The following is a 115343-nucleotide window of genomic DNA, read 5'->3' as shown; positions in this document are numbered from 1 at the left end:
TGATCAAGCTCGCTGACCGCACCCATAATATGCGTACACTCGGCGCCTTGCGCCCCGATAAACGTCGCCGCATTGCGCGTGAAACGCTGGAAATCTACGCCCCTATCGCCAACCGTCTCGGTATTCATAACATCAAGACTGAGTTGGAAGATCTCGGGTTTCAAGCCTACTACCCGATGCGCTATCGCGTATTGAAAGAGGTAGTACGGACCGCCAGCGGTAATCGCAAAGAGCTGATCCAAGCGATTGAAAATGCCATTCGTGGCCGGTTAGAAGAAAATCACGTTGGCTGCAAAGTTAAAGGGCGTGAAAAAAACCTCTATTCCATCTACAACAAGATGCGCACTAAAGAGGTTAAATTTGAAGACGTGATGGATATTTACGCCTTTCGCGTCATCGTCGACACCGTCGATACTTGCTATCGTGTGCTCGGCATTATGCACGGCCTGTACAAACCCCGGCCGCTGCGTTTTAAAGACTATATCGCTATCCCGAAAACCAACGGTTACCAATCACTGCATACGTCGCTGATTGGTCCGCGTGGCTTACCTGTTGAAGTACAAATTCGTACCGAAGATATGGATCAGATGGCTGATAAAGGGGTGGCGGCACACTGGATGTATAAAAGTGGCGACGCGGCAAGCGGCACCACCACGTCACAAGTGCGTGCCCGTAAGTGGATGCAAAGTCTGATGGAGCTGCAACAAAGTGCATCATCATCCTTTGAATTTGTTGAGAACGTCAAAACTGAACTGTTCCCTGACGAAATCTACGTATTCACCCCAGATGGCCGCATTCTCGAATTGCCTGTTGGCGCAACACCCGTGGACTTTGCTTACGAAGTCCATACCGATGTAGGTAACACCTGCGTTGGCGCCCGCGTAAACCGTCAAGCTTATCCACTGAGTCAACCCTTGATTTCTGGTCAAACCGTCGAGATCATCACCGCCAAAGGTGCCAAACCTAACGCGGCTTGGCTCAACTTTGTGGTAACGGGTAAAGCTCGCGCTAAAATCCGCCAAGTGCTCAAATTCCTCAAGCAGGATGAAGCCATTGCGCTGGGTAAACGGTTACTCAACCACGCCTTGGGTGATGCGAAACTGGAAAACTTTACCGAAGAACAGATTGCCAAAGTCGTTAAAGATACCAAACACAGTAATTTCAATGAGCTGCTGACCGATATTGGTCTGGGTAACGCCATGGGCTTGTTGATTGCACAGCGATTGAAAGGCGAAAGCGTCGATCCAAATAGGGGCGGTGATGACGATGGCAAACTCATGCCAATCCGTGGCGCCGAAGGTATGTTGGTCACCTTTGGTAACTGCTGTCGCCCTATTCCAGGCGATGCGGTGGTGGCTTATGTCAGCCCAGGTAAAGGTCTTGTGGTGCATATGGAAAACTGCGCCAACATTCGCGGTTACCAATCTGAGCCGGATAAATATATTCCAGTACAGTGGGATGCAGTAGAAGGTGCTGAGTACCAAGCGAACTTGCGTATCGAGATCGTTAACCACCAAGGTGCATTGGCGAAAATCACCAGCATTATTGCGGCGGAAGGCTCCAATATCTCCAACATCAGCACAGAAGAGCGCGATGGCAGAGTGTATTTGATCCACCTGCGTATCACTGTGCGCGATCGGGTACATTTGGCTAACGTGATGCGCCGTATTCGGGTACTACCTGAAGTGCTGCGTACTTCTCGTAACCGCTAAACATAAGGAAATCGGCGTTATGGCAACAAAAAAGATTATTGCAACTGACCAAGCTCCAGCCGCTATCGGTACATACTCGCAAGCGGTACAAGTAGATTCTACCTTGTACTTATCTGGTCAGATCCCCTTGGTACCCGCCACGATGGAAGTGGCAGGTGAAGACTTTGAAACCCAAGTGGTACAAGTATTTGAAAACCTGAAAGCGGTATGTGAAGCCGCTGGTGGCAGTTTGGCTGATATCGTCAAACTCAATATCTACATGATTGATTTGGCCAACTTTGCCAAAGTAAATGAAGTGATGAGCCGCTATTTCAGCGCACCGTACCCTGCTCGTGCTGCCATTGGTGTTAAGCAACTGCCAAAAGATGTGCAAGTAGAAATGGATGCCATTGCCGCGCTGTAATTCACAGTTAAGTATCGACTAAAGAGCGCTAAGGCGCTCTTTTTTATTGGTATTTCCCTCTCTTTTACCCTTTCCTCGCCTTATCGCATATTCCACTAATTTCCTAGGCTGCGGCACTGTAAATAGTTTGCAGCACTATCAGGGGCACTCCATACTTATTGGAGACTTTTTGTCGATTAAAAACAGAAAGTTCTCGGCCTGCTGGGTGATTTTGGGGGACCACGGCAGTGACTCGATAGCACTCATGATAACTAGACTATAAGGGGAACCCCGATGACAACGAGCTACCGCAGTCCGGTTGATATGTTGAATCAATGGGCCACCACACAGGGTGACGAGATCTACCTGCGACAACCCATTAAAGGGCACTATCAAGATTACACTTGGCGGCAAGTGCAGCAAGCGGTGCAGCAGATCGCTGGTGCATTGCGCCATTTGGGGTTTGAACCCGGCGATAAAATCGGCCTGCTATCAAAAAACTGCGCCGAATGGTTTATTACTGATTTAGCGCTGATGTATGGCGGCTATATCAGCGTACCCATCTACCCAACGGCCAATACCGATACTATCCGCTATGTGTTGGAGCACAGCGGCTGTAAGGCGATCTTTGTCGGTAAGTTGGACCACTGGCCGGATCAAGAACCCGGTGTCGGTGGCGATATTCTGCGGCTGGCCCTGCCCTATGACACCATGCCAGCTCAATACCAATGGCTACAGTTGCTCAATCTTGGCAAACCGTTAGTCGACCCACTGCCACCGATGGAAGATCAAATTATGACGTTGATCTACACCTCTGGCTCCACGGGTAAACCTAAAGGCGCGGTACAAACCTTTGGGGCTTACAGCTGGACATGTAATGCCGTGGTACGGGATCTCAAAGCCGATGGCAATGACCGACTTATTTCCTATCTGCCATTAGCGCATATCACTGAACGAGTCGCGATTGAAGGCTCTTCATTTTACGCTGGATGTTCCGTGGCGTTTGTCGAGAGCTTAGAGACCTTCGTGGCGGATGTGCAACGCATGCGACCGACGGTATTTTTCTCGGTACCGCGGCTGTGGACGCTATTCCAGAAAAATATCATCGACAAGGTGGGTAGCTACAAGAAGCTGCAAACGTTACTGCGCATCCCACTGCTCGGCTGGTTGGTAAAACGCAAAATCCATAAAGGTTTAGGCTTGGATAAAGCCCGCTTGCTCGGTTCAGGCTCCGCCCCCATCCCGCCCTCACTGGTACATTGGTATCACAGCATTGGTTTGGATATTTGCGAAGCGTGGGGCATGACCGAAAACTGTGCCTACTCGATTATCAACCATCCATTCAATGCCGCCAAAATTGGCACAGTGGGTAAGCCGATTGTTGGCTGCCACATTAAGCAATCACCTGAAGGCGAGTTGTTGATCAAAAGCCCAAGCTTAATGCAGGAGTACTACCATGCGCCGGAAGCGACCGCCGCCGCTTTTGATGATGAGGGCTATTTTAAAACTGGTGACTTATGCAGTGTTGATGACGAAGGTTATGTCAGCATCACCGGCCGTGTGAAAGACAACTTTAAAACGGCCAAAGGCAAGTACGTAGCGCCAGTGCCGATTGAACGCAGATTGGCGCAAGATCCGCACGCCGAGCTGATTTGTGTGGTGGGCACAGGGTTACCGCACCCAATCGCCTTGGTGCAATTATCTGAGGGAGCCGCACTGCAAGCGCGTGAAGAGGTACGCCTGTCGCTCAAGGAAACGCTGGATAGTGTCAATCCGCACCTTGAGTCGCATGCCACCATCGACGCCATTTTGGTGGTGACTGAGCCTTGGACCATTGAAAACGATGCGCTAACACCCACACTTAAGATTAAACGGCACGTCCTAGAAAAAGCCTATATCGATCGTCTGGAAGGCCTGCGCGGTAATCGTGTAGTCTGGGAAGATGAGCTCTAGGGGCTGTTTATCTTTAGTGTTTCATTTTTGTTCAAATTAAACGCGTTATGAACAAGGCGCAGCCAGTTTGCTTAGTCAACTAAGCAAACTGGAGGCAACAAAGTTCAGGAGGCGTTTAAATGAACCCTTCGGGCAGTGACAGCCCCTAACAACCGCTAACTTATGCCTGAATAAAAAGATCCCAACAGTGTTGGGATCTTTTTGACAGTATATGTCACAATAGCCGACCTCAGATGCCCTAACATGTTGTTTACAGAACGACATTGACGGCCTAATCAAGCCTAAATTGACTTGTGGAAGACGTTATGACCTTTATTGTTCTCGCCATTATTGGTGGTTTTGTGATTCTTACCGCTGGAGCGGAAGCCTTGGTACGCGGCGCGAGTGCCATTGCCTTGCGTTTAGGGATTACACCATTAGTGATCGGTTTAACCATTGTTGCCTTCGGTACCAGTGCGCCTGAATTAGCTGTAAGCGTGAAATCAGCGCTGTCCGGTAACTCTGGTATTGCGCTGGGCAATGTTATCGGCTCCAACATTGCCAATATCGGCCTGATCTTAGCGTTAACCGCCATCATTCGCCCAATCGGCGTGCAATCACAAACAGTGAAACGCGATATTCCGATTATGATTGGCGCGTCAGTCGTGCTGTTGCTACTGCTACTCGACGGCCAACTGGGCTGGATTGATGGTGCGGTGCTGTTCGCACTGTTGCTGGCATTTTTGTGGCACAGCTACCGTATCTCTAGTGATGAAGATGCTGAAGAGATCGAAGCTGGCCCACGCAATCCTTGGTTATCAACGCTGTTGATCTTAGTCGGCATTGGTTGCTTAATCGGCGGCGGCATTTTATTTGTTGATGGTGCGGTAGATTTAGCCCGTATGTTTGGCATCAGCGAAGCAGTTATCGGCTTGACCATTATCGCCATCGGCACCAGTATGCCGGAGCTAGTGACCTCTGTGGTGGCAGCACTCAAAGGCCAAAGCGATATTGCCATCGGTAACGTTGTAGGCTCTAACATCTTCAATATTTTATGCATATTAGGAGTCACTGCCCTAGTGCATCCGATCTCCTCTGCTGGCTTCAGTTTGCTGGATTTCGGCGTCATGTTGGTGCTATCAATTTTGATACTGCCATTTGCTATGAGCAATATGCGTATTGGCCGCAAAGAAGGTTTTGCCTTGCTAGCTGGATATTTGGGGTATATGGCGTATCTGGTCACTCACGCAGCAGCATAAGTGCATTTTTAGCTAATGCTTTGACAGTGGTTGAAAAACACGCCATTGTCAAAGCTGTCGGGTTTGATACTATATGTATAAATCCACAGTAATTCGGTAATCAAACCTTGCAACGGCTGGATCAATTTCCCATTAACCAACTGAAAGGGGTCGCTGCCAAAATGGCAGAGAAACTCAACAAGTTGGCGATCCACACAGTACAGGATCTGCTGTTCCATTTGCCGCTGCGCTACGAAGACCGTACCCGCATCTATCCAATTGCCGAACTGCAACTCGGTAACTACGGCACCATCGAAGCAGAAATCCAATCCACGCAAATCGTTAACGGCCGACGCCGCATGTTGGTATGCAATGTGCGCGATGATACTGGCGCGCTATCGCTGCGGTTTTTCAACTTCTCTGCCGCGCAGCGTAACAGCATGCAAAATGGCTCGCGCATTCGCGCCTACGGTGAAATCCGCCGTGGTAATCAACACGCAGAGATTATTCATCCAGAGTACAAGATTCTCAACGCCGACGAGTCAGCCAAACTGAGCGATTCGCTCACGCCGGTGTACCCCACTACGGAAGGCTTACGCCAAGCCAGTTGGATGAAGCTTACTGAGCAAGCGCTTGCCTTGTTACAAGAAGGGGCACTGACTGAGCTACTGCCGGAAAGTCTACGGCCCAATCACCTAAGCCTAGCGCAGGCGATTCGCATCATGCATCGCCCACCGGTGAGCGTAGATCAGTTTCAGCTATTACAGGGCACTCATCCAGCGCAGCAGCGTTTAGTGCAAGAGGAGCTGCTGGCACACAATCTCAGTATGCTCAAACTCCGTCAGCGTAGTGAACGCGATAAGGCCGTCAGCCTCAAAAGCACGCAACAACTGCTGACGCCCTTTCTCGCTTCGCTGCCGTTTGCTCCGACAGGTGCACAGCAACGCGTTGTTGCGGACATCACCCAAGATATCAGTCAGCCCCATCCGATGATGCGGCTAGTGCAAGGTGATGTGGGCTCAGGCAAAACTTTAGTGGCAGCGATGGCTGCACTGCAAGCGATTGAAAACGGCTATCAAGTCGCGATGATGGCGCCAACAGAGCTGTTAGCCGAGCAACATGCACTGAACTTTAGTCACTGGTTCACCCCGTTGGGGCTTAAAGTAGGCTGGCTGGCTGGCAAACTCAAAGGCAAAGCGCGCGAACAACAGTTGGCGGATATCCGTGACGGACATGCGCAGATGGTAATAGGTACCCATGCCATCTTCCAAGAGCAGGTGCAGTTTCAGCGCTTGGCGCTGATCATCATTGATGAGCAGCACCGTTTTGGTGTGCATCAACGTTTGGGTCTGCGCGAAAAAGGCATTCAACAGGGTTTCTATCCGCATCAACTGATCATGACTGCGACACCGATTCCTCGCACGTTGGCGATGACGGCATACGCCGATTTAGATACCTCGATTATTGATGAGCTCCCCCCCGGGCGCACCCCAGTCACTACCGTTGCAATTGCCAACTCACGCCGACAGGATATTATCGATAGAGTCAGACACGCCGCGCTAAACGATGGCCGTCAAGCCTATTGGGTATGTACCCTGATTGATGAATCCGAAGTCCTGCAATGCCAAGCGGCGGAAGATACTTTTCAAGAGTTACAACAAGCACTGCCGCAGCTAAACATCGGCTTAGTGCATGGCCGCATGAAAAGCGCCGATAAACAAGCGGTGATGGATAGCTTTAAAAAAGGTGAGCTAAATCTGTTAGTTGCCACCACAGTGATTGAAGTCGGTGTAGACGTGCCCAATGCCAGTTTGATGATTATTGAAAACCCTGAGCGCTTAGGCTTGGCACAATTGCACCAATTACGCGGTCGGGTGGGGCGCGGTGCCATTGCTAGCCATTGCGTCCTGCTGTATCAACCGCCGCTATCGAAAACCGCCACCAAACGCCTCGGAGTGTTGCGTGAAAGCAACGATGGCTTTGTTATCGCGCAGCAAGATCTCGAGATCCGTGGTCCAGGTGAAGTACTCGGTACAAGGCAGACAGGTCTGGCAGATATGCGGGTAGCAGATTTAGTACGGGATCAGGCGCTGATCCCTCATATTCAAAAATTAGCGGTACATGTGATGTCGCAAGCGCCTGAAAATGTTGATGCTATTATTGAGCGCTGGCTCGGAGATCGACAACAATATGTACAAGCCTGATCGTTCATGGTTCAGTAATGGTTAAATATTCTGCAACCATAATCGTTGTTTGCAACTCGCAAAAATTAAATAAACTCAGTGCCACCCAGCGCCAATGCTGGACATCATAGGCAATATTTGCAGAATGGGGCTTCGTGTCGATACAGGCCACCGATAACGCGTTAAGGATATGTCATGCAAGTCAATGAAGAAGACAGAATCGCACCACAGGAAAAGCGCAGCGGAACCGCCAATGCGATTTGGGCCCTCGTCGTCGTCATTTTGATTGGCGCTGGTGCCGGTTACTATTTCTGGAGCACCGAAGAAACCGATGAGGAGCCAGCTGCGCGTACTGAAGTCGCACTTCCTGCACCTGCACCAGAGCAACCGCTAGTGACCGAAGCGGATGTACCAGAGCCCGAAGCCACGCCTGAGCCTACCGCGCAAGCACCAGAGCAGCCAGCAGTGGAACAACCGAAAGTAGAGCCGCTACCGGAATTGAATAACAGTGATACATTTGTGCACGACAAAGTGGTCGCCATGGCCAACGGCATGGCGATTGATAGCCTGCTGAATAACAGCGATATGGTGCGTCAGTTTGTGGTATTCGTCGACAATATCGCGCAAGGTCAGTTAGCGCGTAAAACCAGCCCGCTCAAAGAGCCGGCCCAAAGTTTTACCGTTACTGATATCACCAACAAAACCTATCTCAACCCAGATAGCTACCACCGTTACGATATGTATGCGGACTTTTTATCTGGCTTGAATGATGAGCAGTTAGTGGCAACTTACCAACGTATGAAGCCGCTGTTAGAGCAAGCTTTCGCCGAGCTTGGCTATCCAGACACTAACTTCAATACACGCTTACAACAAGCGTTTAAAGAGATTTTGGCCGCACCTGTGATTGACCAACCGATTGAACTGTATTCCATCAGCGTTAACTATCGCTTTGTTGATCCGAAACTGGAAACCCTACCAAACGCGCAAAAATTGATGGTCCGTATGGGCCCAGATAACACCCGTAAAGTGAAGCGCGTCATTCGTCGCCTATCTGAGCAATTAAGCAAATAATAATTTGAGCTAACGCACAACACTGCGCATTTTGTTAACACTTACATTCGGCGTTAACAAAATGCCTTCATTCCCCGCCCATAAGCAGTGTAGAATACCCCGCAATAAGCCCAACGCCACGAACAGACATCAGGATTTGATGTTGTAACATCCTCAAGGAACGGTTTTAAAAAAGAGGTAGCAGTGCCACTAGCATTTAATATTTTATCTTGGGGTGCTTGGTCGCCAGCCTACCAAGATTCTACTGCTTGGACTCAGTGGCACAAAGCCACCACCACTGACGCGCTCGATGAGCGGGCGCCAGCGCTTAGCCAAGTGCCTAGTATGCAACGCCGCCGCTTTAGTCGTTTGACCAAAATGATGCTGCACGCAGCGTTAACTGCTGCACCCGATAGCCACTACCGTACTATTTTTGCTTCCCGTCATGGCGAGTTAAACCGCACCATCGTGCTGCTAGAAAATGTGTTGGCGCAGCAACCACTATCGCCAACAGGTTTTAGTCAATCCGTACACAATACCGCGAGTGGTTTATATGGCATTGTGGCCAAGAATACCCAACCATCGACCTCTATTGCCGCTGGTAGCGAGACACTGGCACAAGCGATGTATGAAGCCTATGCCCAACTGCAAGTCAGTGAGCAGCCACTATTGTTGGTCTATGGTGATGACCCTGTTCCGCCGATTTACGACCAATATACCGACGAGTTAGAGTATCCATTAGCGCTAGCATTCCTGCTAAGCCGTCGCGACACAGCGATATCGGCTCCCGTAGCGCAACTCACTATCGTCCCCCAAGCGGCTGCCACCGATAATCCACTTTGCTATGGTCAACTGTTGCAGGCATTAGCCTCTGGCAATGATCTTCATGGCGAAATTGCTCATCAACAATGGCTGTTGGAGCATGGCAGATGAACACCGCGCACGGCTTTGGCTACCTGCTACGTTGGTTAGCAGGCGTGAGTTGTTATATCGTTTTTGGTGTCGGCGGTCTGCTAAGTTCACTGACCATTTTGCCAGTACTACGTTACTGGCCAGGCAACACCAATACCCGTATCAAGCGGGTACAGAAAGCGGTGCATGTTATGTTTCGCGGTATGGTTAAGATGCTCACTGCCGCCGGAGTAGTTAAAGTCGATGCTGGTTGTATACAACAACTACGTCAAGCCGAAGGTATGGTGGTGGTTGCCAATCACCCTACGCTCATTGATGTCGTAGTGCTGATAAGTTTAATGCCTAATGCTGGCTGTATTGTTAAGCAAGGGCTGTGGCGCAACCCCTTTTTGCGTGGCGTTGTGTCTGCGGCGGGGTATATTCCCAACCGAGAGGCGGATCTGCTATTGGCTGATTGCCAAGAAGTGCTACAACGCGGCACCAATTTAATTATTTTTCCTGAAGGAACACGTACCATAAAAGGTAACGTGATCAACGAATTTGCCCGAGGTGCGGCTAATATTGCCATTCGTACTTCGGCCAACGTGCTACCGGTATTACTCAAGGTGCGACATGCTGGTCTAACTAAGCAAGACCCTTGGTATCTGATTCCTCGTCAAGCGATTGAGATACAGGTACAAACTGGCGAGCAGATTAATGCCAATCCTAGCGGTGATATAGCCACCCACGCCAAACAGGCGCGGTTATTGACTCGGGATTTGGAGTGTTATTACCGACAACAACTAAATGAATATTATGAGCTTACATGACGAACTGAAGCAACTGATCATCGACAGCCTCGATCTTGAGGATGTCGCTGTAGCCGATATTGACACCGACGCGCCCTTGTTTGGGGAAGGATTGGGATTAGATTCCATCGACGCACTGGAGTTAGGCCTTGCCATTAAAAAACGTTTTGATGTCAAACTCGAAGCCAATTCCGAAGCAACTCGCGAACATTTTTATAGTGTGGCTACTTTGGCCAAGTTTATTGAATCGCAACAGGTGTAAGAGAGAGCAACATGCAAGACCGTGAACAAATTATGCAGATGTTAAGCCGTATTCTGCAGGATGAATTTGAAGTGCCAGCGGAGAACATTACACCTGAAGCCTCGCTCTACGAAGATCTGGATCTTGATAGCATCGACGCCGTGGATCTTGTGATAAAACTGCAACAGCTAACAGGCAAAAAAATTCAACCAGAATCATTTAAATCGGTGCGCACCGTAGCTGATGTGGTTGATGCTATCGAGCAGTTGGTTAACGTTTAATGGCAGCCGCGCTGCAGCTACTCACCGTGTTACTGTTACTTGCTTATCCAATGGCGGTGTATTTGGGCTTGCAGTATCTCCCCGGCAATGTGGTGGCCTTGGCGCTGGCTGCATTGCTGTTGTTACGCTTAGCGCTACAACGGCAGCAAGTGAAAGCACTGCTGGTGCCGATTATCTTAGGTTTGCTGCTGACGCTGGGAAGTGCCATCGCCAAGCAGCAACATTGGCTGCTGCTTTATCCGCTAGTGATCAATTGCACCATGCTATTGTTGTTTGGTAGCTCATTACTCAAACCGCCCTGTATGGTGGAGCGGCTGGCACGAATTACAGCGCCAGATCTCCCTGATGCGGCGCGTCCTTATTTACGTAAAGTGACTGGGCTGTGGTGCGGAGTATTTGTGATAAATGGCGCAGCAGCCGCATACACCGCGTTGTACAGCAGCTTGCAAGCATGGACACTTTATAACGGCTTTATCGCCTATCTGTTGATAGGTTCCCTCGCGGGTGGCGAATGGTTATATCGCCATTTTTGGCTAAAAAGATCGTGAGAGACGGTTATGACACAGTTACTTTACACCTGGCTGGAACAAGGTCCGTCAGCGCAACAACTGATCAGCTTTAACCACCATGACATCGTCACTGGCGCGTTATTTACGCAACAAGTACAGCAACTGCATCAGCAACTGATAGCACGATCCGAACAGCGCTGGTTACTGGCTGCTGAAGCGAGCGATCTGTTTGCCATCGGCCTATGTGCAGGCCTGCTTGCTGGCAAACAACTCATTTTGCCCGCCAATACCCAGCCTGGAAGCATCGCCGAACTCGCTCAAGAATTTGATGGGGTATTAGCCGATCTGCCATTAAGTGATTCCGTGCCATATCTGCCGCTGCGCAAACAAGTTAACTCAGCGCCCGCCACCTGGCCAACGGTAACCGATGCGGCCCACTACGGTGAGTTACTGCTGTTTACCTCAGGCTCCAGCGGTCAAGCCAAAGCGGTACGTAAAACGTTGCGGCAGTTGGATGCCGAAGTCACGGTACTAGAGCAAACGTTTGCTAAACATCTGCCGCATTGCAGTGTTCTCGCTACCGTGAGCCACCAGCATATCTACGGGTTACTGTTTAAAATTCTGTGGCCGCTGGCCGCCAGTCGACCATTTTTGAGCGACTTGGTGGAGTATCCAGAGACCTTAGGTTATTACAGTGCACTGTTTCCTAACTTGTGCCTGATCAGCAGTCCAGCGCAGCTTACCCGTTTACCCGCAGCCTTTAACCGTGAGCGGCAACTGCACATACCGAGTTTAATTTTTAGCTCCGGTGGCCCATTACCACTTGAAGCGGCGCAAGGCATTCGCCAGTGTTTTGGTAGCTTGCCGATTGAAGTGTATGGCAGCACTGAAACGGGGGGGATTGCGTATCGACGCCAACACAGTGCCGAAACTGCTTGGAAAGCTTTTGCACCGATGCAGATTGCTCGCGCGGCTGAAGATGGCGCCCTGCTGCTCACTTCGCCTTATCTGCCCGATGACCAGCAGCTACGCTGTGATGACAGCATCACATTATTGGGTGATGACCTATTCCGCTTAGAAGGTCGTCTCGACCGCGTGGTAAAAATTGAAGAAAAACGTCTGTCGCTGGTACAGATGGAAAATCTGCTGAATCGGCATCCGTGGGTAGCGCAAAGCTATCTCGTGGTGCTGCAAGGACAGCGACAACAACTGGGCGCGGCGGTGGAATTATCTGACGCTGGCAAGGCCGAACTGGCTGCCAACGGCAAACTGCCGATAAACAACGCCTTAAAACAACATCTTTTGAGCCAATTTGAGCGTGTCACCTTGCCTCGACGCTGGCGCTATCCAGCCCATCTTCCGCATAACGCTCAAGGTAAATTGCGCCCACAGGACATACTGCAACTTTTTGACAATGATTAAATCGCAACTTCCGCCCGTAGTGAGCCACTATGCCTTCGAAAACGAAGCACAATGGCAGTTAGTCGTCCCCGCGGATTATCCCGCTTTTGAAGGGCACTTTTCAGACCACCCCATTCTTCCAGGTGTGGTGCAATTGGATTGGGCGATCCAACTAGGTTGTCAGTACTTTGGTTACACCGCGGCAGTCGCCCAAGTTGAAGTGCTGAAATTCCAGCAGCTCATTCAACCTGATGCCACGGTCACATTGACGGTGCAGCACTTAGCCAACAAGCATAAACTGCAATTCCATTTTAGTGATGGTGAACGGCGCTATGCCTCCGGCCGTCTAGCATTTGCTGAGGGCGTCGGTTCATGAAGCTCGCCTTAGTCATCCCGAACTATAACCATGTGCATTATATTGCTGCCACCTTAACCGCGCTAAAGCCACTGGGGTTGCACTGTTTTCTCGTGGATGATGGCAGCGACGATAGCACCCGTTATCTACTTAACGAATTAGCCGCCGAGCATGCTGATTGGGTGACGTTACTGACCCATCCGTTCAACCGTGGTAAAGGGGCTGCAGTGGTCACAGGCCTTCGTGCCGCGTGGCAAGCGGGTTATAGTCATGCGCTGCAAGTGGATGCCGATGGTCAGCACGATTTAAATGACATCAAGCCGATGATCGCTACAGCGGAACAACATCCAGAAGCGCTGATCAGCGGCTTGCCACAATATGATGAGTCGATTCCCAAAGCGCGCTTATACGGCCGTTATATCACCCATTTTTGGGTGTGGGTTGAAACCCTAAGTTTGCAAATCCAAGACTCCATGTGCGGCTTTCGTGTCTACCCGTTAGCGGAGTGTAATGCACTGTTTAGCAGCGGTGAGAACATCGGCGAGCGCATGGATTTTGATACCGAAATTATGGTGCGACTGTTTTGGCGCGGCACGCCAACGCAGCACCTGCCCACCAAAGTGATCTACCCAGAAAATGGCGTGAGTCATTTTCGCGGCTTCGCCGATAACTGGCAGATCAGCAAAATGCACACCCGCTTATTTTTTGGCATGTTGCGCCGTAAACTCACAGGACAACGCTTTGCCTCCACCACAACCACTGAGGCCAAACACTGGTCAAGCATTAGCGAACGCGGTAGTTTGTGGGGCTTAAAGTTACTGATGAGCAGCTATCGGCTGGGCGGCCATTGGCTCGCAAGGCTACTGATGTATCCCGTCATTGGGTACTTCTTTATCACCGGCCGAGAGTCCCGCGCCGCCTCACTCGACTTCTTACAGCGGGTGAAACGCTTCCAGCCGCAACATCCACAGCTCAGTGATGAGCCCAGTTGGCGTGATAGCCTGCGACATTTTCTCAATTTTGGCGATGCGGCATTGGATCGTATCGATGCGTGGTGCGATCGCATCACGCTCTCGCAGGTGGATTTTCCCGATAGAGATCAGCTCACCGATCATCTCGAAACTGGCCGTGGTGCGGTGTTATTAGTATCGCACCTCGGTAATATCGAGTTGTGCCGTGCCATCTCGATTCATAGCCGCGATGTGAAAGTTAACGTGATGGTGATGACTGATCACGCCGCCAACTTCAACGAAATGATCAAACAGCTCAATCCGGATAGCCAATTACACCTATTGCAGGTCTCCGAGTTAAGCCCAGCTACCGCCATGTTACTGCAACAGAAAGTCGACGATGGCGAGATTGTGGTCATTGCCGCTGACCGTACCTCACGCCATAGCGTAGGGCGGGTGCAATATGTACCGTTTTTAGGCGAGCCTGCCGCCTTCCCTGAAGGCCCGTTTATTCTGGCTGGATTGCTCGATTGCCCAGTGTTTACCCTGTTTTGTATTCATGAGCAGGGACGCTACGTGGCGCAACTGCAACCGTTTGATGTGCCACTCACGGGCCCCCGTAGCCAACGTCAACAGCGGCTACAACACGCCACCGAATTATACGCTGCCCGCTTAGAACAGATGGCGCTGCGAGCGCCGCTGCAGTGGTTTAACTTTTATGATTTCTGGCGCAAGGATGCTGCGCTTAGCCGAGAGGATGATGCATGACCCGAGTTGCTGACCCGATTATCGTAGGCCAACAACCCTTAACGATTGCCCAAGTGGCCGCTGTCGCCGAAGGCGCCATGGTGAAACTCAATGACCAGCCCGAGTATGTGGCCAGCATTGAACGCGGTGCCCAGTTTATCGAGAGCCTACTGGCCGAAGAGGGCGTGGTGTACGGGGTGACTACTGGCTACGGTGACTCCTGCACCGTGGCAGTGAATGAAGCCTTGGTCGCCGAACTGCCACTGCACCTTACCCGCTTTCATGGCTGCGGCATGGGTCAATACCTAACCGAGCCACAAGCGCGCGCAGTAATGATCTGTCGCTTGAACTCGTTAGCGCTGGGCAAATCAGGCGTCAGCTACGCTTTGCTACAACGCATCGCTGAGCTGCTAAATCGCAATATTGTGCCGCTCATCCCAGAAGAAGGCTCCGTAGGTGCCAGTGGTGATTTAACGCCGTTGTCCTACCTCGCCGCGGTGCTACAAGGCGAGCGCCAAGTGCTGTTCAATGGCCAGCAGCAAGATACCACCACCGTGTTCCAACAACTGGAGATCACGCCGCTGGTACTGCGCCCGAAAGAAGGGCTAGCGCTGATGAACGGTACCGCCGTGATGACCGCACTGGCGTGCTTGGCTTACCAACGTGCCGATTATCTCGCCCGTTTGTGCGCACGCATTACCGCATTGGCGTCCATCACCTTGCAAGGCAACAGCCACCACTTCGATGAGCTGCTATTTAACGCCAAGCCCCATCCAGGGCAGATGCAAGTGGCCAAATGGATCCGCGAAGATTTACAACATCAGCAGCATCCACGCAATGCCAACCGACTACAAGATCGTTACTCCATCCGCTGCGCACCGCATATTATCGGCGTGTTGGTTGATGCCCAGCCGTTTATGCAGCAGTTTATTGAAAACGAACTCAACAGTGCCAACGATAACCCGATTGTCGATGCCGAAGGCGAGCACATTTTGCATGGCGGCCACTTCTATGGTGGTCATATCGCCTTTGTAATGGATTCGCTAAAAAACGTCGTCGCCAACTTGGCGGATCTGCTGGATCGGCAGATGGCGCTGCTGATGGACCCGAAATTCAACAATGGTTTGCCAGCCAATTTATCTGGTAGCCAAGGCCCACGCCGCGTGATCAACCACGGCTTTAAAGCGGTGCAGATTGGCTGTTCGGCGTGGACCGCGGAAGCATTGAAATTGACCATGCCTGCCAGCGTGTTTTCGCGCTCAACGGAATGCCACAACCAAGACAAAGTCAGCATGGGCACCATTGCTGCTCGCGATGCGCTCCGCGTACTGACCTTGACCGAACAAGTGGCAAGTGCCGCCTTACTGGCAGTGAGTCAAGGGATTCGGTTGCGCATTCGCCAAGGCGAGTTAAGCGCCAGTGAAATTAGCCCAGCACTCGCCAAACTGCTGGCTCAACTTGAGCAGCAACTACCACTGGTGGAGGAAGATCGGCCACTGGAGCATACGCTGCGTGATACATTGAGCAAAATCCAGCAAGGTTTATGGGAGGTTCCGCTGTGAAAGCGCTGTTAACTGTCGCCGTCGACATGGAAGTACCGTTTTTTGATGTCGACTCGATGGGCATTACTTGGCATGGTAACTATCTGAAATATTTTGAAGTTGCGCGTTGCAAGTTGCTGGAGAAAATTGACTACGGCTATCGGCAGATGATGGTTTCTGGTTACATGTGGCCAATTGTCGACACCCAAGTCAAATACGTCAAACCGACGTTATTCGAGCAGAAAATCCGGGTGGAAGCATCACTGGTCGAGTGGGAAAATCGCCTCAAAATTCAGTATCAAATCTTTGATAGTGCCAGCGGTGAACGCACCACCAAAGGCTACAGCATTCAAGCCGCCGTAGAGATGCAAACCAAAGAGCTGTGTTTTGAAACACCCCTAGCCTTTCGTGAGCGCTTAACCCCCTACTTGGAGGCGCAATGACCCGCCAGATTGCTATCGCCATCTTATGCTGGCTTGCGCTGGCAGGTACTGCAACCGCAGCAGAAGAGCCACGCCCAACAGCTGAGCAATTTGCACCATTATTTGCCAATGGAGCCACCGAGCAAGCCCTTAACAGCTTGCTGCAACAAGTGGCGTTACAACAGCCAACGCGTGGTGAGTTTCAACAAACCCGCTGGCTCAAGGTGTTAAAAAATCCGCTAAAAAGTAGCGGGCAACTGCTATTTTCACCTCAGCTAGGGCTGTGGTGGCAACAACAAACCCCCTTTGCCACCACCATGATTTTGCAGCAAGATGCACTGACGCAGATCGACAGCCAAGGCAATGTCACTAAGCAAAGTGCTGCCGGCGCACCATCACAACTTGCCAGCTTAATGCCGCAACTGCTGCAAGCCTTGCTCAGTGGCGATGTGGCTTTTTTGCAGCAACATTTCACCCTGTCATTGCTGCAACATGAGCAGCAGTGGCAACTTGGGCTCGTGGCTAAAGATCGACAATTACAAGCGATGTTGCCGCGGCTGGTGTTAAGCGGTGAACAACAGATGCAGCAACTGCTGATGCTAGGACAACAACAAGACATCAGTGTGATCGAGTTTACCGAACTACAGCAAGGGCCGCTGAACGCTGAAGAACAACAGCGTTTTGATGCAGGAGCCGAGTAATGCGTCGTCCGTGGTTAGGTTTGTGGTTGTGGTTATTACTGGTGGCAGGCTTTAGTAGCGCGGGCTTGTGGCAACTACAGCATGGCGCCCGTATCGACACCGATATTCTGTCGATGCTGCCCAAATTACAGCAAGACCCGCTAACCCAACTGGCGATGACTCGAGTTGAGCAACAGTTTAGTGGGCAACTGTATTTAGCGGTGCAAGCTAACCACAAACAGGATGCCATCGCGGCCGCACAACAACTACAGCAACAGCTGCAAAGTAGTGCCGCTTTTAGCCAAGTGCAAAGTGCGCCGAATGAACTGGCAGCCCTGGGCAAATTCTATTTTCCCTATCGCATGCGGCTACTGACGCCGCAGCAACAACAGCTGTTACAACAACAGCAACTGGCCACGTTAGTGCAACAGGCACAGCAACAGCTGTACAACCCGTTTGGCACCGCATCAAGCGGCTTACTCAGCCAAGATCCGCTGCTGTTATTTCCGCAATGGTTGCAGTCTCTCGCCGCTGGGCAACAATTTCAGCAACAAGATGGCATTTTACTGAAACCGAATCAGCAGCAATGGCTGGCGTTAGTGATTGCCAAAGGCAAAGGCTCCGCCTTTAATCCCGAGGCTCAGCAGCAACAGCTTAGCGCGCTGAATAGCGCACTCTCGGCCTTACCCAGTGATGTTACGGTGCTGAAAGCAGGCGCCCTATTTCATGCGGCCGCGGCTACCACAAGTGCTAAGCGCGAGATCAGCGAAATCGGAGGGATATCTTTACTCGGTGTCGTGTTGTTAGTGTTGTGGTGTTTCCGCTCATTAACACCATTGCTGGTAGCGCTGTTAACCCTCGGCGGCAGTTTTGTAGTGGCTGCCGTGGTCACGCTGAGTGCCTTTAACGGCATGCATATACTCACATTAGTCTTTGGCACGACGCTCGTTGGCATTGCCATCGACTACAGTTTTCACTTTTATTGCGTCCGCTTGCAGACGCCAGAACTCAAGCCACAACAGTGTTTACAACAGCTAATGCCAACGCTGACGTTAGCGCTGATCAGCAGCGTCATTGCCTATCTGGCGCTGGCGTTTACACCGTTCCCCGGCATGCGCCAAGTGGCGCTGTTTTGTGCCGCTGGATTGATATTTACCTGGTTAACTCTACTGCTGGCTTATCCCGCGCTGGCAGGTGGCCGTTTACCGCAGCAGAGCCGTGCCTTGGCGCTGGCGAGCGCGCTAGATCGACAACGGCAGCGCCATCGTCCGCCGGCATTACTTTGGTGGGGGGCGGTAGCCGTGCTGGCGCTTGGCGTGCTACGGCTAACGAGCAATGATGACATTCGCCAGCTACAACAAAGTCCAGCGGCAATCACCCACGAAGAAAACCAACTACGCGCCCTACTCAGTGGTGGTACTGACAATCAGTTTTTATTGGTGCGTGCTGCTGATGATGAGCAACTGCTCCAACGCTTAGAGCAGTTGTCGACACAGTTGCAATCATTAGTGGCGCAAGATCAATTAGGCAGCTTTGTATCGCTATCGCGCTTTGTGCCCAGCGCCGCCACGCAACAACACAATTACCAGTTACAAGCGCAGATCTATCAGGCGCTGCCGAATATTCTGCCAAACCTAGGTTTAGACGAGCAGTTGGCTGAGGGGCTGTTATCGCAATACCAACACAGTACACCGCTGACCATTCGCGATTGGTTGGCGCAACCTGCCAATCAAACCAGTGGCTTGGCACAACTGTGGTTGGACGATCAGCAGCGGGGGCAGCAGCGAGTGGCGGCGATCGTGCTACTGGGCGGAATTAAACAGTTACCCAAACTACAACAACTCGCACACTCCCAAACGGGGGTGAGCTTAGTCGATAAAGTGGCTGACATTTCCACCATGATGGCCCACTACCGATACCTAACCCTACTTTTATTAGGGTTAACCTTAGCCATAGCGGCACTGCTATTTATGTGGCGTTATGGTCTGCGCCGTGGATTAACCATTGCCACCGTACCGATGTTAGCAGCCTTGCTCACTTTAGGCTGTTTAGGCTGGCTGGGGGCAGAACTCACGTTATTCCATAGTTTGGCACTGCTGCTGGTGTTTGGTATTGGCGTTGATTACAGTTTGTTTTTCGCTAATGCTCGCCAGCATAATGCGGCGGTGCTGTTGGCCGTATTGCTATCGGCGCTATCGACCTTATTGGGCTTTGGTTTGCTCGGTCTGAGCCAAACCCTCGCTATCGCCGCCTTTGGGCAAACTATCGCTTTAGGCATTTTATTTACACTACTGCTGGCTTTGCAGCAGTCATCAAACACAGAACAAGGAAGTCATGCATGAACGACGCAGTAACGAGTAGTCGTAGCGAACACCGTCAAGTGGCCATTATTGGCGCAGGTCCATCAGGTGCGGTGGCCGCTAGCCTACTCAAGCAGCAAGGAATTGATGCTATCGTGCTAGAAAAACAACAGTTTCCGCGCTTTTCTATCGGCGAAAGCCTGCTGCCGTGCTGCATGTCAGTACTGGCTGAAGCGGGTATGCTTGATGCGGTAAATAAGGCAGGGTTTCAATTTAAAAATGGCGCGACTTTTAACCTGCATGAGCGTGAAACTGCGTTCCATTTTGAAGATAAATTCAGTGATGGTCCAGGCACGACCTTCCAAGTACCACGGGCACAGTTTGATAAATTGCTGGCCGATACCGCAGCAGAGCAAGGATGTGAGATCCGCTACGGTCACACGGTGATTGCCGTCGATGTGAGCGGCACACCAACGTTACAAGTGCTTGATGAGCAAGGCCAACACTATCAACTGCAAGCCGATTTTCTGCTGGATGCCAGTGGATTTGGCCGCGTGTTGCCACGCTTACTCAACTTGGAACAACCCTCTTGTCTGCCAGCACGGCGCGCGGTGTTCACCCATGTGGCCGATAACATCAGCGATACGACTTTTGACCGCAATAAGATCATGATTGCCGTGCATCCCGAACATAAAGATATCTGGTTCTGGTTGATCCCCTTCAGCAATGGCACCAGTTCGCTCGGTGTCGTCGGCTTACCAGAACAGCTCGAACAAACCGATCTGCAACAGCAACTGCTCGATATGGTGGCACAGCAACCGCGGCTACAGCAGTTGCTAGCCAATGCCAAAATCATCCGCGACTGTGGCGTGATCAACGGCTATTCCGCTAATGTGTCTTCACTGGCTGGCGATAACTACGCGCTGCTTGGCAATGCGGGAGAATTTCTCGATCCTGTGTTCTCCTCTGGGGTGACTATCGCGCTACAATCTGCCAAATTTGCTAGTGACTGTATTGCTAAGCATTACCAAGGCCAACCACTAGACTGGCAAAAAGACTATTGCCAACCGTTGATGGTCGGCGTAGAAGCGTTCCGTACCTATGTTGAAGCGTGGTATGACGGCCGTTTTCAAGAAGTGATCTTCTTTGAACAAGCCAACCCAGATATTCGTCGCATGCTGTGTTCAATTCTGGCGGGCTACGCTTGGGATACCCACAACCCTTATGTAAAAGATGCTAAACGGCGCCTCAACACGTTAGTGGAGCTGTGCCGTGAAATGACTCAGGATATTGCATGATGAGATGGTTAGTATGCTGCGCTTTATTACTGCTTGGTGGCTGCCAAAGTATGCAGCACAGCAGTGACACCTGCGTAGCACTCGGTGAGCAAGTGCAGCAATGTCTAGCACCGCTACCTTGGCAAGCCTCGGCGCAGCCGCCAGTCGCTGAGCTACTGCAACAGCTCAGTGTTGACCGCGCCGACAGCCACCATGAACTCACCAGTTCGCTGGAGTTCACGCCGACCCAGATGACCGTTGTCGGCCTTGCCCCGCTCGGGCAAGCGCTGTTTACCGTGCAGTACGATGGCAGCACACTCACCAGCCAGCAGAGTATGTTGCTTGGTGACAATTTTCGGCCGGACTATTTGATGGCGATGCTGCAACTCATATACTGGCCGCAATCTATGTTAGACAAATCGATTACTGGCGCGAAGTTAAGTGAAAGCCGCTGTGATGGGCAGCGCTGTCGCCGACTCACACGGGGCAAACAACTGATTGCGGAGATCCGCTATCAGCAACAGGATGCGTGGCATTCACCGCTGGTGTTGCACCTACCTAACGCCAAATTACAGTTGACCATTCAACCGCTTTGACGCTGGTCAAGCACAGGATAGACATGACGGATATGACCATTGCCATTACCCATGCCGGATTCTGTACCCCACTCGGGCAGGACGCGCACACCATACTGCAGGCCTTATACCAAGGTGATGTACAACACATGGTGCGCCGCAGTCAGCTGTTGTTTGATCGCGATGCGATTGTCGGCGAAGTCAACGTAGCGCTACCGACCATCCCCGCCGCCTTTAAGCAGTATGATTGCCGTAACAATGCGCTGATGTTAAAAGCGTTTGAATCCTTGGCAGCACCTTTGGCTGCCGCCATCGCCAAATACGGGGCTGATCGTATTGGCGTAGTCATTGGCACGAGCACCTCGGGCATTGCCAAAGGTGAGCAAGCGTTGAAGTATCATCAGCAGCATGGCTGCTTTCCCGATGATTATCACTATGTACAACAGGAGCTTGGCAGTAGCGCCCTGTTTTTGCGAGATTACCTGCAACTCAGTGGTCCAGCTTACACAGTGTCAACCGCTTGCTCCTCCAGCGCAAAAGTGTTTGCCAGTGGCCAACGTCTGCTCGACAGCGGGCTGTGCGACATGGTGTTAGTGGGCGGCGTTGATAGCCTGAGCCAACTGACACTCAACGGTTTTGACGCGTTGGAATCAATTTCTGATAGCTTGTGTAACCCATTTAGCCCACAACGTAACGGCATCAATATCGGTGAAGGTGCGGCACTGTTTACGCTTGAACGCGGCCGAGGCCCAGTATTATTGGCGGGTTGCGGCGAATCAGCTGATGCGTATCATATCTCAGCGCCGCATCCGCAAGGCGATGGCGCGGTGGCGGCGATTGAACAGGCACTTAGCCAAGCGGGATTAGCGCCCGCAGATATCGACTATGTCAATCTGCATGGCACCGCGACCATGCAAAATGATGCAATGGAATCGCACGCCATGCTGCGGGTGTTTGGTGAGCAACTGCCTAAATGTAGCTCCACCAAACCGCTAACAGGTCATGCGCTGGGCGCGGCCGGAGCGATTGAAGCGGCCTTTTGCTGGTTATTGCTCTCCAGTAGCAACGCCGAACACTATCTGCCACGACACCGCTGGAATGGCGAGGCGGATCCGCAGCTACCGCGTTTGCCGTTGTTGTCCGAGCCTTACCGACATCACCAACCGCTACAACATCTTATGAGTAACTCTTTTGCTTTTGGCGGCAGTAATGTCAGCCTGATTTTTAGTCGTGGAACTATGTAATATGTCGTTATCTATACCCGAGCGGCCCCTGAGCGATTTTATTCCTCACCGGCCGCCGATGCTGCTGATTGACCGCATCCATCAGTATCAAACTGACAATCTGCAAGCAGAGGTCACCATTGCTGAAGATAGTGCGTTTTTTGAAGCCGCCACTCAGCAAGTGCCCAACTACGTTGGCATTGAATATATGGCGCAAACTATTGCGGCCTTAGCCGGAGTGGAGGCCGATGCCCGCGGTGAACCACTGCGGATTGGATTTCTCCTAGGCAGCCGCAAACTGCAACTGTTACAACCTGGATTTGATTTAGGGCATAGCTACCGCATTAGCGTCACCCGCCTGTATCAAGAAGATACTGGACTGGCAGTATTTGACTGCCAAATCTATGATAGCGCCGCACAACTGGTGGCCAGCGCCAACGTTAACGTATTTCAACCGCAGGACACCGACGCCTATATTACTGGTGTGGCTGCGCATTAATCGGGAGAGTTTATGAGTCAGCGAGTTCTAGTAACTGGTTCAAGCCGCGGCATTGGTAAAGCTATTGCCTTGCGCTTGGCGCAGTCAGGTTACGACATCGCCGTCCACTACCATTCACGCCGCGACACCGCTGAGCAAACGGCTGCAGAGCTGCAAGCGCTCGGCGTACAGGTGAATTTGCTCAACTTTGATGTGGCAGATCGCGCCGCATGTCGCAGCGCTATTGAGCAAGATATTGCCGAGCACGGAGCCTATTACGGCTTAGTGCTGAATGCCGGCATTGCCAGAGATACCGCCTTTCCAGCCATGACAGAAGCTGAGTGGGATGGCGTGATCCATACCAACCTCGACGGCTTTTATAACGTGATTCAGCCCGCGCTGATGCCGATGATCCAAACCCGCAAAGGCGGCCGAATTGTCACACTGTCATCGGTATCGGGGATTGCTGGTAACCGCGGCCAAGTGAACTACAGCGCGTCTAAAGCCGGTATCATTGGTGCCACTAAAGCACTCGCGTTGGAACTGGCTAAGCGCAAGATCACCGTAAACTGCGTGGCACCGGGCATTATTGAGACTGAGATGGTGGAAAACTTCACCAACGAGTTGATCCAACAACTCGTGCCGCTGCGCCGTATGGGCAAACCGGAAGAGATTGCCGGATTAACTAATTTTCTGATGTCTGACGAAGCTGCATATATCACGCGCCAAGTGATTTCGGTTAACGGTGGTATGTTATGAGCCACCGCGTTGTTGTTACTGGTATGGCGGGCATCTCCTCGTTGGGGCAAGACTGGGACACGGTCTTTGCGCGGCTGAAAGCGCAGCAAAATGCGGTGCAATACATGAGTGACTGGGATCGGTTTGACGGGCTCAATACCCGTTTAGCCGCGCCGGTTACCGACTTTGTGCTGCCTAGCCATTATTCCCGTAAAAAGACTCGCGCCATGGGGCGCATTGCCCAAATGGCCACACTGGCCAGTGAGCGCGCCCTCGCCGATGCAGGTTTATTGGATGATGCCAGTATTCAGCAGGGTAATATGGGCGTGGCATACGGTTCATCAGCCGGTAGCCCCCAACCAATTGTTGGCTTTGGTGACATGCTGAAACACGGTGATATGAGCGGTATCGATGCCACCAGCTATATCCGTATGATGAGCCACACCACGGCGGTCAATATCGGCGTACATTTTGGTCTGAAAGGCCGCATCATTCCCACTAGCAGCGCTTGTACCTCGGGTAGCCAAGGTATAGGTTACGCCTATGAAGCGATCAAATACGGCCAACAAACCATGATGTTAGCGGGTGGTGCCGAAGAGTTATGTGCCACCGAAGCGGTGGTGTTTGATACCTTGTTTGCTACCTCGACGCGCAACGAGCAACCCAACCTGACACCACGGCCTTTTGACCGTGACCGCGATGGCTTAGTGATTGGCGAAGGGGCTTGTACGTTAGTGCTAGAAAGCCTTGAACACGCGCAGGCGCGCGGCGCCAAGATTTATGCGGAGATTGTCGGTTTTGGTACCAACTCCGACGGCGCCCATATCACCCAACCCAATGCCAGCACCATGGAGCAAGCCATTCGCTTATCGCTGAGCGATGCCCAGCTAACACCGAATGCCATTGGTTATATCAACGCTCACGGAACGGCGACTGATCGCGGTGATGCCGCCGAAAGCCAAGCCTCTTACACTGTTTTTGGCGGCGCAACGCCTATCTCATCCATCAAAAGTTACACCGGCCATACCTTGGGTGCCTGTGGTGCGTTAGAAGCTTGGTGGAGTATTGAGATGATGCGCAATCAATGGTTTGCGCCGACGCTAAACCTCGATAACGTGGCGGATGATTGTGCGCCACTGGATTACATTCGTGGAATAGGCCGTGACATTGACACCGACATAGTGATGAGTAACAACTTCGCGTTTGGCGGTATCAACACCTCGCTGATTTTCCGCCGCTGGCCATAAGCAGCAATATCGCAGTGGCAAACATGCCGCTGCGACCAATGGCTAATTTATGTACAAATAAATAACTCGCTATGATGCTCGGGCGTTGGCCTGATCATTCATGGAGAGCTTATGTTGTTGCCTTTATTGTCACGACTTTCTAGTCCAATCAACAGCGATACCTGCTGGGAGCTCATCGCCCAAGGCGCCCGTGTGATTGATGTGCGCTCCGAGATTGAATACGCCGTGGCCCATTTGCCACAAGCGGAAAATGTGCCGTTAGAACGTTTTGCCGAATGGTGGCCAGCGCAAGACAAATCGCAAATCACGTTACTCTACTGCGGCGCAGGTATTCGTGCCCGCCAAGGTTGCGAACTACTCAAAGCCAACGGTTTTGACTGTGTGCTCAATGCTGGCGCTCTTAGCGATCTGCTCAAAGCACTCCCCGCCAAAAGCGCATAAAAAACCCCGCACTGATAGTACGAGGCAAAAACCAGCAAGCGGCACGGGACTCAACTGCCGCTTATGGACGAGATAGAAACGAACGATTGACTATCAAATACCGACTTAGATAGTCAGCGCATCAATAGCTTGTTTTGCTTCAGTAATGGCTTTGTCTTGCAGTTCAGGGCTGACGTTTAAGCCTTCGGCATAAACCACTTCAACTTCAGTGATACCGATAAAGGCCAAGAAGGTTTTCAGATAAGGCACCACGAAGTCTGCAGCAGTACCTTTGTGGATGCCACCGAAAGTCGCCACAATCACCGCTTTCTTACCAGTCAACAGACCTTCAGCACCAGCAGCAGTGTAACGGAACGTCACGCCAGCACGAGCAACAAGGTCGATCCAAGTTTTCAACTGGGCAGGAATGGTAAAGTTGTACATTGGCGCACCGATAACGATGGTGTCGTTATCCTGCAGCTCTTGAACCAGTTTGTCTGACAGCGCTAATGCTTCTTGTTGGCGTGCGCTGAGGTTGTCACCACCACGCAGGCCGCCAGCCAGTTCACCATCCAGAATAGGCAGAGGTTCAGCAGCAACGTCGCGAACGGCGATCTCGGCGCCCTGCTCTTTCCAAGATGCGGCTAAGTAGTCTAACAACTTACCTGATTGAGAATATTCACCCAGGATGCTTGGTTTCAACAATAATACTTTGCTCATGATTGCTTCGCTCCAATTAACTTATTTGGGACAGGGGTCTAACCACTGAATGGAAGCCAGTTTAATTTCAGTTTAATTGGACAAAAAGCGGATAAAACAGGTTAATACATTCTAATTTTTAGAACTAAAAACGGATTTCTGGGCAATGGTGGTCAGTTTTGCTGCAACCAAAAAGTCACAGGGCCGTCGTTAACTAACGCCACCTGCATGTCGGCCGCAAAACGGCCTGTATCGGTTTTCATACCCGCGTCGCGGCAGACCGTCACAAAATACTGATACAGCTCGTCCGCCAGTGCCGGCACCGCACCATCGGAAAAACTCGGCCGTAAACCGCGGCTGGTATCGGCAGCTAAGGTAAATTGCGATACCACCAACAGCTCGCCCCCCACTTGCTGCACATTGAGGTTCATCTTACCGTTATCATCACTAAACACTCGATATTTCATCACCTTGGCGGCAAGCTTGGCGGCGATATCACGCGTATCGCCTTGCTCAACGCCCAATAAAACTAATAACCCGTGCCCAATCTGCCCGACGGTTTCATCGGCCACCGTAACACTGGCCTGACGTACTCGCTGAATTAACGCTATCAACCGCTACTCCTTAAATTTCTGGTGACATTGGCGAACATGCGGCGGCAGCCTTGCTGCACCGCTTGCAGCATTTTATCTTCGGCGAGGCCATGAAAACCACCCGATACCCAAGTAAGCTGATGTGGCGCGGTGCCCTGCGCTAAAAATTCGCGCAGTAGGTGCTCAGGGCAGACCCAATCTTGCGTGCCTTGAATAATCTCGGTTTGTGTTGGCCACTGCTGCCGCCCTTCATATAACAAGGTGTAAGCATCAAAATAACGATTGATGGCGTAATGATGCTCGATTTTGGCGGTGGCTTCATCGCGACGGTAGGGTACTGGCGTTAACACGCCCCAAGGTTGGGCTAACACTCGCTCCCAGCGGTTCCATGCCTCAACACAGTGCCGAGCACGACTGCCGCCGTGTAACTGAATTTGATAGGCTTCAAACAACATCGGCAAACCACTACCTCGCGGCTGCGCCGCATTAACAAAGCTGTGGTAATCGATAGGAAAACGTTTAGCAGCACCACTACTGCCGTAGAGCCAATCGCGCCCCGTATCCGAGGGAATAAACAGCCCCCAATACAGTTGCGCCATTACCCGCCTCGGGCACAAACCGGAGTAGATCAACCCCAAGGTGGCGCCAAAAGAGCCACCAACCAAACACCACTGCTCCAACTGCAGCCAGTGGCGAATACGCTCTAGGTCGGTCAATAAGCTGAGCAGATCATTATGCTTTAGCTCGCCAGCAGGTAATGACTCACCCGCGCCGCGTTGATCCAGCAAAATGATATGGCAGTGGTTTAAATCAAACAGTTGTAGCTCTTGCACTGTGCAGCCCGCGCCGGGGCCGCCGTGCAAGAATAAGATCGGCACCCCTTGTGGATTACCGTGTTGGCTCAGATGCAGTAGGTGCCCATCCCCCGTATCAAGCCACGTTTCCGCAAATGGCTCACTGAGCGCCATCATCGTCCTCGTTGTCAGCAGGTAACGGCCGTAAAAACTCTGGCAATGCGGCAGTAATTTCAGCGCCAAGCAATACGATCATCCACGACAGGTAAACCCAGACAAACAAAATCGGCACCGTGGCTAGCGCGCCGTAGATCGCTTCATAGGAGGGGAAATTGGTGACATAAAAGGCGAAGGCCTTTTTCCCCCCCTCAAACAGTAGCGCGGCAACAATCGCCCCAAACAAGGCATGCAATAGACGCACTTTTTGATTAGGCACTACAGTATACAGCAGCAAAAATGCCGCCACGGAGAAGAGAAATGGCAAGCGTGCGACAAAGAATGCGCCAATGCCGTACATATCGGTATCGTTGAACACTTGCAGTGACACCACATAGGATGTGGCCGCTAAGCTTGCCCCCATCAAGATGGGGCCTAAAGTCAAAATCATCCAATACATGGAAAACGACAACACCGCTGCCCGCCGTTTCGGCGTGCGCCAGATATAGTTCAGCGCCTTATCAATGGCGCCAATCAACAATAACGCCACCACCATCAGTGCACCGATACCAATCGCGGTACCTTTGGAGGCGTTACCGACAAACTGGTTGATATACACCTGCACGGTATCGCCAGCCGCTGGCAAAAAGTTCTCGTAGATAAAGGATTCAATCTGGGTACGAACCCCTTTAAATACCGGAAACGCCGATAGGGTCGACATGGTCACCGCCACCATCGGAACTAACGACAGCAACGTGACATAGGCTAAATGTCCCGCGCGAATATTGATCTGGTCGTGTTTAAGCCGCAAGCGCAGGTGTGAAAGAAATCGCCAACAGGCGAGCGTAAATGGTCGTAACTGACTAAAATCGATGTTCTGGCGCACTGTGCATCATTGTCCTTTGAGCCGAATGTCGCTATCGTCGTACAATAACATTCTGTTGACAAAGGTGATACTGGTACGTCGTTTTACTCATGACGGCCAAAGAGGAGAAATCAATGTCGCAACAAGGCTCGTCTGGTAATGTCATTGCCGCCATCTGTAATATCTTTATCCCAGGTTTGGGTCAGTTAGTTCAAGGTCGCCTTTTGGCTGCCATACTGTTTTTTATCTTTACAGCGGGCGGTTATGCGCTGTGGTGGTTAATTATTCCGCCCATTATTGCCGTTATTGTGCACCTGTGGAGCATTTTGGATGCCGCCAAATTCCGAACCTAAGCGGAGCCCATATGATGAAAATAACTCTCAGAACTGCGCTACTCAGTAGCCTGCTGCTACTTGGTGGTTGCCAAAGCGCATACTACAGCGCGATGGAAAAAGTTGGCATTTATAAACGCGATATCATGGTTGACCGCGTGAATGACGCCAAAGAGTCACAACAAGATGCACAGAAGCAGTTCAGTTCCGCATTGGAAGAGATGCAAGCCCTGCTCAATACCAACGGCGGCGATTTAGAAAAAGCCTACTTTAGCGCCAAGGATGAATATGAATCCGCCTCAGCCGCAGCTGATGAAGTCAGCGAGCGTATCGACCAAGTAGAGTCGGTGGCCGAGGCGCTGTTTGATGAATGGCAGGAGGAGATTGGCGAAATCAGCAAAGCCTCTTTGCGGCAAAAAAGCCAGACCAAGTTGAATCAAACCGAACGTTCATATCGGCAGATGCTGCAAAGCATGCGTCGCGCCGAAGGCAAAATGCCACCGATTCTCACGGCGATGAAAGATAACATGCTGTACCTAAAGCATAATCTTAATGCGAAAACCATCGCCTCGATTAAAGGGGAGTTCAGCAGCTTACAAGCTGATATTTCATCGCTGATTGCAGAGATGAATAACTCCATTGCCGAATCCAACCGCTTTATCGACGGTATGGAAAACTAAGCGCCGCTGGCTGTATTCCTCACAATCAACCCGCTTGTTATGCCGCAGGCTACTCCATATTTGGGGTAGCCTCACATATTCGCTCACCGCTCGATGTATTAATGACATCACCTTGCTAGGATAGCCAATAACTGTTGCGGCGTTAGGTGATCGCGCTATGTCTAAATCGATGGAGCAAATCCTTCTCGATATCTCACTCAACCTGAGTTCGAACCGTTCACATGAACAGCAATATCAAAATCTCATTGATGGTGTTGCAGAGGTTTTCCCTTGTGACGCTAGCTGTCTATTTATCCTTGATGAAGAGGGTTTGCTCACACCCGTTGCCGTAAAAGGCATCGCTCACTCAGTATTAGCTCGCCGCTATGCGCCCGATGCTCACCCGCGGTTGCAGGCGATTATCCACAGCCGTAAACCGGTGAGATTTGATGCAGACTGCCCGCTACCCGATCCATTCGATGGCACCTTGCTGACTGAATCCTCCACCATCGATGTGCATGATTGCATGGGCTGCGCGCTCTATATCAATGAGCAGTTGGTCGGTGCGCTAACCATGGACGCACTAGCGGTGGGCGCCTTTGATGATATTGATCCCGTCACGCTAGAAACGTTTGCTGCGTTAACCGCCGCCACGCTGCGCAATATTGCCCAACTGAAAGCGCTCAAAGCACAAAATCAGAAACAGCAACATGTCACGCAAACCTTAATTCAGCAAGCACGTTCGCAACATAGTGAGATGATCGGTTTAAGTCCACAAATCGCCCAGTTACGCAATAGCATTGCCACGGTGGCACAATCAGACTATGCGGTGTTGATCACGGGCGAAACAGGGACTGGCAAAGAGTTAGTGGCGCACGCGGTGCATGCACAATCACAACGCAGTGATAAGCCGATGATTTACGTCAACTGTGCCGCCCTGCCCGACGGCTTGGCCGAAAGCGAACTGTTCGGTCATGTTAAAGGCGCATTTACTGGCGCCAATAGCGCCCGTGCCGGTAAGTTTGAACTTGCGGACGAGGGCACGCTGTTTTTGGATGAGGTCGGCGAGCTGCCGCTGTCACTGCAAGCGAAATTGCTGCGCGTCATCCAACAAGGGGAGTTGCAACGGGTCGGCAGTGACCACAACTTATGGGTGAATGTGCGCATCATCGCCGCGACCAATCGCCAACTGGAACAGGAAGTGGCTAACGGTAGCTTCCGTGCCGATCTGTTTCATCGTCTCAATGTCTTCCCCATCCACGTGCCACCGTTGCGCGAGCGCGCGAGTGATATTCCGCTACTGGCGGACTATCTGTTAGAAAAAGTGCGCACACAATTCAACGCCCCCAACCTACATGCTAAGCCGATCGTGCTGCAGCAATTAGCGTCTCAGCCTTGGTATGGCAATGTGCGCGAATTGGAACATACCCTTACCCGTGCTGCGCTGCATGCCATTCGGCAAGGCGAAAAGACCATTGCGCCACAGCATTTTGCGGCAGGGCTGACCAGCGGCGATGTAGAAAAGACATCAGCTTTATTACCTCAAGCCAGTCAACCGATACGCACACTGGTTGAGCATTACCAGAAAACGCTGATTGAGCACGCACTGGCGCAGAACAACGGCATTTGGGCGCAAGCGGCAGCCTTTTTACAAACAGACCGCGGCAACCTTTATCGACTGGGCAAAAAGCTGGGGCTGACCAGCTAGCATCCGTTGGCGGTTGTGTTTTTCACATCACGGGCGTTGTCATTTCGACAACACCCTCACAGTGAACAACAAATAACATATTGAAAATAAACAATAAAAGTTATGGCACGCATTCTGCTATTTAGTCGAGGTGCGATGTATAACTTTTCTGGAGATTCAATATGTTCTGCATTCAGTGTGAACAAACCATTCAAACGCCAGCCACCAAAGGCTGCTCTTTTGCCCAAGGCATGTGCGGTAAAACCGCCGAAGTATCCGATTTACAAGACGTCTTGGTCTATACACTGCAGGGCGTGTCATTTTGGGCAACGCTGGCAGTCAAGTTTGGTATTGTGCATGACGACATTAACCAATGGGCGCCACGGGCATTCTTCTCCACCTTAACCAATGTCAACTTTGACTCGCAGCGCATTCTTGAACTCACTGCGGCCGCAGCAGCATATACCCAAACCTTAAAAACACAGGTAGAAGCCGCGGCGCGCTGGAGCGACGAGCCCCTACCAGCATTACCAGCGGTAGCGCAGTTTCAGTTACCAACAACACCAGAGCAGATTCTAGCTATCGCTCCGCAAGTGGCGGTAAATCGTGGCAAAGATCAGCTCCATGAGGATGTGATTGGGTTGCGCTTACTGTGTTTATACGGCTTAAAAGGTGCTGCGGCGTACATGGAACACGCCCGCGTACTGGAGCAAACCAATAATGATATCTACGCCGAGTACCATCAAATCATGGCATGGCTAGGCACCGATCCGGACGATTTGAATGCCCTGTTAGAGTGTGCGATGCAAATTGGCCTGATGAACTACAAAGTGATGGAGATGCTCGACCACGGTGAAACCGCCACGTTTGGCCATCCACATCCCACTGCGGTTAACCGTAAACCGGTTAAAGGCAAATGCATTCTGGTATCGGGCCATGATTTACATGATCTCGAAAAAATCCTGCAACAAACCGAAGGCAAAGGCATCAACGTTTACACCAATGGTGAAATGTTACCTGCTCACGGCTATCCAGCGCTGAACAAATATCCGCATTTGGTCGGTAACTACGGTACTGCGTGGCAAAACCAGCAGAAAGAGTTTGCTAACTTTCCCGGCGCGATAGTGATGACCTCCAACTGCCTGATTAATCCACATGTTGGCCAATATGCCGATCGGTTATTTACCCGCAGTATTGTTGGCTGGCCGGGCGTTAGCCACATTGAGGGCGATGATTTCAGTGCGGTAATTGACTGCGCGCTGCAACAACCGGGCTTCAAATACGACGAGATTGAACACTTAGTTACCGTCGGTTTTGGCCGTAATGCCCTGATGAATGCGGCACCAGCGGTTATCGAGCAGGTAAAACAAGGTAACATCAAACACTTCTTCCTCGTCGGCGGTTGCGACGGTGATAAAGCAGAACGTAACTATTACAGTGAGTTTGCCGAAAAAGCACCCAAAGACACGCTACTGCTCACCTTAGCCTGTGGTAAGTACCGCTTTAACCATCATGATTTTGGTGACATTAACGGCATTCCGCGCCTGCTGGATGTTGGTCAATGCAACGATACTTATTCCGCCATTCAACTGGCACTGGCGCTCGCGCAAGAGTTTGATTGCGGTATTAACGAACTGCCACTGACGCTGGTGCTTTCGTGGTTTGAACAAAAAGCCATTGTGATCTTGTTAACGCTGTTCGCCTTGGGTGTGAAAGGTATCTACACCGGCCCTACCGCGCCAGCCTTTTTGACGCCAAACCTTATTGCCATCATTCAAGACAAATTTGATATGCGCAGCATTGGTGATGCGCAAACCGATATCAACGCGATCTTAGCCGCGTAACCCCACGTTTTTTCTCGATAAGGCTTAAGTGGCTTAACGGCACTTAAGCCTTGGCTCTCAAGAAGGTCATGATGATGTTTCAATGGCAAGCAAATCAGCCCGTCACCCTACGCTGCATCGATAAATATGCAGAAACCGAGGACAGTGTCAGTATTAAATTAGCCGCGTTGTCTGAGGCGCAACCGTTTGATTTTAAGCCAGGGCAATTCATTAATTTGGGCGTTAACATCAACGGCAAGCTGGAGTTTCGCGCCTACTCCATCAGCTCAGTGCCACACGCAGACTATCTGCAACTCACCATCAAACGCGTCACACAGGGGCGTGTATCTAACTTCATAGTTGATACATTGGCCATTGGCGACGAAGTTAAGGCGCTACCGCCAACGGGGGACTTTAACTGTATTGATCATCCACCGCGGCCACACAGCTCCGGTAGCAAAGCGTTACTGATTAGCGCCGGTTGTGGCATTACGCCGGTGTTTGCCATGGCGCAGTATTGGCTGGCTCACCAACCCGATATTGATATCGCATTTGTGCATGTTGCCCGCAGCCCGGAAGCAACGATCTACTTCGATCAGTTACACACTTTAGCGGCAACCACCCAGCAATTTCAGCTGCATTTACTGCTGAAAGAGCGCGGCGCGGCCCCCTGCCATCAAGGCCGTTTGAATGCTGAGTGGCTCAAAAAATTAGTCCCCGATCTGCTGCAACGCACGGCATATCTGTGTGGCCCACAGCGGTTTATGCAAGATGTGCAGCGCTATCTCGAAACACTCGCTTTTGATATGCGGGACTTTCACCACGAGAGTTTTACTCCGCGTGCTCCCGATTGCGCCAATGTTGACAGCGACAGTGCCTCAAGTTCTAGTGTCACCGTTAATGTTGCGGCGTTGGGGCAGCAAGTTGAAACATCAGCGGGGCAACTGCTGGCAGACGTGTTAGAACAAGCGCAGTTGCCTATTATCATCGCCTGTCGCAGCGGCATCTGTGGTTCCTGCAAGTGCAAAGTCAACCATGGCAAGGTAACGTCCACCAGCCAAGAGCCACTCACGGCACAAGAGATTGAACAGGGTTATGTGCTCGCGTGCAGTTCCAGTATCGACACAGATCTGGATATTGATATCGGCTAGCATGTGCTAGGTATGAAAAAGCGCGACGCTGATGCTAGCAGCGGTTGCCGCCATCCGTTGGCAGCAGCATATTGGGCTGATAACAAAGTGCGCGGCTCAAGTTGATATCACGCCGTCGCGTCGAGACAGCAGCGCAACTCAATACACACGCAGAAACTCACGCTGCGGCTAACTGCGGTGTTTGTCGTCATACATAGCGCGGTCAGCGCCGTGCAGCAGTTCTTCAATATCCTCACCATCATCGGGATAGATAGCAAAGCCGATACTGAGGCTGATGTGTAATTTGATACCTTGGTACGCAAAGGGAATATCAGCCACCTGCTGGCGAATTTTCTGGCAAATGGTGTTGAGATCATGCAACCGGCTCACCCGTGGCAGTACCAGTAAAAATTCATCACCGCCAACACGGGCCACGGTGTCATAGCTGCGTGATGAGCCTTGCAACCGCTGCGCCACTTCACGCAGTAAAGCGTCCCCGACGATGTGGCCAAAGTTGTCATTCACTTGCTTAAAGTGATTTAAATCGATGTTGAGTATGGCAAAGCGGCACTTACGTCGCAGTAGATGCTGCAACACTTCCTGCACCCGTCGTCGGTTAGCCAGTTTAGTGAGGACATCCTCAAACGAGTAACGCTGGGCATTGCGATACGCTTTGAACATCAACACCATAGTTAAGAACAGCGCAATGGCTAGCAGATAACCACAAATGCGGATGAGGTGATTTCTCAGCCATGAAGGGGGACTAAATGCATCGGCATCGGCTTTCAGCGCCAACTGCCATGAGCCACTCATTAAATGCACATTTTCTATTAGTATCGGCCGTTGGAAGGTGTTTGCTTGACCATAAAACACCGCCCCCAACTCGCCCGTGCCATCCACGCCGCGCATCGCCACTTGAATCCCCTGAGGGAAATCATGTATGCCAGCATCGGCAAGTAGCTTGTCCCAGTCCAACACCACACTACAGGTCCCCCAATACTCGGTGTTCATCGGCGAGTTAGCAAAAATGGGCATTCGCGCAATCACGCCCATGCCGCCCTGAACTAACGTCAGCGGGCCAGCAACAAATATCTTTTGGGTTTGACGGGCAACATTGACGGTACGCAGTTGCTGAGGGTGCTCCAGATAATCCATGCCCAGCGCCTGCTGGTTGCCCTCAAGCGGATAGATAAACTGCACCACATTATCTGGCGCAATGGCCACGTTTCGAATATGTGGCGCGCTGGAGACAATCTGTTCGGCGATAGGACGCCATTCATGGGCGGTCGAGTTAGGCATAACGGTGAGATAAGAGGTTAAGCCACTCGCGAGAAAGATTTCAGAGGTTAATATCGCCTCAATACGAGAACGCACCAAGGCAAGTTGCTGCGACAGGTACTGAGTGCGCTCACTGGTGATATCACGGCTGTAACTCTGCTGCAGATATTCCACCAAGTAGAAACTGATCACCGCATAGCCTAAGACACACAATCCCAGCAATGTATCGAGTCCTGCGCGTCGAAAACCTATCATCTTATTCCTTCTCTGCGGCTATCCATTCACTGGCGTGGTTATAGATGAAAACCGATTAAACATCACAATTCAATATTAAAATCTCGCTAAGCGGCGGCGAACTTAGCCAAGCGATTGTCCACGACGGCACGCTATTTAAGTATGCTCGCGAAGCTTGCCAGTCAATATGGCTGAAACCACAGCGCCCACGTTTAGCTGTCATCGCAAACTTGTGAATTACTGCACGATTATTTGACGGCCGAGGTTAATTGTTGGATCTATAGCACAAATTCTTCAGGTCACGCTAAACCAATTGTGGCAGCTCGGCTCAAACTGTTACCAATATTCTCATTACCTACTGTTATGACCATTACCGAATCAGTCACCTTAATGCTGGCGCTATTGTATGGCGCTAGTCAGCTGTGGTGGGCTGGCAAACGTTTCGGGCTGGTAGTTGCGTTAGTATCTATGGTTGCTGCGTTAATTATCGCGTCGAGTGTTACTTTACTGATTGGCACCGCTTGCGGCGCTGTACTCCTTGGCTTGCTGCACTGGTGGCAACCGGCCCGCGTTGAGGGGCAGGTGCGCATCAACCAGCTGCGCGATGGTTTTCAGCATCTGCTACTGTTTGCGCTACTGATTGTAGCGTTGCAGTACACAGTCAATAGCGTGATGCTGAACGCGGGTATGACACCCTGGCTGGCGAGACCCAATGTGGTCGATGCCTTTTTACCTATTGCTGGTGGTATTGAACTCAAAGGCATTAGCGCGGGCATCTGGGATCACAACCACCCAGCAGCAGCGGTGATGCTGGCGATTGTGTTACTGACAGGCTTGCTGTGTAAACGGGCATTTTGTGGCTGGGCTTGCCCGATTGGCCTGATCGGCGAGAAGCTGTACCAGTTGCGTAAACGCTTTATCAAAGAGGAGTTATTACCACCGGCATGGCTCGATTGGCCGCTGCGTATGCTCAAATATCTGCTGTTGGCGGCGTTTCTGTATTTGATTATTTTCGGCATGCCAGTCACGGCGATTCCGCATTATGTCAACGGTAACTACCACAAGATTGCCGATATCAAAATGGCGATGTTCTTTCTCCAGCCGAGCCTGATTGCGCTGTGTTGTTTTGCGCTGATATTTATCATCATCACTTGGCGCCGTCAGGGATTCTGTCGTTACTTGTGCCCTTATGGCGCAGTGCTGGGGTTACTGAGCTTGTTAAGCCCGCTGAAGATCCGCCGTAACAGCGAACATTGTTTAATTGAAGCTAAAGGGATGAAGTGCGATAAGTGCACGCGTGCTTGCCCAGCCAATATTATCGTGCATACCAAAACCACGGTGCATTCTGATGAGTGCCAAGCCTGTATGCGCTGTGTTGCCGCTTGTCCGAAGAAACAGGCGTTGGGTTTTGGCCTGTCGAAAACCCGTACGATGTCGGCACGTTCAGTCATGCTCATCGTTATCGCGGCGTTATTTGTGTTACCTCTGGCCAGCTATCTGGCGGGTTACTGGGACAGTCAAACGCCCGAAATGATCCGCATGCAACTGATGCAGGTGGCTGATCGTATCGGCCATTAAGCATTGTAGTTACTAGGGGCTGTTTATCTTTAGTGTTTAATTTTTGTTCAAATTAAACGCGTTAGGAACGAGGCGAGACCAGCTTGCTTAGTCAACTAAGCAAGCTGGGCGCAACAAAGTTCAGAGTGCGTTTAAATGAACCCTTCGGGCAGCGACAGCGCGCAATTTATTCAGCGTTAGGCGCTGTTGGTGGAGAATAACTACACGGCACATCGCCTGCCTTGCCTAAATCACGCGCTGCCTGCTGCAAAAACAATCAGCAAAGATAAACAGCCCCTATGGGCTGACGTGACCGCGCCAGCCCATAGGCAAGATCGCATTATCACTAATTGTGTTAGGGCTAATATTGCGTCGCTTCCCTTCACAAGGCTAAGATAGTTCCCAATCAACTGTTTAGGTCAACACAAGGATCGGAATGGGACGCCCCAAAATACCACGCATTATTTGCGGCCAACCCGCTGACAGCTGTTTTAAACCTAACGGCATTCCAATGTCGCAGCTGGAACAAGTGCCGCTCAACCCTGATGAGTTTGAAGCGCTGCGCTTGGTCGATCTGTTGGGCATGCAGCAACAGCAAGCCGCGATTGAGATGCAAGTCTCGCGGCAAACCCTCGCTAATCTGGTGAAGTCAGGCCGTAAAAAACTCGTGGATTGTCTCACCCATGGCAAAGCACTGATCACCAGCAAAATCTCCCAATAACCCATTACCGCTAGCGATAGCAGATCGGTTCATCTCGGCTGATACGCAAGGAGTAGCCGCAAAAAAAGCGCCTAACTTGGTTAGACGCCTGATTGAAAAGCCGGAATCACTTACAGCTTAAAGCGATTGACCTGTGCACCTAACTGATGCGCTTGGCTAACTGCTGAACTAGATGCGGCTTCGGTATCCACCATCTGTTGCGCCAACAACGTTGACACTTCGCGAATCGACTCGGTGTTGCGGTTGATCTCAGATGTCACTGACGTTTGCTCTTCAGCAGCAGCGGCAATCTGCCGTGCCATATCGGAGATAGTGGCAATAGCGGTGTTGATCTGGCGCAAACGGTCGCTGGCGGCCTCTGCATCAGTCACGCTTTCATTCGCACGCTCTAAGCTTTCAGCAGTGGCATTCACGGCCTTTTGCGTCGTTGCTTGCAACGCTTCAATCATGGTTTGGATCTCTTGCGTTGAGCCATGAGTACGCTGCGACAATACCCGTACTTCATCAGCTACCACGGCAAAGCCACGCCCGTGTTCACCTGCGCGAGCGGCTTCAATAGCGGCGTTCAACGCCAATAAATTGGTTTGTTCGGCCACGCCAGTAATGGTCGCCAGAATAGTATTGATCTGCTGTGCGTGACCATTTAGCTCTTCGATAATGCTGCCGGTATGCGTCACTTCGGCGGATAAGGCCTCAATCGAGCGACGACTTTGCGTCACAGCGCGCTCACCTTCAGCGGCCAACTGCACCGAATCTTGTGCGGTATGAGCGGCGAGTTCGGCATTGCCAGCAATCTCTTGTGTGGCAGAAGCCATCTCGGTAACAGCAGTAGCCACCATAGTGACTTCATCCAGCTGCTTATCGACTTCTCGACGGCTAGCAACCGCCACTTCGTTGGCTTGCTGGGCATTATTACCCAGTGACGCGGCGGCATCGCTGACGTCAGTCATAATCTGGTGTAATTTGGCCACAAAGCGGTTAAAGGCTTCGGCGACTTTACCAATTTCATCATGTGGACGACGGCTCTGCACGCGCACGGTCAGATCACCATCACCATCGGCAATATCTGACAAGACGCGATTCAGCTTATCTAAATCAGCAAACTGACGGCGGAAAATGACCGTCAGGATCACCGAAAATAGCAACAACACTGCGATGCCGATACCGATCATCCAATAGGTTAGCTCAGTGTAGGTGGACATAATGGTGGCACGGTCCATCACAAACACCATCGCCCAATCAGCATGGGGGACGTCGACGGCATAAACCAGTTTGGTCGCCCCTTCGAGTTCAAGTTCTGATAGCTGCTGCTGACTTACCGCTTGCTGCAACCAGCTTTTAGTTAACTCAGGCGCGAGACTACTGAGGTATTTGTTATTAAGGTTACTGTCAGGATGACTAATGATGCGGGTACTGTTGTCCACCATGATGGTGTAGCCATCACCCGGCACGGTCAATTTACGCACTTGAGTCGCAATCTGTGACACATTGATGTTAGACCCCGCCATACCACGTAGACTGCCATTAGCGTTTTTCACCGGATGCGCCAAGGTCACCACAAAGTCACCGGTAGTGTCACTAACGTAAGGATCAGACATCGACAGTCCCTTCACTGTAGCGCCGTCTTGATACCAAGCACGCTTACGCGGGTCGTAGCCACTTTTTTGCGAGCGCGCGTCCCATTCTGGATCTTGCCGCACCATAAGCCCCTGCTCATCGCCGTACATACTCAAAATGAAATTCTGAGAACGGTAGGTATGATTGATCAGCAAGCGCAACTCATCGACGCTGGCATCAGTAGGATACTGCTCAATAGTGTGTGCCATGCTAGTGACAGCGGTGCGTTTACTATTAAGGTCGGAACCTATCAGGCTGGCAAAGGTATCCGCCAAGACTTGAATATTGGCACGGGTTTGCACCTCGGCTCGTGACTGTAACAGATTGATTGAAAACACAATCAATACCGTACAAGTGATAAATACTGCCAGCAAACTTGCTAGCAATAAGCGCGCTTTCATCGTCAGCTTCATGCGAATCTCGCCAGTTCTCAGAAAATAGACGAAAATTCTAGCGATTTCTGACCCAAATGAAGAAGACTATCGGCGTATTACAGCTATTGAATCTTAAATAAGTTTATTTTTGTGGTGCATTTACTCTATAAAATACAACCAGTTAATTTTCATTGCGTATAAAAAAACCTCGGCAAGCCGAGGTTTTCTTTACATCGCTGTCACTATGACTCATTAGCCACGGTTAGCGCGTTTACGATCGTTCTCAGTAAGGTATTTCTTACGCAGACGAATGCTCTTTGGTGTGACTTCTACCAATTCATCATCATCGATGAATTCCAACGCTTGTTCTAGCGTCATCTGGATGTGCGGTGTCAGCGTTTGCGCTTCGTCAGTACCAGAAGCACGCATGTTAGTCAGCTGTTTACCTTTCAAGCAGTTAACTGTCAGGTCGTTAGAACGGCTGTGGATACCCACGATTTGGCCTTCATAAACTTCAGCGGCGTGACCAATAAATAAACGACCACGGTCCTGCAAGCTGAACAGTGAGTAAGTCAGCGCTTTACCAGTTGCGTTAGAAATCAACACACCGTTAGCACGTTGGCCGATATCACCTTCTTTCATTGGACCGTAGTGGTCAAATGAGTGATACAGCAGACCAGTACCTGAAGTTGAAGTCAGGAACTCTGTTTGGAAACCGATCAAGCCACGGCTTGGAATGATAAAGTCGATACGTACGCGACCTTTACCATCTGGGTTCATGTCACGCATGTCCGCTTTACGGGTACCCAGTTTTTCGATCACCGTACCTTGGTGTTGTTCTTCAACGTCCACGGTCATGGTTTCGTAGGGTTCACACATTTCGCCATCAATTTCTTTGATGATAACTTCTGGGCGAGATACTGCCAGTTCGTAACCTTCACGGCGCATGTTTTCGATCAGAATTGACAAATGCAATTCACCACGACCAGACACGCGGAAACGGTCAGGGCTGTCGGTTTCTTCAACGCGCAGTGCAACGTTGTGTACCAGTTCAGCTTCCAGACGTTCCAGAATGTTACGTGAAGTAACGAACTTACCTTCTTTACCAGCAAACGGAGAGGTGTTTACTTGGAAAGTCATGGTCATCGTTGGTTCGTCAACAGTCAGCGCAGGCAACGCTTCAGCAGCACCTACCGCACACACGGTATCAGAAATTTTCAGTTCACCCAGACCAGTAATCGCTACGATATCACCAGCAGAAGCTTCGCCCTCTTCGATACGATCCAGACCTAAGTAACCCAATACTTGGCCTACTTTACCGTTACGGGTTTTACCGTCAGCACCTACAACAGTTACCTGCTGGTTAGTTTTTACGGTACCACGCTTAATACGGCCAACACCGATAACGCCCACATATGAGCTGTAGTCCAGCTGAGAAATCTGCATTTGGAATGAACCAACTGCGTCAGCATCAGGTGGCGATACTTTATCAACGATAGTTTGGAACAGCGGAGTCATGTCACCGCTCTGTTCTTCTGGATCCAGCGTTGCAAAACCGTTCAATGCAGAGGTGTAAACAATTGGGAAGTCCAGCTGTTCATCAGTGGCACCCAAGTTATCGAACAGGTCAAACACTTGGTCGATAACCCAATCAGGGCGAGCGCCCGGACGATCGATTTTGTTGATAACAACAATAGGTTTCAGTCCCTGAGCAAACGCTTTTTTCGTTACGAAACGCGTTTGTGGCATTGGGCCGTCTACCGCGTCCACCAACAGCAATACACAGTCAACCATAGACATAACACGTTCCACTTCACCACCGAAGTCGGCGTGCCCTGGAGTGTCTACGATGTTGATACGATAGTCGTTCCAACGGATCGCTGTGTTTTTTGCCAGAATGGTGATACCACGCTCTTTTTCTAAATCGTTGGAATCCATGATGCGCTCGTCCAACTCACCACGAGTTTCCAGAGTGCCAGATTGAGACAACAATTTATCAACCAAGGTTGTTTTACCGTGGTCAACGTGCGCGATAATCGCGATATTTCTTAACTTATTAATTTCAGATGACATTTTATTTTTGACGCCTATTGTTGCACGGGTTCGTGCAGCATTGATATCGAGCGAAGAACATCCAAGGATGTCGAGCCTCTGCGAGAAAGTGCGCGATTATACACCGTGATATGTTGCATTCATACGACTTTGTATATTGCTTCACCACTTTTGCTGTAAATAATTTCAATTAGACCTTTGCCCAACTTTTAACGCGAGCATGTGACATATCTACAAAAATGTAACTAAATCATAGTGGTGACTATGGTTAGCTTGATAAATTTCCGAGTACAGATTAGCTTGATGGCATGAAGCATAGTCGAGGTATTTGATGGATAGCTCACAACTGCGGTCATTGTATCAACTCGATGCCACAGAAATTCTATACAGCAACACCTACGCCAGCATAGCAATGAACCTAATCGCAGGGGCATGTTTGGTGTTTGGCTTCGACAATCCAGCCAACTTCACAGGCAAGCTGTTATGGTTTGCCCTACTCACCCTAGTGATATTAATGCGCGCCGCCGATATGATGCGCTGGCACCGTAACCACGACAATTTAGTGAAGCTATCACATCGACCAAGCAATATCTTTTGCGCCGGGGTGATAATCACCGCACTAATGTGGTGCATTTACACTTTAACGTTTTTCGACCAAGCAAGCCGTTATGAAGCCAGTAGCATGATGGTGGTCATTTTTATTATGGCCGCGGGTGCGGCAAACGCCTTGGCTGCCAATCGCGCCGCACTATTTTTCTATCCGCTAATATTGATTGTGCCACTATCGCTCAAGCTGATGTTATCGAGTGATCAAAGCCTTTTTGCCGTGGGCCTCATCAGTTTGGCTTTTTGTGGCGCGACTATCTTAGGTAGTCATCGCGCCCATCGCTTTACTATGGAGGCGATCAAGCTCAAAAACCAAAATCGTGGCTTGATGCTGGATATGGAGCAGAAGATCCAGCAGCGCACCCTCCGCATCTACGAGTTATCCAATATCGACCCGCTCACCGGATTGTTGAACCGCAGTGCTTTTCTTGCCCAGTTTAATGCGGCGCTGTCCGAAGCGCGTCAACAACATATTGCGCTGTTTTTTATCGACTTAGATCGTTTCAAAGATATCAACGACAATATTGGCCACCGTACGGGTGATGAAATTCTGGTGCAGGTGGCCGAGCGACTCAGACAAGAATGTGACGATGCCATTAGCTTATGCCGCTGGGGAGGCGATGAGTTTTTGTTGGCACTGCCTTACCAGCAACTGAACCAATTGGAACAACGTGCAGAACAACTGCCGCGAGTGATGGGGCAACCATACCGCGTTGCCGACGGTGGCGAACTGAGTGTGAGTGCCTCGGTTGGGGTGGCGCTGTATCCACAGCATGGCAACAACGCCGAAGAGCTGATCCAACATGCCGATATTGCCATGTATGCCCGTAAAAAAAGCGAACCAGGCGGTTGTGCCTTTTATAGCGACGCCCTCGCCGCCCGACGCGGTCGCGAATTGTACTTACGTAACAGGTTATCGCTGGCGATTGAGCGTGAGGAACTTTATCTGGTGTATCAGCCGTTATTTTCCACGCAAACTGGCAAGCCAGTGGCGTTAGAAGCCTTGCTACGCTGGCGCACCAACGATGAGTTAGTTTCCCCGAACGAATTTATTCCGATTGCGGAACAAAACGGCAAAATCAAAGAGATTGGCACCTGGGTACTACAACAAGGCTTTCAGGCCTCGAAGAAGATTAATCAACTGTTTCCCAGCACAACCGTTGGCATCAACGTGTCACTGCTGCAATTTATGGATGAGCATTTCATTACCATAGTGGAGCAGCTGCTGTTTAGCACGCAGGCACAACCTGAATATATCAATTTAGAGATCACCGAGTCCGCCTTCAGCGCTGAAAAACAGCTGCTGCTCGCCAAAGTAAAACGCCTACAAAGCATGGGTTTTATGGTATCGATTGACGATTTTGGCACCGGTTATTCATCACTTGCGTCGGTACTCGAGCTGTCAGCCAGTGCCGTGAAAATTGATAAATCCTTTGTCGATAGCTTAGACACTAAAGGGGCCGTCATTATTGATGCGGTGATACACATGGCCGAACGTTTAGGCCAGCGTGTGGTTGCAGAGGGGGTAGAACACCAGTGGCAGGCTGATACGTTAAAGCAGATGGGGGTACATATGATCCAAGGCTTTTTATACGCTAAACCTATGCCATGGCCTGAACTGATCAGCTTTCTACAGCACCAGCAAACATCGGACTAATCTTGCGCCAAACGCTATCCCTTGTGGAGCAGCGATCACCATTGTGGGGCAACAATTTCATCATACAAATTTGCCAATGTCGGTCTGATTAATATTTCAACAAACAGGGACTGATATCGCGAACAGTGTTATTAGCGATCATACTATTGCCGCAAAAAAACTTGACCTATATCTCATAAAATCAAAATGTTATTTTTTATTTTAGCCCTGCTTCTACGGCCGTTTTACCACAAAATCGTTGTTGATTTACTGTTAACGCCATTCTACTCTAGCGCTGGGGGAATAGCAGGAAAATCGGCAATTTAATGGAATTTCAACCAGCCGAAATAACAGCGCAATCCGTATTATTTTGCACGATATAAGTGCATAGTTGCACCAAATAAGTGCGATTTTCAAAAATCCGCCTGCCCCATATTTGAACATGCCCTTTGATTTCAGGATGTTAAAGTTCTGGCACGATTCTGGCTCGTAATAGGCCTCAAATTGAAGATAGCGCCAGCGTTAAACTTACACCAAGTAAACTAAGGGCCGAATCTACCCTATCCGGAGGCTTTAGAATGTCAGTTGAATCGGTACTGAAACAACTCGAAGAGTTGGAAATTAAATTTGTTGATCTGCGTTTTTGTGACACTAAAGGTAAAGAACAGCACGTTACTGTTCCTGCCCATCAAGTTGATGCTGACTTCTTTGAAGATGGCAAAATGTTTGACGGCTCTTCAATTGCTGGCTGGAAAGGCATTAACGAATCAGACATGGTGCTGATGCCAGACGTAAGCACTTTTGTGTTGGATCCATTCTTCGAAGAAGCTACAGCAATCATCCGTTGTGACATCCTCGAACCAGCAACTATGCAAGGTTACGATCGCGACCCACGTTCTATCGCTAAGAAAGCAGAAGAGTACCTGAAATCTACTGGTATCGCTGACACTGTACTGATTGGCCCAGAACCAGAATTCTTCCTGTTTGACGATGTCCGCTTTGGCGCTGACATGTCAGGCAGCTTCTACAAAATCGGCGAAAAAGAAGCCGCGTGGAGCTCAGCAAACGAATACGAAGATGGCAACACTGGCCACCGTCCTACCGTTAAAGGCGGTTACTTCCCAGTACCACCAGTTGACTCTTCACAAGATTGGCGCAGTGCGACCTGTCTGGTATTGGAAGAGATGGGTCAAGTGGTTGAAGCTCACCACCACGAAGTGGCAACTGCTGGCCAAAACGAAATTGCTACTCGTTTCAACACGCTGACTAACAAAGCAGACGAAATCCTGACGCTGAAATATGTTGTGCACAACATGGCACACGCATATGGCAAAACTGCGACCTTCATGCCAAAACCTATCATGGGTGACAATGGTTCAGGTATGCACGTACACCAATCATTGGCCAAAGACGGTGTGAACCTGTTCGCTGGTGATAAATACGGTGGTCTGTCTGAAACTTGTTTGTACTACATCGGTGGTATCATCAAGCACGCTCGCGCGCTGAACGCATTCACCAACCCAAGCACTAACTCTTACAAACGTCTGGTGCCTCACTTCGAAGCACCTGTAATGCTGGCTTACTCAGCTCGTAACCGTAGTGCGTCTATCCGTATTCCAGTAGTACCATCACCAAAAGCGCGTCGTATTGAGACTCGCTTCCCAGATCCAATGGCTAACCCATATCTGGCGTTCTCTGCACTGATGATGGCTGGTCTGGACGGTATCCAAAACAAGATCCACCCAGGCGATGCAATGGATAAAGACTTGTACGATCTGCCAGCTGAAGAAGCTGCAGCAATCCCACAAGTGGCAGAGTCTCTGGATGTAGCACTGGCCGCACTAGATGCTGACCGTGAGTTCTTGACTAAAGGCGGCGTGTTCACTGATGACTTCATCGATTCATACATCGCACTGAAAACTGCAGAGTCTGAAAAAGTTAACCGCACAACTCACCCAGTTGAGTTTGAACTGTATTACAGCCTGTAATGGATTGCCCTGCAATCTCCGGTGAGTCAAGCCGCCGGTGAATAAAAAGAAAAGAGCCCCAGATTCGTCTGGGGCTCTACTATTTTGGCGTGAGTAAGCAACCAAACGCCGTCTAAAAAACTGTGATAAACCTCAAATCTTTATCGCAGTGACAATGTGTGTTTTCCAGCAAAGCCTTAACATTGGCGGCTTACTTACCGTTTCCTCTTCAAGCCTATTCCATGTTTGCTCAAAGATTGCATCGCCTAACGCAATGGCTGCCCGATCGCGCTGATTTACCCGAAGGACTTCGCATCGGCCTACCGATGATGATAGGGCTGTTGCTATTCGCTTTTTTAGGCAATACCACCGCAGGGGTGAATGCCATGATTAGTGCTTGGTTGGTCGGGGTACAAGGCCGTAATCTGGCCTACCCTAAACGGCTCGAATTATTGAGTAAATCCGCCTTAGTCTGTTGTGTCGCCGCGGCACTTTCGCTACTAAGTCTGTATCATCATTTGCTTGGCGTAGCAGCATTATGCGCTATCGGTTTGCTCTATGGCTTATGTTCCAACCAACGGCGCTATATTCAGCTGTTAACCTATAACGCCGGGTTCTCGCTGATCTGCGCACTGCATTTACTCGACACCGGTACTCAGTGGCAGATGGTTTTGATTTCAGCAGCCTTGGGTAGCTGGTTGGCGATGTTGAGTGCCGTGATTGCTGGGCCGTGGCTCAGTGTGCGCCAAGGTGAGCAACTGCTCAGCAAAGTCCAACTGGCATTTGGCTATTGGTGCAAAATTTTACAGCATTCGGTCGCGAGTAACGTCGGGCAACGTTTAGCACGACGGGAACAACTGGATGACAGTATTGCCATTCTGTCGCACTGGCTGTTGGAGATGCCCGACAATGCCGAAGTGGAGCTGATTGCCAAGCGGTTACGTACCGTGCTGCAACAGATTGAAGCGATGGAAGAGATCAGCCGCGTACAGCAGATGGCTAACACTGATTCACGCCAACAGCTGCAAGACTATCTCGCTGACTTTGCCGAACAATGGCCGCATTACGTTGCTCACACGGGCGAACTGCCTGCGGTGCCGATGCTAGAACAGCACCAACAAATTCTGCAAACCGTCGACAACCAAATGCAACGGGCACAAGACCTATCGCAACCGCTCAATGATGAATGGCGTCAATTGCTGTCGCTGATCTGGCCGTCAGACCATGAAAGTATTGTAAGCCAGTGGCATCTCGCGCTGAAAAAAGGCTCCCGCGAATGGCATCACGGCCTACGTATTCTGTTTACGTTAGCCATCTGCCAATTGGTGGTAGAACTGCTGCAACTGCCGCAAGGTTTCTGGGTCACGCTCACGGCATTTATCGTGTTGATGGTCGCACCGCTCGGTCAACTACAGGCCCGTATCTGGGGGCGCTTATATGGCACGCTTATCGGCTCCGTAGTGTCTCTCGGCATGGTATGGTACTTCGGCACCGGCGTTTGGTTGTTGCCAGCGACCTGTATTGCCGTGTTCTTAGCCTTTGCTACCTACTACAAAGCACGCTACGAGATCCACGTGTTTTGGGTCACGGTGTTGATGGTGTTTGCCATCACCTTGCTGTTACCGTCGAACCCGCTCATCGCTTTATATCGCACCATTGATACACTCACCGGCGCGCTGATTGCGTTCCTCGCTATGCATCTGTTCGTCCCCAGTTGGACCCGCCGCTGGATCGACAGCTACGTGCTCAATTTTATGGAACTTGAGCAACAATGGCTGCATAAAATCGCCGCAGGTGAACGTGACCGCATGTTACGTTGGCAAGCGCACCGTGCGCTGCGCCAGCTTGGATTGGAAGTTGGCTACATGCGGCTGGAACCCAATATGTCACAGCGCGAGCTGTCCGATTGGCAGAGTTTTCTCTGGCTCGGGCTGACGCTTCACTGTACGCTGGTCGTGTTAGCAAGACAGCAACGTGATGTCGAACTGACGGCCGCAACGCAACAACTTAGTGCTTGGCTCCCACTGTTTAAACAACGGATGCACCCGCGTTGGTCATTGCTGCACCACATGCCAGCGACCAGCAATCAACCGCATCAGTGGTTAATGCAAGACATTAGCGAGCTGTACCAGTGGCTCAATTGGCAACGTCCTTTTGCTTTGTTGAAGGAGTCGGACACCCACCACCAAGCAACGGAATAGCAGTATGTTTAATTTTCAATTTTATAACCCCACGCGGCTAGTCTTTGGCAAAGGCAGCCTGACCCAATTAACCGAATTGGTGGCACCCGCCACCAAAGTGCTGGTGCTGTATGGTGGTCAAAGTGCTGAACGCAACGGCACCTTGGCTAAAGTACGCGAGGCCTTGCAACACTGCCAAGTGGCGGAGTTTAGCGGCATTAAAGCCAATCCGGATTATGATCAACTGATGCCTGCGGTGGCACAGATCAAACAGCACGATATCGAGTTTTTGCTGGCCGTCGGTGGCGGTTCAGTGATTGATTCGACCAAGTTTATCGCTGCTGCTGCCTGCTATAAGGGCGATCCATGGGAAATTCTAGAAACCTATGGCAAACATATTCATGCGGCGCTGCCGGTGGGAGTGGTGCAAACGTTTCCAGCTACCAGTTCAGAAAACAACAACGGTAGCGTGATCAGCCGTTATAACATTCAAGCAAAACGCTCATTTCGCAACCCCCATGTATTTCCGCAGTTTGCCATTCTCGATCCCGAGATCTCCTACAGCCTGCCAGCCAAGCAGTTAGCTAATGGCGTGGTTGATGCCTTTATCCATGTGTGCGAGCAGTATCTCACCTATCCCGTCAATGCTGCAGTGCAAGACCGTTTTGCCGAGGGTTTGCTGCAAACACTCAAAGAAACTGGGCCGCAAGCGCTTGCTACGCCGACAGATTATGATGTGCGCGCTAATCTCATGTTAGCTTGCGCGTGGTGCCACAACGGCTTGATCTGCTCTGGGGTGCCACAAGACTGGGCCACCCATAAAATTGGCCACGAATTAACGGCAATTTTTGGACTCGACCACGCAGTGACCTTAGCCATTATTCTGCCAACACTGCTGCAGATGTTCCGCGAGCCAAAACGCGACAAGCTGCTGCAATACGCCGAGCGCGTGTGGCACATCAAGGAAGGAACGGCAGAACAATGCATCGATGCGGCAATCAATGCCACGCGCAACTTCTTTGAACAGATGGGCATTCGGACCTATCTGCAAGATTACGGTATCAGCGCCGACGAACTGCAGCCTGTGTTAGATAACCTTGAGCGCAGCGGCATGACTCAATTGGGTGAACATAAAGACATTACCCTTGAGGTGAGCCGCCAAATCTTACTCAATAGCGTCGCGCCCCGTTAGCGGCTAGCGACCGACACCAACGAGTGAGTGAGCGCGAGTGACGTGATGCAAGCGCGCTCATGGCGTGTTTAGTGGCGGTCATGCAACAGCAGCAGAGCGGAATCGCCGTCAATACTCTTTGACGAAAAACTACGCTATATTAAACGGATAGGCAGCGGGATAGAGTAATCACAATGCGTCACTTATGGATAATGCTGGCACTAATCGCGATGAGCGCCCACGGTGCTATCTACAAATGGGTTGATAAAGATGGCAAAGTGCATTACAGCGACGAGCCACATCCTAATGCTGAAGTGGTGCAACTCAATGAGAACACACAAAACAGCGTGACGATTCCTGCGCCGAAGCCGTTAAACATCACGCCGTTGGCGCCCCCTGCCGCCACAGAGCAGCAAGCCAGCTACCAACTTGCCATCACCTCCCCCCAACAGGATGCCACTATCCGCAGTAATGCGGGCGATCTCATGGTGTCGGTCAATGTCGAACCACGGTTGGCCTCAGGCCATCATCTGCAGCTATTCATCGATGGTGTCGCCGCAACAGAACTACAAGCCGCCGGTGCGTTTCAGCTGCATGATATCGATCGTGGTGAGCACCAGATTGAAGCTAAAGTCGTCCTACAAAACGGCAAAGTCCTTGCATCTAGCTCTGCTACTACGTTTTTTATGCACCAAGCTGGCCTAATACAACCGAGATTCCCTGCGCCTAGTGCGAAAAATAACTAACTATATCTTTTTAAATCAAATAGATATTTTTATTTTACCTCGGAGTTTATCGCCATACGTTGCTTGCGGGTTGCACCAGAATAGTGCACCATTGTGGTGCAACTGTTTCAGGAATGACAGATGGACACGAATAACCTGCTCAATCATCTGGTCACAGCCGTGTTAGTGATCGACAGTAATCTGCAAGCGAGCTACGCCAATGCAGCGGCTGAACAACTACTCGGCGTCTCCATTCATAAGCTTACTGAGTTACCACTGACGGAGCTGATCCAGAACTTAGCGATTGACGCCAAAGTGCTGCACAGTGCGATTGAAGGTCACCAAGGGCTAACGGTTAACACCACGCAACTACTGACGTTGGATGGCCAACACCATACGGTGGATCTCACCTTAGTGCCGTTAGAAATGGCAGTGGATCAACGCCCATTCAGCATTTTGGAGTTGCGCCAAGTGGATCAACAGCGGCGTATTCACCAGCAGTTGACCTTAGATGCGCAACAGCAAGCTGCACAGTTTTTAGTGCGCAACCTCGCCCACGAGATCAAAAACCCGCTGGGAGGCTTACGCGGCGCGGCGCAGCTGTTGTCTAAAGAGCTGAACGATGCACATCTCAAAGAGTTCACCACGCTGATTATCGAGCAAGCGGACCGCTTACGTGGCTTGGTTGACCGTTTGCTGGGGCCACAAAAACCCTCGCAGCACAAAGTGATCAACATCCATATGGTGATCCAGAAAGTGCTCAATTTAGTGAACTTGACCTTACCGGCCCATATTCAGCTAAAGCAGGACTATGATCCTTCAATACCCGATCTGCCCATTGATGAAGATCAGATGCAGCAAGCAATTCTCAACATCGTGCAGAACGCCATTCAAGCATTAGAACCACGGCGCTCTGGCGAGATCCTTATTCGCACTCGTGCGGCTTACCAAGTCACCATTGGTGCCATGCGCCATAAGCTAGCATTGGTGTTGTCGATTATTGATGACGGCCCCGGCATTGCACCAGAATTGGTCGATACCCTGTTCTATCCTATGGTGACGGGGCGCAAAGATGGCAACGGTCTAGGGCTGTCGATTGCCCACAATATTACGCGGTTACACGGCGGACGCATTGATTGTAACTCCGCCCCAGGATATACCGAATTTACGTTAACCCTGCCAATTAACCGTGAGCAGGAAGCATCACAGGGCTAATAAGAGAGGAAGCAATATGAGCGAACAAGTGTGGATTCTCGATGATGACAGCTCTATCCGTTGGGTACTGGAGCGAGCACTACGAGGAGCCCAAATTAGCTGCGCTACCTTTGCAGCAGCAGAGTCCCTCTGGGACGCATTACAGATTTCTCAGCCGCGGGTTATCGTGTCGGATATCCGTATGCCCGGCACCGATGGTTTAACGTTATTAGAGCGGATCAATAATCACTTTCCCCATATTCCAGTGATCATTATGACCGCCCACTCCGACTTGGACAGCGCCGTGAGCGCCTACCAAGCGGGCGCATTTGAATACCTGCCTAAGCCGTTTGATATAGATGAAGCCATCGCTTTGGTCGAGCGGGCGATTACCCATGCAACCGAACACTCGCCAGTGCCGGATGATTCACAGCTCAATACGCCGGAAATCATCGGCGAAGCGCCAGCAATGCAGGAAGTGTTTCGTGCTATCGGCCGCTTGTCACGCTCCTCAATCAGTGTGCTGATTAACGGTCAGTCGGGCACTGGTAAAGAGTTGGTAGCTGGCGCCCTGCATAAACACAGCCCACGCAGCGAACAACCATTTATTGCGTTGAACATGGCGGCCATTCCCAAAGAGTTGATCGAATCTGAGTTATTTGGTCATGAAAAAGGTGCCTTTACCGGCGCAGCCAATGTACGCCAAGGTCGTTTTGAACAAGCCAATGGCGGCACACTGTTCCTCGATGAAATCGGCGATATGCCACTGGATGTGCAAACCCGACTGTTACGTGTACTGGCCGATGGTCAGTTCTATCGCGTGGGGGGACATCTGCCAGTACGCGTAGATGTACGTATCATCGCCGCAACTCACCAAGATTTAGAGTCGTTAGTGCAAAAGGGGCAATTCCGCGAAGATTTGTTCCACCGCCTCAACGTGATCCGCGTACATCTCCCGCCGCTATCGCAACGACGCGAAGATATTCCGCAACTGGCACGCCACTTTTTGTCGGCAGCGGCGAAAGAGATTGGCGTAGAAGCCAAGGTACTCACCAAAGAAACCGCCACTAAGTTACAGCAACTGCCGTGGCCGGGGAACGTGCGTCAACTGGAAAACACCTGCCGCTGGCTCACGGTGATGGCCTCTGGACAGGAGATCCTGCCACAAGATCTACCGCACGAGCTGTTTAAAGAACCAAGCAGTCCATCTGCGTCAGGCAACAACAGTTTAGATTGGCAAAGCGCGCTACGGCTGTGGCTGGATCAGCGTTTATCTCAAGGTGAAAGCGATCTGCTGACGGAGATCCAACCCGCTTTTGAACGCATTTTGTTAGAAACCGCGCTGGAGCATACCCAAGGCCATAAGCAGGAAGCTGCCAAACGCTTAGGTTGGGGGAGGAACACGCTCACCCGTAAGCTAAAAGAGTTGTCCATGGACTGACGCTTCCATGCGCAATTGCGAATAAAAAAGGATGCATCAGCATCCTTTTTTAATGTTTGATAACCACCAGTTACGGCGATTCCGGCGCAACCTCTTCACGTAATACCGTAGTTGGGACTTCATCTTCAGGGTCTTGGTGGATAATCACTTCGGCATTGGGGAACACCGCTGCGATGCGGTTTTCTGCATCCACCGCAATACGGTGCGCATCCCGTAGCGGAATATCCCCGTCTAACTCCAGATGCAGTTGGATAAACAGCGTCTGCCCCGACTGGCGGGTACGCAGATCATGTACGCCAAACACATGTTCACATTCAGTGGCAATCTGCACAATTTGCAAGCGCGTCTCTTCATCCAGCTCACGGTCAAGCAGGGCTTGAATGGAACGATAGCCCAAATCACCTGCTTGATAACCAATATAGAGCGCGATCAGCACAGCAAATAACCCATCAGCCCACCACAGACCGTAGCCCGCCAATACCAATGCCAGCAACACGGCAGCATTGAGGAACAGATCAGATTTATAGTGCAGTGCATCTGCCTCAACCACCGTGCTATCGGTCGCTAGCAGGGCTTTCTTTTGCACGGTGACCAATGCCAAAGTCAGCACAATGGCGATCACTGAAACGACCATACCGATAGTGGCGTGTTGTACTGGCTCTGGCGCCAGCAAGCGGTCGCCGCCATGCAGTAATAGGAAAAAGGCACTCCCCAGAATAAACGCGGCTTGTGCCAATGACGCGAGATGTTCTGCCTTGCCGTGGCCGTAGCGATGGTCATCATCGGCTGGCACTAAGGCGTAGCGGATGGCAAAAAAGTTCACCAGCGAGGCCAACACATCGGCCACAGAATCGGTTACTGACGCCAACATACTGGCCGAACCAGACCACAACCAAGCCGCGAGCTTGATAACAATCAATATAGAGGCGGTGGCTACGGCGGCTCGGCTGGCTAGCTTTACCCAAAACGCATAGTCTTTTTGTGGCACGTCGAACACTCGTCAATCAGCGGAATGAGCGACATGTTAACAAAATTACTGTTGCTGTGGCAGTTGCGGGCCACGTTTACGATGAAAACCTTGCTGTACTTGTTGTTTCTGCTCATCAGTCAGCAATTGATAGATTTCATGCTGCATTTTCAGCTTATCTAGTCGGTACGCGGCGCGTTGCTGCTCACGCTCAGCAATCAATTGTTTGGCTTTCTTTTCATCAAAATTCTTAGCCGCCATTAAGCTGTTCATGGCTTCCATATTTTGTTTGTGGGCTTGCATCATGTCTTGAAAATGCTGCTTTTTAAGCGCGCCGATCTGTTGCTGCTGTTGTTCAGTCAGCTGCACGCCCCGTAGTGACATAAAGCCCATCATGTCATGCCCCATACCACCCCAAGCACGGTGTGCACGTGGGCCATCACCGCCTTTTTTCGCCATCATGCCGTGATGGAAACCACCACCTTGCATTTGTGGGCAGGCACAGTTGGCTGGTGCTGCCGGAGGTGTTGGTGCTTCTTCTGGAGCAGCTACGGCTGCTGCGGCCCACAAGCTACTTCCCATCATCAGTGCGAATAATCCTGCTGTTAGTTGCTTAGCCATAATTGGTCTCCTTAAGGCAAAAACGTTTCGTTCAAGGTTGGGAACTGTTGGCCTTTAGTGTTTAATTTCTGTTCCAAATTAAACGCGTTTTAAATCATCCGCAGCCAGTGAGGCTTAATCAACTAAGCACGCTGAAGGCAACCAAGGTCAACAACACCTAGTCTAGTCCCGTTTGCGTAAGGGAAATCATCGCCTCGGTAAAACACTGTAAAAAACCCGACATGCAATGAAAACACGATTCTTTACTTACACTTACAATGGCTAACGGCAATTGACCCACAACAGGGTATACTCCTATGCTGTTGCCTATTGCTATTCTCAACTGTGAGTATGTCGCTATGAGTCGAATCCTATTAATTGATGATGATTTGGGTCTGTCTGAGCTGTTAGCGCAGCTATTGGAGTTAGAAGGGTTTGAGCTAACACTCGCCCATGACGGCCAAAGTGGACTAGATATCGCACTCAGCCAAGAGTTCGACATTATTCTGTTAGATGTCATGCTGCCCAAGCTTAGCGGGTTTGCGGTACTTAAGGAGCTGCGTAGTAAGAAGCAAACGCCAGTGTTAATGCTCACCGCCCGCGGTGATGAGATTGACCGAGTGGTCGGCCTTGAGATCGGGGCCGATGACTATCTACCAAAACCGTTTAATGACCGTGAACTGCTAGCGCGTATTCGCGCCATCATTCGCCGCGCCAATATTACTCCACAAGATGTGCATCAAACTGTGGCGGTGGAATTTGGCGATCTCAAACTCGATCCAGCCCGCCAAGAGGCGTTTTGCTGTGATCAGCTATTAGTGCTGACGGGCACTGAATTTGGCTTGCTGTATGCGTTGGCGCAACAAGCCGGTGAACTGGTGTCGAAAGAGGAGCTCAGCGAAACCGTGCTGGGCAAAAAATTAATGCCGTTTGACCGCAGCCTTGATATGCACCTATCCAACTTACGTAAAAAACTGCCAGAGCGTAGCGATGGCCGCCCCCGAGTGAAAACCATTCGTGGCAAAGGCTATATCTGGATCCCTTAATGTCAGCCTTTTTTCTGCCTAATCGCTTATTTATCAAGTTGCTACTCGGCTTTTGGTTGTGTAGCAGCGTGATTATCGCCTGCGTTGGCGCCCTGCCATTACTGCAGCAGTTACATGATGATTTTGATATGCCAGCGCCAATCAAGGAGTCGGTGTACGACTATGCGAATCAGCTCGAACAGCAGCCGCAAAAGGTATATCAACGTTTCAATCCATTTATGGAGCGACATCGTTTCCGTAAAGAGATGCGCGAGGCATTTAACGAACGCGCTAGTCAGGATGACGCCAGCTTTTTAGAGCCAGCAGCCAATATGATGGAGGCACGGCAAGCCGACTTAGCCAAGGTGCCGTTTTATATCTTTGCTATCGATAGTAACGGCAAAGTGGTCAACGCACGTCGCCAACCGTCGGCGCTAGCGCAGGTCTACCAAGATACTGCCGAGTTCACTGAACCACAGAGTTTCCATATCGACAACCAAGCCTACTTTGGCCCCGTGACCGTATCGCTGCCCGATGGCCAATTTCAACTTTATGCCGCATTGCACGTGCCACGACATATTCCTTGGTTCTTCTTTTTTATTGACCACAAACTGCTGACGCTGTTTTTGGCAATTATCACCTCGGGCATTTTGTGCGGCGTGCTGGCGTGGCATTTAGGTAAGCCACTGCAATCCCTGCAAAATAGCGCTAACGCTCTCGCCCGCGGCGACTTAAGCAGCCGTGTCCCGAGCGCGACCGCCAAACGTCATGATGAACTCGGTCAACTCGCCAACGCCTTTAATCTAATGGCAGATGCGGTAGAACAGATTGTTAACAGCCAACAACGGCTGATTGGCGATATCTCCCATGAACTGCGTACGCCCTTGACGCGATTACAACTCGCGTTGGCGTTAGCGCGGAAGAAAGGCAATGTTACCGAAGAAACTGACCGCATCGCCTACGAAGCCGATCAACTGGAGCAGATGATCGCCGAATTGCTCGAGTTGTCGCGGGTTAAGCTGAAGCGGCAAGAGAACAAAATTATGCTGCCGCTCGATGAAGTCTTCAGCCAAGTGCTGGACGACGCTGAATTTGAAGCATCACAACGTGGTAAGCAACTACAAATTGATATCGCTGAAGAGCTGGAGTGGGCAGTGTATCCTAAGCCGTTAGCCCGTGCGGTGGAAAACTTATTGCGCAACGCCATCCGTTACAGTCAGCAGTTGATCAGCATTCGCGCGCAGCCACAAGGCGAGCAACTGTGTATCGTGATTGAAGACGACGGCCCCGGTATTGATGACGAGGAGTTAGAAGCGATTTTCAAACCCTTCTATCGACCGGAGTCGGCACGTGATCGCGAAAGCGGCGGTTGGGGCTTAGGCTTAGCCATTGCCGAAGCCGCCGTATTTGCCCACAGCGGCCGCATTGAAGCCAGCAATAAAGCCAGTGGCGGCTTACGCGTCGCCATTTGGCTGCCACGCAACCAACAGCATACCTGACAAGCACGCCGCTTTGGTTTTATAATCGGCGGCCTGCATCACAATGGCTATTACCCATGTTTCATATCGCGCTTTACGAGCCGGAAATCGCGCCTAATACCGGCAATATTATTCGTCTGTGTGCCAATAACGGCAGCCAACTGCATCTAATTGAGCCATTAGGATTTGATTTAGAAGAGAAAAAATTACGCCGCGCCGGGTTAGATTACAGTGATTTGACCTCAGTAAAGCGTTACGCCAACTACGCGGAATTCCACGCTGCCATGCAGGGCAAACGTATTTTTGCCTGCACCACAAAAGGCAGTCGTCCACATACTGAGGCGGTCTATCAACCGGACGATGTGCTGTTATTTGGCCCAGAAACCCGTGGTTTGCCGATGGACATCATCAATGCTACGCCGCCTGAGCAACGTATTCGTATTCCTATGGTGGCATCAAGCCGCAGCCTGAATTTGTCTAATTCGGTCGCGATTATCAGCTACGAAGCGTGGCGCCAGCACGATTTTGGTGGTGCTCGCTAAACTCGAGTCAACTTGCCGCGGCCCGCTGCGCGGCGAGTGACTTAGCACGGCAGTGAGTGCAAATAACGCCGTTCATAAGCTTGCCACTCACTTGTTTTGTTAGCTCAACGGCCGCAATAGCATCCCCAATTTTGGGTGTACCACCCGCCGCTCAGCCGTGACCACATAGAAGTTTTCATAAACATTGGGCAACAGCATGTAGCTTTTTAGCTCGCCGTCGTCCAACTCATCTTTTACTACCACTTCTGGCATGACCGCCAGCGCGCCAGTGTCACGCGTCAACAGACGTAGCATCGCCATGTCGTCAGATTCCGCGACGATCTCCGGCTGCAGTTCATATTGCGCAGCAAAAGCATCAAACGCGGCCCGCAGTGGGTTCTCCCCATAGGGTAACACCCAACGTTGGCGCCGATAACGCTCATCAAACTGGGTCGTAAGCGCCAACCCCGGTGGGCCGATAATCGCAACGGGCTGACGAGCAAGCACGCGACTTTGCCAGTTGTTCACTTGCGAGCCTCGCACGGGAATATTAGTCAGCGCCATATCCAATTGCAGCTCCGACATGGCATTAAGCAGGCCTGTTTGGCTCATCGACTGCAACGAAAATTTACAGTCATTTTGGTTAATCAGCGGCTGAATAAACTGCTCGATAAAGTTACGTGAGATGGTCGACAGCATACCGATGCGGATAGGAGCGCTAGGCAAGGTGGTGCCACTAGACAGTAACTGTTCCAGCTCTTCACCGTTTTTAAAAATCTCATCAGCATAGTTCAACGCATGGTAGCCGCTCTCGGTCAATGACAGTTTGCGCCCCTCACGGGTAAACAACTGCACGTTCAGCGCCTGCTCTAACTGCTTAATTTGCGATGACAACGCCGACTGCGAAATATGCAGTTTTTGCGCAGTTTGGGTGAGATTGCCTTGACGCGCGACTTGCCAAAAATAGTACAAGTGATGATAGTTTAATCGGCTCATAATTTTTTGGTTCACTAAAACAGAACGATTTCTAATTTATTATATATTTTACTTAATTTAAACAGCGCTGCAGAATAGCATCACTGTTAAATGTATGAGACCTGTCATGTTTTCTTGGTTTTTAGTGACCCCGCTCAAACTGATGTTACTGGGGCTTATTGCCATCCTCGGCGTCACCATTGTGCGTTACAGCTGGGTTGCCTTTGCCGGTGAGGCAGAGCGCGGCCGTTTTTTACGTGCGCTGCTGATGACTATTGCCGCGGTAGTGTTAGTGATTGTAAGCAACCATTTACTGCTGTTTTGGGCTGCATGGGTCAGTGTCAGTCTCTGTTTAAATCGCTTAATTCTGTTCTATCCAGAACGCCCACGGGCGCAGTTGGCCGCACATAAAAAATTCCTGCTCGCGCGCTTTAGTGAGTTATTGCTGGGCATCGCCTTCCTGCTGCTTTTTACGCAATACGATACCGCCATCATCAGCGAATTAGTTGCCAAAGCGCCGATCAGCGGTATGCCTTTGTCTATCGCCGCGGTGTTGCTGGCCATAGTGGCATTAATTAAATGTGCCCAGTTACCGATGCATGGCTGGCTGATCCAAGTGGTCGAAGCGCCCACGCCAGTATCGGCGCTGCTGCACGCCGGTATTGTGAACTTAGGTGGCATTCTGTTGCTGCTGTTTGCCCCAGTGCTGGCAGCCAGCCCATTCGCCTGTTGGTTATTGGTCATTTTAGCCGGTATTAGCACCACCATAGCGGGCTTGGTAAGTACCACGCGTATCAGTATTAAAGTGAAATTAGCTTGGTCAACCAGCTCACAGATGGGGTTGATGTTGGTGGAGATCGGCCTAGGTCTGTATGAAATGGCGCTGCTGCACTTGTTTGCTCACTCGTTCTATAAATCCTATTCATTCCTCAACAGCGGTAACACAGTGAACCACTATCTGGCTGCCAAGCTCGCTGGGGCGCAAAAGCCGCGAGTCTGGCATTGGAGCCTCGCCTTGGCATTATCACTGGCCATGCTAGCGGTGGCACAGTGGCAATTTGCCGTAATGAATAGTTTTGCCGCTACCGTGTTAGTGTGGTTTGCACTTGCCGCCCTGATCGTGCCAAGCGTAAGCCGTTGGGACATGGCCAGCCTGCCGCGGATTGGTATCACACTGGCCGTGGCCGCAGGCTTACTGACCTTATATAGCTTTGCGAAACATCATCTCGCGCTATTGATGGGGCTAGATATGGCACTTAATCCTATCGCCGACGGCGTTGTTGCCCTGCTATTTTTTAGCTTGTTTGCCCTGTCGATCGCCCTGCAATACTGGCCACATGTGCGCTGGGTAAAAAGCCTGTTTATCTGGCTCAACGCCGGAGCCTATCTTGATGAGTGGTCTACCCGCCTGACACTGAGACTGTGGCCCAGCAATTCGCTGATTGCACTGCAACAAGCCCAGCTACAGATAAATAACGAGACAAAATCATGATTGATCACGCAACTTCTCTGGATGCTCGCGCCATTGCGCTGCGTGCAAGCGCTGCAATTGCACCAGCCTTTCCGCTCGATCAGTCGGTAGCGGTGAATCCATGGTGGCCGCAGCGCCAGCAATCCATTCAGCAAACCTTTGCCGAGCAAGCCGTGCTGAGCGGTATCACCGGCTTGATGCCCAAAAGTTATTATCGCAATCACTGGCAGCAGCAAATCCAACCCGCCCACTTAACGCAGGCGATCGCCGAAGCGCAATCACCACTGTCGCAGACCCAGCTGGTCGATGAGTTGCAGCAAAGCGATAGTGAATTGTCGATGCGTTGGAAAACGCTGGCACTGATGATGGATGAAGCGAATCCATCGCCGCAAGGCCATAGCTGGGCGCAAGAAGTGGTGCAGCAAGTAAGCCAGTTTATTGCGCTGTATCACCAGTACCCAGAACGGTTTGAAGCCGACGGTAAAAACGGTGAACACCTTTACCAAAGTTGGCTTGAAGTGGTCAGCCGCGATAAAGGCATTAAAACCTTACTGGGTGTGGATTTATTGCGCTATTTTCGTGCGCTACCAGGTGATATTGATGGCCTATTTAATGAAGTAACCACCCACTGGCAAGCCACTTGGGCACACCAAGCAGGCGCAGAAGCCTCGGTACGCGCCACCTTACAACAACTCTCTGGTTGGGCAGGTTGGCAAGCGTGGTTGGATTGGCAGGCAACGCTCGCCCACAAAACCGCTAAAGTTCCCCATGTATTAGGCTTGGCCGCCATCCTGTTGGCGTGGGACACTGTGTTGATGCAGTGGCTGGAGCAGCAACATGCTGCCGTGGCGGAGAAACTGCAACAACAGTTACAGCAGCAAGCAGTTAATATTGAAGCCGCTTATGCACTTGCCAAACAGCAACTCGCACCCCTGTGGTTGTGGCAACGCGCCTTTGAATTAAGTGTGCAAACACCGTGGCTGCAGCAAGTAAACGCGGTCACACCGGCAGCACAGCTTGCTCGCCCTGAACTACAAGCGATTTTCTGTATCGATGTCCGCTCAGAGCCAATGCGCCGCGCGTTAGAAGCGCAATCAGATAAGATAGAAACCTTAGGCTTTGCTGGTTTCTTTGGCATACCTATCGCTTATCAAAATAACGATGGCAGCATTCTGCGGCCGCAACTGCCGGGGTTGCTGGCACCAAACTTAGTGGCCAAACAAACCCAAAAACGGCCAGAGCGGATTTTTCGCTTAACGCAGCTCGGCTGGCAAAACAGTTTAGAAAAGCCTTCATCCAATTTGGGCATGGTCGAGGCTGGCGGCTTATTGAAGCTGATTAGCCTGTTTCAACGCGTGGTATTGCAGCATGGTACGGATAATCCCGTTAACCGCGACCTTCGTCATAACCAGCAGTGGCTGTTGACCCGTGCCCAACAGCCGCTGACGGTGTCAGAGAAAGCCGAATTAGCGGCCAGTATTTTGAAGGCGATGGGCATTGCCCCACGTCTTGCCAAAACCGTATTACTCACCGGCCACGGTAGCCAAACCTGTAACAACCACACCGCGTCGAGCCTAGATTGCGGCGCATGTGGCGGCCAAACGGGTGAAGTTAACGTGAAAGTGTTGGCTGAATTACTGAATGACCAGGATGTACGCACCGCAATGGCCGCATTTGATGTGGCGGTACCAAGCGACACGACCTTTTATGCCGCAATGCACAACACCACCACCGATGAGTTTACTGTCTTTAATGCACCAAATGCGCCGTGGCGCGATTGGCTGTACGCCGCCAGTTTACAGGCCCGCATGAACCGAGGCGCTCAGTTTGATGCGCCACACATCAACGCCACCCAGGCGAGTCGTTTCTTTAAGGGGCGTGCCACTAACTGGGCGCAGATGCGTCCCGAGTGGGGTTTGTGTAATAACGCCGCGGTATTTATTGCTCCGCGCAACCTGACACGCCAACTTGACTTTGCTGGCCGTGCATTTTTGCATGAATATCACGTCAGCCAAGACCCCGAGTTTAGCCAGTTGGAAAAAATTCTAACCGCACCGTTACTGGTGATGAACTGGATTAACTTGCAATACTACGCCTCAGTCACCGCACCAGAAAAATACGGCAGTGGTAACAAGCTGCTGCACAATGTGGTTGGTGGTCATATTGGCGTGTTCGAAGGCAATGGCGGCGACTTGCGCATTGGTCTGTCGCAGCAATCGGTGCACGACGGCAAGCAGTATCGCCACCAGCCGATTCGATTAAGCGCTTATATTCAAGCGCCAAAACAAGCATTGGCAGCGATTATTGCCCGCCAACCCGATGTTGCGGCACTGCTCGATAACCAATGGCTATTTCTGTATCAATTGGATGAGCAGCAACAGTTGTGGCGCTATCAACAAGGTGAGTGGCTCGCTCAGTAACCGCGCCATTGATTCCCCAAGGGCGCGCTGCCCTCGGGGATAAAACACACTAGTTGGTGAACGGCTGTGGCCGCGGGGTCACATCATTCGACGGCGGTAACACAGGTAACACTACTTGTGGCTGGTCACCGGTCAAACTGCGCAAAAACGCCACCATCTGTGTGGTTTCTTCTGCGGTCAACTGCTGACCAGTCTGCACATCAGACATGGTATTGACCGCTTCTGCCAAGGTCCACACACTGCCGTCGTGGAAGTAGGGATAGGTCAGTTCGATATTGCGCAATGTCGGCACTTTGAACACCATGTTATCGCTATCTTTGCCAGTCACAGCTTTACGGCCCTCGGCTGGATTATCGGTGTGGAACGGTTTCACTAAGCCCATTTTCATATAAGCCGTGCCACCGACGGCGGGGCCGTTATGGCAGGCCACACAGCCATGGCCTTTAAACAGGTCGTAACCCGCTTTAGCATCAGCAGATATGGCTTGTTCATCCCCAGCCAAATACTGATCAAACGGACTATTGGGCGTCACCAAGGTTTTCTCAAATGCGGCAATCGCGTCGGTGATCTTGTCGATATCCACCACATCACTGCCATACACTTTGGCAAATTTTTCTCGATAGGCCGGCATCGACGCCACGGTTTTTACCGCCAGTTCATGGGTGAAGCCCATCTCTTTCGGGTTGGCGATAGGGCCACCGGCTTGCTCTTGTAGATCTTTGGCGCGGCCATCCCAAAACTGCGCCAGCATAAAGTCGGCATTCAGTACGGTAGGCGCGTTGATTGGCCCCTGCTGCCAACGATCCCCAATCGAGGTGGGAATGGCATCCACACCGCCCAGCGACAGGTTGTGGCAGGAGTTGCAGGAGATGAAACCGGACTTAGATAAACGAGGCTCGAAATACAGCATCTTGCCCAGTTCGACTTTGTCTGGTTCAGTAATTTTGGCAGGTTGAATAATTTTGATCGGTTCTGCGGCGGCCGAAAATCCTACACTCAGTGCCGAGAGGGTAAGCATTAGTATGGACGTTTTCATTGGTCATCTCTCTCCCAAATAAACTTACTTTCAGTAAGGTTACTTAAATGCTAGCTGAGTTTGACCAAAACATTTAACGATAAGATACGATTGATTCCATCGTTGATTTAGATGGATTTTTTGTGATCAGCACGGCTGACACCGTATATTTTGTGAACAACGATACATAATTCACCGCATGGCACTTTGGCAGCTCCACCAACCCAAGTGCCATGCAGTAAATGGTTTACGAGGCGAAGTCGGTCGCTTCCACCTGTCGATGACTGTGAGCCGCCGCTTTTTCTGAGCGATACAGCCCGACATAATAACCCACACAACCACAAAACAGGATGCCGTAACCGAGCAGCTCAATGCCTTCCTCGGCGACGTTTTCAGCCACACGGACAAAGTGCTCACCGAGAATGGCATGCCACAAATGACCGTTACCAAAGATACGGCTAAACAGCAGCACGATCACTAAACCATAACAAATGGCGGTGAACTGACGTGAACGCACTAAGGCGGCTAATGGGCTCAGCACAGTGCCAGCGACGACAAAACGAGCATAGCCAATACAACCTAAGGTCAACGCCCACGCTGGATATTTCCAAAACCCGTGGCGAATATGGTCAAATAACCCATCCAATTCGCGGATCAACATAGCACCAAAAAAACCCATCACCAGCACAAAGCAACCACGGCTGTTAGGATATAGGTACGCTAAGTGACCAAACATCATCACGTTCAGCGCCAAGATGCTGCTCTGCATCAACTCAGTGGCACCATTTTCAGCAACACCATTGTGAAAAACCATCACATCGAGCACCAAAGCGCCAGCCAGCAGCGCCATAAACAACACGATGGGAACAAAACGGAAAATGGCATGTCGTATTTCATACCAATCAGCGCGAGATTGCATAATTCCTCCAATTGACAGCAGCTACGGCAAATCACTGCGTTATTAATGAAAATGTACTTTTGAAAAATGAGGGATTTTTATTATTAGAGGTTGTGTTCACAGAACGCATGAATCGGGAAAGACAGCGCAAGAGCTGGTCAAACGGAGTTAAACCAACAACACTGTTATCGAGTTTTACTGCAGATGTGAGCAGAAACTTGTGCCAAATCATCAAGCTGTTCTGAGCTGTAACCCACCGCGCCAAGACCAAATTGCGCTGCTCAAATAGGCTACAGACTTATCGATTAGAATCGGTGCATACTAAACCCATGTCACATTTTGTCGAGCATCTGCTCTAGCATTTACTTTCGTAGACAACCTGTTACCTAACAACACTGCAATAACATTTGTCTGTTCTCTAATCGAAAAAATTGGACTCCAACGAGTCCAACAATCACACGGGTTGCTCACGACGCAAGCGGCGGTAATAACCTAAACAGCCACCAAACAGCACGCCATAGCCGAGTAACTCAATCCCCTCTTCGGCGACGTTTTCTGCCACACGCAAGAAGTGTTCGCCCATCGCGGCATGCCAAAATGCACCATTGCCATATAAGCGACTAAACACCATCACAATCGCCATGCCGTAGCACAACGCGGCAAACGGTGGTGTACGAACTAAAGCGGCCAACGGTGATAAAGACAAACGTCAACCACATCGCCCACCCCATTCCACGTCATCCACACACACCATGACTGGCGGCCCAACACAACGAGACAACGCCGCGATGGTCGATAAATTTTGTACTAATTGTCACTCGCACTTTGTCGTAAACCCGACAACGCACTAGAAATATCGGCCTGTAGCCGCCTAAACAGGGACATTAGCGTTTGGCACTCGGCTTGCTCAAAGCTTGGAATGAGCGCAACTCACGTAACGGAGGGAAGGCCGTGCCAATATCGCCCCATCAACAGGCCACCGATGAACAACTGCCGCAGCTGTTCGACGACTGCCATTGCCGCCGGTTAGTCGCCAACGAGCTGCTCAGTTATCCGCAAGATGCCGACGATTGCGTGTTTTACCTGCGTCGGGGCCGATTGCGTGTCTATCTTTGCTATGGCGAAAAGCTGTTTACCCTGACCATTTTGCATGCTGGCGATGTTTACAGCACCCATACCCGTGCGTTTATCGAGGCGCTGGAACCCAGCGAAGTCAATGTGATAGATCTGCACAACTTTTCGCTGCGGGCGTTGGCACATCCACACTTAACTGGCGCCGTCACGCGGGTATTGTCACAAACACTATCTGGCTGTATCGACACTATCGAAAATCTCGCCTTTCGTGATGTCCGTGCCCGCTTAGCGGGTTACCTACTTGCACAAGTGTCGCAACCCGCCGAACAACCGCTCATTAAACTGCAACTTACTACCGAACAAACCGCGCAACTGATCGGCACCTCCCGTCAAACCTTGTCGAGTCTATTATCCGAGTTACAACGTCAAGGCTTAGTGCAAAAGCTGTCGCGTCAACAATGGCGTTTATGTGATTGCAGTCAACTCAGCCAGATGGCGGCGCTATAAAAAACGCTATTTGTCAGCTAGCTGACAGACCTTGGTGCCGATAGCTCATACACTGCCATTTATGTTAACCACGGGATCCATATCATGAAGGTCACCGATAATCGCTACTACTCTGAAAACGCCGAAGGCGACCGCATGGCCTTAGGTGAAGCTATGCTAGAACGCGTACTGTCTCATATTCAAAACGGCAACCAAGACAACGCACTATGGCGTCACTTTGAGAAAAAGGCGCAGAACATGCGCGCGGGTATTGGCCCCGTCAAAGACCCACTGTTTCTGTTGCACAGCAATGTCTATTACTTGCGGGATCTGCTAGAAGAAGCGGAGGATGAGGCGGCGCTCGACATGCTCGACGACATGGAACGCGACTTTTTTTAACGATGTTAGGTGTCAGATTCGCGAGCTGCTAATGCGGCTCATCAGCGATAGGAGCGTTGCCAATAAATACAAGTTACGCCAACACCTCAAACGGTAATGACTGGCAGTTGGCACTTGCAATGCTCCACTATGTCCGCAGTGAACGGCTTAGAACGGCGTTAGTATATCCGTTCAGAGGGTCGCGAAGATATGTTCGCCACTGCCTTACCCACACCCTATAAAAAAACGCCAGTGCGACACTGGCGTTTGTTCAGCAATAAAGGCAACGACTAATTACTTGGCATCAAAGCCAACATCTTTGATATCTACCTTGGTCACTTCACCATATTTTGCGGCAATCGGGGCAATTTCGGCGGCGTTACCAATCAATACAAACTGCAACTTATCTTTCGGAAAGTATTGATTGATTAGGCGCTTAGTGTCCGCTACGGTCAAACCATCGACCCGTTTTTGGAAGTCGTTGATATATGACGCATCAAAGCCGTACAGATACATGTCTGACAACAGGCCAGCTAAATCGCTGCTGGTTTCATATTTAGGTGGGAACTGACCTTTAACGTAAGCTTTGGCTGACGCCAGCGTGGCCTCATCAATGCCCTGCTCCCACAAACGTTGGTAGGTTTTTAATGCCAGATCAATCGCCTGCTCAGTGGTCGACGCTTTAGTAAAGGTACTGATTCTGAATAAGCCCGCGTCTTTATAGCTGATAAAACCTGAACCTGCGCCATAAGTTAAACCACTGTTGACCCGCAGCTCGTCGTTAAGCCATGAGGTAAAGCGGCCACCAAGAATGGTGTTCACTACGCTCAGCTCAACCAAATCGGGATTGCTGCGTTTTACGCCCAAGCCACCGATCACGAACGTGGTTTCAATCGCATCGGATTTATCCACCAGCAACACGCGGTTCTTGGCAGGGGCAAATACAGGTTTCATTGGCGCAGCACTGGCGCCCAAGGCATCACCTTGCCACTGACCAAACAGCTGTGTCAGTTTCTGCTTCATTTGCGCGACATCAAAATCCCCCACCACGGCGATAGCAGTGTTGTTCGGCTGGTAGTTTTGCTGATGAAACGCTTTCAGCTGATCCACGTCGATGTTAGCCACAGAGTTGCTATCCGCCGCATTACCATAAGGGCTATCAGCAAACAGTTGCTTAGCAAAGTAGCGACCAATAACCGATTTAGGGCTCTCTTTGGCTTGCGACAACTCAGCAATGGTGCGCTGTTTCAGCTTGTCATACTCGCTAGCATCAAAGTTAGGTCGCAGCAGTACATCTGCCACAATCCCCAGCATAGTGTCAGCGTCTTTCGCCATAAAGTCAGTGGTAAAATAGCTGCCATCTTTATCGGCATCACCATCAATGCTGGCACCTAGCTCGTCAACTTGTTGTTCAAACTGCTGCTTACTCTTGCCGCCCGCACCCAACAGTGCCGCTTGCGCGGTTAACTCAGCGGTACCAGCAATACTGTCGTCGATAGCACCAGCTTTCACCACCGCTTGGACGTTAATCAACGGCACTTCTTTTTGCTGCATCAGCATTAAAGTTAAGCCGTTATCTAAGGTCACAGTTTCATAAGCAGGTAAGACAAACTTGCCAGTATCTTGTGACACCACCACTTGATCAACCGATTCAGTGGTGGATTGGCAGCCCACTAACCCAATCACAGCGGTAACAGTTAGCGCAATGGCTTTGAGGGAAATACGGCGACTCATTGATCAGACTCCTCTGCGGCGGCTAATACACCTACCGTACGGTTGGCGCGCTTGAGATAGGTTTTTGCAACACGCTGGATATCAGCTAGGGTCACTTTGTCGTAAGCCTTTGGTGCATCAAACAGTTGCTGATAACTGCCAAAAAACAGCTCGTAGCTACCGATGGTATTGGATTTACCATCAATGGTTTCCATGGTGCGATAGAAATCCATCAGCTTGATATTTTTTGCTTTTTCAAGCTCCTGCTGCGTAACGCCTTCTGTGGCAATTTTGTCGACTTGTGCAATCAGTGCGTGTTCCAAGGTTTTGGCACTCACGCCCGGTGCAGCTACGCCAAGTATGTACAACAGGTTCGGGTCAAACGCCATCGGCATGTAGGTTTCAGCACCCAGCGCGATCTGTTGGTCGACCAAAGCTTGTGACAAACGGGAGCTGTTACCATCGCTCAGAATTGAAGTCAGCAGATCAAGCGCGTAGTAATCAGGATCCTTGGTGGCGGGCACATGGTAAGCCAGCATGACGTTTGGCGTACTGGCCGATTCTTTTTTCACAAAGATGCGGCGCTCGCCTTTTTGTTCCGGCTCTACGGTACGAATCGCCGCTGGCGGCGCTTGTGCAGGAATGGGGGCAAAGTATTTATCCGCCAGTTGTTTCACTTGCGCTTCCGTCACATCGCCCGAAATCACCACCACCGCATTATTCGGCGCGTAATAGGTCTTGTGGTAATCCTCAAGGTCTTTTTGCGTCCACGCCTGAATATCAGACTCATGACCAATCACTGACCAACTATACGGATGCGCTAAAAACGCCACCCCTTTCACTTGCTGCTGCAGCGCACTCCAGTTGGAGTTTTCTAAGCTAGTGGTACGTTCCGAGGCCACCACGTTGCGCTCACTCGCGACCATTTTAGGATCGATATCTAAGTGCGCGATGCGATCGGCTTCGAGCTCGAAAATAGTCTCCAACGCGTTAGAAGGAAACCAGTCGCTATACACAGTCACGTTTTCGGTGGTGTAGGCGTTGTTAGCACCGCCGGCCGCTTCCATGGTGCGGTCAAACATTTTCGGCCCAAACTTTTTGGAACCGTTGAACATCATATGTTCAAAGAAATGCGAAATACCGGTAATGCCGGGATGTTCATTACGTGAGCCTACCTTCCAAAACAGGTACATGTTGGCATTAGGAATGGAGCTGTCGGGCAGCACCATCATTTTCATGCCGTTGTCTAAGGTGAAGCTTTTGATATCGCTGGCATCTGTGGCGTTTGCCGCTATCGGTCCAGCCAGCGCTGCGGCCGCAAATAGTGCGATCAGCGTCTTCTTCATAAGGGCGTTCCCTCCTCGAAACATAGAAACGCCTTATCTTGGTGACTTGGCGCGTGCGAGGCAACTGTTTCACGCTAAAGTGGATTCACTATTTTGTAACGTGACTTGTTTCTGGCGGGTGTACGATGACAAGCCGCAACGCGACGATGTATTCATGGCTTTGCCGCTATCGCTAATCTTCGGTTTTGCGCTTAATGATTTTCATCTTGGGCTTATCCATTTTTTGCTCTTTGGCAGCGGCTGCTTGCGCTTCTTGTAGATATTTGGCTTCGCGCTGCTTGCGCTCATTAAACTGCTGCTGTGCTTTGGCTTGCTCAGCCGCTTGCCAGGGACTGCCAGTTTGCTGCTGCAACAGCACTTGCTCACGGGCATGAGTGTCGTTGGCGGCGGCTTTGGCCTTTTCGAGTTGCTGTAATTCTGTATCGCGCACTTGTTGCTGCGCTTTAGCACTGGCTTTCTGACCGACTTGAGTCAATTCAGCCGCCGAGCTTATTTGGCTCAACAATAGTGCAGCCAATCCTAACAATAATTTGCTGATCATATGGGGAGATCTCCATCAAGCAGGACCCTAGGGGCTGTTTATCTTTGCTGATTGTTTTTGCAGCAGGCAGCGCGTGATTTAGGCAAGGCAGATGATGTGCCGTGTAGTTATTCTCCACCAACAGCGCCTAACGCTGAATAAATTGCGCGCTGTCGCTGCCCGAAGGGTTCATTTAAACGCCGCCTGAACTTTGTTGCGCCCAGCTTGCTTAGTTGACTAAGCCTCGCAGGTCTCGCCTCGTTCATAACGCGTTTAATTTGAACAAAAATTAAACACTAAAGATAAACAGCCCCTAGCAACGTCTTCATCATCACATATTTTGTGCAGTGATTAGCCAATAATGGTGAATTATCCTAATAAATCTCACACTTTTTTGGCTTTAGACATAAATTTGACTATTTTTTGCTACTCATAAAATAACCATTGGCATTACAATTATAGGCTTTGGGCTAATGCTGCGTCATGCAGCCAAATCGGATACTCGGATGATCCACTGGAACAAAGTTGTAAAACAGCTGCAATGTGATGCAGTCGTGCAACCTGAGCTTGCACAATGGCAAGCTGCGCCAAACGATGAACCGCTGGCGTTGTTCAGTGATCTAGTATTTGTTGCCGCCAATCCGGCAGCACTGCAATATTTCTCCTGCGTCCATAACGAAATTATCAATACCGCGCTGTATGACTTTTCGCCACGTTTGCAACTCAATGGCCAAAATAGCATCGAGCAAGCCCGTAAGTTATTTGCCGCCGCACATGAACAGCCACAAGTGCAGAATTGGCTTCACCTCAATCGCGATGGTGTTGAGCTGCCAACTAAGCTGTTCCTGTTTCCCGTCGATTACGACGGCAAAGCTATGACCATGGTGCGTTTTGAGCCGATGAACCGTCGCTCACGCCCTCGCCCTGAAAAACGTAATGAATTTGAAGCGGTCCCGCGCAGCGTATTAGCCGGTATTTTGGAAGAAAGCGCTGAAGCGGTGCTGCTGTCTGATGAGCAGCAAACCATTTTAGTGGTCAATAAAGCTCTGTGCCGCCTCACTGGCTACAGCTCTGCGCAACTGGTGGGGGAGCAAGTCGATACCCTAGATGTGGTGGGCGACATCCATATTAAAGAGTGCCAGTTAGCGCTGCATGAGCGCGATTTTTGGCAGGGTGAAGTATTGCGCCGCCGTGCCGATGGTAGCCAGTTTCCCGCATGGCAAAACAGCCGCCGTATCACTGCTGAAGATGGTCGCACTTACTTAGTGACCGTATTTAGTGACATCAGCGACCGTAAGCAGCTAGAAGCTCGCCTGACCACCCAAGCCATGTATGACTCATTAACCGGCTTGCCCAACCGCCGTCATTTGAAAAAACTGCTAGCCGCCGCATTAGTGGAAAGCCAACAGCGCACCGATGCACCACTGGGCGCGTTAATGTTTATGGATCTCAACGGCTTTAAACATATTAATGACTGCTTTGGTCACTCTATGGGCGACATGATCCTGCAGCTAGTTGCAGCACGTTTAGAGGCGGGCTGTATTGAAAAAGCCGACATCGCCCGTATGGGTGGCGATGAATTCACCTTGATCATCACCGACTGCCACAACAAAGATGAGGTATTGCAGTTCGCGCATAAGATTATTGAGCTGTTTGATACGCCGTTTGAACTGCAAGGGCAGAAATTTTATCTCGGTGCCAGTATTGGTATCGGCCTGTTCCAACATGAGCCAATCTCTGCCTCATTGCTGCTGAGCCAAGCGGATACCGCCATGTACAGTGCCAAGAAAAGCGCCGAACATATTATGTTTTACGACAGCAGTATGAGCGAGCAAGCGGAGCATCGCCTCAAGCTTTTAGGTGAACTGCGCCACGCCCAAAGTCTGGGGCAATTCAGTTTGTACTATCAACCGATAGTAAAACTCAGCGATGGCGCAGTTACAGGTGCAGAAGCCCTGCTGCGCTGGCAAAAAACACCGAACGAGATGCTAGAAGCGGGCGATTTTGTCGCGCTGCTAGAGGAAACAGGCTTGATTGTTTCTGTCGGCAATTGGGTGTTAGAGCAAGCATGTAAACAAGCGGCAGCTTGGCGCCAACAACACAGCCCAGATTTTGTTATCTCAGTAAACGTATCGCCGATGCAGCTAGAGCATTTGGATTTTCCAATGCAAGTCGAGCAGATCTTGGCATCCACGCAATTTCCACCCCATGCGCTGATGTTGGAAATCACCGAATCTGCGCTGTTGATGCACCCACAGCAAGCGCGTATGACCTTAGCTAAGCTACGGACGATGGGCATTCAAGTGGCGATTGATGACTTTGGCACGGGTTTTTCATCACTGAGCCGCCTTGGGCATATGCCGATTGATAGCCTGAAAATTGATGGAGAATTTGCCCGCGAGTTGCAACATCAACGTGGTCAAGCCTTGTGCCAAGCCATTATTCAATTGAGCCAAGCACTTGGGTTGCATTTTGTTGCCGAAGGCATTGAAACCATGCAGCAAAAAGAGCAGTTATTGGCGATGGGCGACGGCCTAGCGCAGGGCTTTTTGTTTGGCTATCCGCTGCACGCGCAGCAATTTGCGCTGACCCATTTCCATCCGCACATTACCCAACGGCTCAACTAATCCAGTTGATAACGTTGGCGCACGTTAGTGGGCATGCGCGCCAGCCGCGTATCCACCAGCGCCTGTAGTAGCTGCAGCACCGGTTGTACGTCTAAACTGGGTTGTAACCGCTGCAATGCCGATGCCGCCGCTTCTAGTGTCGATAAGCTATCACTGCGTTTCGCCTTACGGATGCAATACGCACTATCATTCTCTACCTGCAAGCTGATCCGCGGTAACTGCAACAGTCAAGGATTTAAGCACAACATGCGGTACACCTTGCGCCAGGTGCCATCAAGCAGCACTAAGGTGCTCTGCTCTCCAACCGTTGGCCTTGGTGCCACTGCGGGCGCATCTTGCTCTGGATAAACCAACATGGCATTACCCGCCTGCAATAGCTGCTGACGAATATCAGCAAAACATCACCTGCCTTGCCTAAATTCCGTTCTGCCAGCTGCAAAAACAACCAGCAAAGGTCAACAGCCCCTAGAATGCTGCAGTACCACCACTTGATGCTGTGGATAAATCGGCACAATAGCAGCGCATAAACAGGCGGATAACGGGTAATTGCAGGCAGAGCAGTAAGCACGTTGGGTCATGGCAGTAGGAAATTCGTCGTTTTGTGAGCAAGACAGCAACCGATAGTGTAAAGCATGCTGGGGTTAATACTTCTTTAAGATAGCGCGACCATAATTATCAACCAAGCTAAGGAAAGTGTAACTAAGTCTGCGTGACCTATTAGCGTTATCACCCGCGTCATTTTTGGCCAAATGGCGGCCGCTGCGCACTGGACTTATTCGATCTTTCCTCCAAATTTAGTGAGGTACGCATGCAACGTTATTTTTCTCGACACAGCCAACCATCTTTATGGACCTACGCTGTGGGTCTCGCCTTCAGCATGCTCTTTCTCGGCACCTTGATTGTGGCACTACCCATCATGCTGCTATTGGCGGTGATTTTACTGCTGGCGTCTGGTGTTATCGGCCGCAAGCGCATTGGCGCGATGATGAGCCAACTGTGGCAACAAAAACGCACCCGCTATCGCCGCGATATTTACGACGACAGCCCGAATGTTGAACGCGAGTCACGCCGTCCACCTCAGGGCCGGGTGTTTGAACATCACGAATAGCAAAATGGCGGGTCATTCATCCCCGCCATTTTTTATCAATCCACCGCTGAACAAGCCACTGCTCGTTTAGGTAATCTTAGCCGCGGCAATAATAAGCCCGCCAGCACGACCATCATCCCCACCCACTGTAAGCTGCTGATCGATTGTCCCATCGCCAGTGAAGTCAGCACTGCAAAAATTGGCACCAGATTGAAGAATACCGCCGCATTGGCTGAGCCCAGTTTGCTGATACCGTTGAGCCATAGCAGGTAGCCAGCGACGGTGCCAAATAAGCCGACATATAAGATCTCACTAAAGACCAAGTGCGAACTTTGCCATAGTTCCGTCCAAGGTTGCACGTCGGCAGATGCCAAACACATCGCGCCAATCACCACCGCACCACTGACCATGCCAATAAACGTGTATGGCAGTACCGGCATCCAACGGCTAATACCTTGGCTGCAATAGGTATAAAAGCTCCACGCTAACATGCCGAAGAACACCAACTTATCACCGTGGTTAAGCTGCATGTGTAGCAGGTTGTCGAGCTGGCCATTACTGATCACCAGCAACACCCCGCTGAGACTCACCAACACACTAATCCCTTGTGCCATAGACGGCAAACTGCGCTGCACCACGCAAGCGATCAGCGCGGTGGTTAATGGACTCAGCGCCATGATCAACGAGCCATTAGTTGAGCTGGTGTAACTCAAGCCGGTAAATAGTCCAAGGTTGAGACCACCAACCCCCACAGCGCTCACAGTAATGACCCAACTCCATTGCCACCATTGCAGCTTTGGTATGCCACTGCGGCGTATTTTCAAGTACAGCGCCAAGCACAGCGCCGCAATCACGAAGCGCCACAGTACCAAGGTTAGCGCGTGCACTTCGGTTAACGCATCTTTACCAATCGGAAAACTGCTGCCCCAAAAGAAGGTACACAGCACCAACAGCAACACAGCGTTGAGCAGAGAATGGGTTTTCATAGAGATTCCACTAAGCTTGTCAAAACAGTAGCGCTAGTGTATTGATTTCAATTACTAGATAAACAGGCAAAAATAAGACGTCAGATTCCATATATGAAACCTAACTACTCATTGGACGATTTACGCTGCTTTTGCACCGTGGCGCGCTTAGGCAGTTTTACCGCGGCAGCCACGCAGTTGGCGATGCCGTTATCCACATTAAGCCGCCGCATTCGCCAGTTGGAATCCGACCTGCAACTACGCTTGCTAAACCGCGACGCGCATCGGGTGATGCTGACCAGCACTGGCGAGCAGTATTTTCAACGCAGCAGCGCGTTGTTTGAAGAGCTAGCCGATATCGACGAAGACTTGCATCGTGATAAACAACGTCCTTGTGGCAAGATCCGCATCTCGGCCCCCATCAACGCAGGCAATGCGCTGCTACGCGAGCTGTTTTATGACTTTATGCAGCAGCACCCTAGCATCCAATTAGATCTGCATTTTTCCAATTCGCTGATTGATATCGAGGCCGAGGGCATGGATCTGGTATTCCGCGTCGGTAGCCCGATTGTCGAAAACTGGATTGCACGACCACTCAAGCCATTACACTTTATTGTGTGTGCGCCCAAAGATTACGACATCAGCCATATCCGCGAACCAGAGCACCTTTGCGGCCAGCCGATTATTCTGTGTCGGCCGATGATCCCGTGGCAGCTTCGACACCAATCAACAGAGCAAGAGTTCGACTTTCAACCACAAAAAATGGTGCGGTTAGAAACCGACGAGATCGGCATGTTAAGCCATGCCGTCATCGCCGGGCTAGGCATTGGTTACATACCGGATTATTTTGCCCTGCCGATGATTGCGGCAGGCAAACTGCAACACGTGCTGCCGCAGTGGCGTAGTAAAGCGAGAATGTTGTTTATGCTGTATCGCGATCGCGACCATCTGCCGTTGCGGGTGCGGCTATTGATTGAGTTTATGTTGGCGCGTTTTCAGCAACCGCTAACGGCTTAATCGGCCAGCAGCTCCAGCGCTCGCTGCAGTGATTTTTGCTCGGCAGCGTCTTGGCTTAACTGCAACACCCGCTCAGTTTGCTGCCGCAAAGACTCAATTAACGGGCCAACTACCGCTTGTTCCTGGGTTGAGCCATGATTGCGCGCCATATTGAGCCATGCGGCGGCCTCAACCACATCGATACGACCAAAGCTGCCATCGGTGAGGGCAATCGCCAGCTCGATCATCGCCATCACTCGCTGTTCATAGCGAATCGCTAAGCGCAGATATTGCTCCGCTTGGCTTAAATCGCTGCCAAATGATGGCTCGTCGTTCAGCATGTGCTGCGCCCGCGCCAACATCGCATCAATCTGCCCTTGCTCAGCCGCTTCGGCCAGCCACTGCTCACTGGCAACCACATCTGCCTGACAGCCTTCGCCGCGCGCCAGCATGATCGACAGATGATACTGCGCATGCGGGTAGCCACTTTTGGCGGCATGCGATATCCAGTTAAATGCCTCGGCAAACTGTTGTTGTTGGTAATACAGCACGCCCAAATTCGCCATCGCTTCGCTCTGCTCGGCGTTGGCCGCCAGTTGCAGGTAGTGTTTGGCTTGTACTAAATCGGCGGAAAAACAATGGCTGCCAACCATGTAGAAATACCCCAGCAGTGCCATCGCATCCACTTGCTGCTGCTTGGCGGCATCAGCAATCAAAGGTTCACCCAGTGCTGGCTGCGGCTCAGCCGCGTAGCCATGCAGTAACGCGACGCCATGTTCATACAAGGCATTGCTATTCTGTTTAGCGGCTAAGCTAAACCAATAGGCGGCTTTTGCCAGTAATGGCGCTGCCACCAACTCGGTGGCATGAGCATCATCATGCTCGGCTTGGGCAGTCAGCGCGCGGTTTTTAAACGCCATGCCCAGCAGATATTGCGCTTCGGCATCGTCTTGCATTACTGCGCGATAACACAACTCGCGACTATCGAGTTCGCGATTATCGGCCACCTCATACGCTGGCGCATCCTGCTTGAGCAGACGGGGATACAGCAACTCGACCATGTTGCGCAGCCCGTGCAGCGCTTTATCTGCCAGCTTGAGTAATTCACTGTGAGACAGGTGATATTTTTCTGGATGCGCACCGCGGTTCCCATCGGCACGTAAGCGATGTAATGCGCGAGTGACCCGCACATCAATCAACCGCTGGCGATTGAGCTGCTCAATACGCTCGTAAAGATTAGGGCTATCAAAGCTCAGCTGCGCCTGCTCGGCCAGCAAGCTGGTCAGCCGATGGGCAAAACTGCGCACATGCAACAGCGCTTGCGTGGGCACATCATGCATGTAGCGCTTGGCACTACGATATTCTTCGCCAAGTGCTGGCGATAACGCTGCCACAAATGCCACATCATCCAGCATAGTGAGCTTCCTAAGTGATTACGCGATCTGCCGCTGTACGCGGTACAACCTAAACAGTGCCACGTTGACATACAAACTGGCGAAACCAATCGCCGTTTTGATGATCAAATTTAACAGGCTTGGTACCTCTGGCAGTAGTTGCGCCAGTATCGACTCGACCATCATAAACGGCAGATAGCACAACAGTACCAACATAGTTTTGCCGGTAAATCCTTGTGAAAACATAAAGCTTTCACGGATGGCTTGCATGGGGGAGAGATGCTCCACCACCAGCATAAAATTCACGTAGGCTAAGCGTGCCATCAGATAAATACTCATGCCTAGACCAACGACCAACAACGGGCCAAAGCTGGCCAGTATCAATGTTGGTGCCGCTATCGCCATGCCGGACAATACGCCCGCCAGCAATAAACCGGGTAAAAAAGACAAGCTGTTTTTCATGACCTGCCACGTGGTTGGATTATGGCCGCGACTTCTCATCTCCATAAACAGCGTGAGTGCCGCAATCAACAAGGTAAACAGCAGCAAAATAGTCAGTACCGCAGCGATTTGTGTACCGCTAAATTCGGGCGCTTGCTGATCCATCTGCATTACGGTATCGCCCAACCAGAGTTGTAGCGCCAACTCAATAAGCAAAATCGGCAGAGTTAACATCGCAAGTTGTGCGAGATGATTGCGGAAGAAATAGTACGCTTCAGCAAGGGTGGCAGACAAAGGCATGCAGCTTTCCTGAGATGAGTTAAACCAAAAATTTCGAGGCCAAGAATACCGAAAAAGCCCAGCCAATGCACCGCACAATTAGCTGGTTACCGCGCGCTATCAGTAAATTCGTGCATCGGCCAACGGTTTATGTCTAGAATGATACTGATTTTTAGTTGACGGAGTTTTATGCATGAAAGCCTCATTATTGATTGTCGCCACGTTATCTCTACCAATGGTGGCGCATGCCGGCCTGCTCGATAACATCTCCTCGAAGCTGACCCAAAAGCCAGCAGTCAGCCAACCAGCAACCACTACCGCATCGAGCGACTTAGTGAGTAGCGTTATGTCGCAACTCAATCTCAATCAACATCAAGCTGAAGGCGGCCTTGGTAGCCTACTAACTATGGCACAGTCCAGTCTAAGCAATGACGATTTCAGCCAGATCACTGACGCGATACCTAACGCCAACAGTCTGCTGGCCGCCACGCCAAGTGTGGATAGTCAATCGGGTTTAAGCGGTTTACTGTCGCAAGCTGGCAATGTTGGCAGCTCGCTGCAAGGCAGCGCTATGGTGTATGACGCCTTTGCTAAACTGGGGATTTCTAAAGAGATGATCGCGCCAATGGTCGACATTTTGAAAAACTATTTGCAAAGCCAAGGTGGTGCCGATACCGCCTCATTGCTGACCCAAGGTTTAGGCGCCCTGCTGTAATCAGGAGAGGTTCGAATACGCCTCAAGGGGCGCTACGTCGGTGTAACGTTGCCTGATGCCGAACGCACTTTGGCAAAAACAGCAATGGCGCTGTATGCCTCGCCCTGCTGGGATAGGTAAGCTAGTGCACTTTGGAGCCATGCCCCCATATCGCCTCCGTTAGCTGCTTTGAATAGCTGGAGACGACCAATTCAGCGGGTCGCGAAGAGTTGTTCGCGACTTTCTAAGGGAACTCATTTAGGCAATTTCGCCTCTAACTTCTCACCAACTCAGCGATGGAGTCATCAATATGATCGCCAAGTTAAAACAGTTTTTAAGTGAGCTGCAAGAGACACCCAATCCAGAGCAACAAGCACATCAACTGCGTTTAGCTGCCGCCTGTATGCTGCTCGAAGTGGTCTTTGCCGATGAGGAGATGTCTGCCGATGAAGCCTCAATGTTACCGACATTGCTCGCGCAAACCTTAGACATTGAGACCACTGAAGCGCAATCGTTGATCGAAGAAGCTAAACAGCGCGGCAGTGCTGCTACCTCGTTGTTTGAATTTACCTCAGTGATTAACGATAACTTTTCCATTAAGCAAAAACAGCAATTGGTGCTGGCGATGTGGCAGATAGCCTACGCCGATGGACACCTTTGCCAATATGAGGATCAGATCATCCGCCGTTGCGCTGATCTGTTATATCTCAAACATTCAGAGTTGATCCAACTGCGCAATAAGGCGATGGCAGATTAGCCTCGCCTTTATCGCCGCAACGCAGACTTAGGCGAGATGGTGCGCCATCTCTTCGCCTGAGCCCACTAACTCTTCGAGTTTTTTGGCTAACCCATCCATCTGCAAGTGCACGCCAAACTTATCAGTTTGCAGGCTGAGCCAACTGGTTAACTCGTCGGCGGGATGCTTATCCCACTCATCGAGTAAATGCTTGGCTAACAATAATATCTTCGCGTAGTCAGACGGCGGATTAGCCGCTTGGGGGTTGTCTTGATAGCGCAAGCCTGCAACTAACTCGCCAGAAAAGTGCCACTCATTGGCTAACAGTGCGGCGACTTCTGCTGGCGTATCGCCAATAAGGTGGGCAGACAGCTTGTTTAAGTCAGCGCCTTGCTGCACCGCGGCTTGCACTTGTTGCCACTTGGCGGGTTCTAATAAAGCCAGCAGCAACTCGCCTAAATTATGCAATAAACCACAGGTAAACGCGGTATCTGCGCGTAACTTGGCGCGCTTCGCCAACTCCTTACTGAAAAATGCCACCTCAAAGCTACGCCCCCAAAAGTCGATGGGATTAATGCCCGGAGCCACTTGAATGGCAGAGGTGATCGCCGATGCCAGCACCAAAATCCGCAATGGCTGTTGCCCAAGGCGGATCACCGCTTCATCGATAGAACCAATCTCACGGCTGCGGCCAAACTTAGCAGAGTTAGCCATACGCAATACTTTGGCGCTGATGAGGGCATCATGGGAAACCTTCTCGGCCAACAGATCCATATCAGCGTTATCGTCGTTCACAATATCCAGCAGTTCACTGATCGCCTTAGGTAAGCGCGGTAACTGTTCAATCCGGCTGGCAAGCTGAGCATTCCCCATAGTGATCTCCTTTATCAACGTGAGAGATTAACTATAGGTCAGCTTGTGGTTATCGGTGGCAAACACACAAAAAATTAAGCCACTCAAGGTGGCTTTCATCATTACAACGCTGTCGGCTGCGGCGTGCGTCGTTGCTTAACACGCAACTGGTACCACAGCAACGGTAATAACAGCAGCAACAGCAGTACGGCGTAAATCATGGCGCTACCCAACGCGACGCCGAATAGTAGGCATAATACGCTGCTGACAGCGGCTAGACGGCGAATTTGCGGCAATAGTTTAAAGGCGGCCAGCATCGACAATAAATAGATGATCACAAACACACCATTGGCCCAAGAGATTAACTGATCGAGCCGCACATCGGCCAGATAGTTCACCGTCATTACTCCTGACATCACTAACAGTACGGTAGCTAATGCACGCACTGGCACCCCAGCACTATTACGCGGTTTAAACCACGCAGGCAAAATGCCCTGCTCGCTGAAACTCCATAATAGCCGCGCCACACTAGCACAATACACATTGACGGTGGCCAGCCCAGAAGCGATACCTAACAGGCCAATGACCCAAGCCCCATAGCCGCCCATCAGTTGGTTAAACGCACCAATCATCGCCAGCGGTTGCTGATTGTCAAAGCGCAGTAACAGCCAGCTACAACCAAGGTAAATTACGCCCACCAGCACAGTGCCGGTCATCATGGCGGGCACCATATCTTGCTTAGGCCGACGAAAGTCACTGGAGAGATGGGTCATCGCTTCAATGCCAAGAAAGCTCCAGAAGGCAATACCGAGTGCGGTTAAGGTGGTGTCGATGCTAATACTAGGTAAGGTTTGTTGCGGTGCAGGTGGCGGTTGGATCACGCCCACTAAACACAGCGCCAAAACCACCACAATCATACCGAGCGTCAACGCCAATTGTGCTTTGGCGGAGATCTGAATGCCGCGCAAGTTAATTAGCAACAACAGCAGCAACACCGCCAGCTCACAGCCCAACACCCACGTGCCTGAGATAGGTAGCAATGCATTGACAAATTGCATGGTCATCAACACTGCGGCAGGCGCACCAATCGGCACAATCAACAAGAAACTTAAGCCAACTGCGCGCCCGAGGACACGGCCAAATGCTTGCTCAACAAAATACGCAGGGCCAGCGGCATGCGAGAACTGACTGCCCAAACGAGCAAACACTAACGCGATAGGAATAATGGCTAAGGTGAGCAAACCCCACGCCAGTAAAGCTCCCACGCCAGCAATTTCGATAGTCATCTGCGGTAAAATAAATACCCCAGTGCCAAGTAAAGTCGTCGCCATCAGACCCGCTCCCTGCCAGCGACCGATTGTTCCTGAAGATTGATTCATCTGCTACATTAATGCGCTCAAAACATAACGGCAGTATAACGGTTTCAAGTTGGGCAATCTGTACCAATTGGCCGTGATTATTGCGCATTTCGCCGACGAATCGTCGGCAGCACCGCCCATTTATCGGATCGTTAATGCATGGATAAGTTCGACCAAGCCATCATCGCCGCCTTGCGCCAAAATGCACGCATGAGTGTTTCTGCCATCGCCGAACAGATTAATCTGTCGCGCAGTGCCGTGTCGGAAAGGTTGAAGAAACTGGAGCAAACGCAGGTCATTCGGGGTTATCAAGTGCTTACTAGCGAGGCCGAGAAACAAGCCGTCAGCGCCTATTTTGAGGTGCATCATCAGGCCAAAAGCTGTGCGGAGTTAGTGGATTTTTTTCGCGCGATTCCCGAAATCATTACCTGTCACGGCATCTCGGGCGATATGGATTTGTTGATCTACGTTAATGTGCCCACCATGCAGCGGTTACACAAAGTGCGTGAGGCGATTGATGCTCATCCAGCGGTATGCAAAATCAAAACGCATGTGGTAATGAGCGAATGGATTAATAACCTGCCCGCGCAACTGTAGCCACGCGAGCGGATTAAAGGAAGGTGCGACAGCATGTTCGCACCTTGCCAAGCAAGCTTAGAAGGTCAAATCACCACGGATAACAGCTGCCCAAACATCAGAGTTAGCAGAAGTACCGCCTGGATTGCCCATAAACTGCAGCTCTGGGTGCAGTTTGAAATATGGCGTGACTTGCATGGTGTAATAAGCGGTAACGCCCCACTCATCATTTTGCACATCAACTAACTGACCATTGCGGATCTGCAGGCGTTCGCCATCAGCTAAACGTTGGCTCACGTGCAGGTAATGTGCAGCAACTCCTAAGTTGTCATCGTCGCGACCATCAAACAGGCCTTTGTAGCTCAAGCCAACAATCAAGGAGCGGTCAACGGTGGTCATATCACGGTCGTTGAAAGTCCCCATGGAGAAAATGCTCAAGCCTTGGTCTGAACCATCTTCAGTGGTTAACTGTTGATCCACCACAAAGTAACCGCCGTTACGACTGTTGTTACGTTTTGCTTCGCCGCCGTTCAGCGCCAGCGGTTGTCCATCTTCGTTGAAGTACAGATCATCACCGCCAACATTATCGTGCCAGAAGCCCAACTTGTAGGTACCGGGCAGGTTGTTGATGGTTGGGTTCCAACCTAACTCAACAGGCAAAGTCACCCCTTCAGTGCCTGACGCATTGAGGAAGTTCAAACGTTGACCATGAGACAACCAGTTAGGGTTCATCTGAATCGCACCAACGCGCAGATACCAGTCATCGTTGAACTGGTAGTTAACCACTGCAGCCCAAGGCGCAATTGGGAAGTTATAAATGGTGTTGTTGAAGTTACCAGGCTGAGAGCTACAACCGCCAAGGTACGCCATTTCACAACGGAACGCGGCAAACTGGCTGCTAAAGCCCATACGACCCAGTTTGATATCTAACTTGTCATCAAACAGTTTCTGTTGGTAATAGAATGCTGAGATACGAGTAGTACGGCCACGACCATAAACTTCTAGCGATTGCAGCAACTGACCAGTTTCACCTTTAGTGGCTAAGCTTTCGCTTTGACCACCACGGTTAACAAATTGCATATGGAAGCTGGCGCCAGACAAGTCGAACAGTTTTTCAAGGTCAGTATCAACCCCAAAAATAGTTTGGTCTGCATAGCTGTATTCATGCTCTGATTGGCCACCTTTAATGTTGGTACCCGTTTCAAAGGTATACATTAACTGCAGATCAACACCCTTATCGTGCAGTTGGCTGCGTAGACCGCCTAAATCGCCAGTAAGGTAGTTATCCGCGTTAAATTCATCAGCATTTGCTGCAAACAGACTACTGCCGAGCAAAAGACATCCTGCTACTGAGAGAGATTTTTTGTAATTCATTTTAATAGTTTTGTGCCGGCAACTGATGGACCCCACCAAGAGTTACTACAACGTCGACACTCATCCTGATTGGTTAGTTATTTATGGTCGCAAAGCGCGATTATTTTTGTAGGTCATCTACATTAAACTTAGTTAACTTAGTTAACTTAGTTAACTTTATTAAGTTAAATCTAATGTTGATTCCTGCGTATATGTACCATTATTAAATTTGTTGCTCAAGTAGAATCATCAGAATGTTAAAATATAACTCATGAACTTATATCTCTTTAATCCCACCTCTGTATAACAGAAATCACTTTAAAACAAAATCATTGAAAATCAATAAATTAAATAATATTCGACATGTAACCATCAACAAAAAAACAAAAGACATATAACAACCATTAGCGTTTATGCAGCTAAAAAAATAGCAAAAGCAATCACAACCAGCACACCTTAATTAGCCAGAAAGACCAAAGAACTTTTGCATGAAATATTAAAATATCCACGGTGACATATCTCTCAACATGTTTTTACATACCGACAACAATTTGTATTTGTAATATAAATATATTTGCTGATAACTCGCGAGCGGAAATATTCACTTTTAAAAAAGGTTATGACTCTCAGTTAAGATGTGGCAGATATCTTACGGCTGCTCACTCTGACATTCCAAACCCATGAGATGATTGCCGACTTCCCCTTCATGCAAGCGATCACCTTAACACGGATAGCGATGTGGCCCGGTATTCGGCAATGTGAACTTGCCGAACGGCTCTCCATGCAACCTATCAAACTCAGCCGAATTATCGACCAACTCGAAGCGGCAGGATTAGTCGAGCGGCGCAAGCCCGCTCATGATCACCGGGTACGTCGGCTATACGTTCTACCAGAGGCACAAAATGTACTTGAACGCATCAATGTGGCGGTAGATGACATCTGGCATCCCGTCTGGCAAGGGATTGATTGCCAAGATATTAATAGCTTTCGGCGAGTATTGTCGGCGATGCATCAAAACCTGATCGCCAACAATACCCGTTTTCCGCAGTAACAGCGGTTAGCATGCGCTCACACAACAAAAACGCCACCGGCGTGCTCGTAGGTGGCGAATCCCGTGGAGGTACGGGTAAAGGGGTCAAATAAACGACGAAAAGTGGCATCCTGCCCATTAACTTCCTTGTCACAAGCTGCAGACCTATCTGTCTGGGCTTTCAATATTTCTCTAGTATTTAGCGAGTTACCCCAGCTAACACATATTTTATGTGGCGAAATCCCATTGCTAAGCAATCGTCATTTGCCCGGTGTACAAGATAAAGTGGCGCAGCATTAATACCCCCAATAAGCTGCAGCTCGCAGTGGCGGCCACATAGGCCCACTTACGTTTGGCGGTGGCGGTCATGAATAGATTCATGGCCAAAGGTACAGATAACCCGAGCACGAGTATGCCGCACCAGAACACCACGCCCCAGAAGCCAAAGCCTAGCGCATGTAGCGCCGCCACTTTACTTTGACCACCAGTAAGCATTAGCCCCATGAAGAAGGTGAAAATCACCACAATTTCCACCAAGATCAATGGGATCTCAATTTTGTGAATAAACTTAACCTCCCGACCATCTGGGTTGCCGTTGAGGAAAACACCCCCGAGCAGCGAAGATGCCGCACCAGAGCTTAATCCCGACAGTAAGAACAGAATTGGCAACACAGGATTGTTGAGCATTGGATAACCTGGCAGAGCCGATAACAGAAAGCCGGTGTATGCTCCCAATGACAATGACAGAATCAACAAAACCCCCGTAATGGTTGGTTCGTTACGCTGGAGCCAAGCGGTAATATGTCGCAGCCAAGGTACACGTGTTTCACTCCATGCATCGATATAGGGGCGCATCACCAATGCGATCCACATAAACATCAGCACGGTATATACCAGCAACACCATCACACCGACCGACATCACCGAGGTGGAGTTGTAGAACAGTAGAATTTTCCAAAACTCCAGCGGCTTAGTCAGGTCGAGCACGAGTATGCCTAACCCCGCCATCACAGTTATCGGCGCGATGATACAAGCCGCGCGAATAAAGCCTGACTCATGCGGCGCATCTTTCACACATAACTGCTTTAATAACACGGCAAAGAACATCGCCCCAGCCGATACGCCAGCCAGAAACAGATAAAACGCAATTGGCCAATGCCATACCAAATATTCACTATGAAAGGCGCTCATAAAGTTATCCCCCCCGCTTTAGCACGAATACGAAACAGTTTTGGATGGGTCCCAATATCCTCTTTCGCGCGATAAACCGGTTGCTGATTCAGTGCCGCCACAATAGCGCTATTGGGATCATCAATATCACCAAAGGTCAGAGCCCTAGTAGGGCAAGCCGCTACACAAGCGGGTGATTTGCCTTCGCGCAGATTGCTCTCACGGCAAAAATCACACTTATCTGCCGCATGGGTGACAGGATTAATGAAGCGGATGTGGTACGGACAGGCAGCAATGCAGTATTGGCAGCCAACACATTTCCAGCTGTTGACGGTCACAATGCCGGTTTCAGGGTCAACATACGACGCGCCGGTCGGGCACACATTGACACATGGCGCCTGCTCACACTGCTGGCAAGACACACGGCTAAAGTGATAATACTGATGAGGAAACTCGCCATATGGCCCAGTGCGTTCAATCCGTAAACGCGCTACGCCTTCGGGCACTTGGTTAGTGGCTCGACAAGCCTCTGAGCAAGCATTACAACCAATACATTTGGTTTCATCATGCAGCATGGCATAACGATGTTGGCCTACGGTTTGATCTTTAGCACCGGCATCATGCAGCAAATACAACGAGGTTGCCGCGACGAGCGCAGTACCACCTTTAATAAATTGGCGTCTGACATTATCCACGATTCACCTCCTGCGCCGGCTGGTCTGCATGACACTGACGACACTGCTGGCTGCTAGATTCAGTCAACGCTGGGTCATCTTTGACATGCAACTTATGGCATGACCAACAGTAAAGCTTGTCAGCATGCATGTTGTGGAACCAGGCCTTGTCGCCTAGTGCTTTCGCATCATGGCACTGCCAACACGCTTGGTTAGCGATCATTGCATCTGTGGTGATATCGTCCGCAAACACGCGCAAGTCATTCGGTTTACGTGGATGGTTACCTTTTTCGCCATGACAGTTTTGGCAACTAAGGTTGAGTTGTGGGTTAGCGTGAATGCCTAACATGGTGCCATTACGCTTATGGCATTTCATGCAGGCGTCTTGATTAATGGGTGCTGCGGTTTCGCTCTCCGCATTGGCTGGGCTGATGAAGCTTGACAGGCATACCAATGTGACGGCACCGAGCACTGTGCGCCAAGGTTTCCTGGACATATGATGTCCCCCAAAAAAATGGAAAGACCAGTGGCACGATATTACTGGCGCCACTGGCGCTACTAATGATCATGCGGCTAATGCCTGACTTAGATGTTGTGAATCAAATGGATGATCACGCTTCATATCGATAAGACGTATATTCATCTTCTGTAGTAAAGGCAGTACGCTTGCATTATCTACATCACTGAAATCACTAATGATCATTTTGATTTCTGATGAGTTTTGGTCGATAAGTACATAGTCCAAATAGCCATGTGGTTCTGTTTCATTGAGTTCCATTTCTAGCACCGTATCTAAAGGAACATGACTGCAAATTTCATATTGACCCTTAGTTAAGCTTTTAAGTGCTTTAAAGAAACCGAGACTTTCATTGTCAAACAACCTGTTTTTAATTTTTGCATGAAGAGGTGCATCACCTTCATGTTTAAAAAACTTGATACAGGTTAAAACAAAAGTCACCACAACAAAGGGCACAACGGCGAAAATGACGAAGTATGCAAAGGCATAACTTAGATAGACAGATAGGATGTTCATATTTACCTCCAATCATTGTTTTATTTTTTTAGATGCGATTCTTTACCGCAATTGGAGTATTAGAGAAAAGGCGGAGATATATCTTGAGGATGATCACATTTAACCTCAACCTCCAACACGGAATTGAAAATTTAAGATACTGATAAAATTTAACTTTTTTAAAATTCAATCATTAAAAATTAGATAGTTAACATCTGATTTTTCAATAGTTGAAAATGCAATTTTCATTTTTCGAAAGTCACATTTTTAGAATGCACTGCCTCATAAAACCCATAAGAAATACACCTTAAAGCAAAGTGTCAATTTTGTGACGCGACCTGCCTATTTTTGCAGCTATAATTTATGTTAATGTCATAAAGTTGTTTTCGCATATGGACAATTAAATAATGAAACATATCGACTTTGAGAAATTAGATATGATGAGCCTGCTCATCATTGTTAACCTTTGCGAAAATAAATCTGCCACTCAGGTTTCTAAAATCCTCAATATTCCACAACCCAAAATTAGCCGCAGCTTGCGTAACGTTCGCGCTATATTTGGCAATGAATTATTTGAGCGTAAAAAATATGGTTTAATTCCCAATGATTACGCTAAATCTATCTACCCGATTGCCAAAGAAATTGTAGAACAGGCACAAAGATTTAATCACCTTGGGCAAAAAAATAAAGGCCAAGAGCGTTGGTTTGAAGTGGCTATCCCCGGCTTAATTAGTTATCTCTACCCAAAAGCGTTAATGCATTCTGTAAAAAATGATCATAAGCATTTTCATCTTAATTTTAGTCCTTGGAATGCCTCTACCCTACAAAGCATTATGGATGGCGAGATCACCTTAGGCATCTGCTGTGGTAATCATCAAGAAGCACAATCACTGGTGCAGAAAAACTTTGAAGTAGAATATGTCAAATCGCTCAGCGAGCTGTACCTCATCTGCAGCAACGAGCATCCACTATTACAACAAGAACTCACCTTAGAGCGGATTGCCGAATATCCGTTTGTCAAAACCGACATTGGCTGTAACCCGCGCAGTACTTGCCCCTTTGAAGATTACTGCCATAGCAACGGTATTCCACTCAATGTCGATATCTGTATCAGCAGCGTGTCATCGCTGTTCCTCTATCTACAAGAAAGCCAAGCCGTCGCTTTAGTGCCGTACCATGCCATATTTGAACTGCTACCAGATGTCCCGATGGTGCACGGTATACGTCTCGCCGATGTTGAGACTGAAAAACTATTTCAAGTCGCCAGTCCAAGAACAGTAGAGATGATCTGTAGCACCGACAATACCGATGAAGATCTTAATTGGCTGAAACAGCAACTTCGCGAAGTAACCACCACATTAGTCTAAGGGCTTACTGATCATTGCCCAGCAGAGATGGCTGTTTTTCCACCGTATCGCATCGGTGTGGCGACAACGAGGCGCAAGGCACAAACCGCGAATGCGTTTACCCCTTTTGCCAATGGGCGCAAATGGTTACACTAAGCCCAGCCAAATATGGGTAACCGTTTATGCAAAACAACTTCCACGCGGAGCTAAATCTACTTTGGGGTGCATTCATCCTTGAAGAGCTGGCTCGGCTCGGCGTTCAACACGTCTGCATGGCACCAGGTTCACGCTCAACGCCGTTGACACTGGCCGCCTCACAGCAACAAAAACTCAAGCAACACCTTCACTTTGATGAACGGGGTTTAGGCTTTTATGCGTTGGGTTTAGCAAAAGCTAGCCGCGCGCCGGTGGCGATAATCACCACCTCAGGTACCGCAGTGGCTAACCTATACCCTGCGATGGTTGAGGCATGGCTCACCAATGTTCCGCTGATTGTATTGTCAGGGGATCGCCCGCCAGAGTTGATCGGCTGTGGTGCCAATCAAGCCATTGTTCAGCCCGCTATTTTTGCTAACTACGCCAAACGTTGCGATCTGCCTACGCCAGATACCAGCATTCGCGCCAGTGTGTTACTCAGCAGCATCGATGAAGCCGTGGCTAACCTCGATGGGCCGCTACACGTTAACTGCATGTATCGCGAGCCGTTATATCCGGCCGACCTAGGTAATATGCTGACGGCGAATTTATCGGTAGAGCTCGGCTTATACCGCGATCAAGTCCAAACTTGGCTGCAACATAACCGCCCATATACCCAATATAGTGATGCGCGGTTTGCTAACCTGCCGAGCAAAGATGCGTTAAGCCGCTTTGTGCACGGCAAAGGGGTGATTATTGCTGGCACGCTTGATAGCAACGAGCAACCAGAACAACTGGTGGCGTTAGCCGCCAAACTGGGTTGGCCATTGCTGACCGATGCCCAATCACAACTGCGGCAACATCCGGCAGCCATTGGCAATATCGACCAACTGCTGCAACAGCCACAAGCTAAAGCGCTGCTGCAACAAGCCGATCGCGTACTGCTGTTCGGCGGGCGTTTACTCTCCCAGCGGCTAATCAGCTACTTAGCGGAGCAGAGCTGGCACAGCTACTGGCAGGTATTACCGCGGCAGCAACGGCTCGACCCAAGCCATCAAAGCAAGCAAGTGCTACTGGCAGAATTAGCGCAAGTGGCCGAACTCGACTGGCCGCGCTCGTCCGCCGCCCATTGGGCGTTACCGCTGATCACCCAAAATGAAGCCATGAGCCAACTGTTCACCCAGCAGATTGACCACGGTGGCTTTGGTGAAGCCCAAGTGATCCGCCAAATTGCCCGCACCCAAACCGGACAACAGCAGCTGTTCATCGGTAACAGTTTGCCTGTGCGCTTATATGATATGTTTGCGCCGATCACCAGCGAGCCCGCCACTACCTATACCAACCGCGGTGCGTCTGGTATTGATGGTTTGATTGCCACCAGCTGCGGCGTAGCCGCGCACCAAGGCCGCCCCACCACACTGATTATTGGTGATATCTCCGCCCTGCACGACCTCAACTCGCTGGCGTTAGCCCGCCAAGCGCAAGCGCCATTAGTGTTGGTCATTATTAATAATGACGGTGGCAGCATCTTTAATATTTTGCCGGTGCCAAATGACCACGTGCGCCAGCAATATTATCGCCTTGGTCACGGCCTAGAGTTTGGTTACGGCAGCGCCATGTTTGGTTTGCCATACAACCAAGTAGATGATCTCATCGGCTTTATTGATGCCTATGAAGATGCGTTAAGTTATCACGGCGCCTCAGTGATTGAAGTCAAAGTGCCACCGACACAGTCCAGCGACCAAATCGCGGCTATCGGCCAATGGGTTAGACAGAGCTGATGCTACACAGTCACTGCGTCGGCGATAAGCGCCAGCCAGCGCTAGTGCTGTTGCATGGTTTCTTAGGCAGTGGTGCCGATTGGCAACCGCTGCTAGCCAAACTCAGCCAACAGTTTTACTGCATCACCCTCGATTTGCCCGGCCATGGCGCTAGCCAAGTGACACTCCCCAATGCCCCAGATTTGACGCTGTTGGCCCAAGGGCAAACCGTGAAACATGCCGACGCCGTATTGCAACATTGTGCCGACTTAGTACAACAAACGGTGCAGGCGCTCGGTATTCAACAATATCACTTGCTGGGGTACTCACTTGGGGGCAGGATAGCCTTACATGTTGCCGCACGGTACACCGCCCAGTTGCTTAGCTTGCAACTGGAATCGTGCCATCCGGGCCTTAACACTGAGCAGGAACGCCAGCAACGCGCCGCCAATGACGTGCAGTGGCAACACAGGTTGCAGCAGCAATCAATGCGCCAGTTTCTCACCGCTTGGTATCAACAAGCGGTATTTGCCGAACTCACTCCCGCCCAGCGCGAAGCACTAATTGCCCAACGCGAGCAGCAAAATATCAGCGCATTATTGGCCATGTACGCTGGCACATCGCTCGCGCTGCAAGCAAGATTATGGCAACTGCCACAGCAGTTAACCTGCCCGGTGCATTATTATTACGGCAGCCAAGATGCCAAGTTTGGCGCTATCGCGTCTCAGTGGCAGGCAGCAGCGCCCGTTACTTTGCACCCAGTAGCCAATGTGGGGCATAACTGCCACAAAGGACAACCCGCCGCCTTTTTAGCGCAGCTGTTGCCCACACTGAACTCAATTGCGGAGAACCATGCATGACGCTCGAATCCTTTAGCCTCGCCCGCTACCGCATCCCACTCGACAGCGCGTTGCCAGTAGGCAAACAACGTATTGAATTACGCCAAGGCTTGATCCTGCAAGCGCGTGCTAATGAACAAGATTATTATGTGGAGATCGCCCCACTCAGCGGCCTTGACCGTGATGGCAGTGAAATCAATGGCTTCAGTTTAGAAAGCCTTGATGAAGCGATCACCGAGCTGCAAAGCTTACTGCAAGCCATTATTGAAGGCTCAATGACGTTAGATGCTGCCGCCGAGTTTACCCAACTCGCCTCTGTGGCGTGGGGCTTAAGCCTACTGTCAGCCAAAATCAATCAACAGTTGCCGGTGCATCACACCCCGTTTGAACCTGTGCCGCTGATCGTCCCGCGCGAAGGCGAGCCAGAAGTGATGTTGCGCCAACGGCTGATGGCGATGCCGAACAATATCCATCGCGTCAAAATCAAAGTGGCGCAAACCACCATGGCCGAAGAGCTGCAACTGATCCATCTGGTGCAAGAGATCCGCCCCGCCGTCAAACTGCGCCTCGACGCTAACCAGGGCTTTGAATTTGACGAAGCCGAAGCCTTTTGTGCCTGCTTGCCCAAACAAGCGATTGAATACATTGAAGAACCATGCCGCCAATGGCAGAAAAACCGCGCTTTGTTTGCCAGCACCGGCGTGCCGTACGCATTAGATGAAACCCTCGGCCGCCATCCCGATTTTGTGCCCGCCGATGATGCCTACGACAGCGGCCTGCGCGCCTTGGTGATCAAACCGATGCTGTGTGGCAGTTTACCCAAACTACAACGGCTCATTGATCATGCCCACGGCTTAGGGCTGCGCTGCGTACTGAGTTCATCGATTGAAACGTCACTGGGCATTGCCGATATTTTGCATGTGGCCGCCGCGCTGACGCCAGACGACACCCCCGGCGTTGACACCTTAACGCCATTTACCAAAGCGCTGATCGAACCCTACGGCGATAAAACCTGTTTAGCGTTTGATTCGCTCACACCGGTATTTAGCATTAGGAAGTAACTTGGCCGTTTCACCTCTACATCAAGCCGCTGCCCGCCAGCCTGACGCCATCGCGTTACTCAGCAGCGGCCAGCGCTACAGCTATCGTCAACTATCACAGCAGGTAATTGCCCTGGGCGCATGGCTTAGCCAGCAAGGGCTAACGCGCGGTGACAAACTCGCCGCTATCGCCAGCAACTGTGTCAACATGGTGCTGCTGTACTGGGCCTGCGTCGATCGCGGCCTGCTGTTTAGCCCGCTGTCGCCTAAGTTCCCTGACCAGCAACTGCTGGAGATTATGCAGCGACTGCAGCTCAACCAGCTGTGGTGTCCAGATGAACACCGCGCGCAGTTATGGCAACACGCCCAGCGGCTACAGCCTGACTTTAACGCTTTGGCCGAATCGTTAGCCGATAGCAACAATCAACCGCCGGAGATTGAGATTGATCGGCCGGTCGATATATTGCTGACCTCCGGCTCCTCTGGCCTGCCCAAAGGCGCAGTGCATTCGCTCAGCAATCATATCGCCAATGCCAGCGGCAGTTTGCAGCGCATCAGCCTTAGCACCAATGATGGTTGGCTGTTATCGCTGCCGCTGTTTCACATCGGCGGCCTCGCCATTGTGAACCGCTGCGCGCTAAGTGCCGCCACCATAGTGATGGTGGATGACAACTTACCGCTGAGTGAACAGCTACAGCGCGATCCCATCAGCCATTTGTCATTAGTAGCTACCCAATTACAACGGTTATTGGCTGATTCGCCAGCCAGCCTAAGCAAGGTTAAATGCCTACTGCTCGGCGGCGGCGCCATTGGCACGGAACTCACCGATGCACTGCAACAGCTCGGTATCAGCGCCTTTACCAGCTACGGTATGACCGAAATGGGCTCGCAAATCACCACCAGCGCCGCCCATATTCTCGGTAGCGGCGAACTGCTACCTAACCGCGAACTCTGTATCAAAGACGGCGTAATTTGGGTTAAAGGCGCCACACTATTTTTGGGGTACTTGCAGCCTGACGGCAGTTTGCTGCGTGACACCGACAGCGATGGCTGGTTTTGCACCAAAGATCGCGGTTACTTTGATGAACACGGCCAACTGCACATTCAAGGCCGTAGCGACAACATGTTTATCTGCGGCGGTGAAAACATTCAGCCAGAAGAAGTCGAAGCCGCGCTCAAGCTACACCCGCAAATTGTTGATGCGATTGTGTTTGGCGAAGCCAATGAAGAATTTGGCCTACTGCCTTCCGCCATTCTCAAAACCCGCGACGGCACACTGCCCAGCGAAGCCGAACTCACTGAATTTCTGCTACCCAAAATCGCCCGCTTTAAACGCCCTCGCGTGTATTACGCTTGGCCGCATGGGGATTTTCAGGGGTTGAAGGTACAAAGGAAGAAGGTGATTCAAGCGATAATCACTACACCTTGAAAAAGTGGCGCTTTGAGCGCCACTTTTATTGGTTGAAAGTTAATAGTGGCAGCTTTTACAATCCCGTTCTGCCGTTTTACCGTCGTGGCAGGCCCAACAATACTTACCACTGTTGTGGTCTTTCAGGGTGAAACTGTAGCGCTGTGGTTCAAACAGTGCTTGGTCTGCTTCGGTACTGTGGCAGTCATTACAGGTGTAATAACCTTCTCGAGCGTGGGTTTCATAGGAGAACACAACGGCTCCCTTGCCCCCACCGCCATATTGCCGATCCTGTCCTACCGGTGTTGCCATCGAATTTGGCAACACCAAGGCAGAGGCAACCACAGCGCCAAGCATAACGATAAATGCGGTGGTCAGTTTCATTACACCCCCTGCGTCAAAATGGCAGGATCGACCTTGTTCACATCAGCCACTCCAGTGAGCACCATGCTAGATACCAGTTCGGTATGGAAGCGTTTGAACTGCATTTCGACGCCTTTAACCCCACCACCTAAGCTAGCGCGCAGCATGGGCCGACCAACTAACACCGCTTGTGCGCCACTGGCGAGCGCTTTAAGTACATCGCCGCCATCGCGTACACCACCATCAACAAGGATTGGCATACTGTAGCCGCGGTCACGCACCGCTTTTACGATAGCAGGCAGTACGTGCATTGTCGCCGGGGTAGAACTGAGTACCCGGCCACCGTGGTTGGATACTATGATTGCACCGCAACCGGCTTCAGCACACATGAGCGCTTCATCAACGGTCATGATGCCTTTGGCAATAAATGGGATTTTGGCGTAGTTGACGATCTGTTTGAGTTTTTTCAGGTCTTTCGGCTCAACGGTTTTCCCCGGCAAGGCGCGCGCCGCACGGCCAGCGGAATCAACATCAATGGCAAAGAAAGGCGCCCCAGCTGCTTGCACTATATCGATACGCTCAAAGATCTCTTGTTGAGTACGAGGCTTAATTTGTGCGATGGCACGTCCTTTAAACTCTTGTACCACCGTCATGCGACGTTGGTAGGTTGCTAATGGGTCACCGATACCGTCTGCCGCCCAACCTAAACATCCTGCGTTAGCCGCACCTTCAATAATGCCACGGGCATACTTCTCTTCGGTCATCACCTCGCCGTCAAACGCAAGTTTGTTAGCCGCGCCCATGTTATAGGTCAGGCCACCAGTAATACCAGTTAAGATCGGCATTGCTAGTTTGACGCCCAATAGCTCAACCTCAGTGTTAGGTTGTGACACGGTATGCACTGTACGCATATTGAGACTCATGGCTTCAAACGCCTCAATGTTGCGTACAAAACTCTGGCGTTTGCCGCCCATGCCAGGCACGGTTTCACCGCAAGGCCCTTTGCCATTACAGCGGCCCGCTCCTGCCATGTCACACGCCGCACAGGTGTCCATAATTTTACGGGCATTGTTGAGGACATCTTTAAGGCTTTTCGGTTGTTTAACATAGCCCGTAACGGCCTTTGGCGGCTCAGCTTGGCTCGCCGCCGCAGCCGCTATGGTAGCTGACTCGGCAGCATGAACAGATGATGATGCGGAGATCGCCAAAGATCCCGCGGTAGCCGCTAGTAAAGCACCTTTGGTAAGAAATTCGCGACGGTCGGCATTTAGCTTGTTGTTATGCATGTTATTGCTTCCTGTAGTTGCTTAGCTCACTGGCGATAATCTACTGTGGGTATCATCAAGCGTGCAGCACTAAAGGCTAAAATTTAGCCTTGTATCTGTTGTTGTTGAAAAATTTGAGGTGCGCATATGTGTTTATGCATTTTTGCATAATCATTGATAAACAATCAGTTAGATAACATTAGTGGCTATATTCACAATCACTGACATTCTGTGAGTTCTACGGCAGTTCTCTAGCAAAACGCTGCCAATCGCGCCGCCATGCGCATAAGGTATTTAGCAGACGTGTTGGCGGAGTGACGTTATGTGGTACAAGGGTATGCAGTGGTTCTATAGAGCGCTCTGGCTGTGTGCAGCCGTGAGCAGTAGCCCCGTTGCGGCACCGCAAATCACCTTTAACGTTCATAGCAATACACCACCGTTTGAATGGCAGAATGAGGCTGGCGAAGAGGTGGGCTTTAATATTGAACTGGCACGCTATATCGCGCAGCAGTTGCATTATGATATTCAAATCCGTCGACAAACGCTCACACAAGCACTGCGGTCGGTAAACGAACAGCGCTGGCAATTGGCCGTGATTGCTGTTCCCGCTAGTCAACCAGTGAATATTCGTGCCGCATTACCGCTGTTGCCCACCTACGTTAGTGCTTATAACCAGCGAGGTGATGGCAATGCCAACGACTGGCAAGCGCTTGCAAGTAAACGCGTCGCGATCAAGCAAGGGTCATCTGTTGCGATGTACCTTGCGCAAACACCACAGCCGATAACTATCGTTCCAGTGGTAACTAATGAACTTGGTTTTGAGCTACTCCGCCAAGGCAAAGTGGACTATGTCGTCTCCGAATTCTATTGCTCTCGGCGCATGTTAACCAAGTTTCCTCTCGCCAAAACTGCCGGAAATCCACTACTTTATAGCCAGTTTTACCTCATTAGCTCTAATAAAGATCCTGAGTTTGCCGCTGCGGTAAATGGTGTACTCAAGCGTAGTTACGACAATGGTTATTTTGACGATTTGCTGAATCAATGGGTGGGATTTGGTAAAGAGAAAATTGAGTTAGGCCAGGTCCGTAATAACTTTTTCCAAGGGGCGCTGATTACGGCACTAATTTCCAGTATGGGGATGCTAATTACGCTGTACATCAGTTTAGTGCTACGAAAAAAGACCAAACGCTTAAAGCGGGAATTAGTCAATCGCCGCAAAGCAGAAGCCGAAATCAAACGGGTGTCGGCGCAGTTTCACTCAGTGTTGTACGGTCTACCCCATGGTGTATGTTTACTCGCACCTGATCAACAACTGTTGTGGCATAACGGTAAATACCCTTGGGTGTTAGAACCACAACAACTGGCCCAAGCACAACCAGCCCAACAGCTTGAGCAGTTGCTGCATACAACGTTCACTGCAGATACATCACAAAGCAGCGAGTTTACGCTGCACAATAAACGCTGGAAACTGGAGTTACATCGAATTTCTGCCGACATGTTGGCATTGTTTATTGAAGATTATACCGAGCAGTATGAGCTTAAGCAGACCAGCGAACTGTCGGCACGTTTAGCCTCGTTGGGTGAACTCTCTGCCGGTATCGCCCATGAAATCAATAACCCCGTAGGGCTGATCACCCAATCTGTTAGCTTAATACGCGATCTTTTGGAAGACCTACGCTTTAGCAGCAAAGATAAAGCTTTAGGACCACTGCTTGCTGAACTGGACTATAGCTGTGAGTCTGTCGATGAGGCTTCAGCTCGCATCGCTCGAATAGTGCGAGATCTGAAGAATTTTGCGCAACCTGGGCTCGACATGGCATCCAAAGCCATCAACATCAACCACGTGGTAGAAACGGCATTACGGCTGACGCATAACAACGTCAAGCGGTTAGAGTTACAACTCACTCTGCATCCGACACTACCGGGCGTCAACGGGGACGAGCTGCAACTGCAGTTAGTGCTAGTAAATTTTATTCAAAATGCCTGTTTGGCCATGGACAAAGCCACACCGCGCCTAAATATCAGTACCGGCATAGAGAATGACAGTGTCTATGTCATTGTTGCTGATAACGGCTGTGGTATGGACCAGCAAACATTAACCCGTATCCGTGAACCTTTTTTTACGACGCGGCGCAGTGAAGGCGGAACAGGACTTGGACTATCAACCAGCAATAGGATTCTGACCGAACACCACGCACAATGGCAGATACGCTCCCGCCTGGGTACAGGGACGGAGATGAAATTACTGTTTAGGAGTGTCGGATGAAGCTCTGCCGAAATATTCTGGTAATTGATGATGAAACGCGTTGGTTACGCACCATTGCTATGGTACTCAACCGCCATATTCCCGAAGCACAAACATATACTTGCGAAAACAGCCGACAAGCGCTTCAGCTCATGCGCGAGCTCGACATCACCTTAGTTTTACTCGACCTCAACATGCCTTACCTTGATGGTCGAGAGTTACTGCGAGACATACGCGAACAGCTACCCTACGTGCGGATCATCGTTGTGACGGGGTTAAATGAAACCGACATTGCCGTCGCCTGTATGAAACAGGGAGCTTACGACTTCATCGCCAAAACTAGCCCAACTGACCAACTGTTAATGTGTGTTAGACGCGCCATGGAAGTCATCACGCTTGAGCGCAGTTACCACCGCATTAAAGATGGCTTCTTTCACCGTCGGCAACTGAGTTCTTTTGACCAATTACTAACGACTGATGTCAAAATGCTGGATTGCTTCAATTACGCAGCAACCCTTACTGATAGTAACAAACCGATCCTGATCGTTGGCGAGCCGGGCACCGGCAAACGGCTGTTTTGTGACGCCTTGCAACAGTTATTCTGTGAAGATGCCCCTTTACTCCAACTCTCACTCGCAGAACGTTCGTCAGCCGAGCTAGAAGTCGCCTTATTTGGTGACAACGAGACCCCAGGCATACTACAAACTGCGGCTAACGGCATTGTGTTACTCAGCGAATTAGACCATGCGACTACTGCAGTGCAAATGCTGTTGGCAAGACTCTGCCAAACAGGGAGATATTTCCCTAGAGGATCATTGCGAGAGCACACACTTAACTGTCGGCTCGTATTCACCAGTGAGCTGACATTAGAGCAACTGACTGAGCAGAATTTTTCGTTAGCGCTGAGCTATGTACTGCGACCGCAGCGTATTACCCTTCCCCCTTTGCGAGAACGCCAAGCGGATATTGGCTTGCTGCTACAGCATTTTACCGAATGCGCCTGCAATACGCTTGGTAAAAATTATCTAACCATCCCCGATGACTTAGCAAACCATCTGAGGCAATACACGTTTCCGGGCAACATTAGTGAGCTCAAAGCCACAGTAAACCACGCCGTCAGCATCAGTAACGAGCAGCAACTGGCAACTGCACCATTTATGCAAATGCTGGCCCACACCTGTGTAGCAGAGATACCACAGAAGATCACTTTTCCAACACCACTACCAACCATCAGTGCGGCCACGCAACAGCTAATCCATGAGGCGCTAGTGCGCACCAATAACAATCAAACTGCCGCTGCAAAACTATTGGGGATCACCCAAAGCAGCTTAAGCCGTCGACTGAGTAAATCGCACGAATAACAGAGGGAAGAACGGCGAGGGGCAAGTATTCAGGTACGGTTCGTAGCTCTTAGCTCGGCAAATTTTAGGCAAGAAAAAGCCGGGCCTAAGCCTAACACAGATCAGTTAACAAACTGATCGGTTGACAGCACAAATGATCCTACGAAAATGACCCCTTCTTTTGAACGGGGTCATTTTTTATGCTGTCTAACTGGCTTATTGATACGGAATTATTTGCCGCTCATGAGGAGTTGTCCATCTTCCAAAAAGAGCTGCCGTTAGAGTGGATCGAGCAGGCATTAGAGCAAACCAACAAAGCCAGTATAAGAAGGCGAAAACTTCCAACTGAACTGGTGGTTTGGCTGATCGTTGGAATTGGTCTTTATCGAAATCGCTCTATCTCTGAGGTTGTGTCTAAACTCGACCTAAAACTCGTTGATAAGCTAGGAGAAACCGTTGCCCCTAGTGCCATACCTCAAGCTAGACAGCGGCTTACAGCTGCTCCCCTTAAAGAAGAAAAATGAGAGAAGAAAAATGAGGACAGCCACCGAATTTTCAGGCAACACCAATTCCCCTTGGCGCTGCGTAGGTGCGTTGGGCAGGCATTGAGCAATCGAGGAATGGATTCCGAGAAGCGATGGTGAGCGAGGGACCGCGAATCAGAGCGATTTGCGAAAATGACAAACCAGAAGCGCCGTAGCGTTTAGCGCCGCGGGGCGGCATTGGGGTTGTAAGGGCGAATACTCATCGATGATGAGTGTGCTTATGAGCACGAGCCATGGATGGCGAGCTGGCCGTTAAACATGGATGTTGTTCGAGGCCGTCCAGTCCCCTTATCTCGTAGTGTGAGCACGAAAGCTCACGACGTTGCCAAGCGCAGCTTGGTATGGCGCAGCCATAAATCTTTCGCAAACGCAGGTTGCCATCGCGCAGCGATCCATCTTTCGCAAGCACCAACTGGCATTGGCGCAGCCAGAGCTTAGTTCGTCGTGTGAGCACGAAAGCTCACCACTTTCACAAAACGTTAGCCAAAAATCTCTGCCAACCGCACCATATTGTGCTCGATAGCCTCAGTTAATTTGCCGATGTGAATGCCATCAATAAACGCATGGTGCGCTTGCACCGAAAACGGCAGCAGCACCTTGCCCTGCTCCTTTTTATACTTGCCCCAAGCGATACGCGGTACGGCGTCAAACTTTGCCAAGCTTATCGGATGCGCAATGCTGGTAAAACTGATCCACGGAATTGAGGTGATATAGACAAGGTCGCTGCGTTGTTGCAGTTGCGCATCAATCATGTGGGTTTGCGTGCTGGCTTGGTCACGACTGTCGCTGACAAATTGCTGGAAGTTATGGCTGTTAACCACAGTAATAATTTTAAATAGCTCATCGTCGCTATTCATCACAGTGAAAGAAGGATGGAGGGCATGATGTTTGACCACCCTTTGATGGTCGTAGCGATATTTAAACGCTTCGACGCTATTGACGCATGCCATCACGTAATAGATTAACCCGTGGTAGAATGGCAAATTATGCTGTTTGATATGTTGGTAAAGCGGCGTGATATCGAGGTCAAAACACAGATTAAAAAATGGCGAGTCCATATCTTTAAAAAACATGAAATGCTCTTTCCGTTGCCATGTGTCGATATCAACAACTTCCATCTTTGTTCCTTGTGCCATATTGCCACCACCGCATGTGTGCTGAGCGGCTAAATATCACTGATATTTCAGTAAAAATCAAAATGACTAAGTGAAATAAAAGTCGCGCTAACGCGTCAACAATGCACGGCAGTAGGCGCCGTGCTGGCACATCCTTGTGCTTCATGGCATAAGTACATGCACCAACGTTGGCGATAACTTGCTGTGGCACACTACAGCATTGGCAATGGGTAGCTTTCACACCGCTGTAGTGCACCGCCACGGCAACAGCTTAGCCCGAAATCATCTCCTGTAGGGCGGCATTGGCTTCTGCTAATACGTTTTTACCATTGCCGTTTTTCTCAAAGTAGTGATAAGCCTGAAATACTGAGTCACTGCGTCTTGTTAATGCGTACGTCAGTTTTTCTACCTCTTTTTGCTGCTCAGGAATAGTGAATAAGTTGTAGCTCTGGCGGCCGCGAACACTTTTTAGCAGGAGGAATGTTTGCTCCCCATGGGTTTCGACAGTGCCATTGGCCTGTGCTTTATAGCTATCAAAATCCGCCAGTAAGTTTTGTGTGGCTTGATTGACATAGCGGTTGACGATGCTGGATGCATAGCGCTCAACATAAGCCTGTTTGATGCGTTCGTCAGTGGCTTTCTCGGCAACAGCCGCCAGCTTTTGCGGCAACTCATCGGCGAGTTGCTGATAACGCTCAATAGCGCGCGCTTCGCGACGGCGCAGTAATTCGCTTTGTTTAACCAGCTCAGGATTATCACGGCGAACTTGGCGGACTTGCTGTTCTAAATGGCGTACCCCTTTGTTGTTTAACTGTTTGGCACGGAGGTACTGGCTAATTACCGCTTTTTGCTCTGCAGTGAGATGTGTGACAAATTGCTGCGCTTGCTCACTGCTCAGGTTGCCAGGAGTGAAATAAGCACAATAGCTATGGTTACCCACACTAATAGGGTCACTCCAAACGTAGCGAGGAAACTTAGCCACATCTCGCTTGCTTGCATGGGTTTGCAAATAGTCAGCGCAATCTTTTACTGGCTCATCCAAGGTGTAAAACGCGCTACTGCCACGAATGCTGCGCACATTGTAGCTCAGTGCATCAACCTGTTTTAACACTTGCTCGTAAGCGGTTTTGGCGGCGGGAAATTGCGTCTGATATTGTTCAATTTGTGCCGTGTATTTGCCAGTAAGTTCATCCAGTTTGGCATTGGCTTCGTCTACCTTAGCTTTTACACGCAGCAATGGCTCGACCTCGGTTTGTGCAGCGGCGACGGTCGCTTTCATTTGCTGCACTTCAGCCTGAGAATTTCGAACAAACTCCGCTTGGTAGTCCGCATATGGCGGTGTGTTTTGCAGGCCACCATCCAATTTGTCAGCAAGAGCCATCATGGCATCAAATGATTGGAACGCGGTTTCGGCCTCACTTTTTAGTTGTTGCTCTAGTGCCCCAATCTGTTTTAAGCCTGCGTCATCCACCGCATACAAGGTATATTCAGCCCCTGCATTACCGCGCAATGAGCTAAGGTCGCTGATCTGAATCGATTCTGGGTATTTAGAACAGGCAGATAACGCCATGATACTAGCCAATAGAACCAGTCGTCTTAAGTGCATATTTGTTCTCTCTTTTTCAGGAATTGGTAAGCGTTGCTTAGGGGTTGCGTTGCTATCATCAGCTACCAGTATTGCCATTAACTCCCCCACCCTGCGGTAAATAGTAGGTGCCGCACAAATCCCCACCACAGCTCAGTGAAACTTAGAACAAACCCGATAATAAAAAGCCACTTAACAACCTTTAAAACGTTGGCGTTAAGGCACAGTAGCTTGAAAATGCCAAACAACATGGCTGCTGCCGCTAGGGTATAAATCGCTACACCGATGCTGGTGCCACCAGTGACCGATTGCGCCAAATAATTAAGCTGAAACAGCGGCAGTGCTACGCCGTCAACGGCCATATCAGCGAGCGTTGGGTGCGCTTTGAGGTAGCTTACAGGCAGTGACGAAATCAGCTGAGATATCAGTGGTAGACGCAGATAATCGAGATCCACATACACAGTAGCAAGAGGTAAACCGAAGCTATACAGCACTTTGACTGAAGTGGCTTGAATGTGACTAAAACCAACCACACTGATCAGCAGTAGCGCGGCGCTCAGTAGCACAGCCACTGGCACAATCACCCAAGCTAACATGCCGATATTGACCCAACGCAGTGCAGCAAACTGCACCAACCAGTTGAGTCCAAAACAGATGGCAGCAATGCCTGCATAGTTGAGCAGATAGACCTGCATTACCGCATCGCTTACACCATTAATGGTGGCACCATTTGGATAGTAGATAATTCTGGTGTTCATTGATGACATCCTGACAGGTTGGTTATTTCCTATATGATGAGATATTGCTGGAGGCTGTTTATCTTTGCCGGTTGTTTTTGCAGCAGGCAGCGCGTGATTTAGGCAAGGCAGGTGATGTGCCGTGTAGTTATTCTCCACCAACAGCGCCTAACGCTGAATAAATTGCGCGCTGTCGCGGCCCGAAGGGTTCATTTAAACGCCTCCTGAACTTTGTTGCGCCCAGCTTGCTCAGTTGACTAAGCGTCGCAGGTCTCGCCTCGTTCATAAGGCGTTTAATTTGAACCAAAATTAAACACTAAAGATCAACAGCCCCTAGGGGCGTTTCGTCCACGATTTGGCAATGCCTCGCCACATAAATACCCAGCGCACTTTAGCAAACCGCGCCGACTCAGTTCGACAGACGACATTTCGGCAAAAAACCACAAAAAGAGTTGTAAAAAACTTAAACGGCAACAACCGCCGCCGTGTTAGCACGTGCAAATCATGCTGCGCCCCCTTCAACTTGAGGATATTTCATGTTGCCATGAATTTTACTCATAAAGATGTGGGCAAAACCGTTTAACAGACGTCTAGACATCCATTATCATAGCGGCATATCCACTGTTGTTTACGTTGTAAAAGGAATCCTTCATGGCACATCAACTTCCATTTCGCAGCGACGTAGTAGGTAGTTACTTACGCCCTGCTTACCTGCATCAAGCCCGTCGTGACTTTACGGCCAACAAGATCGACAAGGCGGAGTTAACGGCCATTGAAGACCGCGCAATTACCGAGTTGGTTGAGCAACAAAAAGCCGCTGGTCTCAAAGTGATCACTGACGGTGAGTTTCGCCGTGGCTTTTGGCATATCGACTTCTTAGAAAACCTCAACGGCGTTGAAGGTTATGTGCCAGAGCAAGGTTACAACCAGAAGTTTCACGGTAAAGCGGCGCCGTCGTACAACATCCGCGTGCACGACAAAATCAGCTTTAACACTGCACACCCATTTTTGGCGCACTTTGCCTTTTTGAAAAAATGGGCTGACGCCGATGGCGAGTTGGTTGCCAAAGCGACGATTCCTAGCCCAACCATGATTTTGCGCCAAGAAGTGCTGGCAAATGAAGATATTAGCCATTTGCAAACCATCTATCCGAACTTGGAGGATTTCTATCAAGACTTGGCCGAAACTTATCGTGTGGCAGTGAAAGCCTTTTACGATGTCGGTTGTCGTTACCTGCAGTTTGATGACACTAACTGGGCCTTTTTGGCGGATGCCAGCAAACGTGAATCGCTGCAAGCTAAAGGCATTGATGCCGATCAGATTGCTGCTATCTGCGCTGATATCATCAACGGTGCGCTGGCAGAAAAGCCTGCGGATATGACCATCACCACCCACATCTGCCGTGGTAACCACGCGTCATCTTGGTTGTTCTCGGGCGGTTATGAGCCGATTGCGAAGCAGCTGTTTGCCAGCAATTATGATGGTTTCTTCTTGGAATATGATAACGACCGTGCCGGTGATTTTGCGCCACTGCGCCATTGGGCCAACAACGGTAGCCGCATCGTGCTCGGTTTGGTGACATCGAAATTCCCAGAGTTGGAAGATACCGCGCTGATCAAAGCCCGCATTCAAGAAGCCACTGAATATGTGCCGCTGGACAACCTGTGCCTGAGCCCACAATGCGGCTTTGCCTCAACTGAGGAAGGCAACAAGCTGACCATTGACGAGCAATGGAACAAGATCAAGCTGATCAACCAAGTTGCTCAAGCCGTGTGGCAAGACGCTTAAGCGGTAAAACGCAGGTAGCAAAAAGGCGACCAGTGGTCGCCTTTTGTGTAACTGGCTTCGAAAGGAACGCGCTAAGCTCCATTGTATGAGCTACTCATCAGTACAGTCGCCCCAACAGGTTTGAGTGGTTTCTTTCTCGGAAACGATACGGCCATGTTCATAGATCCGTTCATAGTAAGGTTCACCCAGCATATAGCTCACTTGCTTGCCATGTAACTCATTATCTAGATAGGTAGAAAAATCAGTAAGTTGTCCATCTTCATTAAACTCATAGAACTTACCTTGGCGTCGGCCTTGGTTATCGTAATGCGCTATCGCTAGTGTATAGCCTGCGAGGTCGGTCGCGCGCCAATCACCAATTTGCTTACCCTGCTTGTAGGTGCCATGCCAAATCTTGTCATAGTAGGTCTCGCTATAAAACCATGCGCCGTCACGTTGGTCGTTAACATAACGCCCTTTAGTGATGGGCTTACCGTCGCGATTGTACTGTTCAAAATCGCCAGTTTGCTTGCCATGTTGATAATGTTGACGCAGCAACAGCTTGTCATCTAGCGTCGTCGTGAGCCATTCACCGTGGTATAAACCGCGGTTGTCATAACGCTCGATACGTTTAGTATCTTGGTCTTGATAATGCCACTCACCAACTTTTTTATCATGCTCATAACGGCCTTGTACGGTGACGATATTTTCTGGCAATAAGGTCTCGACGTAGTCGCCGTGATAACCGCCGTCTTTAAAGTTCGCTTCAGTACGGATTTGAGAGTCGTCACTCCAACTGTCAGAGGTGGATAGATATTTACCGTCTCTTAGGCCGTCTTTATAGGTCACAAAGCCTGTGACTTGCCCTTGGGCATCAAACTCTTGCTCAAATGACCACTTACGGTTGGGATCTTTTTGGCGTTGAAACACCAGCTGGCCGTTTTTGTATGCTTTGTAGTCGCTGATGGGCTGTTTTTGCGAGACGTCATACGTCGTTTCGCGCTGCTTGTTACCGTCTTTGTCGTAATCAATTTCACTGAGTAGCTGGTGCTGATCGTTATAGTGCTCAAGGCTAGCAATCTGCTCTGAATCGCGATGATAACGAATGTAGTCACCCACATGTTTGCCGTCTTTAAAGTGGCTTACGTTAGTCAGCAAGCCGTTACTATCCCAGCTTTGATCCAATCCATTTTGTTTACCATCGACGTATTGGCGCTCGCGCACTAACTTGCCATCTTCTGCCCAATAACGGCTTGGGCCATTCAGCTCACCATTTTTATAGGTGCTTTCCCACTGTTTGTTGCCATTTTTGTAGTAGCTGATGTTGACGCCGTCTAACTCGTTATTACGGTAATGGCTGCTGTCTTCCGGTGTGCCATCTTGGCGATATTTGCGGTACTCGCCGTCAAGCTTGCCATCAACAAAATTACGCACAACGAGCAGTTGACCATTGTCGTAATAGTTACGAAATTCGCCCTCTTCTTTACCGTCCTTATAGTTGCCGCTTTCCAGCACGGTAGTGCCATCTTCAGCAAAACGTTGGTACGGCCCCTGCTTGATATCATTCACCAGTTGATAGCTGCTGCGCAGTTTGCCATTAGCGTGGAAGTAACGTACCTCGCCGGTCACTTTGCCTGCTTGCATTTCCATGGTGCGATCAAGTGAACCGTCTTCGTTAAAGATCCGCGTAAACCCAGAGAACTCGCCGGCAGCATCAAACTGACCATCTGACGCGAGTTGCCCATTGGCATAGTAGAACTTGTAAGGGCCAACTTGCACGGTATCTGCTGGTTGGGTCGGGTCTTTCATTTTGCCTTCAAAACGCAGTTGTTTGTTGTCGGCGTAGTAGATTTTGATGGGATGTAATCCGTTAGCGTCTGCTGCCGCGGTTGCATCATACTCGCTATAGTAGATGGCCTTAGCTTTGGTGGTCGGCTGCCAACTATCATCCAGCCACATTGTGGCCGCCGAGGCGACACTCGACACTAACCATAAACACAGTAAACCAAAACGCATTATGCCGACTCCTTATGGCAAAACGGGGAAAAATTATTGCAGCCTAATAATATATGAGCGGTCAGTACACCGCTCACATTGGGTCTGTGGTTGTTCACAGCATTGTTGCTGTGGTAAGGCAGCTTATTGAGCACAATCAGCTGATCAATCGGCCTCATCATAGGTCTCCTCACTAATTAGTTTACCGTGCTCCCATACCGCTTTATTGTTAATAAATCCGTTTAACATCATAACGTTGATATCTTTATAGTAGGCGGTAACAGGCCACACCCCATCGGCATTGCTGTTTTATAAGTGATATGCCAATCCCTATCGAGCCATAAAGTTTGTGCATTGGCTGCAAAGGTCAGCAGCCAGAGACCAAGTAAACCAAAACGCACTAACCCAACGCCTTATGGCAACGCCGGGAACGTGGTAGTCCATTGTCGTTTGACTGGCTCACCAAGAACATTGAGATGTTGCACACTGGCGACTTTACCCACAACTCGCAGTTGCTGCTGCGCAGTCAAAATATCGGCCAGTTTGCTGTCGGCCACTTGGCTGGAATGTTTCCCGTCTGCACTCATGATTTTCAGCGGCTGTCCCGAGGCGTTGAGCAGATGATAATGCGCCATAAACTCCGCAACCGTTTGCTGCAGATCAACACCATCCAACTGGGCTACGGACACTAACCAAGGCTTGTCACTCGGTTGGAAATCTAATGCTTGCCACTGTGGCTGACCATCGCAACTTAGTTCGCTGGTTACGCTGATGCCATAAAAATAGCGACGAATACCATCATCGGTACTCAACTGATATAACGTGGAGAATGGTTCGCTATTTTGCTCATTGTCAGCCAGCCATGTCAGCTTATGCCCGTTTTCCTCATTGCCCGACAGTACGCGCAGTTGACAACTGTTATCCCAATCGGTCGGCAGAGAAATGCTACTGCCTTGCTTGTTCTTGGTATTGGGCGTTAACTCATCAAAGCGCTGCCGCTGTTGCTCGCTAGCATCGTGCCCATAACCATATAACAGGTCTTCAAACAGCGGCGGATATTCTGGATGCTGCTGATATTTCTCAGACGTTATAAAGGTGAGCTTGCGGCTGTAGGTCGACTCGCTAGCCTCTTGGGACGCATAGAAGGTCATTTCGGTCGGCGTTTCGCTCAGTTTCAGCAGATAACGCTCTGGTGTTGGTACCTTGCTGTACCATTTGAATATCAGCTTTTCGCTGTAATTGAGAAAATCGTTGTTGTCTTCTGGCCACTCTTTATATTCCCCTTTCAACCCTTTCATGAAGAGCATCAATTGGGTATTGGCGCTGGAATCCATTGTTAATTCATAGGTATCAGCTTGATCGGCCAAAGGTTTAATAGTGATAGTGGCGTCATTGATGTTGATGTGTTGTTCACCCGCTTGCCACTGTACCTTTTTCGTCAGGTAGCTAACCGGATAATAATCGACGGTGGCGGTGAATGAATCTATGCGTTTCAACTCAGATTCTTTATTCCAACCCAGCGGCACCACTTGGGCACGTAATGCCATATCATCAGGGTAGCTTGAGTTAATCACCCACTGAAAATCCACATCAAGCGGTTGCTGACTAGCATCAAATGCTTTGATCTCTTCCAGTTTCACTCTACCGATGGCTTGTTGCGGCTTGCCGTCATGAGGTAACACGAGTTCCGGTCCATCGTTACTGGCGTGAAAGATACCGTGATCGTACGGTAGCATTGCTTCGCCAGTGGGGGGGACAAGCATATCTTCGCTGATATCGTCTCCATAAATCGGCTGCCAATCGTCAAACGGACCATAGCCATCAAAGTCAAACTGTGCAGGCTGATCACCTGGTAGCATGGCAACACGAGTGCGCACTTCAAGCTTTTTGCCGTAGCGCTCCATCTGTTGCTTGCTAACCAATATTAGCTGTTTTAACCAACCGTCATCACGCGCCAACACCATAACACCGTATAGGTTGCGTTGATCTTGCGCATCTCGGCCGTCGATAACGGTCGTCACCTCATCATCGGTGACCTTGTTCACGGTAACGCTGACCGATTGCCCAGCAAACTCAGGCAAATCGACACTTGCCCCGACTGTCGCTGGAATCGTTTTCAGCACACCTGGCGTTAATGTGCCTTTGGTGAATTCGGCGATCGCTTCTTTGCCGCCTTTTTTCAGAATCTCTTGCCAGACGTCATCATCCAGCGCCCGCAAATTCTGCAGTTTGCCGCTGTCAGTATCAATAGTGAGCTCGAGGCCCTTGGAGAATAATCGCATGGCTTTTTCGTCTTGACTGTCCGCTGCCAGACTGTTCAGCCGATGGCTGCCACCGGCACGAATATCGACATAATCACTGGTAGCAATAATCTTTAGCGGTGAGGTGTCAGTCACTTCGAAGTGTTGTCGCTGCGTCGATTTTTGTTGCTGGCGGCCATAGCCTGACACCTCAATATCAGCGTAAGTCCAATAAGTGTGTTCGTCGCCAACACTCGGATCAAAAGTAACCTCTTTAGCGGGAGAACATGCGGTGATGGCAAGCATTGAGGAGAGAAGTAGCAGGTATCTATACATAGCAGATATCATTCCATGAACTGAAGAATCCTGTGCCACGAGGTTAACTCATAACCTGCTTTATGCGGCACTTTTATACATGACAAATCGCGGTCAAAATTCGGTAAGTCTACTGTAACTGCAACGGTTGCTGCCATTCGAATTCGGTGGACTTATCCAAGGGTTTAAAGCGGAAAATCTGTGCCACATAACCGCTTAAGCGCAGCTGTTTATCCGCGGTGAGCACTGACGCTAACGGCACATCGCTGGCAAAATCTAACGCGTAACCATTAGTGCCGACTAGCGATAACAGCGCCTGCTGCTGATTCACAAAGCGATAATCTTGCAAAAACTCATGCACAGGCTGTTGCAGATCGAGCTTGCCAAACAGCGACACTGGCACTAACCAGCTAGTGTCGGATGGCTGATAAGGTAAAGCTTGCCAATGAGCAGTTGCATTGCACTTTAAGCGGGTAGTGACTTCCAGCTGACCACGCCAAGCATCAGCACTGTTAGATGACAATAACTGATAACGCTGTCGCCCAAAATGGGCTTTATCCGTCGGTTCCGACACGGGCTGCCAATGCACCGCGAATTGTTTATCCGTCTTCACCACTAATGGTTCACATACACGCGCCCATTCGTAAGGGACATCCAGCAGATTAATCTTGGCCCTGATGCTCTGCAACTTAGATACTTGTTGCCAACTGTCAGCACCGTCATGACGGTAACGCGAGTCATCCATATACGGCGGATTGTGCGGGTCTTTAAGGAACTCCTCACGGGGAACAAACCGTATATGGCGAGAACCTGCGGCGCTGTCAGCCACTGTTTCCACATAAAAAGTGACTTGTTGTGGTGTATGTCGCAGCGACCAACGCTCACGATGGAGCTGAGGATCAGTAATTTTGTTTAGCAACAGCTGATCTTTGGGGTGCCACCAAGTGTCCTCATCAGGTTCGGCAAACCGCACCACTTCACCGCGCATACCGTCATAGTAAGGCAGCAATCTTTTGTTGCTCGGGGTGGTAATACTCACCTGATAATCGCCATTCTGGTTTGCATCGGGCGTAATGTGGATTGTGACACCATCAACGGTAAACTGCTGCTCGCCGGCCTGCCAAGTAACGGTTTGCTGCTGCACTTTGGCGGGGAGATAATCGACATCAGCTTCAATGTAACTCGGGGCCTGCATCGATGGTATTTTCTGCCAGCCATAAGGCAACACAACCTGCACGGCACTCTTACGATCTAACATTGTCGGCGCTTGATACTGCGGCGCCCAGCCGATATCGATCACGTCTCCTGCACTGTTATAAGCGGTGATATTACGCAGATTAAAGTGCAGAGGTAGATGCTGTAATTGCGGTTGCTGGGGAATAGCCAGTAACAATTGGTTTTTACGATCGTCAAAATAACCTGTGTCGTAGCTCAAAGCGGTATCGGCGGGTAGCTCGGCAAATAGCTGGTCAATGTCGGGCCGCGACAAAATCGGTATTGGTACATCAATATAGTCTGCGGTTAGCTGCTGCCAGTCGAACGCTTGCTCAGGTGGTAACAGCGCCAAACGCAAATGTGCATGGTCGCGCCCCGCCAATTTATCCTCTTTCGCCACGGGAACATCCATCACCAACACCATACTTTTTAACCAACCGCTAGTGCGGTCGAGTACCAGTTCACCGTTCACTTTAGGGCCTGACTCGGTACTAGAGAGTTGCGCTGTGAGTTGCTGCTCGTTGCTATGGGTAACCGTTAAGGTCATCGGCACACCAGCCAATGATTGCAGTGCCACTTGAGCACCTTGTTGCGTGGGAATATGTTGTAACAGCGCGGGCATTAATAGGGTCTTTTGCAGTGTTTGCAAAAATAGCGGCGGGGCTTGCTGCTGCAGTTGTTGCCATGCGGCGCGGTTGTGGGCGCTGACCTCGGCCGCTTTAGCGGTATCTTCACGGGTTAGCGAGAACCCTTGTGAGAATAACGGTAATAGATAATCATCACTCGCCTCACCATTAAAACTATTAAGGGTGATGCGATTGCGGTAGTTAACATCAAGCTGCTGTAGCTCAACGTCCATGCTGAGTGGTGAGGTTTCGCTAATGCGGTACTGTTGCAGCGCTGCACTTTGATACACACTGCGGAAACCGCCCTCTGCATCAATCTGACTGTAAACCCAATAACTACGCTGGTCATCCACTTTGGCTTTAAAGTCGCCTAAGCTCTGCCCACAACCGCTGAGCAGCAACACCAGCACAACTAGCCAACCTTCCTTGAACATCCCTTATTCCCTACCGCTGTAACACTAATAAAAAGCCCGCGATTGGGCGGGCTTTTATTGATTACCGAGGCATTGCCTCGGCAAAGAAATACTGAGTTAGAGCTCCATACAAGCTTTCAGCTTGTTCATGGCGTTCTTTTCCAACTGGCGAATACGCTCAGCGGATACTTGGTAAGTATCGGCCAACTCTTGCAGCGTGGTCTTGTTATCGTCATCCAACCAACGGGCACGCAGAATATGTTGGCTGCGTTCATCCAAGGTTTTGATAGCGGATAACAAACGAGTTTGTGCGTTAGATTCCCAGTTGTCATGCTCCACTTGAGCGGCGACATCAGAAGAATGATCTTCCAAGTACAGTGCTGGCGCAAAATCATTGTCATCATCACTGTCGTTGCTCATGTCGAACGCGGCATCTTGCGCTGCCATGCGGGATTCCATCTCGGTGACATCTTCTTTAGATACCCCAAGATTTTCCGCCACCATGGAGACTTCTTCATCGCTGAACCAGCCTAAACGTTGTTTAGCTTTACGCAGGTTGAAGAATAGTTTGCGTTGCGCTTTGGTGGTTGCCACTTTCACGATACGCCAGTTTTTCAGGACATATTCGTGAATTTCAGCTTTGATCCAATGCACTGCAAAAGAGACCAAACGAACACCGACCTCTGGGTCAAAGCGTTTTACCGCTTTCATCAGGCCAATGTTACCTTCTTGAATTAAGTCGGCTTGTGGTAATCCGTAACCGGAATAACCACGGGCGATGTGCACTACAAAACGTAAGTGCGACATAATGAGCTGCTTAGCTGCTTGCAGATCACCGGTTTCCTGCAAACGCTTGGCCAGCGCATACTCTTCTTCAGCTTCCAACATTTTGATGTTGTTAACTGAATGAATATAGGCTTCGAGGCTATGGCTTCCTTGTGGAACCATCAATGCCATTGATTGCGTTTGTCCAGTCATACACGCTCCCATTTCGTTTTACCGCAGACCCAATGATAATTCACTGAGATAGGGCACTATCGACTAACTGACATGATATGTCAACCGCCGATCCGGCCAGAACAATATTTTTGCCCCGTCACTAAGACATTGCAAGTGAACATTAGTTCACAAAATCATCAACTCGGTTCAATCGCTCGTAGATGATGACGCACTGAGACATAAGAGCCGAGCCAACCGAGGAATGACGCGGCAATCATCATCTTGAGTAGTTCACTGAACGACAACCCTTTCATATGAATGTCGCTGCCATAAAGGCCCAATAAGTGGGTGAGGGCCCCATCGAGATACCACACCAAAATATTAATAATTAGCCACGCTAATATGCCACCAACGACACCATACCATATACCAGTATACAAGAATGGCCGCTGAATGAATGCCTCAGTAGCACCAACTAACTTCATCACTTCAATTTCGCTGCGGCGATTCATAATCGCTAACCGTATGGTGTTACCGATAATCAACACTACCGCTAATACCAATAGCGCGCCAATAGCAATCACCGTGCGCTCTAACACATGTACCAGTGCTTGCAAGCGTTCGAGCCATTCAATGTCGAGACGACCGAAACTGACTTCAGGCTCACGCTCCAGCTTTGCCAGTAACTCTCGAGCACCTTGCGGCGTAGAGTAACGCTCGGTAGGAAATACCATGACCACGGCGGGCAATGGATTCTCATTCAGGTAATCGAGCGCATCGCCAAAGCCGGATAATTTACGAAACTCGGCCAATGCCTGCTCTTTGCTGATGTAACGCACATCATCGATTTCAGGATAAACCTTCACACGGGCAATTAGGCTTTGAATACTTTGCTCGCTGCGGTCACCATCAATAAACAAGGAGATTTGTGCCGCGCTGTCCCATGATTGGGTGATGGTTTCGGCGTTTTTCACCATCACTTGCAGCGCCGCAGGCAAGCTTAAACTCACGCCCAGCACCGCCATGGTCATCACCGATGACATTGGGCTGCGCCATAACTCACCCAAGCTGGCCATGGCATGCTGTACATGGCGAATAAAGAACATCACGATTCTGCCAGTGATCGGCAACTTGCTGCGGGTTAATGAGGCTGAACTGGCCATTATCTGTCCCCCTCAGTCATGGATGTGGTGCTGTCTAACTCGCCGCCCAACATGCGACCTTGGCGTAAGGTAAAGGTGCGGTATTTCATGCGAGCGATCAGCCCTAAATCGTGCGTCGCTATCAGCACACTGGTGCCGGCGTCATGGAAGGTTTCAAATAGTCGCAAAATATCCATCGATAATTTGGGATCTAAGTTCCCTGTGGGCTCATCGGCCAATAATAAGGAAGGTTTATTCACAATGGCGCGAGCAATGCCCACCCGTTGCTGTTCACCGCCCGACAACATCACCGGATTATGGCGCTCTTTGCCGTATAGACCGACCATATCTAGGGCGCCAGCCACCCGCTTGCGGATTTCGCCGAGTGTAAAACCTTCAATCACCAGCGGCAGAGCCACGTTGTCAAACACACTGCGGTCCATCAGCAGATGATGGTTTTGAAAGATCACGCCGATATCACGGCGCAGATAAGGCACATGCTGACGTTTGATATTGGCGATGTCATGACCGCCAATATACACTTTGCCAGCACTAGCTCGCTCAATCACAGTGATCAACTTGAGCAGGGTACTTTTGCCCGCGCCGGAGTGACCGGTCAAAAATGCCATTTCCCCTTTTTGCAGATGAAAATTAACCTCTGTTAGCGCCTTCTGGCCACCAGCATAGATTTTGCTAACCTGCTCAAATCGAATCATGTTTTAGCTGTCCGTTTTTTCCTGACTGAACAGGGCGTCGATAAAGTCCTTGGCATTAAAGGTACGCAGGTCATCAATCTGCTCACCCACGCCGATATGACGGATAGGGATACCAAATTTATCCGCAATAGCAAAGATCACCCCACCTTTGGCGGTGCCATCTAACTTACTGATCGTTATACCAGTAATACCTACTGCTTCATGGAACAGTTGCGCTTGGCTGATGGCATTCTGGCCGGTGCTAGCATCCAAGGTCAGCATCACTTCATGCGGCGCATTTGGGTCGAGTTTTTTCATCACTCGCACCACTTTTTTCAGCTCTTCCATTAGGTGTGCTTTGTTCTGTAACCGGCCGGCGGTATCGGCAATCAACACGTCGGCGCCACGCGCTTTAGCGGCCTGCAAGGCGTCAAACAATACTGAGGCACTATCAGCACCAGTGTGCTGCGCAATCACAGGGATCTCATTACGTTGCCCCCACACTTGCAGCTGTTCCACCGCTGCGGCACGGAAGGTATCGCCCGCCGCCAACATCACTTTTTTGCCTTGACGTTGGTACTGCTTGGCCAGTTTACCAATGGTGGTGGTTTTACCCACACCGTTAACACCCACCATCAGCAGCACAAAGGGGCCATTGCTGTTTTCTGGAATGAGCGGCACGCTGACAGGCTCAATCATTGCCAGCATTTCATCACGCATCAGATCATAGAGCGCTTCGGCGTCTTTCAACTGTTTACGATTGGCATGCTCGGTCAGGCTGTCGATCAATTTACGCGTAGTGTCGACGCCAACGTCGGCGATCAACAGCTGTTCTTCCAACTCGTCGAACAGGTCATCATCAATCTTTTTACCGCGGAACAGGCCGATAAAACCGCTGCCGATGTTTTCACTGGTGCGCATCAAGCCACGTTTCAAGCGAGCGAATAAGCCCTCACGTTTCGGCTTTTCTTGCGGTTCTGGCTGCACTTCGGCTTCGGCTTCGGCTTCGGCTTCGGCTTCGGCTTCGGCTTCGGCTTCGGCTTCGGCTTCGGCTTCGGCTTCGGCTTCG

101 protein-coding genes and 1 pseudogene (1 of these 102 running past the window's edge) are annotated in these 115343 nt (G+C 50.4%); 62 read left to right on the top strand and 40 right to left on the bottom strand.

The window, feature by feature from the left end:
* The 25 genes from spoT to ACN0TT_RS09190 all read left to right on the top strand — a co-directional run.
* On the top strand, nucleotides 1-1712 hold the 3' portion of the coding sequence (spoT, locus tag ACN0TT_RS09310; RefSeq protein WP_417761874.1) for a bifunctional GTP diphosphokinase/guanosine-3',5'-bis pyrophosphate 3'-pyrophosphohydrolase. It extends 400 nt beyond the left edge of the window; 1712 of the gene's 2112 nt are visible here — the last part of the coding sequence; the start codon falls outside the window, past its left edge; the stop codon is at nucleotides 1710-1712.
* Between the two features lie 19 nt (nucleotides 1713-1731).
* Nucleotides 1732-2115 carry a RidA family protein gene (locus ACN0TT_RS09305; protein ID WP_417761873.1) on the top strand — a complete coding sequence of 128 codons (384 nt, stop codon included), beginning with the start codon at nucleotides 1732-1734 and terminating at the stop codon, nucleotides 2113-2115.
* Nucleotides 2116-2388: 273 nt separating this feature from the next.
* Nucleotides 2389-4047 (top strand): AMP-binding protein, encoded by a 1659-nt coding sequence (locus ACN0TT_RS09300; RefSeq protein ID WP_417761872.1) that lies wholly within the window; start codon nucleotides 2389-2391, stop codon nucleotides 4045-4047.
* Nucleotides 4048-4352: 305 nt separating this feature from the next.
* A complete protein-coding gene (locus ACN0TT_RS09295; RefSeq protein ID WP_417761871.1) occupies nucleotides 4353-5285 on the top strand; it encodes a calcium/sodium antiporter in 933 nt (310 codons plus the stop codon).
* A 107-nt stretch (nucleotides 5286-5392) separates the two neighbouring features.
* Entirely contained in the window at nucleotides 5393-7468 is a 2076-nt protein-coding gene (recG, locus tag ACN0TT_RS09290; RefSeq protein ID WP_417761870.1) for an ATP-dependent DNA helicase RecG, read from the top strand.
* A 174-nt stretch (nucleotides 7469-7642) separates the two neighbouring features.
* Nucleotides 7643-8518, top strand: a complete 876-nt coding sequence (locus ACN0TT_RS09285; RefSeq protein ID WP_417761869.1) for a DUF3014 domain-containing protein — start codon at nucleotides 7643-7645, stop codon at nucleotides 8516-8518.
* A gap of 183 nt (nucleotides 8519-8701) precedes the next feature.
* A complete protein-coding gene (locus ACN0TT_RS09280; RefSeq protein ID WP_417761868.1) occupies nucleotides 8702-9430 on the top strand; it encodes a beta-ketoacyl synthase chain length factor in 729 nt (242 codons plus the stop codon).
* The gene (locus ACN0TT_RS09275) at nucleotides 9427-10218 is read left to right on the top strand and encodes a lysophospholipid acyltransferase family protein (RefSeq protein WP_417761867.1); all 792 of its coding nucleotides are present in this window, start codon (nucleotides 9427-9429) and stop codon (nucleotides 10216-10218) included. Before ACN0TT_RS09280 ends, ACN0TT_RS09275 begins: the two co-directional genes overlap by 4 nt.
* Nucleotides 10205-10459 carry a phosphopantetheine-binding protein gene (locus tag ACN0TT_RS09270; protein WP_417761866.1) on the top strand — a complete coding sequence of 85 codons (255 nt, stop codon included), beginning with the start codon at nucleotides 10205-10207 and terminating at the stop codon, nucleotides 10457-10459. The genes ACN0TT_RS09275 and ACN0TT_RS09270 overlap by 14 nt, the downstream gene beginning before the upstream one ends.
* A gap of 11 nt (nucleotides 10460-10470) precedes the next feature.
* Nucleotides 10471-10719 carry an acyl carrier protein gene (locus tag ACN0TT_RS09265; protein ID WP_417761865.1) on the top strand — a complete coding sequence of 83 codons (249 nt, stop codon included), beginning with the start codon at nucleotides 10471-10473 and terminating at the stop codon, nucleotides 10717-10719.
* Nucleotides 10719-11267, top strand: a complete 549-nt coding sequence (locus ACN0TT_RS09260) for a hypothetical protein (protein ID WP_417761864.1) — start codon at nucleotides 10719-10721, stop codon at nucleotides 11265-11267. Before ACN0TT_RS09265 ends, ACN0TT_RS09260 begins: the two co-directional genes overlap by 1 nt.
* Before the next feature lie 9 nt (nucleotides 11268-11276).
* Nucleotides 11277-12650, top strand: a complete 1374-nt coding sequence (locus tag ACN0TT_RS09255; protein ID WP_417761863.1) for an AMP-binding protein — start codon at nucleotides 11277-11279, stop codon at nucleotides 12648-12650.
* The gene (locus tag ACN0TT_RS09250; RefSeq protein ID WP_417761862.1) at nucleotides 12643-13005 is read left to right on the top strand and encodes a 3-hydroxyacyl-ACP dehydratase FabZ family protein; all 363 of its coding nucleotides are present in this window, start codon (nucleotides 12643-12645) and stop codon (nucleotides 13003-13005) included. The genes ACN0TT_RS09255 and ACN0TT_RS09250 overlap by 8 nt, the downstream gene beginning before the upstream one ends.
* Nucleotides 13002-14702, top strand: coding sequence for a glycosyltransferase family 2 protein (locus tag ACN0TT_RS09245; protein WP_417761861.1), 1701 nt, complete (start codon nucleotides 13002-13004; stop codon nucleotides 14700-14702). The genes ACN0TT_RS09250 and ACN0TT_RS09245 overlap by 4 nt, the downstream gene beginning before the upstream one ends.
* Nucleotides 14699-16243, top strand: a complete 1545-nt coding sequence (locus ACN0TT_RS09240) for an HAL/PAL/TAL family ammonia-lyase (protein WP_417761860.1) — start codon at nucleotides 14699-14701, stop codon at nucleotides 16241-16243. Before ACN0TT_RS09245 ends, ACN0TT_RS09240 begins: the two co-directional genes overlap by 4 nt.
* Entirely contained in the window at nucleotides 16240-16665 is a 426-nt protein-coding gene (locus tag ACN0TT_RS09235; RefSeq protein ID WP_417761891.1) for an acyl-CoA thioesterase, read from the top strand. The genes ACN0TT_RS09240 and ACN0TT_RS09235 overlap by 4 nt, the downstream gene beginning before the upstream one ends.
* Nucleotides 16662-17345: a LolA-related protein gene (locus ACN0TT_RS09230; RefSeq protein WP_417761859.1), complete on the top strand. Its 684-nt coding sequence runs from the start codon at nucleotides 16662-16664 to the stop codon at nucleotides 17343-17345. The genes ACN0TT_RS09235 and ACN0TT_RS09230 overlap by 4 nt, the downstream gene beginning before the upstream one ends.
* Complete coding sequence (locus ACN0TT_RS09225) at nucleotides 17345-19666, top strand: MMPL family transporter (RefSeq protein ID WP_417761858.1); 2322 nt, start codon at nucleotides 17345-17347, stop codon at nucleotides 19664-19666. Before ACN0TT_RS09230 ends, ACN0TT_RS09225 begins: the two co-directional genes overlap by 1 nt.
* The gene (locus tag ACN0TT_RS09220; RefSeq protein WP_417761857.1) at nucleotides 19663-20922 is read left to right on the top strand and encodes an NAD(P)/FAD-dependent oxidoreductase; all 1260 of its coding nucleotides are present in this window, start codon (nucleotides 19663-19665) and stop codon (nucleotides 20920-20922) included. The genes ACN0TT_RS09225 and ACN0TT_RS09220 overlap by 4 nt, the downstream gene beginning before the upstream one ends.
* On the top strand, nucleotides 20919-21497 hold the full coding sequence (locus tag ACN0TT_RS09215; protein WP_417761856.1) for a DUF3261 domain-containing protein: 579 nt from the start codon (nucleotides 20919-20921) through the stop codon (nucleotides 21495-21497). Before ACN0TT_RS09220 ends, ACN0TT_RS09215 begins: the two co-directional genes overlap by 4 nt.
* A 32-nt stretch (nucleotides 21498-21529) precedes the next feature.
* A complete protein-coding gene (locus tag ACN0TT_RS09210) occupies nucleotides 21530-22720 on the top strand; it encodes a beta-ketoacyl-[acyl-carrier-protein] synthase family protein (protein WP_417761890.1) in 1191 nt (396 codons plus the stop codon).
* Nucleotide 22721: 1 nt separating this feature from the next.
* Entirely contained in the window at nucleotides 22722-23198 is a 477-nt protein-coding gene (locus ACN0TT_RS09205; protein WP_417761855.1) for a thioester dehydrase, read from the top strand.
* 12 nt (nucleotides 23199-23210) lie between these two features.
* The gene (locus tag ACN0TT_RS09200) at nucleotides 23211-23936 is read left to right on the top strand and encodes a 3-ketoacyl-ACP reductase FabG2 (protein ID WP_417761854.1); all 726 of its coding nucleotides are present in this window, start codon (nucleotides 23211-23213) and stop codon (nucleotides 23934-23936) included.
* The gene (locus tag ACN0TT_RS09195; protein WP_417761853.1) at nucleotides 23933-25162 is read left to right on the top strand and encodes a beta-ketoacyl-ACP synthase; all 1230 of its coding nucleotides are present in this window, start codon (nucleotides 23933-23935) and stop codon (nucleotides 25160-25162) included. The genes ACN0TT_RS09200 and ACN0TT_RS09195 overlap by 4 nt, the downstream gene beginning before the upstream one ends.
* A gap of 111 nt (nucleotides 25163-25273) precedes the next feature.
* Nucleotides 25274-25603, top strand: a complete 330-nt coding sequence (locus ACN0TT_RS09190; protein WP_417761852.1) for a rhodanese-like domain-containing protein — start codon at nucleotides 25274-25276, stop codon at nucleotides 25601-25603.
* Between the two features lie 105 nt (nucleotides 25604-25708).
* On the opposite strand, the gene ACN0TT_RS09185 is transcribed toward ACN0TT_RS09190, so the two are convergent.
* The 4 genes from ACN0TT_RS09185 to ACN0TT_RS09170 all read right to left on the bottom strand — a co-directional run bounded on the left by ACN0TT_RS09185 (nucleotide 25709) and on the right by ACN0TT_RS09170 (nucleotide 28710).
* Nucleotides 25709-26302 (bottom strand): FMN-dependent NADH-azoreductase, encoded by a 594-nt coding sequence (locus tag ACN0TT_RS09185; protein ID WP_417761851.1) that lies wholly within the window; start codon nucleotides 26300-26302, stop codon nucleotides 25709-25711.
* Nucleotides 26303-26454: 152 nt separating this feature from the next.
* Complete coding sequence (gene dtd, locus ACN0TT_RS09180) at nucleotides 26455-26895, bottom strand: D-aminoacyl-tRNA deacylase (protein WP_417761850.1); 441 nt, start codon at nucleotides 26893-26895, stop codon at nucleotides 26455-26457.
* Complete coding sequence (locus ACN0TT_RS09175; RefSeq protein WP_417761849.1) at nucleotides 26892-27845, bottom strand: alpha/beta fold hydrolase; 954 nt, start codon at nucleotides 27843-27845, stop codon at nucleotides 26892-26894. Before ACN0TT_RS09175 ends, dtd begins: the two co-directional genes overlap by 4 nt.
* On the bottom strand, nucleotides 27829-28710 hold the full coding sequence (locus tag ACN0TT_RS09170) for a virulence factor BrkB family protein (protein WP_417761848.1): 882 nt from the start codon (nucleotides 28708-28710) through the stop codon (nucleotides 27829-27831). Before ACN0TT_RS09170 ends, ACN0TT_RS09175 begins: the two co-directional genes overlap by 17 nt.
* A 113-nt stretch (nucleotides 28711-28823) precedes the next feature.
* On the opposite strand from ACN0TT_RS09170, the gene ACN0TT_RS09165 reads away from it, so the two are divergent.
* The 5 genes from ACN0TT_RS09165 (at nucleotide 28824) to ACN0TT_RS09145 (ending at nucleotide 34341) form a co-directional block, all read left to right on the top strand.
* Nucleotides 28824-29042 (top strand): hypothetical protein, encoded by a 219-nt coding sequence (locus ACN0TT_RS09165; RefSeq protein ID WP_417761847.1) that lies wholly within the window; start codon nucleotides 28824-28826, stop codon nucleotides 29040-29042.
* A 14-nt stretch (nucleotides 29043-29056) separates the two neighbouring features.
* Entirely contained in the window at nucleotides 29057-29701 is a 645-nt protein-coding gene (locus ACN0TT_RS09160; RefSeq protein ID WP_417761889.1) for a DUF2959 domain-containing protein, read from the top strand.
* Nucleotides 29702-29858: 157 nt separating this feature from the next.
* Nucleotides 29859-31388, top strand: a complete 1530-nt coding sequence (norR, locus tag ACN0TT_RS09155; protein WP_417761846.1) for a nitric oxide reductase transcriptional regulator NorR — start codon at nucleotides 29859-29861, stop codon at nucleotides 31386-31388.
* A gap of 161 nt (nucleotides 31389-31549) precedes the next feature.
* A complete protein-coding gene (gene hcp, locus ACN0TT_RS09150; protein ID WP_417761845.1) occupies nucleotides 31550-33211 on the top strand; it encodes a hydroxylamine reductase in 1662 nt (553 codons plus the stop codon).
* A gap of 68 nt (nucleotides 33212-33279) precedes the next feature.
* On the top strand, nucleotides 33280-34341 hold the full coding sequence (locus ACN0TT_RS09145; protein ID WP_417761844.1) for a 2Fe-2S iron-sulfur cluster-binding protein: 1062 nt from the start codon (nucleotides 33280-33282) through the stop codon (nucleotides 34339-34341).
* Between the two features lie 168 nt (nucleotides 34342-34509).
* Here the strand turns inward: ACN0TT_RS09145 and ACN0TT_RS09140 are convergent, their stop codons facing one another.
* Nucleotides 34510-35853: a diguanylate cyclase domain-containing protein gene (locus tag ACN0TT_RS09140; RefSeq protein WP_417761843.1), complete on the bottom strand. Its 1344-nt coding sequence runs from the start codon at nucleotides 35851-35853 to the stop codon at nucleotides 34510-34512.
* A 342-nt stretch (nucleotides 35854-36195) separates the two neighbouring features.
* Between ACN0TT_RS09140 and ACN0TT_RS09135 the strand changes: the two genes are divergently transcribed.
* Nucleotides 36196-37410 (top strand): 4Fe-4S binding protein, encoded by a 1215-nt coding sequence (locus ACN0TT_RS09135; protein ID WP_417761842.1) that lies wholly within the window; start codon nucleotides 36196-36198, stop codon nucleotides 37408-37410.
* Between the two features lie 415 nt (nucleotides 37411-37825).
* Complete coding sequence (locus ACN0TT_RS09130) at nucleotides 37826-38110, top strand: DUF134 domain-containing protein (protein WP_417761841.1); 285 nt, start codon at nucleotides 37826-37828, stop codon at nucleotides 38108-38110.
* Between the two features lie 110 nt (nucleotides 38111-38220).
* Here ACN0TT_RS09130 and ACN0TT_RS09125 read toward each other — a convergent pair whose 3' ends face one another.
* Entirely contained in the window at nucleotides 38221-40140 is a 1920-nt protein-coding gene (locus tag ACN0TT_RS09125) for a methyl-accepting chemotaxis protein (RefSeq protein WP_417761840.1), read from the bottom strand.
* A 213-nt stretch (nucleotides 40141-40353) separates the two neighbouring features.
* Complete coding sequence (typA, locus tag ACN0TT_RS09120) at nucleotides 40354-42174, bottom strand: translational GTPase TypA (RefSeq protein WP_417761839.1); 1821 nt, start codon at nucleotides 42172-42174, stop codon at nucleotides 40354-40356.
* Nucleotides 42175-42484: 310 nt separating this feature from the next.
* Here typA and ACN0TT_RS09115 point away from each other — a divergent pair, with 310 nt between their 5' ends.
* From ACN0TT_RS09115 to glnG, 7 genes are all read left to right on the top strand, one after another.
* Nucleotides 42485-44416 (top strand): putative bifunctional diguanylate cyclase/phosphodiesterase, encoded by a 1932-nt coding sequence (locus tag ACN0TT_RS09115; protein ID WP_417761838.1) that lies wholly within the window; start codon nucleotides 42485-42487, stop codon nucleotides 44414-44416.
* Nucleotides 44417-44973: 557 nt separating this feature from the next.
* On the top strand, nucleotides 44974-46383 hold the full coding sequence (glnA, locus tag ACN0TT_RS09110) for a glutamate--ammonia ligase (RefSeq protein ID WP_417761837.1): 1410 nt from the start codon (nucleotides 44974-44976) through the stop codon (nucleotides 46381-46383).
* A 221-nt stretch (nucleotides 46384-46604) separates the two neighbouring features.
* Nucleotides 46605-48563 (top strand): FUSC family protein, encoded by a 1959-nt coding sequence (locus ACN0TT_RS09105; protein ID WP_417761836.1) that lies wholly within the window; start codon nucleotides 46605-46607, stop codon nucleotides 48561-48563.
* A 4-nt stretch (nucleotides 48564-48567) separates the two neighbouring features.
* The gene (locus ACN0TT_RS09100; RefSeq protein WP_417761835.1) at nucleotides 48568-49734 is read left to right on the top strand and encodes an iron-containing alcohol dehydrogenase; all 1167 of its coding nucleotides are present in this window, start codon (nucleotides 48568-48570) and stop codon (nucleotides 49732-49734) included.
* 173 nt (nucleotides 49735-49907) lie between these two features.
* Nucleotides 49908-50459 carry a DUF4124 domain-containing protein gene (locus tag ACN0TT_RS09095; protein WP_417761834.1) on the top strand — a complete coding sequence of 184 codons (552 nt, stop codon included), beginning with the start codon at nucleotides 49908-49910 and terminating at the stop codon, nucleotides 50457-50459.
* Between the two features lie 120 nt (nucleotides 50460-50579).
* Complete coding sequence (gene glnL, locus ACN0TT_RS09090) at nucleotides 50580-51653, top strand: nitrogen regulation protein NR(II) (protein WP_417761833.1); 1074 nt, start codon at nucleotides 50580-50582, stop codon at nucleotides 51651-51653.
* A gap of 16 nt (nucleotides 51654-51669) precedes the next feature.
* On the top strand, nucleotides 51670-53073 hold the full coding sequence (glnG, locus tag ACN0TT_RS09085) for a nitrogen regulation protein NR(I) (protein WP_417761832.1): 1404 nt from the start codon (nucleotides 51670-51672) through the stop codon (nucleotides 53071-53073).
* 70 nt (nucleotides 53074-53143) lie between these two features.
* Here the strand turns inward: glnG and ACN0TT_RS09080 are convergent, their stop codons facing one another.
* Together ACN0TT_RS09080 and ACN0TT_RS09075 are read right to left on the bottom strand one after the other, a co-directional pair.
* Nucleotides 53144-54061: a cation diffusion facilitator family transporter gene (locus tag ACN0TT_RS09080; RefSeq protein ID WP_417761831.1), complete on the bottom strand. Its 918-nt coding sequence runs from the start codon at nucleotides 54059-54061 to the stop codon at nucleotides 53144-53146.
* Between the two features lie 45 nt (nucleotides 54062-54106).
* Nucleotides 54107-54661 (bottom strand): Spy/CpxP family protein refolding chaperone, encoded by a 555-nt coding sequence (locus tag ACN0TT_RS09075; protein WP_417761830.1) that lies wholly within the window; start codon nucleotides 54659-54661, stop codon nucleotides 54107-54109.
* Between the two features lie 338 nt (nucleotides 54662-54999).
* On the opposite strand from ACN0TT_RS09075, the gene ACN0TT_RS09070 reads away from it, so the two are divergent.
* Genes ACN0TT_RS09070 through ACN0TT_RS09060 form a run of 3 tightly spaced genes read left to right on the top strand, consistent with a single transcriptional unit; the run spans nucleotide 55000 to nucleotide 57685 of the window.
* Entirely contained in the window at nucleotides 55000-55686 is a 687-nt protein-coding gene (locus tag ACN0TT_RS09070; RefSeq protein WP_417761829.1) for a response regulator, read from the top strand.
* Nucleotides 55686-57164: an ATP-binding protein gene (locus tag ACN0TT_RS09065; RefSeq protein ID WP_417761828.1), complete on the top strand. Its 1479-nt coding sequence runs from the start codon at nucleotides 55686-55688 to the stop codon at nucleotides 57162-57164. Before ACN0TT_RS09070 ends, ACN0TT_RS09065 begins: the two co-directional genes overlap by 1 nt.
* Before the next feature lie 56 nt (nucleotides 57165-57220).
* Nucleotides 57221-57685: a tRNA (cytidine(34)-2'-O)-methyltransferase gene (locus ACN0TT_RS09060; RefSeq protein WP_417761827.1), complete on the top strand. Its 465-nt coding sequence runs from the start codon at nucleotides 57221-57223 to the stop codon at nucleotides 57683-57685.
* Between the two features lie 99 nt (nucleotides 57686-57784).
* On the opposite strand, the gene ACN0TT_RS09055 is transcribed toward ACN0TT_RS09060, so the two are convergent.
* Complete coding sequence (locus ACN0TT_RS09055; protein ID WP_417761826.1) at nucleotides 57785-58660, bottom strand: LysR family transcriptional regulator; 876 nt, start codon at nucleotides 58658-58660, stop codon at nucleotides 57785-57787.
* 106 nt (nucleotides 58661-58766) lie between these two features.
* Here ACN0TT_RS09055 and ACN0TT_RS09050 point away from each other — a divergent pair, with 106 nt between their 5' ends.
* Together ACN0TT_RS09050 and ACN0TT_RS09045 are read left to right on the top strand one after the other, a co-directional pair.
* Nucleotides 58767-60131: an NADH-quinone oxidoreductase subunit L gene (locus tag ACN0TT_RS09050; protein ID WP_417761825.1), complete on the top strand. Its 1365-nt coding sequence runs from the start codon at nucleotides 58767-58769 to the stop codon at nucleotides 60129-60131.
* Nucleotides 60128-62530: a putative inorganic carbon transporter subunit DabA gene (locus ACN0TT_RS09045; RefSeq protein WP_417761824.1), complete on the top strand. Its 2403-nt coding sequence runs from the start codon at nucleotides 60128-60130 to the stop codon at nucleotides 62528-62530. Before ACN0TT_RS09050 ends, ACN0TT_RS09045 begins: the two co-directional genes overlap by 4 nt.
* A 49-nt stretch (nucleotides 62531-62579) precedes the next feature.
* Here the strand turns inward: ACN0TT_RS09045 and ACN0TT_RS09040 are convergent, their stop codons facing one another.
* The 3 genes from ACN0TT_RS09040 to ACN0TT_RS09030 all read right to left on the bottom strand — a co-directional run bounded on the left by ACN0TT_RS09040 (nucleotide 62580) and on the right by ACN0TT_RS09030 (nucleotide 65149).
* The gene (locus tag ACN0TT_RS09040) at nucleotides 62580-63566 is read right to left on the bottom strand and encodes a cytochrome-c peroxidase (protein ID WP_417761823.1); all 987 of its coding nucleotides are present in this window, start codon (nucleotides 63564-63566) and stop codon (nucleotides 62580-62582) included.
* A gap of 226 nt (nucleotides 63567-63792) precedes the next feature.
* A complete protein-coding gene (locus tag ACN0TT_RS09035) occupies nucleotides 63793-64464 on the bottom strand; it encodes a hypothetical protein (protein WP_417761822.1) in 672 nt (223 codons plus the stop codon).
* Nucleotides 64465-64897: 433 nt separating this feature from the next.
* Nucleotides 64898-65149: a hypothetical protein gene (locus ACN0TT_RS09030; protein WP_417761821.1), complete on the bottom strand. Its 252-nt coding sequence runs from the start codon at nucleotides 65147-65149 to the stop codon at nucleotides 64898-64900.
* Nucleotides 65150-65394: 245 nt separating this feature from the next.
* Between ACN0TT_RS09030 and ACN0TT_RS09025 the strand changes: the two genes are divergently transcribed.
* The gene (locus ACN0TT_RS09025; RefSeq protein WP_417761820.1) at nucleotides 65395-66024 is read left to right on the top strand and encodes a Crp/Fnr family transcriptional regulator; all 630 of its coding nucleotides are present in this window, start codon (nucleotides 65395-65397) and stop codon (nucleotides 66022-66024) included.
* A gap of 84 nt (nucleotides 66025-66108) precedes the next feature.
* On the top strand, nucleotides 66109-66402 hold the full coding sequence (gene cowN, locus ACN0TT_RS09020; RefSeq protein WP_417761819.1) for a N(2)-fixation sustaining protein CowN: 294 nt from the start codon (nucleotides 66109-66111) through the stop codon (nucleotides 66400-66402).
* Between the two features lie 273 nt (nucleotides 66403-66675).
* Here cowN and ACN0TT_RS09015 read toward each other — a convergent pair whose 3' ends face one another.
* The 3 genes from ACN0TT_RS09015 to ACN0TT_RS09005 all read right to left on the bottom strand — a co-directional run bounded on the left by ACN0TT_RS09015 (nucleotide 66676) and on the right by ACN0TT_RS09005 (nucleotide 69981).
* The gene (locus ACN0TT_RS09015) at nucleotides 66676-68115 is read right to left on the bottom strand and encodes a M16 family metallopeptidase (RefSeq protein ID WP_417761818.1); all 1440 of its coding nucleotides are present in this window, start codon (nucleotides 68113-68115) and stop codon (nucleotides 66676-66678) included.
* On the bottom strand, nucleotides 68112-69440 hold the full coding sequence (locus tag ACN0TT_RS09010) for a M16 family metallopeptidase (protein WP_417761817.1): 1329 nt from the start codon (nucleotides 69438-69440) through the stop codon (nucleotides 68112-68114). Before ACN0TT_RS09010 ends, ACN0TT_RS09015 begins: the two co-directional genes overlap by 4 nt.
* Before the next feature lie 172 nt (nucleotides 69441-69612).
* Entirely contained in the window at nucleotides 69613-69981 is a 369-nt protein-coding gene (locus ACN0TT_RS09005; RefSeq protein ID WP_417761816.1) for a hypothetical protein, read from the bottom strand.
* Nucleotides 69982-70466: 485 nt separating this feature from the next.
* Between ACN0TT_RS09005 and ACN0TT_RS09000 the strand changes: the two genes are divergently transcribed.
* On the top strand, nucleotides 70467-72587 hold the full coding sequence (locus ACN0TT_RS09000) for an EAL domain-containing protein (protein WP_417761815.1): 2121 nt from the start codon (nucleotides 70467-70469) through the stop codon (nucleotides 72585-72587).
* On the opposite strand, the gene ACN0TT_RS08995 is transcribed toward ACN0TT_RS09000, so the two are convergent.
* Together ACN0TT_RS08995 and ACN0TT_RS08990 are read right to left on the bottom strand one after the other, a co-directional pair.
* Nucleotides 72584-72811 carry a DTW domain-containing protein gene (locus ACN0TT_RS08995; RefSeq protein ID WP_417761814.1) on the bottom strand — a complete coding sequence of 76 codons (228 nt, stop codon included), beginning with the start codon at nucleotides 72809-72811 and terminating at the stop codon, nucleotides 72584-72586. The two genes, ACN0TT_RS09000 and ACN0TT_RS08995, sit on opposite strands and share 4 nt — an antisense overlap.
* A gap of 3 nt (nucleotides 72812-72814) precedes the next feature.
* Complete coding sequence (locus ACN0TT_RS08990; protein ID WP_417761813.1) at nucleotides 72815-72943, bottom strand: hypothetical protein; 129 nt, start codon at nucleotides 72941-72943, stop codon at nucleotides 72815-72817.
* Nucleotides 72944-73395: 452 nt separating this feature from the next.
* Between ACN0TT_RS08990 and ACN0TT_RS08985 the strand changes: the two genes are divergently transcribed.
* The gene (locus tag ACN0TT_RS08985; RefSeq protein WP_417761812.1) at nucleotides 73396-73695 is read left to right on the top strand and encodes a hypothetical protein; all 300 of its coding nucleotides are present in this window, start codon (nucleotides 73396-73398) and stop codon (nucleotides 73693-73695) included.
* A gap of 35 nt (nucleotides 73696-73730) precedes the next feature.
* Here ACN0TT_RS08985 and ACN0TT_RS08980 read toward each other — a convergent pair whose 3' ends face one another.
* The gene (locus tag ACN0TT_RS08980) at nucleotides 73731-74660 is read right to left on the bottom strand and encodes a DMT family transporter (RefSeq protein ID WP_417761811.1); all 930 of its coding nucleotides are present in this window, start codon (nucleotides 74658-74660) and stop codon (nucleotides 73731-73733) included.
* A 93-nt stretch (nucleotides 74661-74753) separates the two neighbouring features.
* On the opposite strand from ACN0TT_RS08980, the gene ACN0TT_RS08975 reads away from it, so the two are divergent.
* Nucleotides 74754-75656, top strand: coding sequence for a LysR family transcriptional regulator (locus ACN0TT_RS08975; protein WP_417761810.1), 903 nt, complete (start codon nucleotides 74754-74756; stop codon nucleotides 75654-75656).
* Here the strand turns inward: ACN0TT_RS08975 and ACN0TT_RS08970 are convergent.
* Nucleotides 75653-77050: a DUF4145 domain-containing protein gene (locus ACN0TT_RS08970; RefSeq protein ID WP_417761809.1), complete on the bottom strand. Its 1398-nt coding sequence runs from the start codon at nucleotides 77048-77050 to the stop codon at nucleotides 75653-75655. The genes ACN0TT_RS08975 and ACN0TT_RS08970 overlap by 4 nt on opposite strands.
* Before the next feature lie 18 nt (nucleotides 77051-77068).
* A complete protein-coding gene (locus tag ACN0TT_RS08965; RefSeq protein ID WP_417761808.1) occupies nucleotides 77069-77770 on the bottom strand; it encodes a hypothetical protein in 702 nt (233 codons plus the stop codon).
* Nucleotides 77771-77942: 172 nt separating this feature from the next.
* Between ACN0TT_RS08965 and ACN0TT_RS08960 the strand changes: the two genes are divergently transcribed.
* Both ACN0TT_RS08960 and ACN0TT_RS08955 read left to right on the top strand, forming a co-directional pair.
* A complete protein-coding gene (locus tag ACN0TT_RS08960; RefSeq protein WP_417761807.1) occupies nucleotides 77943-78464 on the top strand; it encodes a DUF2780 domain-containing protein in 522 nt (173 codons plus the stop codon).
* Between the two features lie 289 nt (nucleotides 78465-78753).
* Nucleotides 78754-79200: a TerB family tellurite resistance protein gene (locus ACN0TT_RS08955; RefSeq protein ID WP_417761806.1), complete on the top strand. Its 447-nt coding sequence runs from the start codon at nucleotides 78754-78756 to the stop codon at nucleotides 79198-79200.
* 27 nt (nucleotides 79201-79227) lie between these two features.
* On the opposite strand, the gene ACN0TT_RS08950 is transcribed toward ACN0TT_RS08955, so the two are convergent.
* Together ACN0TT_RS08950 and yjeH are read right to left on the bottom strand one after the other, a co-directional pair.
* Nucleotides 79228-80052: an HDOD domain-containing protein gene (locus ACN0TT_RS08950; protein ID WP_417761805.1), complete on the bottom strand. Its 825-nt coding sequence runs from the start codon at nucleotides 80050-80052 to the stop codon at nucleotides 79228-79230.
* A 101-nt stretch (nucleotides 80053-80153) separates the two neighbouring features.
* Nucleotides 80154-81410 (bottom strand): L-methionine/branched-chain amino acid transporter, encoded by a 1257-nt coding sequence (gene yjeH / locus ACN0TT_RS08945; RefSeq protein WP_417761804.1) that lies wholly within the window; start codon nucleotides 81408-81410, stop codon nucleotides 80154-80156.
* Nucleotides 81411-81548: 138 nt separating this feature from the next.
* Here yjeH and ACN0TT_RS08940 point away from each other — a divergent pair, with 138 nt between their 5' ends.
* Nucleotides 81549-81986, top strand: coding sequence for an Lrp/AsnC family transcriptional regulator (locus tag ACN0TT_RS08940; RefSeq protein WP_417761803.1), 438 nt, complete (start codon nucleotides 81549-81551; stop codon nucleotides 81984-81986).
* 57 nt (nucleotides 81987-82043) lie between these two features.
* On the opposite strand, the gene ACN0TT_RS08935 is transcribed toward ACN0TT_RS08940, so the two are convergent.
* Complete coding sequence (locus ACN0TT_RS08935; protein ID WP_417761802.1) at nucleotides 82044-83300, bottom strand: carbohydrate porin; 1257 nt, start codon at nucleotides 83298-83300, stop codon at nucleotides 82044-82046.
* 655 nt (nucleotides 83301-83955) lie between these two features.
* Here ACN0TT_RS08935 and ACN0TT_RS08930 point away from each other — a divergent pair.
* Nucleotides 83956-84369: a MarR family winged helix-turn-helix transcriptional regulator gene (locus ACN0TT_RS08930; protein ID WP_417761801.1), complete on the top strand. Its 414-nt coding sequence runs from the start codon at nucleotides 83956-83958 to the stop codon at nucleotides 84367-84369.
* Between the two features lie 228 nt (nucleotides 84370-84597).
* Here ACN0TT_RS08930 and nrfD read toward each other — a convergent pair whose 3' ends face one another.
* From nrfD to ACN0TT_RS08910, 4 genes are all read right to left on the bottom strand, one after another.
* Nucleotides 84598-85539, bottom strand: a complete 942-nt coding sequence (gene nrfD, locus ACN0TT_RS08925) for a cytochrome c nitrite reductase subunit NrfD (RefSeq protein ID WP_417761800.1) — start codon at nucleotides 85537-85539, stop codon at nucleotides 84598-84600.
* Nucleotides 85536-86213 (bottom strand): 4Fe-4S dicluster domain-containing protein, encoded by a 678-nt coding sequence (locus ACN0TT_RS08920; protein ID WP_417761799.1) that lies wholly within the window; start codon nucleotides 86211-86213, stop codon nucleotides 85536-85538. The genes nrfD and ACN0TT_RS08920 overlap by 4 nt, the downstream gene beginning before the upstream one ends.
* Nucleotides 86206-86688, bottom strand: a complete 483-nt coding sequence (locus tag ACN0TT_RS08915; RefSeq protein WP_417761798.1) for a nitrite reductase — start codon at nucleotides 86686-86688, stop codon at nucleotides 86206-86208. The genes ACN0TT_RS08920 and ACN0TT_RS08915 overlap by 8 nt, the downstream gene beginning before the upstream one ends.
* Before the next feature lie 69 nt (nucleotides 86689-86757).
* Complete coding sequence (locus tag ACN0TT_RS08910) at nucleotides 86758-87225, bottom strand: hypothetical protein (protein ID WP_417761797.1); 468 nt, start codon at nucleotides 87223-87225, stop codon at nucleotides 86758-86760.
* A gap of 386 nt (nucleotides 87226-87611) precedes the next feature.
* On the opposite strand from ACN0TT_RS08910, the gene ACN0TT_RS08905 reads away from it, so the two are divergent.
* The 5 genes from ACN0TT_RS08905 (at nucleotide 87612) to menE (ending at nucleotide 93753) form a co-directional block, all read left to right on the top strand.
* The gene (locus tag ACN0TT_RS08905) at nucleotides 87612-88571 is read left to right on the top strand and encodes a LysR substrate-binding domain-containing protein (RefSeq protein WP_417761796.1); all 960 of its coding nucleotides are present in this window, start codon (nucleotides 87612-87614) and stop codon (nucleotides 88569-88571) included.
* A gap of 161 nt (nucleotides 88572-88732) precedes the next feature.
* On the top strand, nucleotides 88733-90466 hold the full coding sequence (gene menD, locus ACN0TT_RS08900) for a 2-succinyl-5-enolpyruvyl-6-hydroxy-3-cyclohexene-1-carboxylic-acid synthase (protein ID WP_417761795.1): 1734 nt from the start codon (nucleotides 88733-88735) through the stop codon (nucleotides 90464-90466).
* On the top strand, nucleotides 90466-91305 hold the full coding sequence (menH, locus tag ACN0TT_RS08895; RefSeq protein WP_417761794.1) for a 2-succinyl-6-hydroxy-2,4-cyclohexadiene-1-carboxylate synthase: 840 nt from the start codon (nucleotides 90466-90468) through the stop codon (nucleotides 91303-91305). Before menD ends, menH begins: the two co-directional genes overlap by 1 nt.
* Entirely contained in the window at nucleotides 91302-92345 is a 1044-nt protein-coding gene (gene menC, locus ACN0TT_RS08890) for an o-succinylbenzoate synthase (protein WP_417761793.1), read from the top strand. The genes menH and menC overlap by 4 nt, the downstream gene beginning before the upstream one ends.
* Before the next feature lies 1 nt (nucleotide 92346).
* On the top strand, nucleotides 92347-93753 hold the full coding sequence (gene menE, locus ACN0TT_RS08885; protein WP_417761792.1) for an o-succinylbenzoate--CoA ligase: 1407 nt from the start codon (nucleotides 92347-92349) through the stop codon (nucleotides 93751-93753).
* Between the two features lie 39 nt (nucleotides 93754-93792).
* On the opposite strand, the gene ACN0TT_RS08880 is transcribed toward menE, so the two are convergent.
* Both ACN0TT_RS08880 and ACN0TT_RS08875 read right to left on the bottom strand, forming a co-directional pair.
* The gene (locus tag ACN0TT_RS08880) at nucleotides 93793-94116 is read right to left on the bottom strand and encodes a c(7)-type cytochrome triheme domain-containing protein (RefSeq protein WP_417761791.1); all 324 of its coding nucleotides are present in this window, start codon (nucleotides 94114-94116) and stop codon (nucleotides 93793-93795) included.
* Entirely contained in the window at nucleotides 94116-95381 is a 1266-nt protein-coding gene (locus tag ACN0TT_RS08875; RefSeq protein WP_417761790.1) for an alpha-hydroxy-acid oxidizing protein, read from the bottom strand. Before ACN0TT_RS08875 ends, ACN0TT_RS08880 begins: the two co-directional genes overlap by 1 nt.
* A 301-nt stretch (nucleotides 95382-95682) precedes the next feature.
* Here ACN0TT_RS08875 and ACN0TT_RS08870 point away from each other — a divergent pair, with 301 nt between their 5' ends.
* From ACN0TT_RS08870 to ACN0TT_RS08860, 3 genes and pseudogenes are all read left to right on the top strand, one after another.
* Nucleotides 95683-97626 carry an ATP-binding protein gene (locus ACN0TT_RS08870; protein WP_417761789.1) on the top strand — a complete coding sequence of 648 codons (1944 nt, stop codon included), beginning with the start codon at nucleotides 95683-95685 and terminating at the stop codon, nucleotides 97624-97626.
* Nucleotides 97623-98966, top strand: a complete 1344-nt coding sequence (locus ACN0TT_RS08865; RefSeq protein ID WP_417761788.1) for a sigma-54-dependent transcriptional regulator — start codon at nucleotides 97623-97625, stop codon at nucleotides 98964-98966. The genes ACN0TT_RS08870 and ACN0TT_RS08865 overlap by 4 nt, the downstream gene beginning before the upstream one ends.
* 179 nt (nucleotides 98967-99145) lie before the next feature.
* Nucleotides 99146-99460, top strand: a pseudogene (locus ACN0TT_RS08860) (transposase domain-containing protein); the annotation flags it as partial.
* Nucleotides 99461-99969: 509 nt separating this feature from the next.
* On the opposite strand, the gene ACN0TT_RS08855 reads toward ACN0TT_RS08860, so the two are convergent.
* The 3 genes from ACN0TT_RS08855 to ACN0TT_RS08845 form a co-directional block, all read right to left on the bottom strand.
* Complete coding sequence (locus tag ACN0TT_RS08855) at nucleotides 99970-100626, bottom strand: CatA-like O-acetyltransferase (protein WP_417761787.1); 657 nt, start codon at nucleotides 100624-100626, stop codon at nucleotides 99970-99972.
* Between the two features lie 250 nt (nucleotides 100627-100876).
* On the bottom strand, nucleotides 100877-102289 hold the full coding sequence (locus ACN0TT_RS08850) for a hypothetical protein (protein ID WP_417761786.1): 1413 nt from the start codon (nucleotides 102287-102289) through the stop codon (nucleotides 100877-100879).
* Complete coding sequence (locus ACN0TT_RS08845; RefSeq protein ID WP_417761785.1) at nucleotides 102289-102948, bottom strand: hypothetical protein; 660 nt, start codon at nucleotides 102946-102948, stop codon at nucleotides 102289-102291. The genes ACN0TT_RS08850 and ACN0TT_RS08845 overlap by 1 nt, the downstream gene beginning before the upstream one ends.
* A gap of 630 nt (nucleotides 102949-103578) precedes the next feature.
* On the opposite strand from ACN0TT_RS08845, the gene ACN0TT_RS08840 reads away from it, so the two are divergent.
* A complete protein-coding gene (locus tag ACN0TT_RS08840) occupies nucleotides 103579-104715 on the top strand; it encodes a 5-methyltetrahydropteroyltriglutamate--homocysteine S-methyltransferase (RefSeq protein ID WP_417761784.1) in 1137 nt (378 codons plus the stop codon).
* A gap of 90 nt (nucleotides 104716-104805) precedes the next feature.
* On the opposite strand, the gene ACN0TT_RS08835 is transcribed toward ACN0TT_RS08840, so the two are convergent.
* From ACN0TT_RS08835 to ftsY, 7 genes are all read right to left on the bottom strand, one after another.
* The gene (locus ACN0TT_RS08835; RefSeq protein WP_417761783.1) at nucleotides 104806-106710 is read right to left on the bottom strand and encodes a hypothetical protein; all 1905 of its coding nucleotides are present in this window, start codon (nucleotides 106708-106710) and stop codon (nucleotides 104806-104808) included.
* A 392-nt stretch (nucleotides 106711-107102) separates the two neighbouring features.
* Entirely contained in the window at nucleotides 107103-109265 is a 2163-nt protein-coding gene (locus ACN0TT_RS08830; RefSeq protein ID WP_417761782.1) for a hypothetical protein, read from the bottom strand.
* A gap of 109 nt (nucleotides 109266-109374) precedes the next feature.
* Nucleotides 109375-111519 carry a hypothetical protein gene (locus tag ACN0TT_RS08825; RefSeq protein ID WP_417761781.1) on the bottom strand — a complete coding sequence of 715 codons (2145 nt, stop codon included), beginning with the start codon at nucleotides 111517-111519 and terminating at the stop codon, nucleotides 109375-109377.
* Between the two features lie 96 nt (nucleotides 111520-111615).
* Nucleotides 111616-112476 carry an RNA polymerase sigma factor RpoH gene (rpoH, locus tag ACN0TT_RS08820; RefSeq protein WP_417761780.1) on the bottom strand — a complete coding sequence of 287 codons (861 nt, stop codon included), beginning with the start codon at nucleotides 112474-112476 and terminating at the stop codon, nucleotides 111616-111618.
* A gap of 158 nt (nucleotides 112477-112634) precedes the next feature.
* On the bottom strand, nucleotides 112635-113600 hold the full coding sequence (ftsX, locus tag ACN0TT_RS08815; RefSeq protein ID WP_417761779.1) for a permease-like cell division protein FtsX: 966 nt from the start codon (nucleotides 113598-113600) through the stop codon (nucleotides 112635-112637).
* Nucleotides 113600-114295 carry a cell division ATP-binding protein FtsE gene (gene ftsE / locus ACN0TT_RS08810; protein WP_417761778.1) on the bottom strand — a complete coding sequence of 232 codons (696 nt, stop codon included), beginning with the start codon at nucleotides 114293-114295 and terminating at the stop codon, nucleotides 113600-113602. Before ftsE ends, ftsX begins: the two co-directional genes overlap by 1 nt.
* Nucleotides 114296-114298: 3 nt before the next feature.
* Nucleotides 114299-115343, bottom strand: a 1045-nt coding sequence (gene ftsY, locus ACN0TT_RS08805) for a signal recognition particle-docking protein FtsY (RefSeq protein ID WP_417761777.1), incomplete at its 5' end; no start/stop codon positions are given.

It is taken from the genome of Shewanella sp. (assembly GCF_048265805.1).
GTDB lineage: Bacteria > Pseudomonadota > Gammaproteobacteria > Enterobacterales > Shewanellaceae > Shewanella.
The sequence above is the reverse complement of the archived record's forward strand: the minus strand, read 5'-3'. Positions and strand labels throughout refer to the sequence as shown.

Coding starts and splice junctions, on each gene's coding strand:
- ACN0TT_RS09305 (WP_417761873.1), top strand. CDS start 1,732: ATGGCAACAAAAAAGATTATTGCAACTGACCAAGCTCCAGCCGCTATC.
- ACN0TT_RS09300 (WP_417761872.1), top strand. CDS start 2,389: ATGACAACGAGCTACCGCAGTCCGGTTGATATGTTGAATCAATGGGCC.
- ACN0TT_RS09295 (WP_417761871.1), top strand. CDS start 4,353: ATGACCTTTATTGTTCTCGCCATTATTGGTGGTTTTGTGATTCTTACC.
- ACN0TT_RS09285 (WP_417761869.1), top strand. CDS start 7,643: ATGCAAGTCAATGAAGAAGACAGAATCGCACCACAGGAAAAGCGCAGC.
- ACN0TT_RS09275 (WP_417761867.1), top strand. CDS start 9,427: ATGAACACCGCGCACGGCTTTGGCTACCTGCTACGTTGGTTAGCAGGC.
- ACN0TT_RS09270 (WP_417761866.1), top strand. CDS start 10,205: ATGAGCTTACATGACGAACTGAAGCAACTGATCATCGACAGCCTCGAT.
- ACN0TT_RS09265 (WP_417761865.1), top strand. CDS start 10,471: ATGCAAGACCGTGAACAAATTATGCAGATGTTAAGCCGTATTCTGCAG.
- ACN0TT_RS09260 (WP_417761864.1), top strand. CDS start 10,719: ATGGCAGCCGCGCTGCAGCTACTCACCGTGTTACTGTTACTTGCTTAT.
- ACN0TT_RS09255 (WP_417761863.1), top strand. CDS start 11,277: ATGACACAGTTACTTTACACCTGGCTGGAACAAGGTCCGTCAGCGCAA.
- ACN0TT_RS09250 (WP_417761862.1), top strand. CDS start 12,643: ATGATTAAATCGCAACTTCCGCCCGTAGTGAGCCACTATGCCTTCGAA.
- ACN0TT_RS09245 (WP_417761861.1), top strand. CDS start 13,002: ATGAAGCTCGCCTTAGTCATCCCGAACTATAACCATGTGCATTATATT.
- ACN0TT_RS09240 (WP_417761860.1), top strand. CDS start 14,699: ATGACCCGAGTTGCTGACCCGATTATCGTAGGCCAACAACCCTTAACG.
- ACN0TT_RS09230 (WP_417761859.1), top strand. CDS start 16,662: ATGACCCGCCAGATTGCTATCGCCATCTTATGCTGGCTTGCGCTGGCA.
- ACN0TT_RS09225 (WP_417761858.1), top strand. CDS start 17,345: ATGCGTCGTCCGTGGTTAGGTTTGTGGTTGTGGTTATTACTGGTGGCA.
- ACN0TT_RS09220 (WP_417761857.1), top strand. CDS start 19,663: ATGAACGACGCAGTAACGAGTAGTCGTAGCGAACACCGTCAAGTGGCC.
- ACN0TT_RS09215 (WP_417761856.1), top strand. CDS start 20,919: ATGATGAGATGGTTAGTATGCTGCGCTTTATTACTGCTTGGTGGCTGC.
- ACN0TT_RS09210 (WP_417761890.1), top strand. CDS start 21,530: ATGACCATTGCCATTACCCATGCCGGATTCTGTACCCCACTCGGGCAG.
- ACN0TT_RS09205 (WP_417761855.1), top strand. CDS start 22,722: ATGTCGTTATCTATACCCGAGCGGCCCCTGAGCGATTTTATTCCTCAC.
- ACN0TT_RS09200 (WP_417761854.1), top strand. CDS start 23,211: ATGAGTCAGCGAGTTCTAGTAACTGGTTCAAGCCGCGGCATTGGTAAA.
- ACN0TT_RS09195 (WP_417761853.1), top strand. CDS start 23,933: ATGAGCCACCGCGTTGTTGTTACTGGTATGGCGGGCATCTCCTCGTTG.
- ACN0TT_RS09190 (WP_417761852.1), top strand. CDS start 25,274: ATGTTGTTGCCTTTATTGTCACGACTTTCTAGTCCAATCAACAGCGAT.
- ACN0TT_RS09185 (WP_417761851.1), bottom strand. CDS start 26,302: ATGAGCAAAGTATTATTGTTGAAACCAAGCATCCTGGGTGAATATTCT.
- ACN0TT_RS09175 (WP_417761849.1), bottom strand. CDS start 27,845: ATGATGGCGCTCAGTGAGCCATTTGCGGAAACGTGGCTTGATACGGGG.
- ACN0TT_RS09165 (WP_417761847.1), top strand. CDS start 28,824: ATGTCGCAACAAGGCTCGTCTGGTAATGTCATTGCCGCCATCTGTAAT.
- ACN0TT_RS09160 (WP_417761889.1), top strand. CDS start 29,057: ATGAAAATAACTCTCAGAACTGCGCTACTCAGTAGCCTGCTGCTACTT.
- norR (WP_417761846.1), top strand. CDS start 29,859: ATGTCTAAATCGATGGAGCAAATCCTTCTCGATATCTCACTCAACCTG.
- hcp (WP_417761845.1), top strand. CDS start 31,550: ATGTTCTGCATTCAGTGTGAACAAACCATTCAAACGCCAGCCACCAAA.
- ACN0TT_RS09145 (WP_417761844.1), top strand. CDS start 33,280: ATGATGATGTTTCAATGGCAAGCAAATCAGCCCGTCACCCTACGCTGC.
- ACN0TT_RS09140 (WP_417761843.1), bottom strand. CDS start 35,853: ATGATAGGTTTTCGACGCGCAGGACTCGATACATTGCTGGGATTGTGT.
- ACN0TT_RS09135 (WP_417761842.1), top strand. CDS start 36,196: ATGACCATTACCGAATCAGTCACCTTAATGCTGGCGCTATTGTATGGC.
- ACN0TT_RS09130 (WP_417761841.1), top strand. CDS start 37,826: ATGGGACGCCCCAAAATACCACGCATTATTTGCGGCCAACCCGCTGAC.
- ACN0TT_RS09125 (WP_417761840.1), bottom strand. CDS start 40,140: ATGAAGCTGACGATGAAAGCGCGCTTATTGCTAGCAAGTTTGCTGGCA.
- typA (WP_417761839.1), bottom strand. CDS start 42,174: ATGTCATCTGAAATTAATAAGTTAAGAAATATCGCGATTATCGCGCAC.
- ACN0TT_RS09115 (WP_417761838.1), top strand. CDS start 42,485: ATGGATAGCTCACAACTGCGGTCATTGTATCAACTCGATGCCACAGAA.
- glnA (WP_417761837.1), top strand. CDS start 44,974: ATGTCAGTTGAATCGGTACTGAAACAACTCGAAGAGTTGGAAATTAAA.
- ACN0TT_RS09105 (WP_417761836.1), top strand. CDS start 46,605: ATGTTTGCTCAAAGATTGCATCGCCTAACGCAATGGCTGCCCGATCGC.
- ACN0TT_RS09100 (WP_417761835.1), top strand. CDS start 48,568: ATGTTTAATTTTCAATTTTATAACCCCACGCGGCTAGTCTTTGGCAAA.
- ACN0TT_RS09095 (WP_417761834.1), top strand. CDS start 49,908: ATGCGTCACTTATGGATAATGCTGGCACTAATCGCGATGAGCGCCCAC.
- glnL (WP_417761833.1), top strand. CDS start 50,580: ATGGACACGAATAACCTGCTCAATCATCTGGTCACAGCCGTGTTAGTG.
- glnG (WP_417761832.1), top strand. CDS start 51,670: ATGAGCGAACAAGTGTGGATTCTCGATGATGACAGCTCTATCCGTTGG.
- ACN0TT_RS09075 (WP_417761830.1), bottom strand. CDS start 54,661: ATGGCTAAGCAACTAACAGCAGGATTATTCGCACTGATGATGGGAAGT.
- ACN0TT_RS09070 (WP_417761829.1), top strand. CDS start 55,000: ATGAGTCGAATCCTATTAATTGATGATGATTTGGGTCTGTCTGAGCTG.
- ACN0TT_RS09065 (WP_417761828.1), top strand. CDS start 55,686: ATGTCAGCCTTTTTTCTGCCTAATCGCTTATTTATCAAGTTGCTACTC.
- ACN0TT_RS09060 (WP_417761827.1), top strand. CDS start 57,221: ATGTTTCATATCGCGCTTTACGAGCCGGAAATCGCGCCTAATACCGGC.
- ACN0TT_RS09055 (WP_417761826.1), bottom strand. CDS start 58,660: ATGAGCCGATTAAACTATCATCACTTGTACTATTTTTGGCAAGTCGCG.
- ACN0TT_RS09050 (WP_417761825.1), top strand. CDS start 58,767: ATGTTTTCTTGGTTTTTAGTGACCCCGCTCAAACTGATGTTACTGGGG.
- ACN0TT_RS09045 (WP_417761824.1), top strand. CDS start 60,128: ATGATTGATCACGCAACTTCTCTGGATGCTCGCGCCATTGCGCTGCGT.
- ACN0TT_RS09040 (WP_417761823.1), bottom strand. CDS start 63,566: ATGAAAACGTCCATACTAATGCTTACCCTCTCGGCACTGAGTGTAGGA.
- ACN0TT_RS09035 (WP_417761822.1), bottom strand. CDS start 64,464: ATGCAATCTCGCGCTGATTGGTATGAAATACGACATGCCATTTTCCGT.
- cowN (WP_417761819.1), top strand. CDS start 66,109: ATGAAGGTCACCGATAATCGCTACTACTCTGAAAACGCCGAAGGCGAC.
- ACN0TT_RS09015 (WP_417761818.1), bottom strand. CDS start 68,115: ATGAGTCGCCGTATTTCCCTCAAAGCCATTGCGCTAACTGTTACCGCT.
- ACN0TT_RS09010 (WP_417761817.1), bottom strand. CDS start 69,440: ATGAAGAAGACGCTGATCGCACTATTTGCGGCCGCAGCGCTGGCTGGA.
- ACN0TT_RS09005 (WP_417761816.1), bottom strand. CDS start 69,981: ATGATCAGCAAATTATTGTTAGGATTGGCTGCACTATTGTTGAGCCAA.
- ACN0TT_RS09000 (WP_417761815.1), top strand. CDS start 70,467: ATGATCCACTGGAACAAAGTTGTAAAACAGCTGCAATGTGATGCAGTC.
- ACN0TT_RS08990 (WP_417761813.1), bottom strand. CDS start 72,943: ATGTTGGTTTATCCAGAGCAAGATGCGCCCGCAGTGGCACCAAGGCCA.
- ACN0TT_RS08985 (WP_417761812.1), top strand. CDS start 73,396: ATGCAACGTTATTTTTCTCGACACAGCCAACCATCTTTATGGACCTAC.
- ACN0TT_RS08980 (WP_417761811.1), bottom strand. CDS start 74,660: ATGAAAACCCATTCTCTGCTCAACGCTGTGTTGCTGTTGGTGCTGTGT.
- ACN0TT_RS08975 (WP_417761810.1), top strand. CDS start 74,754: ATGAAACCTAACTACTCATTGGACGATTTACGCTGCTTTTGCACCGTG.
- ACN0TT_RS08970 (WP_417761809.1), bottom strand. CDS start 77,050: ATGCTGGATGATGTGGCATTTGTGGCAGCGTTATCGCCAGCACTTGGC.
- ACN0TT_RS08965 (WP_417761808.1), bottom strand. CDS start 77,770: ATGCCTTTGTCTGCCACCCTTGCTGAAGCGTACTATTTCTTCCGCAAT.
- ACN0TT_RS08960 (WP_417761807.1), top strand. CDS start 77,943: ATGAAAGCCTCATTATTGATTGTCGCCACGTTATCTCTACCAATGGTG.
- ACN0TT_RS08955 (WP_417761806.1), top strand. CDS start 78,754: ATGATCGCCAAGTTAAAACAGTTTTTAAGTGAGCTGCAAGAGACACCC.
- ACN0TT_RS08950 (WP_417761805.1), bottom strand. CDS start 80,052: ATGGGGAATGCTCAGCTTGCCAGCCGGATTGAACAGTTACCGCGCTTA.
- yjeH (WP_417761804.1), bottom strand. CDS start 81,410: ATGAATCAATCTTCAGGAACAATCGGTCGCTGGCAGGGAGCGGGTCTG.
- ACN0TT_RS08940 (WP_417761803.1), top strand. CDS start 81,549: ATGGATAAGTTCGACCAAGCCATCATCGCCGCCTTGCGCCAAAATGCA.
- nrfD (WP_417761800.1), bottom strand. CDS start 85,539: ATGAGCGCCTTTCATAGTGAATATTTGGTATGGCATTGGCCAATTGCG.
- ACN0TT_RS08915 (WP_417761798.1), bottom strand. CDS start 86,688: ATGTCCAGGAAACCTTGGCGCACAGTGCTCGGTGCCGTCACATTGGTA.
- ACN0TT_RS08910 (WP_417761797.1), bottom strand. CDS start 87,225: ATGAACATCCTATCTGTCTATCTAAGTTATGCCTTTGCATACTTCGTC.
- ACN0TT_RS08905 (WP_417761796.1), top strand. CDS start 87,612: ATGAAACATATCGACTTTGAGAAATTAGATATGATGAGCCTGCTCATC.
- menD (WP_417761795.1), top strand. CDS start 88,733: ATGCAAAACAACTTCCACGCGGAGCTAAATCTACTTTGGGGTGCATTC.
- menH (WP_417761794.1), top strand. CDS start 90,466: ATGCTACACAGTCACTGCGTCGGCGATAAGCGCCAGCCAGCGCTAGTG.
- menC (WP_417761793.1), top strand. CDS start 91,302: ATGACGCTCGAATCCTTTAGCCTCGCCCGCTACCGCATCCCACTCGAC.
- ACN0TT_RS08880 (WP_417761791.1), bottom strand. CDS start 94,116: ATGAAACTGACCACCGCATTTATCGTTATGCTTGGCGCTGTGGTTGCC.
- ACN0TT_RS08875 (WP_417761790.1), bottom strand. CDS start 95,381: ATGCATAACAACAAGCTAAATGCCGACCGTCGCGAATTTCTTACCAAA.
- ACN0TT_RS08870 (WP_417761789.1), top strand. CDS start 95,683: ATGTGGTACAAGGGTATGCAGTGGTTCTATAGAGCGCTCTGGCTGTGT.
- ACN0TT_RS08865 (WP_417761788.1), top strand. CDS start 97,623: ATGAAGCTCTGCCGAAATATTCTGGTAATTGATGATGAAACGCGTTGG.
- ACN0TT_RS08855 (WP_417761787.1), bottom strand. CDS start 100,626: ATGGCACAAGGAACAAAGATGGAAGTTGTTGATATCGACACATGGCAA.
- ACN0TT_RS08850 (WP_417761786.1), bottom strand. CDS start 102,289: ATGGCAATACTGGTAGCTGATGATAGCAACGCAACCCCTAAGCAACGC.
- ACN0TT_RS08845 (WP_417761785.1), bottom strand. CDS start 102,948: ATGAACACCAGAATTATCTACTATCCAAATGGTGCCACCATTAATGGT.
- ACN0TT_RS08840 (WP_417761784.1), top strand. CDS start 103,579: ATGGCACATCAACTTCCATTTCGCAGCGACGTAGTAGGTAGTTACTTA.
- ACN0TT_RS08835 (WP_417761783.1), bottom strand. CDS start 106,710: ATGCGTTTTGGTTTACTGTGTTTATGGTTAGTGTCGAGTGTCGCCTCG.
- ACN0TT_RS08830 (WP_417761782.1), bottom strand. CDS start 109,265: ATGTATAGATACCTGCTACTTCTCTCCTCAATGCTTGCCATCACCGCA.
- ACN0TT_RS08825 (WP_417761781.1), bottom strand. CDS start 111,519: ATGTTCAAGGAAGGTTGGCTAGTTGTGCTGGTGTTGCTGCTCAGCGGT.
- rpoH (WP_417761780.1), bottom strand. CDS start 112,476: ATGACTGGACAAACGCAATCAATGGCATTGATGGTTCCACAAGGAAGC.
- ftsX (WP_417761779.1), bottom strand. CDS start 113,600: ATGGCCAGTTCAGCCTCATTAACCCGCAGCAAGTTGCCGATCACTGGC.
- ftsE (WP_417761778.1), bottom strand. CDS start 114,295: ATGATTCGATTTGAGCAGGTTAGCAAAATCTATGCTGGTGGCCAGAAG.